Below are 115,343 nucleotides of genomic sequence, written 5' to 3'. Positions count from 1 at the left end.
CAGCGCGAGCGCGCGTCGCGAAGGGACGTGCCGTGGCAGGCGGTCGTCGAGCACCGCCAGCAGCCGGCCCTCGAGCTGTGAACGCCTCGCCATGCCGACCGCGACCCCGCCGGCGAGACGAAGCGTTCGCGATCGGCGCGCGACGTCGAGCAGCAGCGCCGCGTATTCGCCGCCCGGAGTCCCGAGCGCGAGCACGCGATCGTCGCACGCCCGCTCACTCTCCTGGCGCATCGCGCGCGCCGCGTACCAGATCAGCGGATGGAACCAGAACAGCGCGCAGGTGGCGCTCGCCAGCGCGCTCGAACCATGGTCTCCACGCTCGGCGTGCGCCAGCTCGTGCGCCAGTGCCGCGCGGCGCCGCGAGGTCGGCCAGTCCAGGGCGTCGTCCGGAAGCATCAGCACCAGCGACCTCATCTGCCACGTGAGCGGCGATCCGACCCGGTTCGAGCGGAGCAGCCGAATTCGCGCACGCAGCGACGCCCGCCTCGCCTCGTCATCGAGGAGCCCCAGCCATCCCTGGTCATCAATCGGCGCCGCGGTGCGCGCCAGCCGGGCGAGGCCCGCGAACCCCAGAGCCCAGCGCGAGGCGAGGACGATCACCCCGAGCAGCCACAGCGCGACGAGCGAGCTCGCGCCGATCGCCGGCATCTTCATGCTCGGCGGCCTCGCGGGCGAGGGCACCGCGCCCGGAGCGAGCTCCGGAGCGGGAGCGCGTGCCGGCGATTCCGCGGCCACGGCTGGCGAAGGCGAGGATGGGAGGGACACGGCCTCGGGGCGCGGGGGGAGGAATGCGAGCCGCACCGGGACGCCCGGCACCAGCGGTGCCAGAATCGCCAGCGCGGCGGCGCCGGCCAGTGCGAGGTGCCAGACCAGATGGCGGTGGGCGGCGGGCCTCGAGCGCATCAGGGCCGTGGTCACAACCGCCGCGAGCAACAGCAGTGTCGCGCCGGCCAGCGCGGCGAGCGCGCGGGCTGCGAGCGGAGACAGGATCGGGAGCGTCACGGGCGACCTCCATTGCGGCGAGCGCGCTCGACCAGCTTCGCCAGTCGATCGAGCTCCTCCTCCGAGGCGGGTTTCTGGGCGCCGCCCAGCATGGCCGCGACCGCAGCCTCCATCGAGTTGTTGAAGAACGTGTGCAGCACGTGCCGGGCGGCCTTCTTCTGCACCTGCTCGGCGCTCTGCACCGGGAAAAAGACGTGGCGAGGTCCCTCCCAGCGGTGGCGCACATGCCCCTTGGTCTCGAGCAAGCGGAGCATGCCGCGAACCGAGGAGTAGCTGGGAGGATCGGAGAGTTCGCTCAGAACCTCCGACGCGGTCGCGTGCCCGCGCCGAAACAGCACGTCCATGATCTGGCGTTCGCGCCGGCCGAGCTCGGCGTAAAGGGTGCCCATGAAGGCTCCTGTGCGGGAGTGGAGAAACGCTTCGTCGTGTGCTACTGCACTAGCACAATGCGCATACATTAGCGGTGCGCGACGGCGCCGGTCAAGCCGATGAACGTGGAAATTCCGCCGCCCTGGCCCCCCGGGGAGGGGCGGGTTTCGATTCGGAACGCCCGGCCCCTACATTAGAGTGCCCGCCGGCGCAGCCGAAGCGCATTGCCGATCACCGAAACCGAGCTGAAGCTCATCGCGGCGGCGGCGAACATCGGGCTCAGCAGCAGACCGAGCGCGGGATAGAGCACCCCGGCCGCGATCGGAACGCCGAGCGAGTTGTAGACGAACGCAAAGAACAGGTTCTGTCGAATGTTGGCCATGGTCGCACGGCTCAGCCGGCGGGCGCGCACGATGCCGCGCAGATCGCCCTTGACCAGCGTGACGGCGGCGCTCTCGATGGCCACGTCGGTGCCGGACCCCATCGCGATCCCGACCTGCGCCTGCGCGAGCGCCGGCGCGTCGTTGATGCCGTCCCCGGCCATCGCCACTCGGCGACCTTCGGCCTGCAATCGCTTCACGATCGCGAGCTTGTCCTCCGGCATCACTTCCGCCTCGACGTGGGCGATCCCGAGTCGCCGCGCGATGGCCGCGGCGCTGGTGCGACCGTCGCCGGTCACCATCCACACCTCCATCCGCTCCCTGCGGATCTCCTCGAGGGCTTTCGGAGTGGATTCCTTGATGGGATCTTCGACGGTGAGCATCCCCGCCATCGCCGCGCCGCGCGCGATGAACACCGTGGTCCGTCCGAGGGCCCGCTCGGCTTCGGCCCGCTCACGCCAGTCGCCCGGCGGCACGCCCCGCTCCTGCATCCATCCCAGGCTGCCGAGCGCGATTCCAACGCCCTGCATCTCCGCGCTCACGCCACGGCCGGCCACCGACTCGAATCGCGTCACGCTCGCCGGCTCGACCGCCTGCCGCCGGGCCTCGCGAAGCACCGCCGACGCCAGCGGATGCTCGCTGTGCTTTTCGATGCCCGCCGCGATCGCCAGCAACTCGCGCTCGCCGATTCCCGGCGCAGCCAGAACCGCGACCACGCGCGGCCGCCCCTCGGTCAGCGTCCCGGTCTTGTCGAGAAGCAGGGTGTCCACTTCCCGCAGGGACTCGATCGCCTCGGCATTGCGGAACAGCAGGCCGAGCGTGGCGCCGCGGCCCATGGCAACCATCACCGATATCGGGGTCGCGAGTCCCAGCGCGCACGGGCACGCGATGATCAGCACGGACACGGCGGTGACCAGCGCGTAGGGGAGTCGCGGCTGAGGCCCGAAGATCGCCCAAACGGTGAAGGACAGCACGGCCACCCCGATCACCACCGGGACGAACCAGGCCGAGGCGCGATCCGCCAGGCGCTGGATCGGCGCCCGGCTTCGCTGTGCTTGCGACACCATCGCGACGATTCGCGCCAGCAGGGTATCGGCGCCGACCTTTTCGGCGCACATGAGCAACGCCCCGCTGCCGTTCAGGGTGGCGCCGACCACGCGGTCTCCCGGCGCCTTCTCGGCGGGAATCGGTTCGCCGTTGACCATCGATTCGTCCACGGCGCTCGAGCCCTCCAGTACGATGCCGTCCACCGGGATCTTCTCGCCCGGACGCACGCGCAGCCGATCCCCGACCCGGATCGCCTCGAGGGGAACGTCGGCTTCCGAGCCGTCGAGCTGAACGCGGCGCCCGGTGCGCGCGCTCAGCTGAAGCAGTGCGCGCAGCGCCGCGCCGGTCCGGCCACGCGCCCGCAATTCCAGCACCTGACCCAGCAACACCAGCGTGACGATCACCGCGGCCACTTCGAAGTAGACGCCGACCTCGCCGTGCGCGTCGCGCAGCGCGGCCGGAAATGCCTGTGGTGCGAGCACCGCCGCCAGGCTGTAGAGGTACGAGACCACGACGCCGAGGCCGATCAGGGTGAACATGTTGAGGCTGAGGCGGCGGATGGATTGCCCCCCGCGTTCGAGCAGCGGCCAGCCCGCCCACAGCACCACCGGAGTCGCGAGCGCCAGCTCGATCCGCTGCGAGGTCGGGCCGTGGAGCCAGGCGAGCGGCGTTCCGGCATGCCCGCCGAGCATCGCGATCGCGAGCGTGGGCAGCGCCAGCAGAGCGCTGACCGCGAAGCGCCGCGCCATGTCGGCCAGCTCCGGATTCTCCTCCATGGCTTCCAGCGAGACGTGGCGCGGCTCGAGCGCCATGCCGCAGATCGGGCAGCTTCCCGGTCCGATCTGGACCACTTCGGGATGCATCGGGCAGGTGTATTCGATGCCGGCATCCAGGCCCGACGTGCTGGAAGATGCGACCACCGGCGGCGCTTCCTTGGGCACAAGATACCGTTCGGGATCGGCCTCGAACTTCGTCTTGCAGCCCGTTCCGCAGAACACGTAGGTCGCGCCGCGATGTTCCGAGCGAATCGGCCCGTCGGGACGAACCTTCATGCCGCACACCGGATCGATCATCGGCCCTGCGGAGTCCACGGGCGGCCCTTCGTGCACGTGCATGACGGAAGACTAGTGGACTCCCCCGCGCGCCGACAATCGCACGCCCGGTCGCATTCGTCCGGTGTGCTAGCCTCAATGCTCAAGTCCGGCATTCCGCCGATCAATTCCCGAGGAGCCATGGTCCGAGCCGAGAACCCGGGTTCCGAGCGAGCCGCAAGTCGAGGGCCTCGGGGCTCGAGGATTCCGGCGTTCCTCCTCCTGGCTGTCGCTCTGTTGCTGGCCCTGATCGCGACGTTGGCGCAGACCTCGTGGGGAGTGCGATTCGCGGCGCGGCTCGCGCTCGGGGCCGCCAACCCCTGGCCGGACTCTCATCTGACACTCCGAGAGGCTCGAGGCGGACTCTTCACCGGATTCACGCTGGTCGGACTCGATTTGCGCGGCCCCCGGGAAACGCCCCGCGCGCACGTCGACACGCTCGCGCTTGGCTATCGCTGGAGCGAGATTCTGGGTTCGCCCCATCACCTGCGGCAAGTCCGAATCTCCGGCGTGAGCGCGGTCACCACGCGCGGCCGGGACGGGAAGTTCGATCTGCTCGCGCCGTTCCTCATGTCCTCGAAGCCCCCGCGCCGGAAGGAACCCGGATTCGCGCTGGCGATCGATCGCGTCGACCTTCGCGGTCTGGCGGTCGAGGCTCGCCTCCCCGGCCGCGAGCCGGATTCTCTGGTGCGGCTCGAGGCCGAGACGGCACGACTGCACGCGCTGCGTCTCAACGCCCCGAGCACCACCCTGGTCCTCGACACGCTCGCCGCGAGGGCCGAGCTCCGCACCCCGCCGGCGCTCGAGCTTCGGCTCGTGGCAAGCGGCGACCTGGCGGAGGATCGGATCCGGATCGCGACGCTCGAGTCGCGCGGGCCGCGAAGCCGGATCGACGCCGCGGGGAGCCTGCCGGTTCCACACTCGGAGCATCCCTCGTTCGAGGGGTGGCGGTTTCACGCCCGGCTGGCCCCTCTGGCCGGCAGCGAGCTCCAGCGATTGCTCGGCTTCGCCTGGAATCCCGGCGACGTGCTCGCGGACCTCGAGGTGCAAGGCCATGGCCCGGCGCTGACGGTGAAGGGGGAGGCGACGATCCGGGCTGGCCGCGCCGATCTCGACGCCGAAGCGATTCCATCGGTGGCGGGCCCGATTCGTGCGCGGGCGAAGTTTTCGGCGAAGGAGTTCGACGTTGGTTCGGTGCTGGGACGCGCCCCAGGGCAGCTGGTGTTCAACGGCTCGCTGGACGGCGATCTGCACGGCCCGGATCTTCGGCACGTCAGCGGCCCGCTTGCGCTGGCCGTGGATGGATCGCGCGTCGACAGCATGACGATCGATCGCGGGCGCATCGCCGCCCGGTTCGATTCCGGTCGGGCCGCCCTGGCGATCGAGGGCGCGGCGCGTGGGCTCGAGCTGACGGGCCATGGCGAGGTCGCGCCGTTCGAGGATCCGTTCGACTACGACCTTTCCGCAGACGTCACGATTCCGCCGTTGCCCGCGGCGCGCCTGGCGCGGCGTGACGCGCGCCCGCTGCTGGCGGGACGTTTGAACGCGCACCTGGCCGGGCACGGCATGACTCTGCCCGAAGCGGCGGCCACGCTGGTCGCGACATTCGCTCCGGACGCGAGCGCCCGGCCTCTGATCGGCGCGGGGCGGCTGGAGGCGCGCCTGGCGAAGCGAACCGCCGACGCCGGGCTCAGCCTGGTGGTCTCGGATGGCTCGCTCGACCTCGCGGCGAGCGCAACGCTGGGTGCCACGATTCACTATGCGCTTGCGCGCGGGCGCGTCCGGGGAATCGACCTCGCCGCGCTGTTGGGCGATTCGACGGCCAGCCGCCTCGATGCACGCTTCAGGGCCGAAGGCTCGGGGTTCGACCCGCGACTTGCCCGTTGCCGGGTGCCGCTCGATTCCGTGAGTCTTGTGCTGGGCCGGCATCGCATCGAACGGGGATCCGCCCTGGCGACACTCGAGGGCGGCCGGCTTGAGCTGCGGGCCGGCGCAAACTGCGACGGGGCCGCGGTGCGTCTGGAAGGCTCGCTCGCGCCGATCGCGCCGAGACTCCGGGACGCGCGTCTGGACTGGAGCGTTCAGGACCTGGACGTCGCCCGCGTCTCGGGCGATTCGTCGCTGGCGAGTGCGCTCGACGCCCACGGGAGCGTTCAAGCTTCGAGCGCGGACCTGATCGCGGCCTGGCGCGCCGTGGGTGGTGGGCGACCGGCGCCGGACGGAACGCGCACTCACGCGACCATGACCATCGAGCCGTCGACCTGGCGCGACCAGCGGATCGAGAGCGGCAGGCTCGAGCTCAGCTCCGAGCGCCAGATCGCCTCGTTCTCGTCCGAACTCGAAACCAGCGCAGGTCGCGCGCAGCTCACCGGAGAGGCGCGCGTCTTCGATTCGCCACCTTCGGTCACCGTGAGTCAGCTGGCGTTCTCCGAGGTGGCTCTCTCCCGCCTGCTCGGTAATCCGGCCCTCGCCACCGATCTTCGCGGCACGCTCTCGGCGCGTCTGAGCGGTCACAGCGTTTCCGACCTGAGCGGAGACTACCGGCTTGCGCTCGACGGCTCGACGATTCGAACCGTGCAGCTCGATCGGTTCCGCTCCTCGGGATCGCTGGATGCGGGCAAACTCGCGAGCGAGATCGAAGCCCGCTCCGGCCTCAATCGGCTCAGCGCGTCCCTCCACGGGACGCCGTTCGCCCGGCCCGCGCGGCTCGAGGCGCAGGGTCAGTTGCTCGCCGATGCGCTGGAACGGCTGATCGATCGGAAGATCCCGCCCACCGGGGCGCGCATCGATTTCAGCCTGGCACTCGCGCGCTCCGGTGCCGGCCTCGATTCGATGTCCGCCGAAGGTCGGATCGCGGGTCGCGCGCATCTCGGCGAGGCCCGGCTCGACACGATCGCCACCCTCTTTCGCGTCGATCGCGGCCTGGTCCGGGTCTCGCAGTTCCATCTCGACGGCAATGTCACCACCATGGACGGATCCGGACAATGGGCGATCCCCTTCGCCGCTCGGACCGATTCCACGCGGCTCGAGCTGCACGGCACCGCCCGCAACCTGACGACCCTCGCGGCGGCGGTGGGCGCCAGGGCGCTGTCCACGGGCACTGCGCATTTCCAGGTGAGCGCCGAGGGGCCCGCGGAGGCGACCCGGTTCAGCGGGGCGCTGGCGGCGACCCGCCCGCACTTCAACCAGATCTGGGCCGACAGCGTGTCCCTGAGCTTCGCCGGGACCGCGCGCGACACGGTGATCACCTCGCTCGACGCCCGGCTCGGGGCTCACGCGCTGGTGGTGTGGCCGTTCGCCCCGCGCGACCTGGAGTCGCAGTTGAACTGGAACGGCCGAACGCTGGCGTGCGACACCCGCGCGGTCGCCAGTCCAGAGCGGACTCAGGAGATCGCGTTCCGACTCACCCCCGGCGAATCCCAGTCGCATCTGCGCCTCGAGCGGCAGGACCTACGGTACTTCAATGCCCGTTACTCGCTCGCGCGGCCGTGCGAGATCGCGTTCGGTCGCGCGCTGGAGATCGACCACTACGTCATGCTCGAGAACGGACACCCCTGCCTCGCCGTGAATGGAGGCATCGACTCGACCGGCGTGGTCGATCTGGCGGTGCGATTGGATTCGCTCGCGCTTCGACCCCTGATCGAGCCGCTCGGCGCGACCGCGCTCAGCGGGGTGGTGTCCGGCGACGGGGCATTGACCGGCTCGCGCGCCGCACCGCGGATCAGCGGCTCGTTGCGCGGATGGGTCGCCACCTCCGGACGCCGCCCGGCGACCCTCGAGGGCCGCGTGCGCTGGGAGGCCGACAGCCTCGAGTCCTCGTTCGCCATCCATCAGGCATCCGGGCAGAGCGTCGCTTTCGACGGGCGACTCCCCATGGTTCTCGACCTGGCCGGAGGATCCCCCATCACCACCGACGAGAGCGCGGCCAGCGTCGCGCTGGACGCCAAGCAGTTCGATCTGTCGTGGTTCGAGCCGTTGTTCTCGAAGCGCGACGTCCGTGGATTGCGCGGCACTCTCGATGGACACATGGAGCTCAAGGGCCAGCTCGACCTGCCCGCAGTGTCGGGTTCGCTCCGGCTTTCGGGTGCCCGAATCGAGCTGCCCAGCCTCGGGACGACCTTCGAAAAAGGGACGGCGCGGGTGGCGTTCGCGGGTCGCACCGTCCGCCTCGAGCAGGCCTCCGTTCAATCGGGCAAGGGACGGTTCGACGCCACCGGACGGGTCGACCTCCTCGGGAAGCGGAGGCGCGCGATCGAGTTCGACGCGGACTGGCGCCGGTTCACGATGATGAACACGCTGCTCGCGAAGGTCGAATCGACCGGCAAGCTCAAGGTCACCGGGCGGCCCACGGCGCCGCAGGTCGGTGGCGACATCCAGCTCGACAACTCCACGATCTATGCGGAAGGGAGCGACCTGTCCCGCAAGGGTACTCCGGTCGAGCTGAGCGAGGCGGACCGCCGCGATCTTCAGGAGCGATTCGGCTTCGGGGTGGGCGCCGAACCCTCCCGCACGCACTCCCTGGCCGACTCGATCGACGCCGAGGTTCGAATCAAGATCGGCAAGAACGTCTGGGTGCGTCGCCGATCGGATCCGGTCGTGGCGCTGGAGATGGAAGGCGACCTCCGCGCCATCAAGCGTCCCGGAGCGAAGCCTCAGGTGATCGGCAAGCTCGGCATCCGCACCGGACGAAGCTACCTGAGCTTTCTCGGCCGCCAGTTCGAGATCACTCGCGCCGATGTCGTCATGCCGGGCCCGGTGGACTCGGCCGAGGTCGACCTCGAGGCTCGCTACGACGGAACTTCCTCGTCCACCGGCAGCGGCAGCAATGCCACGGTGACGGCCACGGTCAGCATCGATGCGAGCGGCGCCAAAGTGGATCTCCAGTCCGAGCCCTATATGGATCGAGCCTCGCTGTTCAACTATCTCGCCACCGGACAGACGCAGGGCGAGATGGCCTCGGGCTCGGCCTACGGCCTGGCGGTCGGCTCGGTGCTGGGTGCGGTGGGCGGCGCCGCCGGCCGGAGTCTGGGCTTCCAGGTGGTCCAGGTGACCCAGGATGCCTACGGCGGGCAGACGCTCAGCGCCGGGAACTACGTGGATCCCCGCGTCTACCTCGGCTTCCGACAGCCGGTGGTCGAAGGCCAGCGGTCGAACCAGACCTCTCAGGGCGGCACCTACTCGACCGAGTTTGAGGTCGAGGTCGAAGTGCTGAAACAGCTCCTGTTCAACGTGCAGGGCGGCGGCACGCAATACCGCTTCCTCCTGCGCCCGAGGCTCGGACATTAGCCGCGTGTCACGCTGTGGGAGGAGCGCAGTCGGGATTGCGGTGCTGTTGGCCGGGGTCGCGCAGCCTCTGTTCGCCCAGTCGGTGAGGCTGGCGCCCGACGCGCAGGTGAAAGCGATCCGGTATCGCTTCATCGGCTCGCACCAGCTCCAGCCGGAACAGTTGAACGCCGAGCTCGCCATGACCGCGCCCGGTCCCTTCGAGGGCCTGCAGTCGGCGGTGGCATGGATTCCGTTCGTTCCCGATCCGCCGCAGCACGCGGTGGACCCGCTCATGATCCAGTCGGACCTGGTGCGGCTGCGGCGCCTCTACCGTCGCGAGGGGTTTCTGGAGGCTCATGTCGACTACGAGGTCCATCTCGATCGTAATCGGCATCACGTCGAGGTGACGTTCACCATCGACGAAGGGCCTCCGCTCGCCATGCGCTCGCTGAAACTGGTCGACGCCCGCGCTCGTCCGGATCTGGGCATCGGTGACAGCCTGTACCGGACGATCAGCAGCCTCACCACTCGAATCGAGAATCAGAACCGCGGCCAGCGGTTCAGCCAGAAGCGAATCGAGGCCGGCGCCACCCGACTGACCACCTGGTTCGCGAATCATGGCTATCCGGCCGCGAGGACCGAACCGCGGGCGGCGATCGATTCCGTGGCGCACCAGGCGGATCTGGTCTGGATGGTGGACGCCGGCGGCCGGGTGCGGCTCTCGAACATCGAGGTGAGCGGGGTGCATTCGGTGCCGAGGTCGATCGTCACCCGTCAGCTCGGCATCCAGCCTGGAGACCTGGCGAAGCGGGACGAACTCGAAAAGGGGCGAGCCAATCTCCAATCGGTGCCGCTGTTCCGCCGCGCCAATGTGACTCTCGCCGATGGCGCGATCGCCGACACCACGATGCCGCTGCAGGTCGCGATCACGGAGTCGCGCGCGCGGCTCACCAATGTCGAGCTCGGCTACGTGACCGACGGCGCCGGCGTCACGAGTCAGGTGCGCTGGACGCATCCCAATTTCACGGGCGGCGCCCGCAGTCTCGATGCCATCGGGCTGGTTCAGACGGGCTGGGGCACCACCAGCGACGTGCCGGATCGGCTGCTCCGCGCCAACCTGACCCTGAATCAACCTTACGTCGGCTCACCGCTCCTCACCCTGAGCGTGGGCCCTCAGGCCGAACTGCGGGACGGACGCATCGACAAGTCCACTTCGTACTCCGGGCTCGCCACGCTCGTCTACCGCTTCAATCCGCTTCAGTCGGCGGCGCTTCGCTACGACTTCACCTATCGGCACCTGATCGATCTGAAAGTGTTCGGGATCGAGGCGGGCCAGGTCTCCAATCCCACGCTGCTGGCGTTCGGGGACCAGGGCCTGATCGATTCGCTCACCGCGCCTTCCCGGATCAGCGAGTTCGTGTTCTTCACCAGCGTCGGCTCCCTGGATGACATTTCGCGTCCCCGGCACGGCGTCGTATTGAAGCCGAATCTCGCCATCACCTTTCCCAGGGCGTGGGGAAACGTCGAGTACGGCCGGGCCGATCTTCAGGCCACCAACTTCTGGCCCATGCCCGGGAAGGGAAACGCGCTGATGTTTCGCGGCACCTTCGGCGCCGTGTGGCCGTTCGGCGACAGTGCGCCTGCCGCCGGGGCCAATCCCGCCTATCAGTGGCTGCGCCTGCGCGACGAAGTGCTCACCGCCGGCGGCGCCAACGACGTGCGCGGCTACGCCAGCGAACTGCTCGGTCCAAAGTTCCCCGACGTCACCGCCACCATCGAGAACGGCGACACCACCTTTGCCTCCGACCGCTACGTGGCCATCGGCGGACTGCGGCGCGTCACTGCGAGCGCCGAATTCAGAATTGGGCTGCCGACGTTCGGCAAGGACATCTTTGCGCATCTGTTCGCCGATGCGGGACGGGTCTGGACCAGCGATCCGCGCTACCAACTGAGCCAGATCCAACCCGACGATGAGCGCATGCACTACACCACCGGCGGCGGCATTGGTTACTACACCCCGGTTGGCGCGATTCGGTTCGACCTCGGCTACAAGCTCAATCCTTCCCTGTACGACCTGCGCAAGCCGCAGGACGTCCTCGACGTGGCGCTGCGCGGGCAGCCGGTGAGCAGCGCGCCGGTGGTGTCCTCGCGGCGCTATGCCTTTCACCTCGCGCTCGGCCTCTATTTCTGAGTTGACGGGCGCCCGGCGGCGGCTGAGTATTCACGGCCCCGGCTCCCCGCGCTCCAGCCCTTGCCTACCCGGGCCGCCCCCCACTCGTCGAATGATCCGCTCACCGGAGGATCGATCATGCTCGCCAAGTTGCTGAGCCGCACCTGGTGGATGCTGCTGTTGCGCGGAGTCGTCTCGATTCTGTTCGGCATCGTCGCCTTGCGAACCCCTGGCATCACGCTGGCCACTCTGGTGCTGTTCTTCGGGGCCTACGTGCTGGTGGAGGGCGTGTTCGGCTCGGTGCAGGCGATCAGCGGAAGAAGCGAGAACGAACATTGGGTGGCGATGCTGTTCAGCGGGCTGCTCGGCATCCTGCTCGGCGTGCTCACCTTCATGGCCCCCGGCGTCACCGCGCTGGTGCTGTTGTTCTACATCGCGATCTGGGCGCTGTTGACCGGCGTGCTCGAAATGGTCCTGGCGGTCCGGCTGCGCAAGGAGATCCACGGCGAGTTCTGGTTGTTCCTCGCCGGGCTGTTCTCGGTGCTGTTCGGCGTGCTGCTCGTGAGTCGCCCGGGCGCCGGCGCGCTGGCGGTCATCCTCTACATCGGAATCTGGGCGATCGTGACCGGCGTCTTCACCACGGTGCTCGCCTTCCGCGTGCGTGGATTCGGGAAGCAGCTTCAGTCAACGGGCGTGGCGGGACGCGCGGGCTGAGCGAACGCCGCTCCCGCCAGCGTGACGAGGATGAGCATCGACGCGCTGGTGAGGAGCGCGGCGAGCACGAACGCCGCCCCCGGAAAGCGTAGCGGCGCGCCTTCGCGCGTGAACCAGGACAATGTGTTGGACATGAGCGGCGGCGAGACGATCGAAGCCACGCTCTGCAGGCTCGACACGCCGCCCTGCAGCTCGCCCTGCTCGTTGGCGGCCACGGCTTTCGACAGGACGGCGTTCAGCGACGGGAATACCAGGCCCTGGAAGGCCGCGACCGTCATCACCGGATAGACCATCCAGCCGAGCGGAACGAGCGCGTTGCCGGCGAAACCCACCAGCCCGGCCATCAGGCCGGAGAGCGTGGCCTTGCGCTCGCCGATGAGCGGGATCAGGCGCCGCACCACCAGCACCTGGGCGAGCGCCATGATCAACCCCACGTAGGCGAGCGAGAAGCCGATCGCCCCGTCGCTCCAGCCAAACTTGAGCTTGGCGAAGAATGGCCAGGTGGCGGGATAGACCTGGTGTGACAGCATCCACAGAAACCACGCCGCGAACAGCGCCAGCGCTCCGCGGTGCCGGAAGATCGAGGCGAACGTGCCGAACGGGTTGGCGCGCCGGAGCGTGAAGGCGCGGCGGCGGTCGGGCGGCAGCGACTCGGGCAGGCTCGAGGCTCCGACGCCCGCGTTGAGCAGCGCGAGCAGCGCGGCGGCGATGAACGGCGCGCGGGGACCGATCGAAACCAACAGCCCGCCGAGCGCCGGCCCGATCACGAAGCCCAGCCCAAACGCCGCCCCGATCAGGCCGAAGTTCTGGGCGCGTCGCTCCGGCGGCGTGATGTCGGCGATGTAGGCGGTCGCGGGCACGTAGATCGCGCCGGCGACCCCGGCCACCGCACGGCTCACGAACAACCACCAGAAAGTCGGCGCGAAGCCCATCACCAGGTAGTCGAGACCGAACGCCAGCATCGAGAACAGGATCACCGGACGTCGGCCGAAGCGATCGCCGAGTCCGCCCATGACCGGGCCGAACAGGAACTGCATGGCCGCGAACACGCCCATCAGCCACCCGGAATAACGCGCCGCCATCGCCAGCGGCTGACCGGTGAGGCGCACGATCAGGTCGGGCATCACCGGCATGATGATTCCGAAGCCCATGGTGTCGATGAGCAGGGCCGACAGCACCACGCCCAGTGCACGGCGCTCGTGTGCTGCGGACTCGGGAGTGGACACGCTCATGCGCAGAAGTTCCTCGAACCGGGAGGTTCGATCCTCTAGGATTCGGATGCCATGCGAATCGCGGCACTCTACGACATTCACGGCAACCCGGTGGCGCTCGACGCCGTTCTGGCCGAGGTGGCGCGCGAGGCTCCTGATCTGATCGTGGTCGGCGGCGACGTCGTCGCCGGACCGATGCCGGTCGAGACTCTGGATCGGCTCGAGGCGCTGGGGGATCGCGTTCAGTTCATCCGCGGCAACACCGAGCGCGAGGTGGATGCGGCCCACCGCGGCGCCCTCGACCCCAACCGACCCTGGGCGAAGCGGATGCGCTGGGTGGCGGAACAGCTCTCGCCCGAACGGCGGCGCGGGTTGATGGAATGGCCGCTCACCCGTGAATATCGCGTGGACGGCCTGGGCGCGGTGCTCTTTTGCCATGCGACCCCGCGCAGCGACGAAGAGATCTTGACTCGTGTCTCGGCGGACGCTCGTTTCGAAGACGCGCTGCGTGGAATCTCCGCGCCGGTCGTGATCGGCGGTCACACTCACGTGCAGTACGACCGGCGTGTTTCGGGTCGCCGGATGGTCAACGCCGGCAGCGTCGGCATGCCGTACGAGGACTCACCAGGCGCCCGCTGGGCGATGCTCGGTCCGGAGGTTCGGCTCATGCGCACGCCCTACGATCTCGAACGCGCCGGCGAGCGCATCCGCTCGACTGGCTACCCGGACGCGGCGGAATTCGTGCGCGAGTATCTGATCGAGCCGTTCGGGGCTCAGCGTGCCAGCGAGTTCTTCGAATCGCTGGCGCTCCGCGCGGGCTGATCGGGCCTAACGCGTGGGGCTCAGGCCGACACGTTTCAGCAGCGCGGCGAATCGCGGATCGCCGCGTACCGTCGCGAGATCGGGATCGTGCTCCAGGCTCTCGCGGTCGGCGTAGCCGGCCTCCACCGCGCGTTCGAGCGCATCGAGCGCGCCCGATGTCTCGCCCTCGGTGGCGCGGAGGCACGCCAGGTTGAAGACGTCGCGGGGCTCGCCCGGACCTTCGCGTAGCGCGCGCTCCAGCTGCGCGCGGGCTTCCTTGCGCCGGCCCAGCTCCATCAGGGCTTCGGCCAACAGCAGACGTGAGGGCCGATGCGTGGAATCGCGGGCGAGGCCTCGCTCGAGCGTCGGCGCCGCGTGCTGCGGACGACCCTGCGCCATCAACAGCGTCGCGAGCCAGTAGTCGGGCTCGGCGCTGTCGGGCATCAGCGCGCGCGCCGAATGGAGCTGCGGATAGGCGACGTCGTAGAGTCCGAGGTCGCCCAGCGCGCGCGCGTATGCGATGCGCGCCGCCGCGTCGTCCGGATCGCGCTCCACCGCATCGTGAAGACTTCCCAGTGTCTCGAGCCGCGGCTCGAGTGCGAGCGCCGCCGGGTTCACGACCGCGAGCTTCCCGGCGGCCCGCGCCGCCCCCACCGCCGACGGGAAATCCTCATCGCCGGCGAACGCGAAGGCCACCCGCCAGGCGGCGAGCGCGGCGAGCGGGCTCTGCGGCGGGATCGCCGCCAGCGTCACGCGCGACAACTCGAAGCGACGGAACCGAAGCAAATGGTCGGCATAGGCGAGGTTCGCTTCGAGATAGTCGGGATGCGCGGCGATCAACGACTTGAACTCGCGCGCGGCGATCGCCTCGCTCCCGCCACGAGAGAGAGCCACGGCGTGCTCGAGCGCGACGCGCGGAGAGTCCGCGCACCGGGTCGCGAGCGAATCGAGCGCCGGGCGCAAGAGCGAGTCGGCCCCGAGATCGGAGCGGGTGAGCAGCTGGAGCAGCTGGGGCCGGCAGGCGGCGCCGCTCCCCCACGAGCGCCGGAGTTCCGGGTGGTCGGGTGGCGCGACCGGGTTCGCGGCGCCCGAGGCGGCCAGGAGATTGCGGCCCTCGAACTCCCGTGGGCTCCCTCCCGCCGCGGCCACGATCGTGGGGGCGGCATCCCGGAGGCGCGCGTCGCGCGGCGCGAGATCTCTAAGTTCGGCGCCCGCCAGGGAGAACGCCGAACCGGTCTCTCCCACCTCGGCGATCGCGATCAGCACCTCACGCGCGCGGGCGTCGCGCCCGAGCGCGGCGCACAACCTGTCGAGCGACGATTCGACGTCGCGGAGGAGCTCGCCGACCACCTCGGGATCCGCGGCGAACGGGTCGCCCCGTCTCCAGGCCTCAGCCGGATAGCCCAGCGAAAACTCGAGCCAGACGAACCGGCGGCCCGCCAGTCCGGTCCACGCGAGCGCGGAATCCACGCGCGCGGAATCGCTGAGCGCGGGCGCCAGGCTGGCATAGCGCTCGAAGCCGCGGGCGAGGCCGCTGCCCGAGTGCATCAACGGATCACCGGGAAGCGCGAGCGTGTGGAAGCCGAGCGCCTTCAGCGCCACCGCAAGCGATGGAGTTGAAGCGGGGAGGCCGCGCGTCGCCTCGTCGCGCACGCCGGTGCGATCGGATCCGCAGCCCGAGAGCAGCTCGGCGGCGGCCGGGAACGGCAGCGTCACGCCCGAGTCGCTCACCGGGATGTGAAGTGGGCGCGCCGGCAGGCGCGCAAGCGGGCGTCGCGCGAGTCCGCCGCCGAAGCTCAAACCCGGCGCCGCGTGAATCGTCACCAGAACGATCCGAGTCGGGGCCGCGGCCGCGCGGCCGGGAAGCGGCAGCGCCAAGAGAATCAGGAGAAAAACAGGGAGGCCGCGGAAGCGGCCCCCCCTGGAGCTAAAGCCTGGCACGTCGATGTGGTTTATGAAACGACTACCGGTACAAGGTCTTCAGCTCACCCCACGACGTCTTCTTGGCCGGGACCGGGCAATTGTCGGTCTCGACGCGCAGCAGGAACGGGCCGCTGTAGGGCGATATGTCGAAGCACTCTGGCGCCGTCGAGGCGTTGTTGATGATGACCGGGCACGCGACATCCACTTGATCATCGAACATCAGATCCGGGTAGCAGTCATCGGGGGCGAGACAGCTGTTCGGATCGATCATGATCATCATGTAGCCCGAGACCATGATGTTGTCCGAGCACAGGTCCACGTCCTCGACCGCCACGTCGGACGCCGCGTCCTGCGCGACCAGGCCGTTCTTGCCGGTCACGAACGTGCAGCTCGCCGGATCCCAGACCTCGAGGTTGTACTGATAGGGACCGGAAAATCCGAAGCCGTAGTGCGCGAACGCCACTCGGCTCAGCCGCGCAGTGGCGCCGAAGCTGAAGTAATTCCCGAGTCGATCGTCGGAATTCTGGTAATAGGCGTTGAATACGTAGCCGTCATCGCAGCCCAGCACCGCCTGAATCATCGCCGGCGAGTGCAGGTGAACCTGACGATTCGAGGGCATGCTGTGGCGCCGGAGGTCGAGGGCGAAGCCGTTCGCAGCCAGCAGCGAGAGACCGAGCAGAACGAGAAACGCGGTGGCCAACTTTCTCATGGGGGCACTCCTATCGGGTGGCAAGAGCTCAGACGGGTTTCTCGGCCCGGTCGGCGGGCCACCCGGAGGCTACCTCGAAGCAGGGCCCGCCCCAAGGAAGAACTGCGGCGGGCGTCCGACCTACCTCATTCGTTCAGGACCGCGGGGCGTTGTTTAGCAGGGCTTCGCCAACCGGCCGGCGAGCCTCTCGGCCCGCCGCTCAGGGCAGCAACACCAGCCTGCGAACGCTGGCTCGCCTCAACCTCCCGGCCGCGCCGGGCCACTCGAGGCGCGCGAGGTAGACGCCCGCTCTGAGGCGCTCGCCACCGGCGTCGCGCCCGTCCCACCCGAAGACATGGGAGCCGGGATCGAGAACACCGGCTTCGAGCACCCGAACCTCGCGCCCGCAGACGTCATAGACCGCCAGGCGAACGCGGGCCTCCTCCGGCAATCGGAACGACAGGCGAGTCGAGGAGCCAAAGGGATTCGGGAAGATACCGTCGAGACCGAAATCGACATCGCGCGCAGATTCCGCCGCCACGCCGACCACTGATTCGTCGAACAGATAGCGGGCGACTCCGACCTGCGGCCCTCCCACCAGCACTCCGGTACCGGCCGAGCCCAGCACGACCAGCTTGTGATCGCTCTCGGAGAGCACACCGTTGGCGATGTCGCGACCGCCGCCGGCGAGGTCCGTGTACACCTGCCCGCCGTTGCCGAAGCTGGCGTCCATGGCGCCGGTCGAGTCCAGGCAGGCCATGGCGAAGTCGTCCGAGCTCCCGAGACGGGTGGCCTGACCGCACAGCACCATTCGGCCGGATGAGAAGAGCACCATGCCGGTGAGGAACGCATAGCCGGTGGTGATGCCCATTTCCGGAGTCAGCGTGATGCCCGCGGAGCCGAAGTTCGGATCGAGCGTCCCGTCCGGAAGGAAGCGCAGCGCCGCGTAGCGATGGGTGTTGCTCGACTGGATGCCGATGTGTCCGCCGACCACGACGCGACCGTCGGGCATCAGCGCCACCGCGCCGGCGAATTCCGGGAACAACGAGACCGAGGTGATGGCGCGGCCGAAGGTCGCGAAGGTCGAGTCGGGCGAGCCATTGCTCTTGAAGCGGAAGGTCAGCATTTCGGGGCCCAGCCCTCCCCCCAGGTCCGTGCTACCCACCGCCACGATCCGGCCGTCCGGCTGAAGCGCCAATGCGTAACCGTGATTGTCGGTGCCCGGACCGCGCGTGACGGTGCCGCCGACGCCGAATCCCGTGTCGAGCACGCCGGCCGCGTCGTAGCGCCGCAAGCCCAGATAGGTGATCGAACCGCTCACGCGGAACGAGCCGCAGATCACGATGCCGCCGTTGGACTGAATCACCAATCCCTGCACGTCTCCGATCGGTCCGATCTGCTGGGTCACTCTGCCGCCGGTGCCGAAGGTCGGATCGAGCGTCCCGTTCGAGTCGTAACGCGCCACCACGCTGAAGTGATTGGGGCTCGAGAAATACGATCCCGCCACGACCAGCTTGCCGTCGGGCTGCCGGGCGATGCGGGTCTGGTCCACTGAGCCCGGCATCGCCGTCTGCACCTTGCCGCCGGCTCCGAAGCTCGGATCCAGCGAGCCATTGGACTGGTAGCGCAGCAGCAGGAAGCCGGCGCCCGAGTTCTGGATCCCGCACGCCACGATCCGGCCGTCGGGAAGGATCACCCCGTTCTGTGCCCAGTCACCGCCGGCGGTGACGTCGGTGAGCACGATGCCGCTGGTGCCGAAAGTGGGATCGAGATCGCCGGCGGCGCCAAGTGCGAGCGGGGCGTTCGCAATCAGGAGGAGCGCGCACGCCGGGAGCAGGGGCTTCATGGCACCTGATGAGACCCGCTTCAGCGCCAGGAATCACAGTCTCGCGCCCAGACCGGGATCGCGGTGTTTAGCGGGCCGATCCTCGACTCTCGCGCTTCCGGATTTCCGCACGCCCAACCGCGACGGCGGTCCGCAGTTCGCGTAGCATCGCGATCCACCACGCTCGGAGGGCGCCCCGAAGTGCCACCTCACGTACGCGATCGTTCTCGACGGATCCCCGGAGCCTGGGCGTTCGCCCTCTTCGGCCTGCTTGCCTGTCGGTCCGAGGCCATGGCGGCGAGCACGGCCGACAGCTCGGCCGCGAAGCATCACCGGGTGCGCGAGAACGCGCTGGTCGACACGCTTCCGGCGATGGAAGTCACCGATTCGTTCGACCGCTCCGTCAGGCGCAGTCTGTCCTCGAGCCAGGGAACGGTGACGACTTCGCAGCTGCGGGCGCTCCCGACCTACCGCCCCGGCGAAATGCTCGAGACCGTTCCCGGCGTACTCATCAGCCAACACAGCGGCGAGGGCAAGGCGAACCAGTACTACCTGCGCGGATTCAATCTCGACCACGGCACCGACCTGGCGCTCTTCGTCGCGGGTATCCCGGTCAACATGCCCACCCATGCCCACGGGCAGGGCTATTCGGACCTCAACTTCCTGATTCCGGAGCTGGTGTCCGGCGTGGAGTACCGGAAGGGCACGTACGATGCCGAAGAGGGCGATTTCGCGGCTGCGGGCGCCGCTCACCTCACGCTCGCCAATCGGCTCGACCGGCCGCTCGTGCAGATGGGGTACGACTCGTACGGCTATCGCCGGGCGCTGTTCGCCGGTTCGATCGGGCTGGCCGGCGGCGACCTGCTGGGCGCCTTCGAGCTTTTCCATAACGACGGGCCCTGGGTCCATCCCGACGACTATCGCAAGCTCAATGGCCTGCTCCGCTACGGCCGGACTTGGTCGGACGGTGGCTTCCGGGTGACGGCCATGGGCTACGACGGCCGCTGGAATTCGACCGATCAAGTGGCGACGCGCGCGATCGACGAGGGCCTGATCACCCGTTACGGCTCGCTCGATCCAACCGACGGCGGTCGGAGTCACCGCTACAGCCTGTCGGCGGAGTGGCAGGGATTCCATGCGCAATCCTTCACTCAGGCCACCGCCTACGTGATCGGGTACGGGCTCCATCTGTTCTCGAACTTCACCTACTTTCTCGAGGACCCGGCGCACGGAGACCAGTTCGAGCAGGCGGATTCGCGCATCGTCTCGGGACTGCGGGCAAGCCGGACATGGCACGGCGGTTGGACGAATCGGGCGATCGAGGGTACGGCCGGGCTCGACGTCCGCCGGGACGACATCGGCAACGTCGGGCTCTATGACACGGAGGGCCAGGTCCGCCTCTCGACCATCCGACAGGATCGGGTCGCGCAGACCAGCCTCTCGCCGTACCTGCAGGGCTCGATCCAGTGGCAACCCAAGGCGCGCGTGACGCTGGGATTGAGGGGTGACGGTTACTGGTTCGATGTCCACAGTGACAATCCGCTCAATTCCGGGACCGCGTCGGCCTCGATTCTGAGCCCGAAAGTCGGCCTCGCGCTCGGGCCATGGGCGCACACGGCCTACTTTGTCAATGCGGGAACCGGCTTCCACAGCAACGACGCGCGCGGCGCGACCCTCACGGTGGATCCCGCCTCGTTGCAACCGGCCCAACGGGTGAGCCCGCTGGTCCGGGCGAAGGGCGCTGAGGTCGGGCTGAAGAGCGCGGCGATTCCCGGACTCGAAACCTCCGTCAGTCTCTGGGGACTCGGTCTCGCTTCGGAACTGGTGTTCGCGGGCGACGCCGGGACCACCGAGCCCAGCCGCCCCAGCCGGCGAGTCGGGGTGGAGTGGACCGCGGCGCAGTCGATCGGGGGGCATCTTCGCGGCGAGGCCGATCTGGCCTACTCGCAAGCGCGATTCACCGACGACGATCCGGTTGGCGATCACATCCCGGGGGCGGTCGAAGGCGTGGCGAGTGCTGGCCTCACCGCGCACGATCTCGGCGAGTGGTCCGCAGGACTCCGGGTCCGCTATTTTGGACCGCGTCCGCTGATCGAGGACAACAGCGTTCGCTCGGCGGCGGCGACCACGGTCTCGGGATCCATCGGAGCGCGGCTCGCCGAGTGGGCAACGATCTCGCTGGAAGGCTTCAACCTGCTCGACGCCCGGGTGAGTGACATCGACTACTACTACGCTTCACGTCTTCCCGGCGAGCCGGTGGACGGTCTGAACGACATCCACACTCATCCCATCGAGCCGCGCACGTTTCGTTTGCTCTTCACCGCGCGCTGGCCGGAGTTCTCCGAAGACGCCGTGGGCCCGAAGCCCACCGGTCATCCCAAGACCGGAGGCTCCGGGCCCTGACGTTCTGCCTGGATGGCGGCTACTTCGCCGCAGCCGGCGTGGTCACCGACGCCGCCAGGTTCTCCGTGTAGGTGAACGTCACCACGTCGCCGACCGCCACCTTGTCGAGGTTGGCCTTGTTGCGCGGCGTGATCGTGATCTCATGGCCGTCCACGCCCTTCAACGCCACCGTACCGGCGGCCTTGTCGATGGCCGTGATCGTCGCCTTGTAGTGCGTCTTCTGGGTCATCGAGCCCTTCGGCTTCTCTCCGGGCTTGGCGCTCGTGGACGTCGCCTCGGTGCCCGCCGCCGGCGAGCCCGGCCCGCCCGCCACCTCGACCACCAGCTTCTCGGTGTACGTGACGGTGACCTTGTCCTTGGCCTTGATCTGAGCGAAGTTCTTGACCTCGGGTCCGCACTCCACCACGACCGTGTCGCCGTCGGCATTCACGATCTTCAGGGTGCGCTTGGTCTTGTTGACCGAGAGCACGGTGGACTCGGCGGTGATCTTGTCGCTCGCCTCGAAGCGAGGCTTGCCGTTCGCCCCGGTCGTGGTCTTCACGTCGGCCGCGTTCGCGGCGACCGCGATTCCGAGCAACATGGCGCAGCTCAGCAGAATCCGTTTCATGAGTGCTCCCCCTCCTGGTTCATGATCGACATTTCGAGAACAGGATGCCGAGTGGGCGGGACGCTAGCACAATGAACTGTGCGCGCCCAGCCAGGGCGCGCCCGATCTCGAATCTCGTTGCGTCGCCGTTACTTCTTCCGACGCCCCGGCACGACGCCGGCGCGCTCCATCTGCGGGACGATCACCAGGCTGACGTCCTCGCCGATCTCGTTGGGATCGACGCTGTCCGGACAATCGCAGACGCCGGTCCAGATCATGTGCGCTCCCGCGCCGGTCTTCCACAGGTCGGTCTCGTAGTGTCGGATGTTGGTGGTCTCGATGGAGGCAGGAACCTTCACGTCGGTCCAACGCGTGGAATAGGAGTTCGAGAACACGTCGGGGGTCGTGACCGGCCGGGTTTCGGTGTGTCCCGGAACGTAGGTGGAGCTGGTCGAGTTGGGCAGACGGCTCGAGACCAGCACACCGCCGAAATGCCGCTCGCGGACCGCGGTGATGACCTGCTGCGTGTCGGGGGCGCCGTCCGGGAACAAGCGATAGGACTGTACGGCGGTCACGCCTCGCGCCGTGAGCTCGGCTACGAACGCGTCCTCCCACAGACGCCGGTGGATCTCCTCCCTGCGGATCGCAACCACGAAAACCGAGTCGACGGAGCCCCGGAAGGAAGTGTCCTTCCACTCGCCGCTGATGGTCTGCGAGGCGCAGCCTGCGGCGAGCGCCGCGAGCGCGATCGCCCCTGCGAGCCCCACGATCGGCGAGCCAGTACGTGGCTGAATCACGAGTTCAAAGCTAGGAATCGAACCCCGCGGCGTCAAGCTTGCCGCCGCGCTGGTCCCGGCGATCCCCCGCGCCGGTGAGATCGCTCTTGTCCCGGCCCCATTGACATGCTAGAAATTTAGCAGTTGGCCGCAGCCGCAGGGGGGGCCCATGAAGCGTCTGTCCACGCTGAGTCGCCGCGAACGGGAGATTCTCGACATCGTCTACCGGTCGAGCGCCGCCACCGCCTCGGAAGTCCGGGCGTTGATGGCCGACCCGCCCGGTTATTCGGCGGTGCGCGCCACGCTCCGCATCCTCGAGCAGAAGGGCGTGCTGAAGCACGAGCACGACGGGAAGCGGTATGTCTATCGCCCGCGTCTGGCGCGTGACAAGGCTCGCGAAGGGGCGCTCGAGCACCTGCTCACGACCTTCTTCGAGGGCTCGGTATCGGGCGCGGTGCTGACCCTGCTCGACCGGCCGGATCTGCAATTGTCGGAGACCGATGTCGAGCGCATCTCGAACCTGATCGAGCGGGCGCGCAAGGAGGGCCGCTGATGGACGCGATCCGGATTCTCGTGCAGTGGCTCACCGCCACGATCGATTGGCGCTGGATGGTGGGGGTCGCCCTTCGCGTGACCGTAGTCGTGGCTGTTGGGCAGTCGCTTCTCGCGCTGATGCCTCGGGCCTCGGCTTCGCTCCGTCACCTGATCGCGGTCACGTCGCTCGCGGCGGCGCTGCTCATCCCGCTCTCCACTCCCCTCCTGCCCGCCTGGCGCCTGCCCCTGCTGCCGGCGCCGGTTGGCGCGCCGCCCTCGGCAGGGCCCGCCACTCCGACCCGCGCGGGAGCTGCCTCGCCTACGCGTCCCCATTCGGGCAGCTTCGCGCAGGATACGCCGGCGAGGCGACTTGGCGCGGCCTCTTCCTCCTCGCTCGCTCACGTCCGCGAAATGCCGGCGGGAGCGGCGTGGACCGCGACGTCGTGGGCCTCGGCCGTCGCGGCTCTGGTCGCGCTGGTGGCGTTCCTGCTGTTGGCGAGAATCGGGGCGCTGCTCGCGTTCGCCCAGTGGGTCTACGCGCGTGCGCAGTCGATCGAGCATCCTCACGTGATCGAGGAGTTCGAGCGCGCCCGGCAGGAACTGGGGCTTCGCAGTTCCGTGGGCGTGAGAGCCAGCGCGCGGGTCCGGGTACCGGCCGTGACCGGAATCGTCGCCGGCCGATTGCTGCTTCCGATCGGCGCGCCGGAATGGGATCGCCAGCGGCTGCGCGCCGTCTTCCTTCACGAGCTGGCGCACGTCCAGCGATGTGACTCGATCGCGATGCTGATCGTGCGCTCGGCCGAAGCGCTCTTCTGGTTCCACCCGCTGGTGATCCTGCTGGCGCGTTCGGCGCAACGGGATTGCGAGCGAGCCTGCGATGACGTGGTGCTGTCGCGCGGAGTGCGAGCTTCGGAATATGCGCGTCATCTGCTCGAGATCGCGGGCCGTGCCCGCGGCGCCGGCTTCATGGGTCTCACCCTCGCCTTCGCGCGGCCCTCGAGCTTCGAGTCGCGGCTGCTGGCGATTCTTCGCAACGATCGAGCTCGCGGGCGCCTGTCGGGTCGCGCGGTGGCCGGCGCCGGGATCGCGGCCCTGCTCCTCACCCTGCCGCTGGCGGCGGCGCGAGTGGTGGCGTCGCCGGCGCGCCCCTGGCGCGTCGCGACGAATTCGGCGGCGCCCCGCACTTCGACCGCCGTCGAGACGCACACCTCCAGTTCGATCGCCCTCGGCGAGGTCACCCGCACGCTCGAGACCGGCGTCCCGGCCCCCGATCCCGCGGATCGGTCGCTGGCCAATGGGCTGCCCCCGGCTCAGCAACCGCTCAAGGATGAGGATCTTTACGGGCGGGCGAAGAAATTGTACGAACAGGAGCGGTACGGCGACGCCGGCGAGGTGTACGAGCGCGCCGCCGCGGCCGGCATTCGCACCGGCAGCGCATACTACAACGCGGCGTGCAGCTTCGCCCTCGACGGCCAGAAGAATCGGGCGCTCGGGGATCTGGTGTCGGCGCTCGAGGCCGGCTTCGATCAGACCGACATGCTGCAGACCGATTCGGATCTCAATTCGATCCGCTCCGATCGTCGCTTTCAACTGATCCTGAAAGGTCAGGCTGGAACCGACAGGAATCTCGAGAAGCTGAACGATGCGAGTTCCGAGTATTCGTCGCTCAAGGCGGAGAATTCGACCGACGCCGTCGCCTGGAAGTCGGTGGGAATATCGCTGATGCGTTCGGGTGACAGCCGCCTCGCGGCCGATGCGTTCGCCCGGCAGTTCGCGGTCGACTCCTCGGCCTCGGCTCACTACAACCAGGCCTGCGCACTGGCGCTGGGAGGACGGACCGCCCAGGCGCTCGACGCTCTCGAGTGCGCGCTCGCTGGCGGCTACGACGATCCGGGCCACATCCCCGAGGACGCCGACTTGGTCTCGCTTCACGATTCGCCGCGCTTCGACCAGCTCGTTCAGATCGCCGAGGATCTGAACCTCCACGGCGAAGGCTACGGTGACTGGGAGAATGTCGACTCCTGGCGGGAAGCCCTTCCTCACTACCAGCGGATAGCCGAGAAGCATCCCGGATTCGGTCGCGCCTGGTTCAATCTCGGCTTCGCTCAGCTTCGCGCGCGTGATCCCCGCGCGAGTCGCGCCTCGTTCCTGCGGGCACTGGATCACGGCTACCGCGTCGGGCCGACCTGCTACAACGTGGCCTGCGCTTCGGCGCAGCTCGGGGAATCCGACACGGCGTTCGCGTGGTTGAATCGGGCGGCGGAGCTGGGCTACGACGTGTCCTCGACCGCTCGCAACGACAAGGATCTCGACCCGCTGCGCTCCGATGCCCGCTTCCGGGCGTTGATCGAGAGCGACGATCACCGCGTGGCCTCGAAGAAGGGCTCGGGCCACAAGAAGAGCTGACGCGCCTGCCGGGAACCGCGCCGATCGCCGTGCATGGCCGGGATCGCTGTGCACGATCCCGGCCATCAACACTCTCCGTCACACAACCTTCGGGCTACTTGCTGCTGTCCACGCCCGAGGTCGATTCCCGCTGCGCCTCTCCCCGCACCTTGATGAACACCCACACGCGCCGCCAGCGGTTGACGTCGTTGCGGGCGGTGATGGCGAGCGCCACTCGATCTGAGCTCGGGCGCAGCGGCACCCGGTAGACCGCGCGCCAGGTCTTGACCTCGCTGTCGAAGTAGAGTGCCTGCGGCGTGTGGAGGCCATCCGACAGAGTGACCTCGGTCACGTCGGGAGTTCCCTCGACGCCGATCTCGACCGCTTCGCCCGGGGCAACCGCGCTATCGGTCGCCGCCGCCACGATGTCGGGCGGCATGCCCTCGGAAGCCGGGTGCGAGAGGCTGTCGTTCCGCGCCGGAGTGGTCCCGCCGCCCGCCATCTGCGGCGAGGTCGAGGCGGGCGGAACGTTGCTGGCCGGGACCGCTTCGGAGGCCTCGGCGACCGAGCCCTGACTCGAGCTTGTCGAAACCGAGTGGTCGTTCTGGTTGCCGCAACCCGCGAGCGCCAGGGCAGCCGCGGCGGGCATGGCCAGGGCGAGGATGACACGGGAACTGCGCTTCATGATGGATCTCCTAGCCGGGTCGTTCTGCTCCGAACCGCAGGAGGACCGGCACCCGCCGCGGGTCGGCCGGCGGCTGCTCGCGCCGCCGGTGGAGGCCGGGCACCTGCCCGGCTTCGGAGGAGGCTCCTCATCAAGTCACGTACCGAAGCGCGAGCGTCTTGCATCTCAACGAGTTGCATCCCGAAGCACTCAAGTCACTCGAGGAAATCGTGTCAGCCTTGACACGCGCGAATCCTGATCCCAGGCTGGAACCCGTGTTCCACTCGCGGATTCGGGCCTTCCCGCGAGCGTGGATGAATCGACACAGTGAGGGATCATCGTTGTCCACGGACAAGGGAGCGTCCAAGCACGCCTGCACACTCCTCCGCCGCGACCTCGGTTTCTTGCGCGCGACCGCCGCCGCTTTCGCCGTCGCGCTGCTGTTGCCGGCGCTGCGGGCTCGGGCCGAGACTCGGCCGGTCGACGCGAGACTGGTGTGGGTGGGGGATCGGGTGGCGTATTTCGCGGTGGCCGATTCGAGCGCGCTGGAGCGCGGGGATCGCGTCACGCTCGAGCGCCACGGGAAGGCGGTGGCGACCGGGGTGGTCGAGCGAATCGATCCCGGCGGGCTCGCCATGGCGCGGCTGGAAAGCGGGTCCGCTGGTGCGGAGAAGCAGTGGAAGCAGATTCGCGTTCGGGCGGATCGAGCGGAGGGCCTCGCCTTCCCCCTTCTTCGTCTCGGCGTGCCTTCGCGTTCGCGTCCCTGCGCCTTCTTCGCGTGTGCCGGCAGCCCGCCGTGGATTCCGCGCCAGCCGGGCTACTTCACCGAGCGGGAGTCGCGGGATTCTTCGCTGCTGGTCCGCTCCGACGGAGCGCGGGGCGCCGCGGCCTGGCCCGAGACCCTCGTCATTCGGCCGTTCGACGAAGCCGGCGACGAGGAGATCGCGCTCCAACGCAACGAGATCGACGCCGGAATCTTCTGGCCCGGCGAGCTGTCTTCCCGGCTGCGCGTGGATCCGCGCTGGTGGACCGGCGAGCGCGGATCACTCGAGGGAGTCGTGGCGGCGAGCGTCACGGGCCGCGATTCCGCGACCGGTCCGGCGCAGCTCCCGGCGGCCGATCTCGCCGCGCTGGATCGGGAATTGTTCCGCGGCGATCTCGAGCTGGAAGGCAGCGGAATCGCCGGCGGCTCCGCGCCCCGCTCGGGGTCGAGGCCCAGGGTCATCGTAGATCCGTCGTGGCCGGCGGCCTCGCGAATCGAGGCCTGGTGGAATCGCGGCGCTGGAACGAGTTCCGCCGGGCCGGCGCCACGCTGGCAGCTCGCGCGGACCGGCGCCGTGAGCGCCGATTCGCTGACCGCCGGACTCGTCACCGTTCCGCTCTTCGGCATTCATTGCCCGGTGGTCGCGCCGGCCGCCATGCGCGCGCGCCTCGGCGCGATCGGGCTCGACCAGCTGGTCGAGCCGCTCGACTGCCCACTCCCGGGAACGAAGCCGTGAACTCGCTGCGCGCGAGATGGACGCTGGCGTTCGCGCTGGCCGCGCTGGTGCCGCTCGCGATCGTGATGGTGCTGCTGGCGAGCCGGATTCGCGCCACGGTGCGGGCCGAAGCGAGCGCGCGGCTGGAAGCGACGCTGGGCGTGTTGCGCATCCGGCTGCGATCGGATCGCGACCAGATCGAACGGAAACTCGAGCTTCTCGGCCGCGATCCCACGCTCAAACGACTCTATCTGGTGCCCGGCGGCGGCGATCGTGATCTGCTCGATTTCCTCGCCACCCAGCGTTTCCTGCTCGGACTCGATTTCCTCGCCGTCATCGACACCGCCGCGACCTCGGGCCCGAACGAGCCGGCGCTCTCGATCGGGGCCCGCGCCCCGGTGCTCTACCTCGGCCGACCGGTCGGTCAGGTCCGCGGAGGCGTCACCCTCAATCAGGCCTACCTCGAGGGCCTCCGGCAGACGAGCGGGGTCGAGCTGGTGCTCCGCGACACGACCGGACGAGCGATCGCTTCGACGCTCGGCGGCCGCGAGAGTGTCGCTCCGCAATCCACCGAGCGGCCGGCGCGGGTGCGGCTCACGGACGGGTGGTTCGAGGCGCGCGACCAGCAGCTGGATCTGGGGGAAGGCGCGCGCGCGCGGATCACCGCGCTGCTCTCCACGGCATCGGCCGACCGCACCATCGGCGCGCTCCAGGCGACCTGTGCCGTACTCGGGCTGCTGAGCGTGGCGCTCGCCGCGCTGCTGGGCGCGGTGTGGTCGTGGCAACTGTCGCGTCCGGTGGAACGGCTGGCGAACTTCGCCACGCGCATGGCGCGCGGGGAGTCGGATCCTCCGCTGGAGCCGGAGCCGATTCGCGAGCTCGAAACGCTGGTGCGCGCGCTCGATCGCATGCGGGGCGATCTGGCCGAATCCCGCGCGCGTCTCCAGGCGAGCGAGCGACAGGCCGCCTGGAGCCAGATGGCTCGCGCCGTCGCTCACGAGATCAAGAATCCGCTCACCCCGATCGCGGTTTCGGTCGCCGATCTCAAACGCAGCTACGAACTCCACCGCCCGGACTTCGCCGAGATCCTGAACGGCGCGGTTCGCACCATCGATGACGAGGTCCTGCACCTGAAGCGGCTCCTGAACGAGTTCAGCGCGCTCGGCTCCCTGCCCCCTCCGACCCCGGCGGCGTGCAGCGCGCGCGCGCTGTGCGAGGACCTCGGCGCCCTCTACGGTCATGAGATCGCGGCCGGACGGCTCGCGATCTCGGCGCCGGCGGACGATCCGCCGTGGCGGGCCGATCGCGGCCAGATCCGGCAGGCGCTCGTCAATCTGGTGAAGAACGGCCTCGAAGCGACCGAGCCTTCGGGGCATGTCCGGGTCGCGGCTGATGCGGATCGCGGGGCGATCGAATGGGTGGTCGCGGACGACGGTCCCGGGCTCGACGAGTCGCAGAAGCGCCGCCTGTTCGTACCCGAGTTCACCACCAAGCCCGGGGGAAGCGGCCTCGGCCTCACGATCGTGGAGCGGATCGCCAGCGATCACGGCGGAGCGATTCGGGTCGAATCCGAACCCGGACGAGGAACCTCCTTCCACCTCCGACTGCCGCTCCAACGCGGAGCCTGACCATGCGAACGGTCCTGATCGCCGACGACGAACCCAACATCCTCAGCAGCCTCCGCAGCGCGCTCGAGCGCGAGGGCTACCAGGTCGACACCGCCGATTCGATCGCCGAGGCGCGGCGCCGCCTGCGCGAAGCCTTCGACTTCGTGCTCCTCGACGTCCGCTTCCGCGACGGCGAAGGGCTCGATCTCCTCCCCGAGATTCGTTCGGGCGCCCCGGAGACGGTGGTGGTGATGATGTCCGGGCACGCCACCATCGATACCGCGGTGCGGGCGACACGGCTCGGGGCCTGGGACTTCCTCGAGAAACCGATCGCGCTCGAGCGCCTGCTGGTGCTGATGCGGAACGCCACGGCCGCGGCCACACTGGCCGCCGAGAATCGGCGGCTCCAGCGCAGCTGGCCGCACGCGATGGTGGGGCGCTCTCCAGCCATCCAACGCCTGCTGCGCGAGATCGAGCTGGCCGGGCCGTCGGGCTCGCGCGTGCTGATCCACGGCGAGCACGGCACCGGAAAGGAGCTAGTGGCCCGGGCGCTCCACGCCTCGAGTCCGCGCCGCGACCAGCCCTTCGTGGCGGTCAATTGCGCGGCCATTCCCGAAGCCCTGCTCGAGTCCGAGCTGTTCGGTCACGAGCGCGGCGCCTTCACCGGCGCCACCGAAGCGCGTCGCGGGCGGTTCGAGGAGGCACACCTCGGAACCCTGTTCCTGGATGAGATCGGCGAACTGAGCCCTGCCGCCCAGACCAAGCTCTTGCGCGTGCTGCAGGAGAACGAGCTGTCGCGCGTGGGCGGGAGCCGGCCGGTACGCGTGGACGTCCGCGTCATCGCCGCCACCAATCGCGATCTCGGCGCCGCCATTCGCGAGCAGCGCTTCCGGGAGGATCTCTATTTCCGGCTCAACGTGATTCCCATCGAAGTGCCGCCGCTGCGCGAGCGCGCTTCCGACATCCCGCTGCTGGTCGAACACTTCGCGGCGGAGCTGGCTCGCGAGACCGGCGGGCGGCGGCGCGCGTTCGAGCCCGAAGCGCTCGAGCGGCTCAAACGCTACCCGTTTCCGGGCAACGTGCGGGAGCTGCGCAATCTGATCGAGCGCCTGCTGATCATGAATCCCGGCGCCGCCGTGACCGCGGCGGCGGTCACCGCCGTGCTGCCACCGGCGGAAGCCACTCCGCGCGAGGAAGGGAGGCTCGCCGACGCGCTCAAGGCCTTCGAGCGCGAGCGCATCGAAGCGGCGCTGCGGCTCGACGAGGGAAACGTGACCCGGGCCGCCGAACGGTTGGGGCTCGAGCGCAGCCACCTGTACAAGAAGATGAGGGCGCTCGGGCTCTCCCTGCCCCGCGACCCGCGCTGAGACAGGCTCAGGAGCGTGCGGCGCGCAGGCCTGCCGGCCGCTTCGCGGCATCGAGCTGCCGGCCCATCCGGGCGAGAATGTCGGGGGTCGCCTCGACGTCGGCGCGCGCGGTATGGAAGTTGACGATGCACGCGCGCAGCACGTACCGATCACCGATCACGGCGTTGGAAACGAACACCTCCCCCGCCCGCTGGCTGCGGTCGAGCAGCTCGCGATTCAGGTCGTTCAGGTACGCCTCGACGTCGGCCTCACCGACTCGCGCCCTCAAGTCGCCGGGAACGAAACGGAAGGTCACGATGCTGAGCGCCTGAGTCACGCGCTCGAGCTCGGGGTGGCGCTCGATTCTCTCGGCCATCGCCCGCGAGAGCTCGATGTCCTCCGCGATCAACTCGCGATGGCCAGCCGCTCCGACCTGCTGGAGCGCCAACCAGACCTTGAGCGCCCTGAAGCCGCGTGAATTCTGGGGGCCGAAGTCCACGAAGTTCACCACCTTCTCCTCCAGGTGGTAATAGGGCGGGTGGTAGGAGAAGGCTCGGATCAGATGCTCGGGATCGCGCACCAGCGCGCAGCCGGCTTCGAGCGGAGCGTAGAGCCACTTGTGCGGGTCGACCGCCACCGAGTCCGCCTCGGACAGGGCTCGCAGCGCACTCGGGACGCCCGGCACGCGAGCGGCGAATCCGCCGTAGGCGCCGTCGACGTGGAACCACAACTTCTGCTCGCGGCAGAGGCTCGCGATCTCTGGCAGCGGATCCACCGCGCCGGTGCTCACCGAGCCCGCGGTTCCCACCACCAGGAACGGGCGATCGCCACGCGCGCGGTCTTCGTCGATCTGGCTGCGCAGGCTCGCCATGTCCATCCGCTGCTCGGCGTCGCAGGGAATCCATCGGATCGCGTCGGTGCCGATGCCTGAGAGATCCGCCGCCTTCTGGATCCAGGTATGGGTTTCGGCCGAGACGTAGGCCCGCAGTTTGCGTCCTTCCCCCCCGGCGATTCCTTTCTCGCGCACGCTCCAGTCAGCGCCGGCCGCCCGCGCGGCGAAGAAGCCGATGAAGTTGGCCATGTTGCCTCCGCTCACCATCAGGCCGCCGCAGTCGGCCGGGTAGCCGATCAACTCGGCGACCCAGCGCACGGTTTCGGCCTCGATCTCGGTGGCGGCCGGCGCGAGCGCCCAGGCCCCGACGTTGGGATTGACCGCCGCACTCAGCAGGTCGCCGAGCATCCCGATCGGCGCGGGTGACGAGGTGATGTAGCCGAAGAAGCGCGGATGGCCATTGAACAGCGAGTGATCGAACAGCAGCGCCGTGGCGCGATCGAGCAGTGCGCGAGGGTCGGCGCCACGCTCCGGCAGCGCGCCACCCACTCCGAGCGCCTGGCGCACCGCGCCCGGAGTCTCTCCCGGCGTTACGCGGCCCGCGGGGATTGCGGCGAGGCGATCGGCGATCGCGTCGATCAGGTGGTGGCCCAGTTCGCGAAACCGCTCGCGATCGATCGAGAGCGCGGCGTTTCGCGCGACGCCGCCTGCTGATGGGGAGGGACCGGAGGTCGCTCGAGTCGTTGCCATGACTGCTCCAGGGGTTCGAAGTCGTGAGGTCGGGCCGCGAAGTGCACGGGATTCTCCGGCCAGAGTATCATTCGCGGCATGAAGCCATGGAAGGCGCTGCTCCCGTTCCTCCCCGTGATCCTCGGGGCCGCCGCTCCCGAGCGTTCGGTGACCTGGCCCGCGCACACCATGGGCACGTACGTCCACGTCATTCTGGTGACGTCGGACTCGGCGGCCAGCGCGCCGATCGCCGAGAACGCGCTCGACGTCTTCTTTCGCGTCGATTCCCTCATGAGCAACTGGACCACCACCAGCGAAGTGGCGCGCATCAACCGGGTCGCGGGCTCCGGGCCCACCCGGATCGATCCTCAGGTCGCGGAGGTGATCGGCACCTCGCTCGATGTCTGGAAGCAGAGCGACGGGGCCTTCGACATCACCGTCGAGCCTCTGATGCGGGTGTGGGGCTTCCTGGGCGGGACGCCCCACGTCCCCGACGAGGCCGAGGCGCGAGCTGCCGCCGCCAAGGTCGGGGCGCAGCACGTCCGGTTCGATCGGGGAAAACGGATGATCCGGTTCGAGCGGCCCGAGCTGAAGATCGACCTCGGCGGCATCGCCAAGGGCTACGCGGTGGACGTGGCCGCCGAATCGCTACGCGCTCGCGGAGTCCAGAACGCTCTGGTGGATCTCACCGGCAACATGTTCGCGATCGGGCATGCGCCGGGCGCTCCGGGCTGGCGGATCGGGATCCGTGATCCGCGCGATCGCATGCCCTATTTCGGCCGCATCACGCTGTCCGGCGAAGGCATTTCGACCTCGGGGAAGTACGAGCAGTTCGTCGCGGCCAACGGCACCACCTACGGTCACATCATGGATCCGCGGAGCGGCCGGCCGGCCGAAGGGCTGATCTCGGTGACGCTGGTCTCGAAGAGCGCCTACACCTGCGACGCGTGGGACACCCCTCTCTTCGTGCTGGGCCCGCGAGCCGCGATGCAAAAGGCCCGACAGCGACCGGAATTCGCGGCCATTCTGGTTCAACCCGGGACACCGGTCGACACCGTGTGGGTCGAAAGCTCGCTGCGCGAACGATTCGTGCTCGAGCCGGCGGCGGAATCGCTGTTCGTCGTTCGCTACTTCTGAGCGCGCGTCGCTCTCCACGACGCACGACTCGCGGGAACGTTTGTACATTCTTCCGCAGCTGAGCGCGACGCTCTCGCGAAACGCAATTCGCACGACGATCACACAACTCCAGTGATTCAGCGGCGAACGAAGGTTCGCCAACGCGCGCAAACCTCTGGCGCAGCGCTTGCGTGATCCAGGGCAAACCCTCCCACGGGACGGGGCGTGGCTATTTCCATGGAATGAGCGCAACCCGAGTCGTGACACCGCTCAGGCGGTATCGCCTCACGCTGCCTGGGCTCGGTGTCCGCAGGACTCGGTCGGCTTGCAGTCCGCACGATTCGGAGGCATGGGCACCGTGCAAAGCAACCGAACCGCACGACAGCTCGTGGCGTCGCAGGTGATGGTGGTGCTTGCGGTGCCACTCGCCCTGCAGGGCTGCACCAGCCCCTCCGCGCCGCCGACGCCGCCCTCGGGCGGCAAGGCGTTCGTGCTGAGCTATCCGCAGTTCGCGGATTCGGTCGAGCCGATCCTGATGGCCAAGGGCTGCGACGCCACCGGCGACTGTCACGGAGGCGGCATTCGCGGAACGCTCGAGCTGTCGCCGCCGGGCGCCAAGGACACTCACTTCGACTTCGACCAGGTGGTGATGCAGGTCTCCGGCTACACGCCCACCACCAGTCCGATTCTCACCCGGCCGCTGAACGTGGATTCGGGAGGCGTACCGCACCCGCTCAAGGTCTTCAACTCGACCGCGGATCCCGGCTACCAGACCATCCTGCACTGGATTCTGGCGGGAGCCTTCCAGTGACCGGCGCCGGCACACTGACCCTGCTGGTCCTCGCCGGCCTGATGCTGGCGTCGGGATGCCCGATGGCTTCGGCGCAGGTGGCGCTCGATTCGACCGGCGCTGCACCAGCGGCGGCAGACTCGATCACCGACTGGCTGGGAGAAGGCCCGGACTCGACCGCCGATTCCGCCGCGCCGGTCGCGCCGCCGAAGAAATCCGATCGCCTCGAGCACCTGGTGCCCGAGCTGGCCGGCAACCCCTACAAGCTCGAGCCCGGCGTCCGCCCGTATCAGAACCGGCTCTCGCTGAGCCCGGCGTTCGGCGAGCTGGGCGCCCGGAGGCTGTTCACTTTCCGGGTCGCCTACAACCCGAATTCGTGGCTCGGCTACGAAGCATCACTCGATCACAACCCCGGGCAGTCGGTGCATGCGGTGATCAATTCGATCAGCGCGATCCTGCGCCACCCGTGGCCCGGACGCGTGCAGCCCTACGTGATGGGCGGCTACGGAATGATCGTGGTCTACCCCGGGCAGGCCCTCAAGGCCGACCCGGTGACCAAGAACGCGCTCAGTTACGGCGCCGGCACCGAGCTGTTCGTGCGCAGCGACCTCGCGGTTCGCGGCGAGGTCAAAGGCGCCACCGTGATGGGAAGACAGACCAACGGCGTGGGCACGGCGGCCTACGACTATCTGCAGTGGACGATCGGCCTCTCGTTCTACCGGTCGATCAAGCCCTGAGGGACGGAATCCAGCCGGAGGGAGTTCGCACATAATGCTCACACCCCGAAAGAACCTCGCGCCGAAGAGCCTGCTCTCGCTGCTGTTCGCGGGCGCTGTTCTTCAGTTCGGCGTCACCGGATGCCGCGAAAGCGCGCCCGACGACCTGATCCAGGTCGAGCCGACCACCGAAGCGCTGGTGTTCGTGAAGACCAGCGCCACCGAAACCCTCAATCGCACCTGGGCGGACGGCAATCTCTACAAGCTTTCGCCGATCGCGCCCGACGGCGTGGTGACTCCGATCACCAATTTCACCGGCGCCGCGATTTCGGATCCGGCCGTGTCGTTCGACGGCAAGAAGATTCTGTTCTCGATGCGCCCGCCGGGCGGCACCTGGCGGAACATCTGGGAGATCAACGCCGACGGCACCGGGCTGCGCCAGGTCACGAGCGGCGGCGGCCATGACTTCGATCCGCTCTACCTGCCGGACGGCCGCATCCTCTTCACCAGCTCGCGTGACAACGAGATGGACGAGTACAACCACTCGCTCGCCGAGCACCTCTACACGTGCGACTACGACGGCAGCAACGTCGAGCGCATCAGCTACAACCAGAGCAACGACTTCGACCCCGAGCTGCTGCCCAACGGCCGAATCGTCTACACGCGTTGGGAGCACTTCGGCACGATGAACCGCTTCCCGCTGTTCGTCACCAACCCCGACGGCACGGGAACCTTCCACGAGTTCGGACCGCACGAACGGAACTTCTTCCATCCCTCGCCGACGCCCGACGGCCGCCTGATCGCCATCGAGTCCACCAAGATCGAGGGTGACGCGGGCCCGGTCGCGGTGCTCAAGCTGGAAGCCGGCCCGGCCGACCCGGTGCTCGACCAGAACTCGAATCACTGGGACGTGGTGACGCCGCTGGTCAACAACGACGGCGAGCCCTGGCCCTACGGGGTCTTCAAGTACCCGCGCTCGATCGGCGGCAACCGTTACGTGGTGTCGTACTCGCTGCCGGCCGCGACCGAGGACGACGTCGACTACGGCCTCTACACCTTCACTCTCGACCAGAGCGGTGCGGGTACGCCCTCGGATCCGGCGACCTTCACCATCAACAACCTGACCTTCCTCTACAACGACCCGACCGGCAACGAGTACGACGCTCAGCTGCTGGCGCCGCATCCCAAACCGCCGGTCATTCCGTCGGTGGTGGACAACAGCAAGGACTACGGGGTCTTCCTGGCCCAGGACGTGTTCAACCGCGGCACCGAAGACGGCCAGGAGATCCCGGTGAAGGGCGTGGATGCGATCGACAGCGTGCTGGTGATCGCGGCGCGTCCGACCACGCAGGGTATGGGCAACGACATCTCGGCGACCGACTTCGAGATGCGCGCCATCATCGGCACCGCGCCGGTGGATCCCGACGGTTCGTTCCGCATCAAGGTGCCGGCCAATACGCCGATCAGCTGGGCGACGCTCGACAGCGATCACCGCGGCTTCGTCGTGAAGCGCACGCATCTCTACGTGCGGCCCGGCGAAGAGTTCGATCGTTGCTTCGGCTGTCACGAGAACCGCGAGGCCGGTGGCCCGCACCCGACCAATCCCAACCCGATGGCGGCCACTCACGCGCCGTTCGATCTGAACGTGCCCAAGGCCAACTGGGAGATCATCAACTACGAGTCGACGATCGGTCCGATCGTGGCGGCCAAGTGCGTGAGCTGCCACCAGCCGGTGATCGTCGGCACCGACACCACCGCGGCCGCCGGCAATCTCGACCTGACCGCGGTGCCCGATACGGTGCGCGAAAACCGCATCTTCCCGCGCGGCTACGTCAACCTGGTCGGCGAGTCGATGACCATGATGAACGCCGAGTCGACGCCGCCGTTCGGGCGCCACTCGAAGCTCATCGACTACGTGCTCGGCGTCGGTTCGCACGCCGGCATGGGCCTCCACCCGACCGGCCCCGACTCGCTCACCGCCGTGGAGCGCCGCCAGTTCAACTACTGGATCACGCTCGGCGGCCAGTACAAGTGATGGAGAAGCTCGCCATGTCTCAGGGGATGAGCCGCTCTCGACTGCCCGGCCAGCGCTCGCGCGCCATGCCGGCGGGGCTGGGCGTGATGGCGGCGGCGCTCGCGATCGGCGGCGCCGCGATCGCCGGAACGCCGGCGTCGAACGTCGCGCACGAGCTGGGCGCCGACCCGACGACCGTGCAGCGCGTGCTCGAGAATCACGCGCTCCAGACCCTGGACGGCAGGCGCGTCACGCTGTCATCGCTGCAGGGCCAGGTGGTGGTGGTCAACTTCTGGGCGAGCTGGTGCGCACCCTGTCGCCACGAGCTGCCGGCGCTCGACGCGCTCAACTCCGAGCTGTCGAAGAAGGGCGGTCACGTGGTCGCGGTCTCGATCGACGAGGATCGCGCCAACGCCGCCCGCTTCGCCCGGGCGCAAAAGCTGGGCCTCACCGTCGTCCACGACGGCCCGGACGGTCTCGCGAAACAGCTCGACCTGAGCCACGTGCCCTTCACGATCGTGCTCGATCGCGACGGAACCATCGCCTATGCGGGCAGCGGCTCCAACGACGCCGCCATTCAGCGCGTCACCGAGGTCGCGCGGCAGCTGTCGAGCCGCGCCCCGTTGACGGCTCAACAGAACGACGGAGGTTCACGATGAACGCTCGTCTTTCGGCTCGCCACGCGGCCTCGCGCCTGCTGCCGGTCGCGCTGCTGCTGCTGTTGTCGGGCTGCGCGGCGCAGTCGGTGCGCGCTTATCAACGCGAGCACCTGGTGGATCGGATCATGTCGTTCGAGGCGGAGGCCAAGAAGGACGCCCGCATGACCAAGTCGTTCGAAGCCCGGGAAGGCTCCACCGGCGGTAACGGCGGCGCCGGTGGGGGCTGCGCGTGCAACTGATGCGCCGCCTCCGTCCCACCGCGCTGGTGATGGGCCTGTGCGCGGCCTGCGTGCCGAGGCCGGTGTCGGCGGCGTTGTTGTTCGACGAGTCGACGCTCGGGACCCTTTATCGCTACTTCACCGACTCGAAGGACGTGGCGGTGCGCTCGTACATGGGCGACTACACCATTCCGCTGGCGACCGACGCCTCGCTGCTCGTCCATTACAACAACGAGCAGGTGACGGTCCCGGCGGTGGCGGCCCCGCCCGGCAGCCAGGACGCGATCGACGCCATCACCACTGCGAGCCGCCCGATCTCGGGCAACGCCTACCAGGACTACGTCAAGGTGCGGAACGAGTTGGTGGGCGAGCTGAATCGCGGCGGTTCGCAGCTCGAGTACTACTACTCGGTCGAGCCCGACTATCTGGCGCAATTGTTCGGCGGCCACCTGTCGCGTGACGTCATGAACCAGCAGCTCAACCTGTCGTTCGGGACCAGCTACGGCTGGGACAAGATCGAGCCGCTGCCGGACGCCGACACCAACACCGGCGTCTCGCACAAGAACACCCTGCACCTCGACGCCGTCGCCACGCAGATCGTCACCCCGAAAACCCTGGTGCGCGTCGGGATCGAACTCAACAGCGTCGAAGGCCTCCAGCACAACCCCTATCGCAACGTCTACGCGGGGGGCACCAACGTGCCGGAGCGCTCGCCCGACCATCGCTCGCGGCGGGACGCCTTCATCAAGATCAACCAGTACCTGGCGAATCGGTCGAGCCTCAAGCTCAGCTACCGGTTCTACGACGACGACTGGGGCGTGATGTCGCACGAGCTCGAATCGACTCTCAGCCAGTACATCACGCACGGTCTGTTCGCCTCCTATCAGTACCGCTATTACACCCAGACCGCGGCCTACTTCTACATGCCGGAGTACCCGACGGTGAACGGGGTGGATGGCTATCTGACCGGTGACTACCGGTTGTCCGATCTCTCGTCGCACCTGTTTGGAGCCTCGCTGAACTTCGACCTCGGCACTCTCGCCGCCGACGTTCCGGCGCTGCGTCGGCTTGGCGTGCGGTTGGATTACGAGCGCTATTTCAACAGCAACAACTACTCAGCCGACATCCTGGAGACGGGAATCGACTTCCGGTTCTAGCCGACACGGCGGCCGGTGAGAGGAGCGGGACGTGCGAAGACTCATTCTGTGCATCTGCAGCCTGGCGCTGATCGCGGCGGGCCCCGCGCGTGCGGGAACGTTCGCGCGAACGGCGATCGCACCCGACCTCGGTCTCGATGCCTTCACCAAGACGGTGGCGCACGAGCAGGTGGGGCGTGACGTGTTCTCGGATCCCTATTCGACGATCACGATCGGAAGCGTGGACGTCTACAACGTCTTCCCCTATCTCGAGGCGCGGACTTTCCAGATCGTTTCCGACCCGGGCTGGAACCGGCTGGTGTTCGGCGAGTCGGGACGCAGCCTCGCCGCCTACACCGGCGCCGGTACGGCGCTGGGCGCGCTTTCGAATCCGCGGGGCCTGTCGGTCGACGAGCAGAATCGCGTGTTCGTGGCCGACGCCGGCAACAACCGCGTGCTGGTGCTCCAGGCCAGCACCCAGTATGGCGACATTCAACTCACGCCGCTGTTCGAGATCCGGGGCCTGAGCGGCCCGTATGACGTGGCCTACTCCGACGGCGGCACGCCGTTCTCGCATGCGGACGATCGGCTCTACGTCTCGGACACCGGTCGCAACCGCGTGATCGCCTATGCGCTCGGGGATGCCGGGGCCCAGCAGGTGGCGGCGATCGGCGACCTGGGCAGCGGCGCCGGCCACTTCGCCGGACCGATGGCCATCACCGCCGGCCGCTCCGGCGGCGCCAATACCCGTGACGTCTACGTGGCCGACGCCCACTCCGGCAGGATCGTGCACCTGCGCGACGATGGCGGCGGCTTCAGCTGGCTCGGGGACGCGAAGGACGGCGCGGATGTCGTCACCTCGCTCGACACCGACCAGTGGGGCAATCTCTACGCGGCGGCGCCCAATCGTGGCGTGATCCGCAAGTTCAGCCCGGGCCTGACGCCGGTCGCGGATCTGACCGATGGTCTGTCGCGCCCGCGCAGCTTCCACGTTCCGTTCGTCAACGTGAACGATCACCGGGTCGGCAGCCTGACGCGGGTCGGCAAGCCCAACGGCGTGTCCGTGGACCAGTGGGCCGACGCGAGCGGCGTGCGCCTGTGGAACCTCGGCGTCGACGTCTCGAACCTGGCGGTGGCCGCCGGCAGCGATCCGTCGGCGAGCTTCATGCTCACCGATCAGGCCGACGTCGTGGTGGAGCTGGTGGACGGCGCGACCGGCCAGACCCTCACCCGCCACGCAGCGGGCTCGATGGGCGCCGGTGTCCAGACCCTGGCGCTCGATCCTTCGGACCTGCACGTCGCGAGCTCGGGCGATCTGCTGCTGCGCGTGACCGCGACCTCGAGCTATCCAGGCGGCCCAAGTGCGACGGCTCAGACCAAACTGGGGCCAGGCGGCGGCCTCACCGCCACTCCGGCGCAGGCCATGCTGCTCGGCAACACGCCCAATCCGGTCGGCGCCTCGACGCGCATCTCGTTCATGCTGCCGGCCAATGCCAAGGGCGTCGCGCTGCGCGTATTCGACGCCTCGGGTCGCGTGGTCCGCAGCTTCGGCGGCGGCTTCTCGCCCGGTCTCAACGAAGTCGTGTGGGACGCCCGCAACGATCACGGCACCGCGGTCTCGGCCGGCATGTACTTCTACCGGCTCGACGTCAACCGCCAGCAGTTCACGCGCAAGCTGGTGGTGGTGCGCTGAGCGTCATGCGCCCGCACCTGCCGAATCCGTCCGGCCCGCATCCGGGGAACGCGCCACGACGGCGCGTCCTCGGGCCGGTCCTGCTCGCGTTGCTGCTGGCCGCGCCGCTGCTCGCCGGCTGCCTCGAGGCTCCCACCACCGAGGATCGCTGGACGCGCGTGGACATGATGAGCTCGAGCCTTTCTCCCAACCAGGTGATCGCGCCCGGCGTGCGTGAGTCCATCGACGTCAGCACCCACATCACCTACCGGCGCATCGTCACGGGCTATCTGGTGGCCGAGCTGCGGGTCAGCGGCACGCTGTCACCCGGCAGCGTCACGCTCGATCCCAACGCCGAGCGCACCGCCATGGCCGCGGATATCGATCGCATCCTCGCGAGTTCGAGCTCGTGCGGGCGTGGCATCCGGGCGGTCACCGGCTGGGATCACCTGATCCAGCCGGTGGAGATCTCGTTCGCGGCGGTGGCGCCGGCGACGCTGATGGACACCACGGCGAGCACGCCCACCGGGCTGTTCTTCCTCTGCTATCTCGGCTCCGGAGAGAAGATCGAGCTGCCGAGCGGCGCCGAATCCATCTACGTCACGCCCTTCAACTCCAGCCAGTATCAGATCCTTCCGGTGGGAATGAAGCTGGCACTGCCGGGTCCGGGACCGAACTAGCGATGCGCGGGCGCCTGCGGAGCTCAGGGACTCGGGCGCGCGGGACGCCCTCCCGCGTCGCCGCGATCGTCGCGTTGCTGCTCGCGCTCGCTTCCGGGGCGGGCCGGCGGGCGAACGCCGCGGAGAACTCGACGCCGCCGGATGGCGCGCGCTGGTATTCGCTCGGGCTCCTCACCGGCTCGATCCGGCTGGATCCGGCGCTCGCCAACTATCAGTGGGACGTGACGCCGCGCTTCGCTTGGGGCGGTCAGGCGATGGCGGGCCAGGGGCGCTGGGGGCTCGGCGCCCGCATGCTCGAAACCCAGACCACGCAGACCGCGAACGTCGGCGGTACGAGCGGTGGTCCCGAGGTGCGCGCCACGAGCTGGGAGCTGGTCGGCAACGCGCGGCTTGCGAGATCGTTCGGCGTCGAGCTGCTCGCGCTCGCGAGCGGCGGACTGCTTCACCTCGGCTATCACCCCGACCAGATGACGATCGACGTCTCGGGCACGCCGGTCGTCGTGGCGTTCCGGCCGATCGACGAATGGATCGGCGGCGCCGGGCTCGGCGCCCGCCGGGAGCTGCTCGGCGCGTGGCGCGCGGGAGCCGAGCTGGAGTGGCGGCGATTCTCGATGGATACCGCCCACCGAAACGGCAGCGTGATCGAGACCCAGCGCCAATCCTTCGACGACTGGAGCGTCCGCCTCGAGCTGGCGCGTCGCTTTGGACGATAACGAAAGGGAATTCACGATGACTCGCCCACCCCGATCCCTGATTGGTTTCGCGCGACCGGTCGCGCTGGCGGCGCTGCTCGCCCTGACCTGGGGGGCGCGCGCCCGCGCCGAGGACGCTGCCGCGGCGCCGGCCGACTCGACGAATCAGGGCGTGCCCGCTCCTGCCGCATTCCCGGCGACTCCGGACACCTCGGCAACGTCACTCATGACCCCGCCGAGCGGTCACGCCATCCGCAAGGTGCGGCTGCTCGGCAAGTCGCAGGTCGTGCTGCGCTCCGGGCCCGGCGACAACTACGCGATCGCCGGGGTCTACAAGAGCGGCTCCGAGTTCCCGATCATCGCCAAGAGCGGCGACTGGGACAACGTGCGCGTATCGCCGACCGAGAGCGGCTGGGTCCACGCGTCGCTGTGCAAGGAATTCGACGACTTCACCGATCTCGAATTCAAGCCCAACCCCAAGATGTATTCACGCACCGGCGCCGTGATTCTCACCGGCTATGCCGGCGCCTACGCCTTCGACCGCAAGTCCAACTCGCTCGCGCTCGGCGGGCGCGTCGGCTACTACGTCTTCGATCGGATCCAGTTCGAGGGCACGGTCGCCTGGACTCACGTCAATCGTCCCGCCGAGATCGTCGAGAGCCTCTTCGGCCTGATGCTCGAGGAGGAGGATTTCGACATGCTCTACTACAACCTCAACCTCACCTGGGAGCTGCTGCCCGGGCGCCAGATGGTGCCCTATCTGAGCGGTGGCCTCGGCTCCGCGATCATGCAGGGCCAGGTGGAGCCCAGCACCAATTACGGCGGCGGCGTCGAGCTGTTCCTCTCCAAGCGCACCGCGGTCCGCTGGGAAGTGCGCGACTACCGCTTCAAGACCGGCGCCGACAACGCGCGCCGCCAGAACAACAACATCGAATTCACGCTCGGGACTTCCTACCTCTTCTAGGAGCACGACCATGACTCACATCGAGCGACGTCCCGCGCGTGGGCTCACGTCGAGGCGCGCCATCGGACTCGCCGGCCTGGCCCTGGCACTGCTGGGGTTCGCGTCGCCCCCGGCGGCCCTGGCCGGCCACCCGGCGCCGTTCGCGGCCAAGGCGGGCGTCGAGCTGGCTCAGAATGCCGCGCGCTCGTGGGCGGCCGACGCGCAGCTGATCTACGTCGAGAACGACGACGATCTCGACGACAGTGGCGCGGCGGTGCGCTGGGGCTATCTGTTCTACTCGGCGAGCCTCGATCAGGCGCGCGCCTACTCGGTCCGCAACGACAAGATCGTTCAGGCCGAGAACCTGGCGATGAAGTTTCAGGCGCCGCCGCTCGCGCAGAACTGGATGGACAGCGGCGCGGCGCTCCAGGCCGCAGACCGCCAGGTGGGCCACGCCTTCCGCCAGAAGCACCAGGGTCATCTCAGCGCGATGCTGCTGATGCGCGGCGCCTTCCAGGACGCGGACCCCGACCCCACCACCTGGACGCTGGTCTACACCGCGCCCCATTCGGCCTCGCTGTTCGTGATGGTGGACGCGAGCGCCGGCAAGGTGCGCCGCACCTGGAGAGGGTGATCGCCATGCGGACCGAATCCATGCCCCGCCCCCGGCGAGCCGCGCCGCGCTTGCTCGGCCACGGCCTGACCGTACTGCTGGCCGCGGCGGCGCTCCTCCCGCGCGTGGCCCGCTCCGACGATGCCGAGGGAGTCCGCGAGATCCGCGTCGAACGCGTGAAGCCCAGGAAGGAAAAGTACCCGACGCTTCGCTTCCTCAAGGCCAACGTCGACTTCATCCGGGCGCGTGAAGACCGCCTGAGCGAGAAGCCAGCGGACCGGAAGGGTGGGGCGGAATCGATCGATCCGCGCTTCCTCGCCTATCGCGAGCTGCTGGCCCGGATCATGGCGGGCCGCGACTCGATCGCCCGGCTCGACGATCAGCGCCAGAAGGAGCAGCTCCTCGCCAGCGTCACCGAGCTGGGCACGCTCGAGCAGCAGCTCGATCAGATGGACCGCCAGCTCTCGGACCAGCGCACGCGGCTGGCGGTGCTGGAAAAGGACTTCACCGGCGACCAGCGCACCTCGCTGATGGTCGTGCTGAGCGGCTATCCCGCCGGCGCCGCGATCGCATCGGTCGGCATTCAGCTCGAGGACGGTGGCGTCCTCAGCGTTCCGCTCAGCGACGACCAGAGGACGACGCTGCGCCAGGGCGGCGTGGTGCAGATGTTCCACGGACTGATCGAGCCGCGCGAGCAGGTGGTGAGCGTGATCTTGAACGGCGAGCGATGGCCTTCCGGCGACACGGGCTATGTGAGCCTCGACCCGGCGCGCGATCGGCTCACGGTTCTCAAGCTCGATCTGTCCACCGTCCAGGTCGACCCGGGCGCGCCCAGCATTCAGGCCAGCACCTGGGTTCACGACGCCGGCGCTCCACCCATCGGTAGCTGAGAACTTCGACCGTGAAACGACACGACGTCGTTCGGGCGCTGGGCATTGTTCTCACCGCGACCGCTCTTGCGAGCGGCTCGCCCGGCCCTGCCCGTGCCTCGACGGCGCCCGTGGATTCGGCAGCCCGCGCTCCGCGGCTCGCGAGCGTGCCGCCCGACTCCCTGCGCGCGCTGCGCGTGGCGTCCGACTCGCTCGGCGCCGACTGGCTCGCGCTCAGGCGAGCGGTGGCGGCGCGCCGCGCCGGCGACACACGGGCGATGATCGCGGCGCTCGAGCCGCTCGACTGGAGCAAGCCGGGATTCGCCGAGGCGGACCGCGCGGCGTTCCTGCTCGGGCTCGGATACCTCGAGCAGGGAACCCCGAGCCGGTTCGTGGCGCTGGCGCGACAGGTCGAGGGTTGGCCCGATCCGACTCCGTTCACCCGCTGGCTCGGCTATCAGCGCGCGATTCTCGAGTCTCAGGGGATGAGCCTGGCGCCCGACACCACCGCGAGCGCACCCGACTCGACCCTCGAGCGCCTGGCGGCGAGCTCGCCCGCGCTCCAGTCGTTTCTCAAGGCGCGCGCGGTCGCGGCGCAGGGCGGTGACGAAGAGCGGGAATGGATCGAGCTCGCCGCCGACACCACCACGCGGCTCGGCCGAGATCTGGCCGGCGAGGCCCTGCTGCGGCAGGCCGGCCGGATACTGGACCACGGTGGCGATCCGACCGCGCTGCTTCGGAGCGTGCCGCCAGGCAGCCGCTACTCGAGCCGCGCGCGCCACCTGCTGGGCCTGCTGGCGCTCGAACAGGGCGACTCCTCGGCCGGGACGAGCCAGCTCGAGAGCCTGCTGGCCCTGGACTCCAGCTACGCCGAGGCGCGCGCGGTACGGATGGCGCTGGCGAGCCAGCGGCTCGACGCGCGCGACTGGGCGGCGGCCGAGCAGGCGTACGCCGCCGTGGATCGCGACTGGTCGAATGAGAACGCCGCGCTTCGCGCCATGCTCGAGAGCGGCAACTTCGATTCGCTGTGGACCGCATGGGCCGGCGCTCCAGCCGGCTCCCCTACCCTGGCGCTCGATGCCGATGCTGCGCGAGTCGCGGCGGAGAGCCTGGCGGTGGCCGCCGAAGACCTGACGCAACATCCGATGCGCGAACCTCCCCCGCTCGACGCGAGCGCGCTCGCGCCCTGGCGCTGGACGGTGGCGCCCCCGACCGCCGAAGCGTCCCGGCAGGTGACGCAATCCGAGCGGCAGCTGGAGGAGCTGCGCTACGAGCGCGACGGCGCGCGCCGCGACGTGGAGCGCGAACGCGCCGAGCTCGCCGAGCGGCAGCGCTACCTGTCGGTGGGGCTCGAGCGGTCCCAGGGGGAGATGCGCCTGTTGAGCGATCGCGCCGCCCAGCTCGACTCGCTTCGCCGCACGCTCGGCGCGCTCAACCAGCAGCTGGCGGCGGTGCGCGACTCGGCCACGCTCCATCTCGGCCGGCGGCTCGAGCGCATCGTCCGCACCGCGCTCGCCCACGAGCTGTGGATGAATGGCATGCGCTTCTACTACCTTTCCGACCCCGCGCTCCAGCGCACCCACCGGCTGCCGCAGGGATTCCCGAGCGCCGATTCCATGCTCGCCGCCGAACAGGGTCTGGCGCGTGCGATCGAAGCGGTGGCGGAGAGCATGGTGATCGCGACGCCGTCCCTGATCGCGCGCTCGTATCGTGACTCGTGGCGGCCCGGTCTCATCACTCGCTCGGATTCGCTCGGGATCGCGGCCGGACAGTTGCTCTCGCGGGCGCGAGCGCTGGGCGGGACCATCGATTCCTGCCTGACCGCGACCTCGAGCAGCCCCGCGCTCCGGCTCGAAGAGCGGCGGCTCGCCTGGCTCGAGTCGAGCGCCGACTCGATGGAGGTCCGGCACCGGGCGCTCCGCTCCCGCACCGCCACCGAGGCGGTCGAAGCGGCGCTCGACGCCATGAACGACGAGCGCGAGGGCATTGACTACGGCCTCGCCTCCTCCCGATACGGCCTCGCCATCCAGCTCGGGGTGCCCGATTCGCTCGAGCTCCCTGCGGCCGCCGCGGGTCATGAGAACGACTCGACCTCGCTCGCCACTGACGTGGAGGAGCCGGCCGAGGCTGCCGAGTGGCGCATGCGCGCGATCGAGAGCCTTCAGACCTTTCTCGGGCGCCACCCCGAATCGCCGGCTCGCGGAGAGGTGCGATTCCGGCTGGCCGACCTGATGCTGGTGGACGCCCGGCAGCAGTTCCGCGAACAGATGGCCGCCTATCTGAAGGCGCAGGCGGCCGGCCAGCCCACCGGGCACCTGCCGCAGCTGAGCGATCGGACGGCGCTCGATCTCTACGTCGCGATTCTCAAGCAGGATCCGGATTTCCCGCACCGGGACGCGGTGCTCTTCAACGCCGCGATGATTCTGGCCGACGACGGCGATCCGGCCGCGGTTCCCTACTTCCAGGAGCTGGTGAGCTCCTTTCCCGAGTCGCCCTATTGCCAGGAATCCTACCTGCGCATGGCCGACCTCAACTTCAATGATCGCGACTTCGCCAGCGGCGTGACCCTCTACCAGCGCGCCGCGGCCGGCGGCGACACCAGCCTCGCCGTCACCGCGCTCTACAAGATGGGCTGGGCGGAGTACAACGCCGAGCGCTACCTCCAGGCGGTCGACGCGTTCCGTCGGGTGCTCGATCTGTACGACGCTCCGGGGCACGCGCCGATCCAGGTGGACGTCCACAAGGAGGCCGAGTCGGATCTGATCCAGGCCATGGCCCGCGCCGGCGGCGCGCCGGCGTTCGCGATGTACTTCGACACCCTCGGCACCCGCCCCTACGAGATGAAGCTGCTGATGTCGCTGGCCGCCTACCAGCGCCGCTACAGCCTGTTCGCCGACGCGGCCGCCAGCGAGGAGCTGGCGCTCACGCGCTACCCGCTGGCGCCCGAGGCCCTCGAGAACGCACAGCTGCTCGCCGAAACCTATCGCCGCTGGGAGAAGCCCGACCAGGTGCGCGATGCTCAGCTCAAGTACGCATCGCAGTTCGCCCCGGGGAGCGACTGGGCCAGGGCTCAAGCCTCCGATTCGGTGCGCACCGCGGGGTCGGAGTTCGCACGCGGGGGACTCAAGTCAGTGGCCCTCGAGCACCACCTCGAGGCGCGGAAGACCAATTCCGCGTGGGAGTGGCGCGAGGCGCTGCAGCTCTACGACACCATCCTCTCCCACTGGCCGGACGACCCCGACGCGCCCGCGCTCCACCTGAACGCCGGCGAGGCCTGCGCGAGCGTTGGGGACTATCCGGCCGCGCTGGCGCACTACGCGGCGGCGGCGAAGGGCGGCCCGGACAGCACGGCGCAACTGGCGCTGTGGCAGGAGGTCGCGGTCACCGACAGCTGGTACGAGGCGTCGCGGAGCGCCGGGACCGGTCCGCATCCGCTCGGTAGCGATTCGCTCGCCACCGCGGTGATGAGCGCGGCCGATCAGCTGCTCCAACGCTACCCGCAGCATCCGCGCGCCGCCGATCTCTTGTGGCGCGAAGGCAATCTGGCGTTCGCCCACCGCTGGTACGACCGGTCCGCCGAGTTCTTCGGGAAGTTCGCGACCCAGCATCCTTCGGATTCGCGCGCCCCGCTCGCCGCCATGCTGCGCGCCGACTCCTACCTGCGCCTCGACCAGTTCGATCAGGCGGGCGCGGCTTATGCCGCCGCCATGACCGCGGCGCGCACGGCCGGCGTCGACTCGCTGGCACGCCGCGCCGAGCGCGCGATTCCGATCTGCGCCTATCGCCAGGCGGAAGCGGCGGTGGCCGCCGACTCGACCGCGTACGCGAAACATGCCGAACTGTTCGAGAAGGTGGCGACCAGTTGGCCCGGCTACGAACACGCGGATCTCGCCGAGTACCGCGCGGGACTGGCCTACCAGAAGGCCGGCAAGACCGAGGCGAGCGTCAATGCCATGCAGAATCTGATCCTGCACTTCCCGAACAGCGAGTTCCTGCGCGACGCGCATCTCCAGATCGCGAAGCAATGGGAGGAAAAGGGCGAGAAGGCGCGCGCGGCCCAGGGCTACGAGGACTTCGTGAAAGCCTTCCCGCAGGACTCGGTGGCTCGCGACGCCTGGCTCAAGGCCGCCGATCTCTACGCGGGCGCCGGGCTCACCGACCGTGCCGACCAGCTGCACCTCGCCTACGTGCACCGGTATCCGGATGACGTGGCGGCGGCCATGGACTTCCTCGAGGATCTCGCGCGCCGCGAGCTCAAGACCGTGAGCCCGTCCCACCCGATCTCGACGCTGATTCCGCCCCCGGCACCGATCCGCTCGAAGCTCAAGAAGGGCGTCGCGGCGGCCGCTCCGGTCGCGAGCGCCTCGAGCGAGCCGCCCTCGCACCTCGCGCAGTACTTGAAGCTGGCGGCGGCCCACCCCGATCTGGCCTCGAAGCCGCTGATCGCTGAGATCCGCTTCGACCAGGGCGAGGAGTCGTTCGCCGCCTACTCGTCAGCCGCGATCCGCCAGCCGCTCGAGAAGTCCATCCCGGCCAAGCAGAAGCTGCTCGACCAGGTTCTTTCGCGCTTCCGGGAATGCGTGAATGTCGGGGTTGCAGAATGGTCCCACGCCGCCACTTACCGGATCGGCGAGGCCCTGGTCGGATTCGGCGACGCGCTGCAGAAGAGCGAGCGTCCTGCCGATATCAAAGGGGACGATCTGACCGCCTACGACCAGGTGCTCCACCAACAGGCTCAGCCCTTCTACGACCGGGGCGAGGGCGTGTGGGCGGAGCTCTTGCGCCAGCGGGCCAAGGATTCGTCGGACGACTCGTGGATGGGCAAGGCGCAGCAGTCCTTGTTCCAGCGCATGTCGGACCGCTTCTACTACCGCCCCGAAACGGATTACCCGCTGGCGGCGGCGGTGGCGGCCGACAAGGTGCACCCCGCGAAATCGGATTTGCCGTCCCGCGCGCACGGCGGCAAGTCGAAGTCGAGCGAACGGGCGGAGGCCAAGAGCCACCGCGGATCCAGGGGTCGAACCGCCAGCATGACCAGCCAGGGGAGCGAGCCATGAGCACCACCGCACGCACTTCGAATCGGCGTGAGGAACGACGCCCGGTGTCCGGCGGCGTTCGCGCGCTGCTCTCGTCGGCGGCGCTGATCGCGCTCGGCCTCTCGTCGAGCGGATGCGGCTTCAGCCTGTTCGGGCACTTCATCGGCTGGCGGCCGCACGCCGTGACCGAACGCCGCGCGCAGAGTTCCGCCCCCATTCCGCTGGCCGGCGTCGAAGGAAGGGTCGCCGAGTACCGCGAGCAGGAGAAGCTGGCGCCCCGCGAGCCCTACTGGCCGTTCGCCATCGCAGTCGCGTATGCCGACGCCGATTCGCTGATTCGCGCCGAGCTCGAGCTGCGCCAGGCTCTCGATCGCGACCCGTGCTACGCGCCGGCGCTCTCGCTGCTTTCCAAGCTCGAATTCGACGCGGGCCGCCACGACGAGGCCATCCGGATGCTCGAAGCGGCGCGCACCGGCGCCAGCGCGTGTCCCGGCACGCTGTCGCCCGAGCTCCTCGCCGGGCTCGCGCTCCACTACGACGCGATCGACCGCCCGGATCTCGCCGAGGCGATCATGAATTCGGTCCCTCAGGACGCGCGCCGCTCACTCGGCTCGTCGGCCGTCTATCTGACCTTGCGCGGGTCCGACCCCGCGCCGGCTGCCGACCTCGCCGAATCGGACGTGCACCGCCATCCGCACAGCGCGGTGAGCCAGAACAACTACGGCATCGTGAAGCTGCGCGCCGGCGATCCCGACGCCGCGCGCAAGGCCTTCGACCAAGCGATCGAGATCGACCCGAAGCTCGCGGGCCCGTACTACAACCTCGCCATCCTGGAGAAGTTCTACGCCTTTGACGACCAGGCCGCCGCCAGGCGGTTCAAGGAATACCGCGAGCGCGCCAGCGACGATCCCGACGGGCTCGCGCAGGTGTTCGAGAAGAACCCGGGCAAGGAGCTGGCCCAGAAGCGGAGCGAGAAATGATTCGAACCCTCGCGTTGGCCCTGATGCTCACGCTGATGCCCGCTGCCGCGAATGCGGCCACGGCGCGGCGCGCGGCTTCGAAGCCGGCCCGCGCCGCGAGTCCGGCTCAGGCGAAATCGCCGGCGGCATCCGGCAAGCGTCCCGCCGGCTCCGACTCGCTCGGCGCATCCGCGGGTGGTTCGCGCACCCTTGATGAGATCCACATCGAGGGCGAGGTCGCCGTTCCCCAGGTGCTGTTCATCACCGCCCGCGATCAGCGTCGCTTCATGGATTTTCAGAATCACCGCTACCTCAAGTCCAGCCGTCAACTGGGCCAGAGCACGATCTATCCCCAGTGGATTCAAATGAACTCGTCATCCGCGATCGAGGCCAGAAAGGAGCCTTCCCGATGAATGCGATTTCGGCGGTAGCCACCTTCTACAAAGAGGGCGGCATGTACATGCATGCCGTTCTGGTGATCGCGGTGGTGATCACCGCGATCGTCATCGAGCGGTTGATCATCATCGGCCGCGCCACGGCGCTCAACGGCCGCAAGTTCACCGACGATCTGGTGCGCCATGCGACGCGCGGCGATCTGATGGGCGCGCGTAACGTCAGCACGCAGTCGAACGCCCCGGTCGCGCGCGTGGCGCAGGCCATGCTGCACACCGCCGGTCACGACGAGGCGGCGCTCCAGTCGGCCGCCGACGATGCGACCGTCCTGGTGCTGCCCGATCTCTCCAAGCGACTGCCCGCGCTCAACGTGCTCGCCAACTCGGCCACGTTGATCGGGCTCCTCGGCACCATCACCGGTCTCATCACCGCGATCTCGGGCGTCGGAGTCGCCGACGCGGCCCAGCGTTCGGCCTATCTGGCGTCGGGCATCTCGGAAGCGCTCCACACCACGGCGTTCGGTCTGATCATCGCGATTCCCACTCTGATGGTGTCGGGATGGTTGAACGCGCGGGTCGAAGGCGTCGCCCAGGACGTCGACGAGCTGACCGTGCGGCTGAGCAAGGCGATGGCCGGCGCGAGCGCGGCCCGTCCGGCGCAGGTCACCAAGATGCCGGTCGGCAGCGCTCCGGCGGCGACGCGTCCGGCGACCGGCACGCTGGGCGGAGGCCAGTAACCCATGGCGCGGCGTTCCCGGCGGCGCCAGCGCGCGAAACCGCACGTCGCGGGCGAGATCGAGCTGATGCCCATGATGAACGTGTTCATCTCGATCATCCCGCTGCTGCTGATGTCGGCGGCATTCGTCCAGGTCTCCGTGATCCAGGCCTCGTTGCCGTCGGCCGAGGCGGTCGCGGCGCCGGCCAACGAGACCCCGCTCGACCTCACCATCTTCATCCGGCGCGACGCCTACGCGGTTCAGGGCAACGGCATGGGCACGCTGGCCTATCCGCGCGGCGACGCGGCGGCCGCGGCCAGCCAGCTCTCCGATGCGTTGCGCGACATCGTCGCGGCCCATCCGGGGACGAAGGAAGTTCGGATCGTCTCGGAGCCCACCACGCGCTACGAGGAAATCATCCAGGTGATGGACATCGCGCGCGCCGCCGGGCTGCCCGAAGCGGCGCTCGCTGACGGCGTGGCGGAGGCTTCCTAACATGCGAACCCGCGAGCGACGGCACAAGCGGCGCCTGATCGGCGCCCAGGGCGGCGGCAGCGTCAACCTGATCTCGATGATGGACATCCTCACCGTGCTGCTCCTGTTCCTGCTCAAGAGCTACGTATCGGGCGAGGTGATGGTGCCCCCGCCGGGTGTCCGGCTGCCCAATTCGACTGCGGACCAGAGCCCGCAGACCTCGCTGGTGGTGGCGATCGATGACAACCAGATCCTGCTCGGGGGCGATCGGGTCGCCTCGATTCCGGAGGTGGTGAACAGTCCCAACATGGAGATCGCGCCGCTCGCGGAGCAGCTCCAGGCCGCGAGCCGGCAGCAGGACGAACTCGCGCGCCGGCGCGGCGAGGGCGAGGTCAAGACCCGCGCCGCCACCATTCAAGGCGACAAGGAAATCGAGTTCCGCGTGCTGCAGAAGGTGATGTACACGCTCAACCAGAACGGCTACGAGAGCATCGCGCTGGCGGTGCTCCAGAAGTCCTAGGAGCGGACCCGATGGCCACCATGACCGCTGAAGTCTATCGCCGGCCTCAGTTCGGCGCTCCCGACGACCTGTTCCGCCGGTGTCTGATCGCGTCGGGAATCTCGGGCGCGCTGTTCCTGGTGATCGTTCTGCTGGCCCCGATGCGCAAGGTGGTGATCACCAGCATCGATCAGTTGCCGCCGCGATTCGCCAGGCTGATCGTCGAGAAGCCCAAGCCGCTCCCGGAACCGATCACCGCCGGCCCCAGCACCGCGCTCCATCCCGGTGGCTCGGGCGGCGGCGGCTCCGAAGCGGCGAAACCCGGCCTCCAGGGCCCGCCTCCCCCGGTCGGGCATCGGCCCGGCCCAGGTCCGGCCCTGGCTCCGAGCGCCGGCACCGCCGGACGCGCGCTCGCTCAGCGCGTCGTGACCTCACAGCTCACCGGCGCCACCGCGGCGCTCGAGAAGTCGCTGGCCGGACTCTCGACCTCGCTGCAGTCGTCGGCGGTGTCGCCGTACGCCTCGGGCATCCCGGCGCGCCGTAGCCGCGTGATCGGGACCGGCCGTACCGAGGCCCAGCTCACGCACGTCTCGGCCGGCTCGGTGGGAGACGCGGGCAGCGCCGATCTCAAGGGCTCGAAGGTCGAAGGCACCTGGATCTCGATCGGCTCGCTGTCGTCGGTGGGCAGCGGCCTGGGCGGCGGCGAAGGCGGAAGCTCGGGCGGCGGGAGCGGCAACGGATACGGAAGCGGCTCCGGCAGCGGCATCGGACCGGGCTCGGGCGGAGGGTTCGGCGGCGGGAACGGAGGCGGCTACGGGAGCGGCGTCGGCAGCGGCGTGGGGAACGGCTCGGGGCCGGGCACGAAGGGTGGCGCGGCGCCGGGCGTCTATCGCTCGAACGCTTCGCTGCTCGCGGTGGTGCAGCGCTACTCGGCCGGCATCCAGTACTGCTACAGCAACGAGCTCAAGCACCACGAGGGGCTGCGCGGCAAGCTGGTGGTGGCCCTGACCGTCGCGGCTTCGGGCGAAGTGATCTACGCCAACGTCGTCTCCAACACGCTCGGTTCCGAGGCGCTCGCGTCCTGCGCTCTCTCCCAGATCCGCGACTGGAAATTCCCGGCCATCCCCGAGGGCGTCACCTCCTTCCAGGTGCCGTTCGTGTTCACGCCGCCGAACTGACGCGATTCAGTCGACTCGGGTTCTTGTCGCGAGGCCGTGCGGTCCCTAGACTGCGCGGCCTCGAGGATTTCATGACGACCACCCGTCCGATCGAAAACGTTTCCGACACCGCGTTGTGGGTCGCGCTCTATCGCGCCATGGAGAGCGAGCGACCCGATGCGCATTTCCGCGATCCGTACGCGCGCCGGCTGGCCGGCGAGCGCGGCGAGGAGATCCTGCGCGGCATCCCCGGCGGGAAATCGCTGTCGTGGCCGATGGTGGTGCGCACCTGTCTGTTCGACGAGATCCTCGCGCGGCTGCTCGGGGATCCGGGGCTGGACGCGGTGCTGAATCTGGCCGCCGGGCTCGACGCGCGGCCTTGGCGGATGCCGCTTCCGCCCGAGCTCCGTTGGGCGGATCTCGATCTGCCCGCGATGCTCGAACACAAACGCCAGGTCATGGGACACGAGCGTCCCCGCTGCCGCTACGAATCGGTGGCCGTGGATCTGCGCGAGCCTGGACCGCGGCGTGAGGCTCTGGCGCGCCTGACGAGTGGTGCCGGGCGCGTGCTGGCGATGTGCGAGGGGCTGCTCGTCTACCTCGATCGTGAGGAAGTGGCGGCGCTCGCCGCCGACCTCCATGCCGCCGGGATCCGCTGGTGGCTGATCGATCTGGCTTCTCCGATGGCGCTCCAATTCATGCAGAAGCGCTGGGCGAAGTCGGTGCACGAAGGCGGCGCGCAGTTCAAGTTCGGGCCCCCCGAAGGGACGCGCTTCTTCGAGGCCAGCGGCTGGCGCGAGGTGGAGTTCCGTTCGACCTGGGACGAGTCCGCGCGCCTCAAGCGCCAGATGGCGTTCGCCTGGGCCTGGCGCTTCCTCGGCCGCTTCTCTCCGCCCGAGCGCAGAGAGATGTGGCGGCGATTCTCGGGCACGGTGCTGCTCGAGCGGACTTAGTTCCCGGGCTCGGGCCTGGTCGAAAATCTCCTGCGCATCCCCTCGCTCACCGACTTCGGCCGCCCGGTCGACGGTTCGATCGGCACCCAGACGGTGCGTGCGCGCGCGAGCAGCACGTCGCCTTCGACCCGGCGGATCTCGGTGTGGCGGTCGAAGGTCCGCCCGGTGCTCGTCCCCACCCAGGTGCGTGCCACGATGCGGTCGCCGAGACGCGCGGGATGCCGGTAGTCGATCTCGTGCCGCGCCACCACCCACAGCGCCTCGGCCTTTTCGGCCGGAGTCGCCTCCGCGGACCAGTGGGCAATCGCCGCCCGTTGGACCCAGGCCAGGTAGACGACGTTGTTCACGTGGCCCAGCTCGTCGATGTCCTCGCCGGCCACCTGGATTTGGATTTCGAAGCGTTGCGTGGAAGGATCGGAGTTCATGGGTGCCTCGACCGTGCATCCGGTCTCGATCGCAGGCTAACACTTCCCCGCGGAGCCGAACGATGTCGCGCTCAGACTACCTGGAACCTCCGGCGCTCGAAGCTCTGACCCGCGAGCTGGTCGCGATTCCCTCGATGAACCCGTCGCTGGTGGAGGGCGAGGACACCGGTGAATCCGCGGTGGCGGAGTTCGCGCGGGGCTGGCTCGAGCCGCGCGGCGTGCGCGCCTGGCTCGAGGCGGCGGCGCCCGGCCGGCCCAACGTGATCGCCGAGCTCGGCAACGCCGCGCGCCCGGGGCTGGTGCTGTGCGCCCACATCGACACGGTCGGGGTCACCGGGATGACGATCCCCCCGTTCGCGATGTCGCGCCGGGGCGACGAGCTGCACGGCCGCGGCACCTTCGACATGAAGGGCGCCGCGGCCGCGATCATGTGCGCGGCGGCGGCGCTGGCCACGGAGCGCTTCGAGGGCCACGTCATGCTGGCGCTGGTCGCCGACGAGGAGTACGCGAGCCTCGGCGCCTATGACTTCGTGAAGCGCCACACCGCCTCGGCGTGCGTGCTGACCGAAGCCAGCGATCACCAACTGGTGCTCGCGCACAAGGGATTCGTGTGGGCGAAGGTCACGTGCCGGGGTCGCGCCGCGCACGGCAGCCGCTGGGATCTCGGCGTGAGCGCGATCGCCCGGGCGGCGCGCGTGGTCGAGGCCCTCGATCGACTCGATCGCCAGGTGCTGAGAACTCGGATCGCCCCCCTGGTCGGGCCCGCCTCGCTCCACTGCGGCCAGATCGCGGGCGGCGTCGGCATCTCGACCTACGCGCCGAGCTGCGAAATCCGCGTCGAACGGCGGACGCTCCCTTCCGAGCGCGAGCACGCGGTGATCGCCGAGCTTCGCGACACGGTCCGCGCCGCCGACCCGGAGGCCGAAGTCGAGATCACGCTGGCGCGTCCGGCGCTCGAGTGTCCCTCCGATTCGAAGATCGCGCGCTGTGTGCGCGAGGCGTCGCGCGCCGAACGAGGCATGATCCCCTCCGACGCCGGGGTCTCTTACTGGATGGACGCCGCGGTGTTCGCGGCCGCCGGCATCCCCACCGTCAACTACGGCCCGCGCGGCGCCGGTGCGCACGAGGACGACGAGTGGGTGAGCCTCGCCTCGATCACCGAGTGCGCGCGCGTCTATCACCGCACGGCGCTGGAGTTCGCGCGGGCCACGGTGGCGGCTGAAGCCTAGGCCAGCACCCCGAACTTCCTCAGCTGCGGCGCGACGCTCGAGGCCAGATCGTGGCGGAACTGGTCCGCGTTGCCCGGGTTCTCGACCTCGACAGTGCCGGCCCAGATCATCCGGCCGTCCTTGCCGGAGGTCCACACCGTGACCTGCTGGCGCACCACGCGATCGATGTAGTGATAGCCGGGGTGATAGCGATCGCGATAAACGATCACGTCGCGGCCGGACCATGGATTGTACGCATCCACCGGACGGATCGAGGTCCACCCGGGCATCCAGTGAGTTTCGGCCGAAGCCTTGAGCGGGCGAATGATCACGGCGCCATCGAGGTGCTGCTCGGCCACCGCTGCGCTCAGATCGTTCTGGCTCGGCATGCCGTTGGGATAAACGGTGTAGGACGAGATCGCCAGCACTCCCTGCTGGCGCAGAGCTCCGGTGACTTCGTCCTCCCACAGCCGGCGCTGCACGTCATCCTTCCGCTGCGACACCACCAGGACCGAGCGCAGCCCGGGCCCTCGGAAGTCCGGGTCCTGGTAGACGTCGGTGAGCTGGGCGTTGGTGCAACCGGCCACGGCCAGTAGCGCGGCTCCGGCGAGCGCGGCGAAGCCGAAGCGCAGCGCCGTCGCGCGAGAATGCTTTCGGGAGTTCATGGCGTCCTCCTTTGCGACTCCTTGTCGCGAATGCGGTGGAGTTCGAAACCCGATCCCTTGGGATCCACCCGGATGCGATGCACAGGGAGTGCCGGCTTCGCCCCGCCATTCGACGCAGGTTGGAACGCGCGAGCCGCACTCGCACGACGTGCCTGTCCGCGCCGGGACAACCCGGAACGCGGGAGTGCACCGCGTTGCACAACCAGGAATCGGGGTGTCGAGAAGTCGCAAAATGGGTGACGGGAACGCAGAATCCGCTAGAGTCCGCGGAATGTCGCAGCGTCACGTCCATCCGTGGGTGTTCATGATCCTGATCGTTCCCTTCGGAGCGATCTTCGGATTCGTGAGCGTCGCGGTGGGCTTCACGCTCACCCAGGCCGGCGTTCCCGTGGATCGCACCGCCGCCCTGATCGCCCTCGGGCTCCTTCCCCACACCTGGAAGTTCGTCTGGGCGCCGATCGCCGACACCACGCTGACCCGTAAGCGCTGGTACGTGATCGCCTCGCTCCTGAGCGCCGCGGGCATTTGTGCCACCGGGGCGATCAGGCCCGACGCCGCCGGGCTCGCCCTCCTTTCGGCGGTAGTTTTCACCTCGAACGTCGCCGTCACCTTCCTCGGCATGTCGGTCGAGAGCCTGATGGCGTACGGCACGCCCGAGAATCTCAAGGGCCGCGCCGGCGGCTGGTTCCAGGCCGGCAACCTCGGCGGCCAGGGCATCGGCGGCGGGGCCGGCCTTTGGCTCGCCCAGCATCTCGCTTCCTCGTGGATCGCGGCGGCGATCGTGGCCGGCGCGTGCGTGGCCTGCATGTTCGCGCTTCGACTGGTGGAGGAGCCCGAGTCCGCTCATCGCCATGCCGATCTACGCGTCAGCCTGCTCCACGTCGGGAAGGATGTGTGGAACGTCTCGCGCTCGCGCATGGGCGCGCTGGCCCTGATCCTCTGCTTCCTCCCGATCGGTTCGGGAGCGGCCTCCAACCTGTGGAGCGCGGTGGCCTCGGACTGGAGGGCCTCGGCCAACACCGTGGCGATGGTGACGGGCGTGCTGGGCGGAATCGTCTCGGCGGTAGGCTGCGTCGCCGGCGGGCTGATCTGCGACCGAATGAACCGCAAGACCGCCTACGCCGCCTTCGGGGTGCTGCAGGCCGTGTGCGCCTCGGCCATGGCGCTCGCGCCGCGAACCGAAGCGACCTACGTCCTGTTCACGCTGATCTACGCGTTCATCACCGGCCTCACCTACGCCGGCTTCTCGGCGTTCGTGCTCGAGGCCATGGGACTCGGTGCCGCGGCGACCAAGTACAACCTCTACGCGTCGCTCTCCAACATGCCGATCTACTACATGACCAACATGGACGGCTGGGCGCACCAGCGCTGGGGCCCGGCCGGCATGCTGCACTTCGAGGCGGCCTGCGGCATCGCCGGCCTCGTGGCATTTGGGATCGTGCTGGCGCTATGGCCCAGGGCGAGAGCCGGCGAGACCGCGGCTGCGGCGCCGGAACCGATCGGCTAGGACTGCCGGGCCCGGAGGGGCGGCGCGGCCTGTTGCAGGGCCGACCCGCCGAGCTTCCCGGCCGCGGTCTAGCGAATGATGACGAACTTGCCTCGCTGAATCCCCTGATCCGAGTTGACCGTGAACAGGTAGATCCCGCTCACCACGTCCTGCCCGTTGCGCGAGATCAGGTTCCAGCGCGCCTGACCGTCGTCGGGATTGTCCTGCTGCTTGTTGTAGCCGTGGTAGGTGGTATTGCCCACGGTGACCGGTCCGCGGATCGAGTCGTTGACCGGGTCGTCCGAATGAATGGTCTGCACCAGATCTCCGGCCACCGTATAGATGCGCAGCGTCCACTTCCCCGGCGGCATCCCGAAGAAGTCGATGTGCGTGCCGGTGGGATCGGTCGCGTTCGGCGTCAGGTCCCAAGATGACGAGCGCTGCTGAATCGACGCGTAGCCGCGGTACGGATTCGGCACCACCCAGACGTTCTTGCCGGTCTTGGTCCCGGACTGGGGAACGATCCCTTCGGCCTCGACCGCGCTGCGCCGGCTCTCGGCCTGGCCGGCGTTGGTCGAGTCGAAGGCCGTCACCGAGTAGAAATAGATGAAGCCATTCTTCACGCTGGTGTCGACGAATTTGTAACGACCGACCGGATAGCGATCGCGGGTCACCTGGATGCAGTCGGTGTGCCCGGGTGGAATGATGCACGAAGTCTTCGACTCGCAGCCGCCGCTCGAGAGCGGGTTGCACTTGAGCGACGTGTCGGGATGAATGACCTCGCCGGTCTGCTGATTCCAGAGATCGCCGCGCTTGAGGCAGATCTCCCGGCTGGCCCCGATGGCCGGGACGAACACTTCGGGACACTTGACGATGAACTGGCCCGGGTGGGCGGGATCCGGGACGCGCACCGAGTTGCTGTCGATGGGAGCACCGTTGGTGTCGTAGTAGTTGAACCAGCGGAACTCGCCCACCAGCGACCATTCGTCCTCGGCCGGGCCGGGCGAACCGACGGGGCGCGTCCAGTTCGCGACCTTCCAGATCTTGTAGCCGCGGAAGTCGAACAGGTTGGGTGGAGCAGGATCGGGTGTGATCTCGGAGAGGTTGTCCCAGGCGATCGTGGCTCGATTGTCGCCCCCGGGAACCACGGTCCGACTCGGGTTCTCCGAGTAGTTGTAGGTGATCGAGGCGTCGCTGATCGGGCTCGGAGGCGGCGCCGAGGAGTTCCAGAACTTGTGGATCGTCCCCCCGACGCTCGGGTCGCCGGGGTTGGCGGAGCCGATCAGGTAGTCCCAGACTCCGGTGCAGTAGTCGCAGTCGAAATCGAACCAGTAGTACTGGCGGTCGGTGACCAGCACGGTGCGCTGGAATTCCTCGCAATCCTCCGACATTTGAAACAACTGCCCCGGATCGGCGCGGACGGCGGTTTCGCGTCCGTGGAAGTCGGGCTCGGGGAATGCGGCGTTGTGCTCCCAGATCCCTTCGTAGGCGAGCTGCGCCGTGAACGCCGTGTTCAGCGAAGGGAACTCGTCGAGCAGGGTCTTGCCGAGCTGTCCGCGATCGGCGTCGCGCGCGTTGAGATAGCCGTCGTAGGCGTTGCGGTAGGCCCGCGCCAGTTGAATGGAGCCCCGGTCCACCGCGATCCCGATCGTGACGGTGATCGACTGGCCGTTCTTCACCTTGAGCCAGGGCCCCACCGAGCACCACTGTTGCTGGTCGCCCTTCTGGTCGTTGTCGGGTGCGGTGATGAAGCCGTCGTGCGGATCCGTGGGATTGGTCTCCACGTTTTCCGTGCTCGACATGAATTCGAAGCGCTGCTGATCGATGGTCGGGCTGCCGCCCTGACCGTAGGGAGTGCCGGCCGTGAAGGAACGGAACGCGCGGAACTGAACCCGCCGGGGTCCGAGGATGCCGAGCGGATCGACGGTGTAGCCGAACAGGAGGAACGAGGGCACGCCGACCGTCTTGTTGTCGTCGCCGTTGTCGTCGGCGATGGAAAATCCGTTGACGCGGAGGGTTTGCCGGCTACACAGGGCGGAGTCGTCCGAGACCGCGAGTCCGGGCGCGTGCGGGAACTGGCTCCGGTTGTCGCGCACCTGCCCGCCCTGCGTCCAATCGTACATGAACGCGCCCTGCGGATAGGCGGGGGCATCCATGTCGTCGAGGAAGAAGTTCGAGGCATCGACCGGGCCGGAATCGAAATCCACCAGCCAACCGACGTACAGGCTGTCGATCATGTTCCCCGAGACATTGATGATCTTGTACTCCACGACGTCGAAGTTGGTGAGGTTCGGGGAGGTCAGTGAGTACGCCCAGGCCCTCTGTTCCACCCTCAGGCCGAGCGGCGCGTGCTGCTCGCGAACGTTGGCGGTCACGGACTGCAGAGAGAAGTCGGTCATGGCGCAGGAATACTCCTGCTGGCCGAGCGCGTTGAAGTCCTCGTCGATCCGCCCATCGCCATCGTTGTCGCGGCCGTCGAGGAAGTCCTCGTCGACCTGGCCGTCGCTATCGTCATCCTGATAGCGATTGCCGCCCACGATGCCCTCGTAGGCGGAGTACATCTTGTCTTCGGCGTCGAGCGAAGGCGGGCGCCATTCGGTGGAGTAGGTGACGCGCCGGATCAATTGCCCGTTCACGATTTCGACGCCGCCCACGGCGAGGGCGACGGCATTCAGGTACTGGATCTGGGACTGGCCCGGCCACTGACCCGCCGGATCGCTCGAGGTGGTGAATGGATTCCCCAGGATCCCGACGTTGGTGACCTTCATCACCAGGTTCCCGGCCTTGAGCACTGAACCGGGGCCGAAGACGTCGGGCAAGGCGCTGGGCTGCGCCGGCCCTTTCAGGGAGTGGAGGAACGATTCGGAGTAAGCGCGGTTCAGATCCTCCATTTCTCCGGGAATACCCTCGAGATACGGCTTTCGGGGAAGATCGGCGGCCAAAGTCGCGAGCGGCGTGACCAGGACCGCGAGCAGCATCGCGATTCCCGGAGCTGCGATTCGTCTTTCGAATCTTCTCATGGCTCCCTGCAGACCCGGTCGGTCGGATCACGGAGCGAAACAAGGTGGCGCGGGGCATGGCCAAGTCTTCGGAGACTCCGCCGCGCAGAGAGAGGATTCGTCGTTCGGAACGAGGCATCGAGGAAGGAACATCCCGGTGGCGCGATGCCGAGCGCCCAGTCAGGAACAATATCGTTCGCCCGGGGCTCGCTGTCAAGACCCCGTTCAGCGGCGAGGCGGCCGCCGCCGACCTGCGCGAGCTCAGAGAATCGACTAGAGTGCGGGGAGGCGGCGGCGAACTGATCCAGCGTCAGACACCGCTGGCCCGGTCATCCCATGAGCCCCGCCCACACCCCCGATTCGACGGTCCTCGTCTCCGCGCGCCTGGTCTATCCCGGCAAGCCCGACACCACCGCCCGGGTCGAGCTGATTCCGCGACCGCGCCCGCAGCGGGTCGCCCGCACCCTGATCGGGCTCGGCCAGTGCTGGGGCCTCGCGATCGTCGCGGTGTTCCTGCCGGTGCTCCACTTCATTCTGGTGCCCGCTCTGCTGCTGGCGGGACCGTTCGTGGCGCGGGCTCGCTGGATGGAGCACGCCACGGCTCGCAGGCTCACGGGAGTCTGCCCCGGATGCACAAAACCCATCGAATATCCGCTGCGCCAGAGCGCCCGGCCGGAGATTCCTTTCCGCTGTCCCGAATGCGGCCGCCCTTTGACCTTGCGCATCGAGGCCCAGGTCATCGAAAGTGCGGCCGAGGGACATCTGCCCCAATCGTGAACCCGGGAAGGGACTCCATGGAGCGACTCGAGGTCCTGATCCAGCGGCTGCCGCACGCCCGCGATCTGCCGCTTCCGGCGTACGAGACCAGCGGCGCCGCCGGTCTCGACGTGCGCGCGGCGGTCGACCAGCCGGTCACGATCGAGCCCGGCGCGATCGCCCGGATTCCAACCGGCTTCGCGCTCGAGGTGCCCGCGGGCTTCGAGATGCAGATCCGGCCCCGCTCCGGCCTGGCTTCGCGACTCGGACTCACGCTGGCCAACAGTCCCGCCACCATCGACTCCGACTACCGCGGCGAGGTCGTGATCGCCCTGATCCATCACGGCGGCGAGCCGATGGTGATTGAGCGAGGCATGCGGATCGCCCAGATGGTGCTCGCGCGAGTGCCGCGCGTGAGCTGGCAGGAAGTCGACGAGCTGACACCGAGCTCGCGCGGCACCGGCGGGTTCGGGCACACCGGCATCGCCTGACCGCACCTGGACGGCCAGGCGCCCGCTCGGGAGCCGAATCCCGACGCCGGTGCGATGGGCCGCGCCGCGCGCCCTCCCCGCCCGGGGTCGAGTGCTAGCATGCCCGGCTTCGAGCGGCTGCCCTCCGCGGCCGCGACTCGTCACCGGAGATCCGCCATGTCCGCCCGAATCCCGTTCCTCGCGCTCGCCGCCACGGCGCTGCTGGTCGCGGCGCCGCGGGCGTTCGCCGTCGAGCGCTCGCAGGTCGCCCATCAGTACAAGTGGGACCTCACCGCCCTCTATCCCTCGGAAGCCGCATGGCAGTCGGCGCGGACCGCGATCGAAAAGCGCATTCCGGGCATGGAGAAATTCCACGGGCACCTGGGAGCCTCGGCGGAAAGTCTCTATCTCGCGCTCAGCTACCAGATGGACCTCAACCGCGACCTCGAGCGGCTCTCGACGTATGCGAGCCAGATCAACGACGAGGATCAGCGCATTGCCCGCCATGGGGCCATGAAGCAGACCGCCGAGCAGCTCAATGTGAAGTTCGGCGCCGCTTCCTCGTACATGAACCCCGAGCTGCTGGCGATCGGTGCCGGCAGGATCCGCGGCTTCATCGGCTCCGACGCGCGGCTCAAGCCCTACCGGCAGTATCTGGAGAACATCCTGCGCGCCGCGCCGCACACCCTGAGCGCGCCCGAGGAAGCGATCATTGCCAAAGCCGGCGCGATGTCGAACCAGGGCCAGGACATCCGGGACGTGTTCAAGAACGCCGAGATGCCCTACCCCACGATCAAGCTCTCGACCGGGGAATCGGTGCGGCTCGATGATGCCGCTTATACGCTCTATCGGGCCCTGCCCAACCGCGCCGATCGCGATTCGGTGTTCCAGGCGTTCTGGGGCGCCCACCACGACTTTCAGGGGACGATCGGCGCCGCGCTCAACGCCGAGGTCCAGGCCCACGTCTTCTACAAGGACGTGCGCAAGTACGCGAGCTGTCTCGAGGCCGCGACCTTCGGCGACAACATTCCAACCCGCGTCTACAAGCAGCTGATCGCCGACGTCCACGCCAATCTGCCCACGCTTCACCGCTACCTGAAGCTCCGGCAGCGCATGATGGGGCTCAAGCAGCTCAAGTACTCCGACATCTATGCGCCGATCGTGAAGGACGTGGACCTGCACTACACGCAGCAGCAGGCGATGGACCTGGTGCTCGGAGCGGTGGCGCCCCTCGGTCAGGCCTACGTCGACACCCTGCGCCACGGCTACACCCGGGGCTGGGTGGATTGGATGCCGAACACCGGGAAGGCTTCGGGCGCCTACAGCACCGGCGCCTACGGCGTCCATCCCTATCAGCTCATGAACTTCACCGGCCTCTACGAGGAAGTCTCGACGTTGGCGCACGAGTCAGGGCACTCGATGCACACCTTTCTCGCCGACACGCACCAGCCCTACGTCTCGCACAGCTACGCCACCTTCGTCGCCGAAGTGGCGTCGACGCTCAACGAGAATCTGCTGTTGCACTACATGCTGAGCCGCACCCAGGACAAGGCCACGCGCCTGTTCCTGCTGGGCACCTATCTCGACGGCCTGCGCGGCACGCTGTTTCGCCAGACCCAGTTCGCCGAGTTCGAGCTGAAGATCCACGAGCTGGCGGAGCGCGGCGAGTCTCTGACCGGCGAACGGATGAGCCAGATCTACCTCGACATCGTCCGGCAGTACTACGGCCACGACCGGGGCGTGTGCCAGGTGGATCCGGTCATCGCCTACGAGTGGGCCTACATCCCCCACTTCTTCTACAACTTCTACGTCTACCAGTACGCGACCAGCGTCGTGGCATCGACCGCGATCGCGAACGGGATTCGAGACGAGGCGAAGCTCGATCCGCCAGGCACGAGACGGCGCGACGCCTATCTCCGCATGCTCTCGTCGGGATCCTCGAAGTACCCGATCGACCTCCTCAAGGACGCCGGCGTGGACATGACCACCTCGGCCCCGTTCCAGGCGGCGATCCGCGAGATGAACGCGGTGATGGATCAGATGGAGCAGTTGCTGAAGTAGCGCGTTCGCCACGCATTCACCGCCGCGCCGTTCAGCCCCGCGTCCGGCTCGCCTCGCGATCGCTCGAGGGGGGACGTGGCGCGAACGGCGCGGGTCACGGTTTCGGCGGCCTTCGAAGCAGCGTGTAGGTGGCGAAGAGGTCGTGCTCGAGATCCATCTTCGCGCCGTCGGGGTCGTCCCAGCCGAGGGCGTGGCCCATGCGGCGCGCGGCCGGCGAGTCGTCGGCGTCGAACGCCACCACCTGGAATCCGGCCGCCTCCAGCATCGCGCGCGAGAACGGGCAGCGCCCGTCCGCCCACGGGATGTAGGGCATGCCGGGCGGCGCCGGCGCCGGGCACAGGTTGTAGATCATCGCCCAGCCGCCCGGCCTGAGCACGCGGTAGAGCGCGGCCGCGAACGTGCTGTCCTCCACCCCGAGGTGGACGAGCCTTCGCGGATCCACCGGCTCGGCGGGATGCAGATAGCCGTTCTTGAGCGTGTTCTTGCTGATGAAGAGATCGTATCCGTTGCCGACCTCGCGAACGAGCTCCGGCGCGGCCGGCCATTGCCCGCTCACCAGGGAGAGCGATCCGGGCGGCTTCGCTCCCGCGATCTGACCCTGATCATTGGGCCACGAATAGAGCGCCCGAAGCAGCGGGTCGACCTCGATCCCGGTCACTTCGGCCCCGAGCGTGGCCAGCAATCGAAGCTGACCGATGCCGCCGTAGCCGAAATCCGCGAGCCTGCGGCCGGCCACGCGGGTGAATCCCGCTTTCGCCAGGAGCTCGAGGGGCCGCGCGTACGCGAGCGGCGTCCCGTAGCGGGTGTTGTAGTAGAACGATTCGCCGAGCTCGCGCGAGATCAGCCTCGCGCGCTGCGAATCCGGCAGAGCCGCGGCCTGCCCCGAAGTCCAGTAGTGGACTCGTGAGGAATCGAACAGCACGGTGCGGGGCGCGACTGTGGGGAGTCGCGAGACCGCGTGCAGGAAATCGCCGGCGAGCCGCGAGCGATAGAGCGGCGCGGATTCGCGAGCCTGATCATCCAGCTCGCGGAGCGTGCTCGAGGTGTCGCGGGGAGAGCCGGCCGCGTGAAGGGTGGCGGACGTTGCGACCACCGCCAGCATCGCGGCCAGGACCGCGCGTGACGCCGCCCGCCACCTGCGATGGGGACGAGAGCCCGGTCGAGATTCCTTCATGGGGTGAGGGTGAGGCCTTTGCCGCCGCGTGTCGCCGATTGGGCGACGGGAGCGCGCTGCGAGGTGACGAGCGACGCGGCCGAGGCCGCGGACGAGAGCCCGTTCAGCCCCGGCGCGAGCGCTCGAGCGCGCGGCGCAGGATCATGATCTGGCCGGCGTGCCACAGATCGTGCTGCGCGATCCCGTGGGCCTGAAGGTAGCGGGGCGATCCCCCGGGCACGGCCGGCTGCGCGAGTCCGGCGGGCTCGAGCTCGAGGATCGCGGCCCGGAGCGAGCGATGTTCGGCCGCGAGCCTCGCCCGCGCGCGTTTCCAGTCGCGGGCCTCGAAGGGCGGAAAGTTCTCGCGATCGGACGGGGCGCACGGAACTCCGCGAAGCCGGCTCGCGACGGCCCGCTTCCAGGTGGCCATGTGGAGCACCAGCTCGCCAATGGTGTGAGCCCGTGGCACCGGGCGCGCGGCGGCCTCTGCGGCCGTGACGCCGGCCAGCGCCTCCTCGACCGCCGGGCCATGCCACGCGGGCCCGGACCAGGCGCGATCGAACAGGTCGAGCAGCCGCCTCACTTCGGTGCGCGGCGGCGCCGGCCGCCGGTCGCGACGGATCGCCGGCCGGGGCTTGCGCGCACTCGCGCGGGCCGCCGGCATCAGAATGCCGCCGCGGTGATCTTGGTATCGGCGGTATTCCAGGCCTTCTGAAAACGGGCCGCGACCCGGTCGGCTTCGGCGCTCTTCTTCTGCGCGCGCAGGGCCGAGGCCAGCCCCTGCAGTCCCCAGCCGGTCTCGACGTGATTCGCGAGGTCGGCGCGGAACACCGCCTCGGCCTCGGCGGCCCTGCCGGCAGCCAGCAGCGCCGTGCCGAGATCGTGCCGCGGGAACAGCAGCCAGTCGGGCGGCTCGTTGTAGTTGAGTCCGTCCTCGAGCTTGACCGCCTGCTGGAATTCGTCGATCGCGGCGGGCCAGTCCTGCTTCGAGCGGGCGACGAAGCCATCGAGAGTGTGGCGCGCGATTTCGAGCAGCGTTCTCGCCGAGTTGTTCCCCTCCGGGGCGTTCTCGGCTAGCGCGTCGCGCAGGTAGGTGAGGCTGTCGTGCTCCGCCGACGATTTCGCGAAGTCGCCCTTGCCGGCATAGGCCATGGCGCGCGCGAAATGCCAGAAGGCGTCGGTGTAGATCAGCTGCGCCGGCGGCATGGGCTCGGCGAGGGCTTCATCCCAGCGCCCGAACTTGATTTCCACCGCGTAGGGCGTGACGCAAAAGAAATCCATGCCGGGCATCATCCCGAGCATCTCGAGGGGCACGGTGCCGGCGGCCGCGTGCGCGGCGGCGATCGATTCCGCGTAGCGCCCCTGAATCATGGCCGTGTAACTCATGAACTGGCGGTTGTGCGCGAGATAGGGCGTGTAGAGCATGCCGGGATTCGGGCCGGCGAAGTACGCCTCGTCCACCTTGACCGCCTGCCGGTTGCTTTCGAGCGCTTCGGAGTAGCGTCCCACTCGCTCGAAGATGTGCGACGGCATGTGGACGAGATGACCGGCGTTCGGGGTCTTGCCCCGGAGGCGCTCGGCGCTCGGCACCGCCTTCTCGGGGTGCGCCGAGGCTTCCATGGTGTGGATGTAGAAGTGATTCGCGCCCGGATGGTCGGGAGTCTTCTTGAGCACCCCCTCGAGGGTGGCGATCAGCTCCGGCGTCACCGGCGAAGGCTTGAGATCGGGCGTCCACAAGTGCCAGGGGTAGAGGTCCATCAGGGATTCGGCGAACAGCGTTTGGACGTCGGCGTCATCCGGATACTGCTTCGCCAGCTCGCGCATCGCATCCGAGTAGGCTTTGTCGAGCGCTGCGCCGTCCTCCGGCCTGCTCGGCGGCACCATGCTGGTGCGTCTGGCGAGCGCCTCGATCAGCCCTTGTTCCTTCGGATTGGCGTGGGCTTCGAGTCCCCTCGCGATCTGAGTCTCGGCGTATTCGGTCGAATCGCGCCACGGCAGTCGAGGCACGTTGATGTTGTTCCCGTTGCTGATCGCGACTCCCCAACGGCACATCGCGCACTGCGGGTCGAGTCGCGCCGCCTCGCGGAACGATTTCTCGGCTTCCTCGGGGTTGAAGGCATAGAGCAGACGCAGGCCCTGATCGAAGTACTGCTGCGCCGGCGGCACCTGGGTGCTCACCGTCCAGTGCCAGTGACCGAGCCCTTGGTCGAGCGGCGGCGGCGCGGGATTGGCCGCGACTGCGGCGGGCCCCGAATGCGGTTCGGCCCGCGAGGCCCCGCCCACCGCCAGCACCATGACCATTGCGATCAGCATGACAGCAAGCCAGGACCGACGCATCGCCATCCTCCTGAGCGGCCGCGACGCCAGGGCTCCGGCCATCGCCGCCAGCGGCTATTCCTGAACGTCGTACGTGAGCAACGCCTCGACTGGGACGGGCTGCAGCTTGCCGCGCCCTCCCAATCCCCGCAACTCGATCAGGAAGAGGACGGCCTGAACGCGGGCGCCGAGCTGACGCACCAGCTCGAGGGTCGCGGCCGCGGTGCCGCCGGTGGCGAGCAGGTCATCCACCACCACCACGCGCTGGCCGGCCTTCAGGTCGCCGGCATGGATCTCCAGCGCGTCTTCGCCGTATTCGAGCGAATAGACCTGGCGCACGGTCTTGCCCGGGAGCTTGCCGAACTTACGCGCGGGAATCAGCGGCACGCCCCAGTGCAGAGCCAGTCCGGTGCCGAACACGAATCCGCGCGATTCGATCGCCACCACCGCCTCGGGGCGCTCGGTGGTCGCCGCCAGCCGCCGGATGGATTCCGCCAGCGCCTCGGGATCGAGGAGCAGCGGCGTGATGTCCTTGAACAGGACTCCCTTGCGCGGAAAATCGGGAACATCGCGAATGAAACGCGTCAGGTCGAGCACGGCCGAGCCTCCCGGTTCCCGGGTCAATGTGCCACGCCTCCGCTCGATCGATCGAGCTCCTCGAGCTCGATCGCGCGGCGCAGCTTCTCCAGCGCGCGAGCCTCGATCTGACGCACGCGCTCGCGGGTGATGCCGAAGTGCTGGCCGGTCTCGGCGAGGGTGCGGTCCGCCCCGTCGAGGAATCCATAGCGTAGCCGCAGGATCTGTTCCTCGCGAGCGCTGAGTGAGCGGAGCAGCCGGTCGACTTGCTCGCTCTGAAGCTGCTGCTCCACCACCTCCTCGACCGACAACGGGCGCTCGCCCAGCGATTCCGCCGAGAGCTGATCGAAAGCCTCGGCGCTCGAGCCCTCGTCGAGCGAGCGGATGCCGGCGACCAGCCCGGCCAGGCGCTGGGCCCGCAACAGGGAGATGTTGAGCTCGCCGGCGATCTCCGGTAGCCCGGGCTCGCGCGCGAGTCGGGCGCGCAGCATGCGCTCGATCCGTACGAACCGGTTGACTTGCTGGAACATTTGCACCGGGATGCGCACCGCCCGGCTCTGCTCGGCCACGCCCCGCAGGATCGACTGGCGGATCCAGATCGCGGCGTAAGTGCTGAAGCGAAGTCCGCGCTCGGGCTCGAAGCGATCCACGGCCTGGATCAGGCCCAGGTTGCCTTCGGCGATCAGGTCCTGAAGGTCGAGGCCCCGGTTTCGGTAGGCGCGCGCGATGTGAACCACCAGGCGCAGGTTGGCGAGGATCATCCCCCGCCGCGCCGCGGCATCACCGCGCCGGGCACGTGCCGCGAGCTCGAGCAGCTCGGCGTGTTCGAGCAACCGGAAGCGGCCGATCTCGGCGAGATAGAGATCGAGCACATCGCGCGGCGGCCCGCTTCCGGCCGGCGCCTCGTCGGTGGGCTCCCCATCGTCTTCCGCGTCGGGTAGCCCCAGCCCGGCCCCGCGCAACGACTCCCGGAAGGTCGCGAACTCACCGGCGTCGAAAAGGGGGTCGAGCAGCAGCGCCTCGTACTCGGCGGGCGTGAGCGCGCCGCGGCGCCGCGCCAGGGCCAGAGCGCCATCGAGGCGCGCGCGGAAGTTCAGCAGCTCGGGAGCGTTCATGGAGAGGGGGCTGCTAGCGCGCCGCGAAACGGCTGTGGCGGGCGGGCGATTCGCTCCAGGTGGCCTCGACACGCGTGACGTGAGCGGCCGCGGGTCCGACCCCGGCCGCCGCCACCAGCGCGTCGAGAGCGGCGCGATCGCCTTCAGCCTCGATCTCGACCTCGCCGCTGTCGAGATTGCGTACCCAGCCGTTCACCCGCAGCGACTCGGCCCGGCGGAGAATGAAATAGCGAAATCCCACGCCCTGGACCTGACCCTGGATCACGAGGTGAACCCGGTGCATTGGAACGAGCGGCGATCGAGCGGATCACGTCCCGCTGGAACGCGATCCAAACCGGCGGCCGCGCGCCGGAGAAAATGGTCGGGGCGAGAGGATTTGAACCTCCGACCCCCTGGTCCCGAACCAGGTGCTCTACCAGGCTGAGCCACGCCCCGACCGACGAAGTCCGCGCCGATCACGGTTCTTCCTGCCAGGCATCTCTCCCGAGCAGGGGCACGAACCGGCACTCACCGTGACGCTGATGCGACCAGCGGTCGCCGGACAACCGCTGCCACACTTCGAGGTGCTGCACGCGGGGACCGCCGACCGGAATGACGACCAACCCACCTTCCTCGACTTGCGCGCGAAGCGCGTCGGGAACTCGTGGCGCAGCCGCGGTGACGAGCACCCTAGCATAGGGTGAAAACTCCTGCCACCCCATGCTGCCGTCGCCGTGACGATACGCGACGTTGCGGATACCGAGTGCGTCGAGCCTCGACTGTGCCGCGCGCAGCAGAGATGCCACCCGCTCGACGGTGAACACGCGCTCGACCAGCTGCGCGAGCAGCGCGGTCTGATAACCGCTGCCGGTGCCGATCTCGAGCACGCGTTGCTGCGGCTCGAGCCGCGCGAGTTCGAGCATGCGCGCCACGATCCAGGGCTGCGAAATGGTCTGGCCCTCGGCGGTGGGAAGGGCGTGATCGCCGTAGGCGCGAGAGAGAAAGGCGCCGTCGACGAACCGGTGTCGCGGCACCGAGCCCATCGCTTCCAGCACGCGCGGATCGCGAATACCGCGCGCTTCGAGCTGCTCCTCCACCATGCGCCGGCGGGCGGTCGCGTAGACGTCGGCGCCGTTGCCCTCGGCTTCCGCGCGCGGCGTCACGGCTACTTCTCGAGCTTCCACGCTCTCACGTCTTCGAGCGCGCCCTCGTCGGTCAGGTCGAGACGCAGCGGGGTCACCGAGACCCAGCCGTCGTGCACCGCCTGGAAATCCGTGCCCGGGCGTGGATCCCAGACCGGATCCTCGCCGCCGATCCAGTAGTAATCGCGGCCGCGTGGATCCACCTTGCGGATGAGCGTGTCGCGGTAGACGCGGCTCCCGAGCCGCGTCACCCGGACCCCCTCGATGGCGTCCCAGGGCAGATGGGGGATGTTGACATTGAGGAGCCGCCGCCTCGGCAGTCCACGCTCGGCGACGATACCCGCCAGGCGTGCCACGAAGTCGGCCGGCTCGAGGAAGTCGGTCAGCTCGCGGGTCACCAGCGACGCCGCGATCGACGGCGCCCCCTGCAGCGTGCCTTCGATCGCGGCCGCCACGGTGCCCGAATAGAACACGTCCTCTCCCATGTTCGGACCGTGGTTGATGCCCGAAATCACCATGTCGGGTGTCTGCTCCAGCAGTCCGTAGAAGGCGCACACCACGCAATCGGTGGGCGTGCCATCCACACTGTAGGTATCGACGTCGTGACGGTGAATGCGAAACGGGCGGTGAAGCGTGAGCGAGTGCGAGGTCGCGCTCTGGTCACGGTCGGGGGCCACGGTGATTACCCGCCCGAGCTTCGCCAGCGCGGTGCGCAGCGCGCGCAGCGCGGGAGCGAACACCCCGTCGTCGTTGGTGATGACGATGATCATGTCGAGGCACCTGGAGGCTTCGGGCCCGGCCGCCCCTCGAGGGTGAGGCTCAGGAGCACGCCGACGATCCGCGGCACGTCGCGGAACGTGTGGATATGACTTTCGGCTTCGCCGTAAACGGTGGGAATCTCGACCTCGGCGACCTTGAAGCCGAGCCGTGCCGCCCGGATGGCGATGGCGGTCTCGAATTCATAGCGCCCGGCGCCGCGCGGCGTACGCTCGATCACTTCGCGGCGATAGAGCCGGTAGCCGCACTGGCTGTCCGAAATCCTCTGACCGGCGAGCGCCGTGGCCCATCCGGACGAGAAGGCGTTGGCGAATCGGCGGCTGCCGGGCATGTCGGGCGTGCGCTCGCGCGCACCGAGCACCAGATCGGCACCGTCGAGGGCGGCCGAAACGAAGGCTGGAAAGCGCTCGGGCGGATGCTGGCCGTCGGCGTCCAGCGTCACCACCGCATCGAATTCGCGCAGCGCGTCGAATCCCGCCTGCAGTGCCGCGCCCTTGCCTCGGTTCCCGGCGAACGAGAGCACGCGCGCGCCGCGCTGTCTCGCCACCTCGGCGGTCGCGTCGCGCGAACCGTCGTCCACCACCAGGATCTCGGGTGGCTCGCGCAGCTCCTGGAGCCGCAGCAGGACGCCGCCCAGGTGCGCGGCGGCCTGATAGGCGGGGATCAGCGCGGCCACCCGCATCAGGCGAGCCCCTCGGGCATGGCCTCGAATCCCAGCCACTGGCCGGGGTGCCGCTCGAGCACGCTCCGCACCACCTCCCGGTAGGTGTCCACGCATTCTCGCGGCGTCATTGGCGGTTCGAAGCAGGCGGCGTAGCCGCCCTCGGGCCGGCGCACGATCACCGCCGGCAGGATCAGCGCTCCGGTGCGACGCGCGAGCGCCGCGCTCCACGCGCACATCGAGCCCGAGCCGCGCGCACCGTCACGGTCTCCCATCAATGCCACCCACTCGCGCCGCCGCAGCGCCCGGGCCGCCGACAGCCAGAGCGGCGCGCCGGCCAGTCGAGCAATGCCGTGCCGACCGCGGCTCCGCGCAAACCAGCGCTCGAGCGACGCGCCGCGTTGCTCGCGCGCGGCGACCCGCACGCGTTCTCCGAGCGCGCTCAGGAATGCCGCGCCCCACTCCCAGTTGCCGACGTGAGCCGAGAGGACGATCACACCGCGCCCGGAGCGACGTGCGGCCTCGAGATGCTGGCCTCCATGGACCTCGACTTCGCGCGCCACACGCTCAGGGGCCAGCCGCGAGAGGCGCAACAGGTCCACGAAGGACAGCGCGAAGTTCGCGAACGCGGCGCGAGCCAGCCGACGGATATGGCGCCGACTCGCGGCCGGGTGCAGGCGTTCCAGATTGGCCTCGAGGTTTCGCCGCGCCGGCACGCCGATCCCGAAGGCGAGCCAGGCCATGACCCGGGCCAGCCCGCGGGACGCCCCGAGCGGCAGGCGCTGAACCAGCCAGTCGGCGCTTCGGAAGCCGATCAAATCGAGCATCGAACGGAAGTTTGGCGGCGGGAGCGCGGCCGGAAACGAAAAGAAATGGTCGGGGCGACTGGATTTGAACCAGCGACCACCTGCCCCCCATGCAGGTGCGCTACCAGGCTGCGCTACGCCCCGACCGGTGAGAGGGCAAATCTATTCGAGGCCTCTCTCAAGCGCAACCGTCGCACTCCTGAATCGACCGTCGCCGCGTGGCTCCGCAGCTGCTCGCTGCGAAGCGGCCTTCGGACCGCCTCGGGCGTCGCTTCCTCGCGCCCGGCGCTCCCCGATTCAGGAGTGCGACACCTGCTGCCGCTCTCGTAGCCGCGACAGCAGCTGCTGCAGATCCTGCTTGATTTCGCCCAGGATCAGACGGCGTTCGGCGTCGGAGAAGCTCAGCTCGACCTGGGCAGGATCCTCGCGCCGCTGCTCGAGCAGCTTCTTCCGCGCGCCCTCGATGGTGAAGCGCCGCGCGTAGAGCAGCTCGCGAATGCGGAACAACACCTTGAGATCCTCGGGACGGTAGACACGATTGCCGGCGCGGTTCTTTCGCGGGCGCAGCATGCTGAACTGAGTCTCCCAGTAGCGCAGGACATGAGGCTTCACGTCCAGCATCTCGCTCACTTCGCTGATCGAGCGATAGAGCTTGCTCTCGATCTCGTGATCCGACCGAATCTGTGTCACGGTTCCCTCCCTTCTGGGCTCAGGATTCCCGCTTCAGATCCCGAGTCATGAGCGCGGTCAGCGCGTCCCTGGGCGAGCGGCCCTCGAACAGCAGCGCGCACACCTGCTCGGCGATCGGCATTTCGATCCCGTGCTTGCGGCCGAGATCCCGAGCCGCCCGCGCGGTGTGAACCCCTTCCGCCACCATCCACATGCTGCCCAGCACCTGCTCGAGTCGCTCACCCCTGCCCAGCCGCTCGCCGACCGCCCGATTGCGGCTGTGCCGGCTCATCGCCGTCGCCACCAGATCGCCCATGCCGGTCAGCCCGAAAAAGGTGTCCCGCCGGCCGCCCATCGCGACGCCGAGTCGCGCGATCTCGGCCAGTCCGCGCGTGAGAAGGGCGCCCTTGGTGTTGTCGCCGAAGCCCACGCCATCGCAGACTCCCGCGGCGATCGCGATCACGTTCTTGAGCGCCGCGCCCACCTCGCATCCCACCACGTCGTCATTGGTGTAGACGCGGAAGGTAGCGCTCGAGAACGCCTGCTGGACGACCTGTGCGCGCGCCTCGTCGCGTGCGGCGGCCACCACGCTGGTTGGGATCTCGCGACTCACCTCCTCCGCATGACTCGGTCCGGTCAGCACCACCGGCTCGGGCTCCGGCCGCGCCTCCCCCAACACCTGGGTCATGCGCAGCAGCGTCCGCTGTTCCAGTCCCTTGGCGGCGCTCACCCACAGGCTGTTCCGGTCGATCGGCGCCACCCGGGAAGCGACCTCGCGCATCGCCTGCGACGGCACCACGAATAGCGTCAACTCGGCGCCCTCGAGCGCCACTTCAAGTTCCGGCTGAACCTTAATGCCATCGGGCAGAAGAATGCCAGGCAAAAACTTCCGGTTCTCGCGGTCGCGGGCCATGCGGGCCAGTTCGTCGACCTCGTTGCCCCACAGGACGATCGAGTGGCCGCGCCGCGCGAGGTGAATCGCGAGCGTGGTTCCCCACGAGCCCGCGCCCAGTACGCACACCCGGCTCACGTCGCGCCTCCTCCGCGAAGACTGAATCGGCGCTCTTCACCGCGCCGCAAACGCTGGATGTTCTCGCGATGGCGCGCGATCACCAGCAATGCGATCAGGGCTCCCACCAAGAACAACGGGCTGCGCACGCCGCCCGGTGCCACGATCGCGAGCGTGACGGCGAAGGCTACCGAGCCGAAGATCGAACCCAGCGAAATGTAGTGGCTCACCGCCACGGTGAGAACGAAGATCACGACAAACGCCGCGAACGCGAGCGGGCTCAGCGCCAGCAGCACTCCGGCCGTGGTCGCCACGCCCTTGCCGCCGCGAAAGCCGGCGAAGCAGGTCCACACGTGTCCGGCGACGGCGGCGAGCCCGGTGACGATCGCACACCAGGTGGGTCCGCCGGGAAAGGCCGCGCCGAGCGCCGTTCCGCCGGCGAACGGGACACGCGGCACCAGCAGCACCGGCAACGCGCCCTTCGCCACGTCGAGCAGCAGCGTCGCCACGCCGATGCCGGGCCCGAGGCTGCGATAGACGTTGGTGGCGCCGAGATTGCCGGAGCCGAGCGAGCGCACATCCACGCCCCGCAGCCAGAGCCCCAGCCACAGCCCCCAGGGCAGCGCGCCCGAGAAGTACCCGAGCGCGGCGGCGAGAAGCGCGGCAGCGGCGTGCATGGCGGTGCTCATCGGGACCTAGTCGCTCTTCCGCACGCGAAGCTTCACCGGCGTTCCGTGGAAATCGAAATGATCGGTGAACTGCAGCCACAGGAACCGGCGGTAGTTCTCGGAAAGCCGGCTCGGCGCATTGACGAACAACGTGAATTCGGGCGGTCGCGTCGAGGTCTGCGTCAGGTAGTAGATGCGCGGCGCCTTGCCCGAGCGGGTGGCGGGCGCCTGCCTTCGCCGCTGCACCTGCTCCAGCCATTCGTTCAGCTTTCCGGTCGGAATCCGCCGCGAGTGTTCCTCGATCCGCCGCTGGAGCACCCCGCTCAACTTGGCGAGATGGAGATGGGTGGTCGCGGAGAGCGGCATGGCCGGCAGGTCGGCGAGCGTCGGATAGCGTTCCTTCCGCTCCGCCATCACCCGCTTCCAGGCCGCCTCACGGTCCGTGATCAGGTCCCATTTGTTGTAGATCAGCAGCACCGAGCATCCCGCTTCGAGTGCCTGGTGCGCGAGCCGCGCCTCCTGCCGCTGGAACCCCTGGGTGGAATCCACCACCACCACCGCCAGATCGGCGCGCTCGAGCGATTGGAGCGCCCGCACCGTGGCGAAGAACTCGGCCTGGTCGCCGAAGTGGGCCTGGCGGCGGATGCCGGCCGTGTCCACCAGCACGAAGTCGCCGACCGGCGTGCTCCAGGTCGAATCCACCGCGTCCATGGTGGTACCGGGCTGCGGCTCGACCAGCATGCGCTCCTCGCCGAGCAGCGCGTTCACCAGCGAGGACTTCCCCACGTTCGGCCTTCCAATGATGGCGACCCGCGCGCGCGGCTCGACCTCCGCCGCCTGCTCGGCCGGGAGCCGCGTCACCACTTGATCGAGGAGATCGCCGATCCCGGTGCCGTTCTCGGCCGAGATCGCGAACGGCTCGCCGAGCCCGAGGCGGTGGAATTCGTGCACGATCGGATCGGCGGGTTTGTCCACCTTGTTCACCACCAGCAGGCTCGGGTTCTTCCGCCTCCTAAGAATCTGCGCGATCGCCGCATCGAGATCGGTGACGCCGGTCTTCGCGTCCACGAGGAACAGCACCACCTGGGCAAGGTCCATGGCCATCTCGGCCTGACGGCGAACCGCGGCGTCGCGCCCGGGCTGGAGTTCGCCAGGAGCCCCGGCCGCCGGCAGGAAGCCCCCGGTGTCCACCAGCATGAAGTGGCGCCCGTTCCAGTCGGAGCGCGCGGTGTTGCGATCGCGGGTGATGCCGGGACGGTCGTGCACCACCGCCCGACGCTCGCGCAGCACGCGATTGAAGAACGTGGACTTGCCCACGTTGGGACGACCGATGATGGCCACGACCGGTGCCGGCATGACGAAGCCATGCGGCGCGCCGGGGATCGAATGCGAAGCCGGCGCGCCTTCGGTGAAGGAAGAAGAAATGGAGCGGGCAACGGGGTTCGAACCCGCGACCTCAAGCTTGGGAAGCTCGCGCTCTACCAACTGAGCTATGCCCGCAGGAATCGACCGGAGGATGCGCTTTCGAGAAAGCTAGGCACTCGCGCGAGGGGTGTCAACCGGACCGCGACCCGCCGCCCTCGTAGCGAGCCAGCGCGTCCCGTGCCAGCGAATCCGGATTCTTCCCCTCGGTCTCGAGCCGCTCGGAAGCGAATTGATGGCGGAACCAGGTGCGCTGGCGCTTGGCGAGCTGCCGGGTGCGAAGTGCGGTGAGCGCCTCGGCTTGCTCGCGGCTGAGGCGCCCTTCGAGCAGCTCCAGCGCCTCGTCGTAGCCGACCGCGCGCAGCCGCCGGAGCTCGGCCTCCAGGCCCGCCTCGCGCACGGCGCGCGCCTCGTCCAGCAGACCGTTCGCGAACATCCAGCTCGTGCGCCGCTCGATCCGGCGCGCCAGCTCGGCGGGCGGCGTGCACAGCTCGACCACGCGCCACTCCCCCACCAGCGGCGGCTGCGGCGGGCGCGCGTGCCACCAGCCCAGCGGTCGGCCCGACAGCTCGACCACCTCCAGCGCCCGAGTGATGCGCTGTCGATCTCGACGGCGAAGTCGCCCCGCCCGCTCCGGATCCTGGCTCGCGAGTCGCGCGTGCAGCGCCTCGACCGGTTGTGCGGCGAGGTCGGCGCGCAGCCGGGCCCGCTCTTCGGGGTCGAGCGCGGGCTCCTGCGACAGGCCGTGACGCAGGGCGCGGAGGTAGAGCCCGGCGCCACCCACCAGCAGGGGCGGCCGGGATCGCGAGCGAATCTGCCGAATGACCGCGGCGGCGCGACGCGCGTATTCCCCCGCGCTCACCGAATCACCGATCGACCAGGCGTCGAACAGATGATGCGGTCGCGCCGCGCGCTCCGTCTTCGAGGGCTTGCCGGTGCCGACGTCCAGCTCGCGGAACATCTGGCGCGAGTCGGCGCACACGATCTCGGCGCCCAGGGCCTCGGCCAGAAGCTCGCCGACCTCGGTCTTCCCCGTCGCCGTCGCGCCGACCAGCGCGAGAATCGTGTCAGCGTTCATCGACGTTCATCGGCGGCTCCGCCGCGGTCCGAGCGCCCAGCGGCATCGCCCCGTCAGGTGCGGCCGAATCGGCGGTGCAGCTCGTCGAGATCGAGGCGCACGTACGTCACCCGCCCGTGCGGATCGCCGTGCGGCCGGGAGGTCGCGAACAGCCGGTCGATCAGCGTGTGCATCTCCTCTTGAGTCAGGGGATCGCCGGCCTTGATCGCGGCATGGCAGGCCCACGATCGGGCCAGGCGCTCCGCGATGTCGGCCGAGACGTCGCGCTCCTCGTCCGTGATGCCGTCGAGGAGATCCTGCAGCAGCTGGCCGGGGCGCTCGTGCCGAAGCCCCGAGGGGACGCCCTGGATCACCACGGTGGGCGGGCCGAGCGGCGACACGTCCCAGCCCAGCTGTTGCAGCCACGGGCCCATCTCGAGCAACAGATCGAACTGTTCTCGCGTCAGGTCCACGAGCGCCGGGAACAACAGCTGCTGCGAGGAGCCGCTGCCGGTCTCGAGCCTCGATTTCGCCTCTTCGTAGAGGATGCGCTCGTGCGCGGCGTGCTGATCGAGGATCACCACGCCGCCACGCACCGGCGCCAGGATATAGGTGTTGTGGAGCTGCCAGAGATCGGGTTCGGCGGAGGACTCCGCACTCTCGGCCTCGGGTTCGCTCGCCGCCGAAGGCGGGGGCCCGAGCGCGGCCGCGCTGGCGTTGGGGAGCTGCGGCCGCTCGAGGGTGAAGAGCATCGCCATCTGCGACGGATCGACCGGCTTCTCCCGTACGCGATCCGCCCAGCGCGGATAGGCCTCGGGGCGCGAGTTTCCTCCGGCGACGCCACGCACGACGGTGAACGGCGGCGTGTACGACGCCAGCGGTTTCGCACAGGCCGCCGCCACCATGCCGAACAGCTCGTCCTCGGTGGCGAAGCGGACCTCGCGTTTGGTGGGATGAACGTTCACGTCGAGCCGATCGCTCGGCACCGTCAGCCACAGGACGGCGGTCGGGAAGCGGCCGGCCGGCAGCAGATTGTGATAGGCCTGCCGCAGAGCCTGGGACAGGGTCGGATGCTGGACCCAGCGTCGATTGACGAGGAGGATCTGGCCTTCACGAGTGGCGCGCGCGTGCTCGGGAAGCCCGATCAGCGCGTCGAGCTTGATGCCGGCGCGCTCGCCATGCGCCTCCAACAACTGATCGGCATGGCCGGCGCCCCAGATCGCGGCGGCGCGCGCGCGCGGCGTCTCCGCCGCCGGCCACTCGAACCGCTCCCGCTCGTCCACCACCAGTCGGAACGCCACCTCGGGGTAGCCGAGCGCCAGCGCCTCGAGCATCCGAATCGCGGCCCGCAGTTCGCCCGCCGGCGTGTGCAGAAATTTCCTGCGCGCCGGGGTGTTGAAGAACAGCGCTTCGACCTCGACGGTGGTGCCGGGCGCGCGGCCGGATTCCCCGCGTTCGACCACCTGTCCCCCCTCGACCCGCACCCACGACGCCACCGCGGCGTCACGCGGGCGACTGAGGAGTTTCAGCTTGCTGACCGCGGCGATACTCGGCAGTGCCTCGCCGCGAAACCCGAGGGTTTCCAGGTGATCAAGGTCCTCGAGCCGCGTCAGCTTGCTGGTGGCGTGGCGTTCCAGCGCCAAATCGAGATCGGACGCAAAGATCCCGATGCCGTCATCGGCCACCGAAAAACCCTGGTCGAGCGACTGGCGCACCCGCACCTCGATGCGTCGCGAGCCGGCGTCGAGCGCGTTCTCGAGGATCTCCTTGAGTGCCGAGAGCGGGCGCTCGATCACTTCGCCGGCGGCGATGCGGGCGGCAGTGTCGGGCTCGAGGCGGCGAATCGAGCGATAGGTGGAAACTTCCGGGGCCATGCTCGCGAGCAATACACACCGCTCGAGGCGCGGTCAAGAATCAACCCCGGCGGGATGCAGGCGGCGACGGGTGTCGCTCTAGCCGCGCGAGGGATCTCCGCCCACCAGCCAGCGCGTCACGGTAGAGAGGAACGCGTCGGCGTCCTCGCCCGCGGCGATCTCGATCACTTCGTTGCGGATCGGCGCCGGCGGCCCGGTGGCGCCCGCCTCGCGCCAGGCCTTTTCCCACAGTCCCAGCAGGCGGCGCCGCAGGTTGGCAAACGCGGCCAGCGTCCCCGCCGTGAGGAGGAGCACCTCGCTCGGTTGCGGCTGGCACAGCGAATCGGTGTCGCGGAGCTGCGCCGGCAGGCGCTCGGCCAGCAGCTTCAGGGCCTCGGGCAGGTCGGTGAAGATCAGGCGATGCACCGCGAACCGCAGGCCGTCCCGCCGGTGCCGTTCCACCGCCAGCTCGAGGCGATTGTGGAAGGCGGCCGCATCCAGCCATCCCGCGACCGGCTCGGGCACCATCGGGAAGGCTGGCGCCGCCAGCTCGCGATCCCGCTGATCCCAGGTGCTGCGCAGATCCTCGACCATCCGCAGCCACGAATTGACGCCACGATCGGGATCGATGGCGGCCGCGGCCAGCACTCCTCGATGCTGCGTGGTGCGGAACGGCCAGGCGCCCCAGATCTTCCCCTGCAGAGGCCCGTTGAGACGCGCCACCATCTGCGGCGTATTGAGCTCGCGGGCCACGTCCACCAGGCCGGAAAGCAGCGGGTCTTCGGGCCCCATGTGGACCACACGCTGCAGACCGTCGTTCCGGCCGGCGTGCAGCTCGGCGATGCTCGCGCCGGTATTGGCCATCAGGCCGCTCAGCGCGCGCTCGAGCGCCTGGCGGTCTTCCTGGGAGGGAAAATCGTCGAGGCTCACCACCGCCGGTGGGCGAATGCCGCTGGGCCGCACCGGCTGCGGTTCGGTTGGCGAATCGCCGGCCAGGTCGGGCAGGGCCTGCTCGACGATCGCTTCGAAATCCTCGCCGCCGAGCGCGGTCTCGAAGGCCGCGGCATGCAGCGCAAGCGGCGCCTGAATGGCGGGCGTCTGCGTGGGCGCGTCCTTGCCGTCGCCGAGGAAGCTCTCCGGAGACTGGCTGGGCGTGCCGAGCGCGAGCAGCAGGCTCTCGACCTGCGTGCGGCGCGGACTGCGCTCGCTGACCAGCGCCAGATCGAAGATCTCGCGGGTCAGGTCGGCGAGGTCCACGGTGCGCGGCAGGCCGCAGATTTCCGCGAGCCGGAGGCCCGCCTCATCGGAACGCGATCCGGCCACCAGCCGCACCGCCACCCGGGGCTGCTTGAGCAGCCTGGGCAGCAAGTCGGCGTCCTGCCAATCGAAGTCGATCAGGACCACGCGCCGCGTGGCGGATTCAGTTGAAATCAAGGCCATAGGGTCTTCCCCACCCGGGTATCGAGCAGGGACCATACCATCGGGTCGATTTCGCCCAACTCCGCATCAATTCGTGCACTCATCGGCTGAAGGCGGCTGGAATTGGGTCAGCGCGCCCGCTCTCCCGGCCGGCCGCCGTGCAGCCTGCACGGATCCCCCCGGCCCGGACCGCAATCCGCACGTCAATCGGTGGGCGAAGGCGGCGGCGGAAGCGGCGTGTCCCGGAGCACCGGATCCAGAATTTTCACCGGATAGCGCCTGCCCAGCTCCTCAAAGTACACGGAGAGCTTTCTCTCGAACGCCAGCCGCCGGTCGTTCTCGACCTGCCCGGCCAGGCGATCGGGAGGCGGGGACTTCCGTTTGGCGACCCGCAGGCGGACCGCCGCGGAAACCAGATCCAGCCACGGCGAGACCTGGCCCTCCTTGAGCACGGGCCCGCTGCGCCGTGTCCCGAACACCAGAGAATCCAGCTCGCTCGACTTGCCGAGATTGGCGATCGAGCCGCCGGCGGCCACATCGGTGAGGTGCTCGAGACCACCGGCGAGCGTACCGAGACTATCGAAAGACCAGCCCGACTTCATGAGTGAATCCAGCTCCGCCCGCTTCGCGTCGATCGCCCGGCGACCCGCCGCTTGGCGGTACGCTTCGATTGCGCTCAGGCGCGCGTCCATCCACTCCGGGCGGCGGCCGCTGGTCACGCTGTCCACCCAGGCCATGAACCAGCCGGACGAGCGTTCGTAGGCGCGGCCCGGCACGATCGAACCGGGCGGGGTCTGCTCGAGTCGTGAGTAGAACGCGACCATGTCCGGCGTACCCTGGTTCTCGCCGATGAGGTGTGAGGCCGGTTGGATGAGGAGGCCCGCTTTCTTCGCTCCCGCCCTGGCCTGGGCCACCGACCGGGTCGCCGCCGCCAGGCTGTCGAGGCGCCCCTTGGCGAGAGAATCGGCGAAATCGGCGGCCGCGTCCCAAGCGACGTTGGTATAGATGTACTGGAGCGGCTGCGCCACCACCGGATCGTGCTGGGTACACAGGATGATGTCGTAGCCGGCGTCGGTCCTCACCACGTCGCTCATCTCACCCGGTCGCAGCGTGAAGGCGGCCTTCTCGAAACTCTCGATCATGGTGCCGTGCCCGAACAGGCCGAGGTCGCCGCCCTTGTCGCGCGTGGCCACGTCGTCCGAGTACTTGCGCGCCAGTTCCTCGAAGTTCTCGCCCTTGCGGGCCCGATCCAGCAGCTGCTGCGCTTGCGCGCGGGCCGCCGAATCGGCGGCCGCACTGGTGCCGCTCGGTTTGATCAGGATGTGGCGGACGCGGATCTGCTCCGGCGCCGAGTACTTGTCGATGTGGCGTTCGCGATAGCGTTCCACCTGCTCCCGCGTGAGCTTCACGTCGGGCGGCGAAACCGTCGGAACCGAGACCATGGAATAGTGGATGCGGCGTCCGGTCGCGAACGCGTCCGGGTCGCGATCGTAGAGCTCGCGGGCGCCGGCTTCCTCACGGGCGCGAACCGCCGCGGCTCGCTCGCCGGCCAGTGCGGGGCGCGCCTGTTCGAACGGCGGCATGGCGTCGGGAACCTTCTCGTAGATTTGGAAGACGATCCAGCCTCGGCTCCACGGCAATTCGCCGGTGCGCAGGTCGAGCGCGCCTCGAGCCAGCGAATCTCCGAGCGTCGCTGCGGCCGCGCCGGTATCGGGCGGCCCGCCCTGGAACATCGGCCCCACCTCTCGCATCGCGGTCGCGGAGCGCTCGAGCGTCTTGTCGCGCTGGTCCTTCTGCCAGACCGCGAGCAGCCGGTCGGCTGAATTCTTCACCGCCGCGTCGCGTTGCTCCTGGATCCATCGCGCGCGGACTTCATCCTGCACCTCGGCCAGCGGCCGCACCTTGATCACCCCGGCCACGGCATCGAAGGACGAGAAGTCGGCCTGATGAGCGCGATACCAGCGGTCGAGCTCCGCCGGGCTCGGATTCGGCGGCGGGAGAGCGAACGCGTCGAAGGCCGCGTAGCGGATCTTCCAGCCGGTGGTACGCAGCGAATCACCCTTGCGCGCGTAGGCGGCGCGCAGCTCACGCTCTTCGCCGTGCAGCCGGGCATCGGTGCGAAGCTGATCGCGGATCTGGGGCGCCACCTTCGAAAGCGGCGCGACGCCGCCCGGCTGGGACTCGTCGACCCGGATCACGAGCCAGCCGGTCTGAGAGGACACCGGCGCCGCCACCAGCTGGCCGGCGCGAGTCGAGTAGAAGGCCGCGCGATCCCGGGCATCGCCGCCCCAGAAACCCGGGAAATTGTCACCGACCACCTCGGAACCGCGGCGGATGCTGCCGCAGGCTTTCTCGAGATCCTCGAACGAGACGCCCTTTCTGGCCGCGGCGAGCGCGCTGTCCGCGCGGGTGCGCATCCTCTCCTTCCAGGTCCGGCCGGCCGGGGAATCCAGCGCCACGCCGTCAGGCAGCGGCGGCTGATCGACCTGGAGCGCGGTGAATTTCGCCCGCGGCTCCTGCTGGTACTCCGAGGGGTGAGCGCGGTACCAGGCCACGATCTCGGTTTCACGAGGCTCGCGGATGTCGCCGCGGTACTCCCCGCGGCGGAGCGCCAACATATCGAGATCGGCACGCATCAGGCTGCGTTCGGCCCCGGCCTTGATGCTCGGATCGTTGCCCACGAACTGGCTCTCGAGCTGCTCGTTCAGCTTGCGCGCGGCCATCTCGAGCTTGATCTGGGCCAGGGCGCGATTGAAGTTGTCGACCTGCGTGGTCTTCACCACCTGATAGCGCTGCGCATCGAACTTGCCGCCGGGATTGAAGAACGCGTCCTGCTTGAGCTGGGCCTCGGCCTCGTCGTCGCTCACGGCGATGCCACGACGCTGCGCTTCGAGCACCAGCATTTCGCGACGGATCAGGCTCTCGAGGAGCTGGCGGCGCAAGGCCGGCTTGAGCTCGCTCGGCACGTCCTGACCGAGCCGCTGGCGGTAGTCGGTCGTGGCCTGCTGCTCGCGGGCCTCGAATTCCTGGCGCGAGATCGAACGGGGTCCGACCGTGGCGATCGCCGGGGACCCCGCCGGCGCCGACGGAGTCTTCGCCACCGGCGCCTTGCCGGCCTTGGGCGCCTGGGCCAGAGCCAGCATCGCGCTCATCGCCACCAGCAGCGCGCTCGCCGCCAGGCTTCGCCAATCGATCCGGACCATGCTCCCTTCCCTACCGGGGCCGGCTTGACGCCCGCGCCATCGGTTCTCTAGCTTGCTCAACTGCGCTCATGTGGACGTTCGAGACCGCTCCGCCGCTTCCGCTGTGGCACGCCCGTCCGGTTTCGCATCGCTCCCTGCTCGCCTCGACGACCCGGCGGGGCGGAGTGAGCGCGCCACCCTACCATGCCCTCAACCTCGGCCGCTCGACGGCGGACGATCCCGCCGCCGTGGCCGAGAATCGCCGCCGCGTGCTGGAGCGATTGGGTATCCCTGCCGAGCGGCTGGTGACGGCGGGCCAGGTGCACGGCGCGCGGGTGGTTCGCGTGAGCGAGCCCGGACACGTCCCCGAATGCGACGCGCTGGTCACCGCCGAGCCGGGTCTCGCGCTCGCCGTCACCACCGCCGACTGCATGCCGTTGCTCTACTCCGCGCCCCGGGCGGTGGCGGCGGCGCACTCGGGCTGGCGCGGCACCGCCGAGGGCATGCCGGTCGCCGCACTCGAGGCGATTCGCTCGCTCGCCGGTTGCCCGGCTTCCGAGATTCGCGTCTTTCTCGGCCCCTGCATCCGGGTCTGCTGCTATGAAGTGGGCGCCGAGGTCGCCGGTCGCTTTCCCGAGGCTGCAGTCCGGCGCGAGTTCGCGCGGCCGCGACTCGATCTGCCGCGCGCGGCGGCAATCCAGCTCTTCGCCGCCGGACTTCCTGAATCCGCGCTCGTCGACTGTGGGGCCTGTACGTCGTGCCAGCCGGACTGGTATTTCTCCCATCGACGGGATGGCGCTCCTGCCGGACGTCAGTGGGGCGTCGCGATCCTGGAGAGGGAGTCCCCGAGGGCGACGCGGTGAGCCCGATGTGAACGGACGGAAGAGCATGCCTCAATCCCGGAGCGAGCGTGTCTAGGGCCTGTCAGATCGACGTGGGGCATCGAGGCGCGGCGCGTCATTTCCTGCGCGCCACCGGCTCGGCCCTGCTCGCGGCGCTCGCCCTGACCGGGGCGAAGGCGGTCCCGGGGCCGGCTGTCGCGAACCTGGTGGTGTTGCGGACCCGCGAGGGCGAGATCCGGATTCGCCTTCACCCCCGCGAGGCACCGATCGCCTGCGCCAATTTCCGCCGGTTGGTGCAGGCCGGCTTCTACGACCACACCTATTTCCATCGCGCGCTTCCGGCGTTCGTGATCCAGGGTGGCGATCCCAACACCGCGCGCAACGCGGATCCCGCCGACGATGGACTGGGCGGCGCCGGCTACCGCCTCCCGGCCGAGGCCGGAGGTCCGGCGGTGAGGGGCTCGGTGGCGATGGCGCGGCTTCCCGACGCGCTCAACCCGTCGCATGAGAACGACGGCTGTCAGTTCTACATCGTGCTGCGTCGCCAGCCGAGCCTCGACGCCACCGGCGGCACGGTGTTCGGCGACGTGATCGCCGGCATGGACGTGGTCGAGAGGATCGCGGCGCTCGCCTACCAGAAGGACGTTCTGCAGGCGGCGGCGGGCGCCAATCCGCAGGACCGCGCGCGTATCGTGCGCGCGTCGCTCGAGCCGGTGGCCGCGCGCTGAGACCGGGCGCGGCTAGCCGGACGGCTCGATCGGGTTGAAGCCCAGATCCGGGCGCGCCAGCCGCCGCAGGGCTTCGGGATCGGTGACGATGGCGACTTCGCAGGTGACCGTCACCACGCCCCGGAACAGGTGTCCGGTGTGCGCCACCATGTCCTCGCCCGCGATCACGGCGTGACAGTGTGGAATCGCCTGGCCATCGAGTTCGCTGAAGTTCCCGGTGAGCGAGCCGATCTCGTGCTCGCCTTCGAATCGTCGCGTGACGTACTGGCGAGTGTCGCGCACGAAGAAGCCGAGCTCGGTCTCACCCACCGCGCCGAGTCCCGAGATCAGCCCGGCGCGAACACCCTGCTCCTTCGCGAACTTCCTGAGCGTCTCGACGATTTCCTCGCCGGGGTCGATGCGCAGGATCCAGCCGAAGCGCGTCGCCTGGGCCTTCACGCGCGTCGCTCCGCAACGCGCGCGGCCGGCTCGGACTCCTCCAGCTCCGAAAGCCCCAGCTTCCCGGTGAGGCGAAAGAAGCGTTCGAGGCTCCGGCTTCCGACCTCCGATCCCAGGGCCTCCACCTCGGCTCCGCTGTCGAGCCGCACCAGCAACGCGATCGTCTCGAGCGAGCGCGCGCCATCGCAGGCGCTCCACGCCAGCTCCAGCGAGGGCGTCCCGCCGGGAATGCCGGCCATCAGCGCCCGCAACTCCTCCCGTTCCTCGGGGTCGAGACGTGAATACCCGGGCCACAGGTGGGCCTGGAAGTCGAGCGGCGCCTGGAGCCGGCGGCGCGGCGTGCGAGCGGCCGCGTTCGAGTCCCCGCTCGTCGCCCGTTCGAACTCTTCGCGTCCGAGGGAGCCCGCGAGCGAGTCCGCTTCGCGCCGCCAGGCCGCCAGCGCCGGAGCGAGCCGCTCAGCCGGTATCCCGAGCAGCGCCAGACTCCGCATCGCGCGCTCGCTCCGCACCCGCTCGCGGGCGGCGGCGGCCGCCGGCCGCTCCGCATCCACCGCGGAGAGCAGCCGCCGGCGCGCGCCGCGCTCCACGGCGCCGGCCAGCCATTCGATCTCGCGCTCGGCCGCCGAAGCGAGGAACCCGGCGTAGGTCGCGGCGCAGCGCACCGCCAGCGCCAGCGAGCCAGGATCGGAGCGATCCGGCGTGTCGTGAGAAGAGTGATAGAAGCGATCGGGCCATTGGATCAGCATCGGGCAGGGAATGTCCCGCGCCGGATCGTTCAACACCACGTGATCGCTGCCACCCGAGTAGGGAACTTCGGCGAGCCGCGTCATCGCGTAGCGCCCGGGGGATGCGAACCCGGCGACCCGGTCGAGCGCGTCGTCGCGAATGCGCACCAGCAATTCCTCGGCGAACGATGCCGAGAAGATCGGCGGGTGCTCGACCAGCAACGTGCTGCCGCACTGCGACTGATCCTCTCCCACCATGTCGAGATTGAGCCCGGCGATGATCCGCGGGGCGCCCTCCCCGCGGGCCCCGAACCAGGCGTGGGTCCCGGTCAGCTCCGGCATCCACAGGAATCGGACCGCCCGCGGGCCCGGCCGCCAGCGTCCGGCGCGCTCGAGGGCCCGGAGCGTGCGCGCGGTCTCGAAGGCCGCGGCCACGCCGGAGCCGTTGTCGTTGGCGCTCGGCTCGGGATGACAGAGATGCGCGAGCACCAGAAGCTCGTCGGCCCCGGCCGGACCGAGCCGCGCGGAGAGGAGCGGAATTCGTCCCGCGAAGTCCCGCGAGTCGATGTGCACGTCGAGCTCGGGCGTGCCGCCCTCCCGCAGCCGGGCGCGCAGCCGATCTCCGGTCTCGGGAGTCACCACGAAGCCCCAGCCCCGCGGCTCGTCCTCGCTCCACCAGAACGAGGTGTAGTTGAGCGCGTCTCGTTCGTCTTCGCGCGTGCGCACCGGCGGCGCGAGGCGACGGGTGTCGGTGAGGATCCCGGCCGCGCCGCGCTCCACCACCGCCAGACGATGGACGCGATGCACCGCGCCGCTCGCCAGCACCACCGCGCCGCGCACGTCATGGTGGCGGTAGTGTTCCGCATCGACACCTTCGCCGACGTCCACGATCGGGAAGACGCCGCGCGCCGGGCTGCTGCGCAGCACCAGCGACAGCCGGTGGGCATCGTAGTCGCAGAGCAGGCGGGAGTCGCCCCCGTCGACGAGCCGCGCCCGGGCTCGCGTGCACTCCCAGCCGCGCGGCATCAGCACCCCCGAGAAGCGCGTGACCCCGTCGCCGGGCGCTTCCAGGCGCTCGGGCTCGAGCCCGGCCGCGCTCAGTGCCGATTCGAGCCAGGCGGCGGCCTGATCGTAGCCAGGGCTCGACTGCACGCGATGAAAACGGCTCACCGCGCGAACCGTCTCGAGCGCGCGCTCGCCCGAGGCCTCCTCGCGCACCGCGCTCAGCAGCTCGCGATACATGGGTTCAGGCTCGAGAACGATCGGGCCGCGTGCTCACGGCGGGCTACTTCCCGGCCGGGACCGTGACGCGCATCGCCCGGACCACCGGATTGCCGCCGGCGTCCACCGCCCGCACGCTGAGCGTGTGCAGCCCGGGCTTCACCTCGGGCCACCGCGACGAGAACCGGAGGCGGCGTGCATCGGCCATGCCGCCTTCGGGGGTCACCACCCGCCAGTCATCGTCGTCCAGAGAGGCCTCGACGCGCGTCAGCACGCTCGCATCGTCTTCGGCCTCGCCCTCGAAGCGGACGCCGTCCCGGTCGGGTCGAGCCTCGAGCCGCGTGATGCGGGGCGGCGTGTTGTCGATCAGGAACGGAGCGCTCACCGCCGTGCCCGTCGCCTCTTCACCGATCGCGTTTCCGGGCGCGTCGCTGGCGGTCACCCGGATTCGGTAGCGACCGTCGGGCAAGCCGCGCGTATCCCAGGTGAACGAGCTACTGGTGAGGTCCTTCCCCAGCTCGATCCAATCGCTGGTGCCTTCGGCGCGCATCTCGACGCGATACGTGAGCGGATCGCCATTGGGATCGGTGCCATGCCACTGCAGCGTGCGCAGTCCCTGAGCCCACATGGGCAGGTCGCGAAGCGCCTTCGGAGTGCTGCCCGGCGCCATCGAGTACTCCACCTTCTGACCGCCGGGGAGATTCTGGGTGACCGATTCCAGGTGCGGCGACATCTCGCCTTCGCGAAAGCCGACCCCCTGCGGCGCCACCACCAGGTCTTCGATCCTCGGCGCCAGATTCCGTTCGCGCCACGAGGCCTCGATCGAGGACACGCGTGTCTTCGGGTCGTCGAGCACCAGCTTCCACTGCAGATAGCGGGCCGGCGGCGCCTCGATCGCGATCCCGTCGGCATCGGCCTTGCCGCCCTTCCAGGCGGACCAGGTGGTGTCGGGCGGGTCGCAGTTGCCGCTCCGCGCCTCGAGCCGAGCCGTGCCGCCCGCGTCGCCGAGCCAGCGGATGCGGCCGAAGGCGGCGATTCGGCGCGCGTCCAAGGTCGGCGAGATCAGCTCGCCGCGGCTCGCCCGACCCGGTCCCAGCCGCCACAACGCGCCGGGGTTCGAGGTCGCGGCCAGCACCCCGCCGTCCGGCTCCACCACCAGCGCCGTCACCTGGCCCTGCGGGAGCGCCGCGAGCTGAGTGGCCGCGCCGAGGCGGTCGAGCCGATAGAGTCCGGCGCGATTGCCGGTCGCCGCGACCACCCCGTCGCGCGTGCGCGCCAGCGCGAACACGAACGGCTGAGTCGACGTCCACCAGCTGACGATGCTGCTGTCGGGCACGATCCGATAGACCGAGCTCCGCGCGTTGGCCACCGCCGACTTCGCCGGAGTCGGTCGATCGGTCTCGCCGTCGCTCTCGACCGCCGAGCCCGTGAGCGCTGCGGCGTACAACGCGCCGTCGGCGCCGATCGTGAGCCCGCGCACTTCGTCCTCGGACGCATCCATCACGGTGCGCACCGTGCCGTCGGCCGCGGCGTGGAAGATGCGGCCTTTCGAGTCGCCGCCCGCGTAGACGCCCCCCTTGCCGTCGGAGACGATCGACACCAGATTGCTCTCGTCACTGTCGAGCACCACGTCCACCCTGGAGCCCGAGACCTTGAGCAGCTTGCCTCGCGTGCCGGTGGCCGCGAACCACTCGCCACGCCCCGACGGCGCCAGGCCCCACACATAACGTTCGCCGGTGCGGACGATGCGCGCGGTGTCACCCTTCAACGAGACGCGGAAGATCGAGCCGTCGGGCCCGGTGCCCGCCACCAGGCCATCGGGCGTCGCCGCGAGCGACAGCACCTGGGAGTTGCCGAGGCGCACCCAGGAGCGGATTCCGTCCTTCTCGGTCCAGCGATCGATGCGCCCGCGATCGCCGGCGATCGCCACCGAGCCATCGCTGAGTCGCGCCAGCGCCCACACCACCGTCAGGCTGTCGGCTCGCCATTCCCGCAGCGCGTCACCGAGTGACATCACGCCGTCCGGATCCACCAGTACGCCACGCGCCTCGCTCTTGGCGAGATCGGCGGCGCTGTCCACCACCCACCACTGGGTCTCGGCGGCAGGCGAGGGCCGCGCTGCCGCCAGCAGCAGGATCGCGGAGAGGAGCGCGAGGAACCGAGCGAGGGCACGGCGCGGGATGGCGAGTGCTTGGATCACGGGGCCTTTCGATCCACCTGAACGGTGAGGAGAAGTTGACCGCGCAGCTGTCCCGTCACCGGAACGCGCTGCTCCTGAAGCGTGGTGAGATCGCCGCGCCGCACCAGGTCCCCGGCCGACTCGTCGCTCGACAGCAGCGCGAGCGCCGAAATCGGGAGCTCGGGGTAGTCCACCCCGTGACGCGTCACTTCGGGCGCCGCGGCGAGCAACGCGACGTAGAGCGCGCCGGTGTTGCGCAGGTCGCCGAATCGGCGCCAGGCGTCGTTCAGCGAATTCGGCCGGTAGCGCGCCGGCAGATGCTGCGCCTCGTACCGGCTCAACTCGGCGCCGCCGCCCACCACCAGCGTGTAGCCGCCGTCGGGCGCCTCCTCGGGCACCCGCACCGGGATGTCGGTGCTCTTCACCTCGCCGCGCCAGGATTCCAGCTCGCAGCGCAGATGCGCGGCCGTGCCGGGGCGCACCGCGTTCTCGAGCAGTCGCGCGCTGCGCAAAGTCCACAGGCTCCGGCCGAGCGTCGAGGTCAGGCGCAGGCGGACGCTGTCGAGCACACAACGCTCGTACGGGTTGTTGAGCAGGAAGCGAAGCGGAGAGCCCACGCCGATGGCCAGATCCGCGATCGGGTTCTCCCCCGCCGTCACGTCGGTCATGTGCAGCGGGCGAACACCCTTGCGATAGAGATCGAGATCCCATTGCAGGGTCTGCCCCGAGCCGCTCCCGCCGGACTCGAGCATGCTGTTGATCGCGGCCGCAGTGACGAGCTGCGGCGCCAGCGAGCGATCCTCGATGCTGCGGAAGCGGAAGCGCTGCTCGGTTCGGCCGGACGCCGACACGTCCACCGCGATCGGCATGAGGCGCGCGCGTCCGCCCAGCTCGCCGGCCACGGCGGTGCGGCGATCCTGCGTCGCCACTCCGACCTCGACACCGCGCGTGCCGAGCTTGAACGAGCTCTCCTGGTTGGCGACGATGGTGGTGATGACGGCGGTCGAGAGCGGCAGCCGGATCTCGCCGGCGCCGAAGAAGGGATGGCCGAACAACAGCACGTGATTGCCGTCGCGATAGGTCACCGTGCCGATCGCCGAAAGCTGCAGATCGCCGAGCAACACGTCCACCGCCACCGCCGAGCCGGGCTCGAGCGTCAGCGGCGTCGACCCGGCGGCGGTGGCTCCACCGCCCGGCACCAGACGCAGTCCCGCCTCGCGGAACAGGGGTTCGAGCGTGGCGTAGGCCTCGGGGCGAAGTCCGCCCCCGAGGAGCGGCAGCGCGAGATGCTCGGGACGCGCCGAGGGCGGCGGCGCCGGCGCCGGCGGCTCCTCGTCCTGCCAGCGGAACGGCCCGAAGCTGAAATCGCGCGCGGTCGAGGGCGCCTCCAGCCCGCCCGGTCCGGCGCTGCCATCCACGTCGGCGCGCACCGGCTGGTCGAGCACGCGCAGCATCTCGCCGATCGGGGTGATGCCGAACAATGGATCCTTGGAGAACGACCAGCCCGAGGACAGCGCGCCGATCAGCTGCCCGCCCACGTAAACCGGCGAGCCGCTCATCCCCTGCGCGACGCCGCTATGAATCACCCGCTCGGAAGTGGCCCGCGCGAGGATCAGGTCGCCTTCGGCGCGCCCGCCGGGAAGCACGCCGACGATCTCGGCCGAGAAGGTGTCCACCGCGCTGCCCTGGAAGACGGTGCGCACCACCGCCTGATCGCCGGGATGCAGGCGATCGACGGGCAGCGTCGGGACCGAAGATGCGAACGCCGCCGCGGGGCCGGCCGACAACACCGCCATCAGCCCTGCGACGGCCGCGAGAAACCGTACGCTCATGGATCGCGCACTATAGCAGCGCGCCGAGCCGGTCCCAAGCGCGAGGGGGCCGAGCGGCTTGCCGCACGGCGCGCGACGACCGTAGATTGCTCGGTCGATGCCCGCACCTTTCCTCGAACGATTGAGCCGGGGCCCGCTGATCGCCGACGGCGCGATGGGAACGCTGCTCCACGAACGTGGCGTCCCGTTCGAGCAGTCGTTCGACGAGCTCAATCTCTCGCGGCCGACGCTGGTCGAGGCGGTCCACCGGGATTATCTGGCCGCCGGCGCTGAAGTGATCGAGACCAACACCTTCGGCGCCAACGAGGCGCGCCTCGCCGCGCACGGCCTCGAGGACAAGGTCCGCGTGATCGCCCGCCAGGGTGTCAAGATCGCTCGCACGGCGCGCGAGATCGTCGGTGTCAATGCCTTCGTGCTGGGCTCGATGGGCCCGCTCGGCAAGCCGCTGGCGCCGTTCGGCAGCATCACGGTGGCCGACGCCGAACGGATGTTCCAGGCCGCCGCCGAAGGGCTGCTCGAGGGGGGCTGCGACGGCTTTCTGCTCGAGACGTTCCAGGATCTGAACGAGATCCTCGCGGCCCTGCGCGCGGTTCGTCGCGTGTCGCTCGACCTGCCGATCGTGGCGCAGATGACCTACGGCCAGGATGGCAAGACGCTCTACGGCCATAACCCGACGCTGGCGGTGCGCGCCCTGAAGCAGGCGGGCGCCGACGTGGTGGGCGTCAATTGCGGCGTCGGGCCCCAGGCGACGCTGGAAGTGCTCGAGCAGGTGCGAGCGGCGGCCGGGGATACGCCGATGTCGGCGATGCCGAACGCCGGTCTTCCGCAGTTCGTGGACGGTCGCTTCCTCTATCTCGCGAGCCCCTCCTACTTCGCCGAGTTCGCGGCGCGCGCGGTGGCGCTCGGCGTCCGATTGGTCGGCGGGTGCTGCGGCACCACTCCCGCCCACATTCGCGCCATGAAGGAGCGCCTGGCCTCGGAGCGGCCCGCCGAGTCGCTGGCGCCGGGCGCCGACGTGCGCGTGCTCGAGAGCGCGCCGGCGCCGGTCGAGCCACCGGCCGAGAGCGAGCTGCCCTCGTTCCTCCGGAAGCTGCGCGAGAAGTTCGTGGTGAGCGTCGAAGTGGATCCGCCGCGCGGCATCAACACCCAGAAGGTGATGGCCGGCGCCGAGCTGCTGGTGAAGCACGGCGTGGACGCCATCAACATCGCCGACTCCCCGATGGCGCGCATTCGGATGAGCGCGATGGCGCTCGCCTATCAGATCCACACCCATTTCCCGCGGGTCGAGATCATTCTGCACTTCACCTGCCGCGACCGGAATCTGATGGGCCTGCAGAGCGACTTGCTGGGGGCCCATGCGCTGGGGTTGCGGAACATCCTGTGCCTGACGGGGGATCCCCCGAGCCTCGGCGACTACCCGAACGCCACCGCGGTCTACGACACCGATGCCGTCGGCCTGATGAAGATCGTGCACCAGATGAACGACGGCACCGACCAGGCCGGCACCTCGATCGGCGGCGTGACCCGATTCGCGGTCGGCTGTGGCGTGAATCCGACCGCCGAGGATCTGGAGGGCGAGTTCGAACGCGTGCGTCGCAAGCTCGACGCCGGCCCGCGCTTCATCATGACGCAGCCGGTCTACGAGCTGGACTGCTGGAAGCGCTTCGTGGATCGGCTGAGCGACATCACCGACATTCCGATCCTGATCGGCATCTTGCCGCTGCAGTCGTTCCGGCACGCCGAGTTCCTGCACAACGAGGTGCCGGGCATTTCGGTTCCCGATTGGATTCGCCGCCGCATGCACGAGGCCGGCGGCGAAGGGCAGAAGGTCGGCGTCGAGCTGGCCCGCGAGCTGTTGGCCCAGTGCCGCAGTCTCGCCAGCGGCGCCTACCTCATGCCCTCGTTCGGTCGCTACGAGAATTGCCTCGAGGTGCTGGAGGGCCTGCGATGAACACTCTGCTCTATTTCGTGGTGATCGCCGCCTGCATGATGGGGCTGTCGCACATCCTGCCTGGATTCCATGTCAACGGCTGGTGGCCGGCGGTACTGGCCTCGTTGATCCTTGGCCTGCTCAACGCGGTGCTGAAGCCGATCCTGTTCGTGCTCACGCTACCGATCACGATCGTGACGCTGGGGCTGTTCTTGTTCGTGTTGAACGCGATCATGCTCTGGCTCACCAGCAAGCTGGTTCCCGGGTTCCACATCAGCGGGTTCGGCACCACCTTCATCGCCTCGCTCATCCTGGCCGCGGTGGGAATGATTTGGAAGTCCATCACCCGGCCCGCCCGCGTCTGAGCAGAGGCGGCGGCAGCGTCCTCGCGATCGGCGTGCTGACCGGCGCGCTGATCGCGACCATGGCCGCGGTGACCCTCGGATTTGGGCTCGCCTGGATCGGTGGCGCGATCGGCCATCCCGAATGGGCCGGCAGCTATCGCCGGTTCCTCGCCGACGGCGGCTGGTGGCTGCTCTGTCTGTGGGGCGCGGCCGCCGGAGCGCTGTGGATCGGCTCGCGCCTGGCCTCGCCGTTCGCGCGCGCCGGCGCCCTGATCGCCGCCGCGGTGATGATCGCCCTGCCCCTGGTGCTCAAGGCGCAGTTCTCGGACGACAGCGCGCCCCGCATTCCCTCCAGCCCCGAGGGGAAACGCTCGGCGATCCTGCGCTGGAGCTACCGGTCGTTGCCGGGGCTGAAGCTCACGCTCGAGCTGTCGCGCGATCCCGATTCGACGGTGCGCGAGCAGGCGGTGATCGCGCTCGGCCGCAATCTGGTGGTGAGCGACCTCGAGCGAGAGGACAGCGAGCATCCCCCGCGATTCGCCACGCTGCCGCTGCGCGGAGAGATGCGCGATCGATTGGTCGACGTGCTGCGAGGAGACCCGCTCGAGATCCTGCGCGTCGAGGCCGCTCACGCGCTGTGGGTGGCGCCGCGGGCCTACGGCAATCGACCCGAGGCGGCCGAAACCCTGCGCGCGGTGATCGCTCGCGGGGATTCGACGCGACTCGCGGCGGGACTGGCGCGGAGGGCGCTGGAGCTCCGTCCGGCGTTCTGATCCACGCTCGCTCGCGAGGCGCGTTCGTCGGGCTAGCGGCCCCCCGGGCGGCCCCACTTCGTCTTCCACTCCGACAGCTTCTGCAGCGCCTCGAGCGGGGTGAGGCGATCGATCTCGAGAGCGCTCAATTCCTCGACCAGCGCGGGCTCGCCGGCCGGGAACAGCGGCAGCGCAGCCGGAGGCGCGCCCGGGGTCGGCGTACGCGCCGCCTCACCGGGCCGGGAACGCGCCGCCTCCAGCTCTTCGGGCGTCCGCTCGCTCTCGAGCTCGGCCAGCACCTCGCGCGCGCGCTCGATCACGCCGGGGGGCAGACCCGCCAGCTCGGCCACGTGGATGCCGTACGAGCGGTCGGCGGGCCCTTCGAGAATGCGGTGCAGAAAGACCACACGTCCTTCCCACTCCTTGACGGCCACGTGCACGTTGGCGAGCCGGCGCAGCTTTCCGGCGAGCTGGGTCAGCTCGTGATAGTGGGTGGCGAACAGGGTGCGGGGCCGCGCGCCGCCGGCGGCGTGGAGGTGTTCGGTCACCGCCCAGGCCAGCGCCAGGCCGTCGTAGGTCGAGGTCCCGCGGCCCACCTCGTCGAGCAACACCAGCGAGCGCGACGTGGCCGCGCGCAGGATCTCGGCGGTCTCGCTCATCTCGACCATGAAGGTGCTCTGCCCCGCGCCCAGCCGATCGGCGGCGCCGACGCGCGTGAACAGGCGATCCACCAGCCCGAGGACCGCGCGCGTCGCCGGCACGAACCAGCCGGCCTGCCCGAGCAGCACCGCCAACGCCACCTGGCGCAGGTAGGTGCTCTTGCCGCCCATGTTGGGCCCGGTGAGCAGGAGGATCTGGCGGCGCGCGCCGTCGAGCTCGACGTCGTTGGGAACGAACTCCCCGCGCGGCAGCAGGCGCTCGACCACCGGATGACGCGAGCCCTCGAGCTTCAGCCGGTCCGAGTCCTCGAGTTCGGGACGCACCCAGCCATAGCGCGCCGAGGCCTCGGCGGCGGCGGCGCTCGCGTCCAGCTCGGCCAGCGAGTCGGCCACGCGCTGGAGCGCCGCGGCGAACGTCGCGGCGCGATCGCGAAGCTTTAGGAACAGCTCGTGCTCGCGCGAGCGCAGCTTCTCCTCGGCGCCGAGCACCTCGCTCTCGCGCTCCTTCAGAGCCGGAGTGACGAATCGCTCGGCCCCGGTCAGGGTCTGGCGACGCTCCCACTCGGCCGGCACCTTGTCGAGATGGGGGCGCGTCACTTCGAGGTAATAGCCGAACACGCGGTTGTAGCCCACGCGCAGGCTCGGGATCCCGGTGCGCTGGCGCTCGGTCGCCTCGAGCTCGGCGATCCAGCGCTTGCCGGAATGCGCGAGGTCGTCGAGCTGATCGCGATAGGCATCCACCCCGGCGCGCACGATGCCGCCTTCGCCCGACAGCGGTGGTGGATCGTCCACCAGCGTGCGCTCCAGCATCTCGAGCAGCTCCGCGGGCGCCCGCAGCGGTTCGCCGAGCGAGCCCAGACCGGCCGCGCCCTCCAGCGCCGCACGCACCCGCGGCAGGCGCGCGAGTCCGTCGCGCAGCACTCCCAGCTCGCGGGGCGTCGACCGCGACGCCGCCAGCCGTGCGGTCAGGCGCTCGAGATCCGGGAAGCCCTTCAGCTGGTCGCGCAGGTTTCCGCGCGCCAGCGGCTGATCCACCCACGTCTGCACGCGGTCGAGACGCCATTCGAGCTCGGCGCGACGCGTCAGCGGGCGCTCGAGCCACCGGCGCACGCGGCGCGCGCCGCTCGCGGTCATGGCGAGGTTGAGATGGTGCCAGAGCGTGTGCCGCGCTTCGCCCCCCGGCTGGGGCTCGAACACCTCGAGATGGCGGAGCGTCGCGCCGTCGAGGCTCAGGGTGTCGGACTCGCGCCAGCGTTCGACGCGGCTGAGCTGGAGCGCCGCTCCACCCTGCATGCGATCCAGGTAGTCGAGAGCGCCGGCCGCCGCGCGCAACGCCACCGGCAGATCGCGCAGGGCCTCCAGCTGCCCGGAGCCCCAGCGCGCGACCAGACGTTCGTGATCGAGGAATCGCGCCGAGGGGATCGCGCTCCGCGGCCCGGCCTGTCCGCGCAGCACGCCTTCCAACTGCCCGGCGATCGCGGGTTCGAGATCCGCGGCCGCCGGAACCACCCACTCGGCCACCCGCTGTCGCGACAGGATCCCCGGCGCTTCATCCCAGGTGGCTTCGAACAACCGCACTTCGCCGCTCGAAGCATCGGCCAGGCATGCGCCGAGGCTCTCGGCTTCCGGCCACAGCGAGGCCAGGTCGTTGGAGGACAGCGGATCGAGAAACCCTTCCGCGGTCACGGTGCCGGGCGTCATGACTTCGGTGACGCCGCGCTCGACGATCCCCTTCGCCTGGGCGGGATCCTCGAGCTGGTCGCAGATCGCCACCTTGTGTCCCATTCGCAGGAGCCGGGCGACGTAGATGTCGCGCTGATGCCATGGAATCCCGCACATCGGAATGGGTTCCGGGTCGTGTTTGTTACGCGAGGTGAGGGTGAGCCCGAGCAGGGCCGCGCCCTTGACGGCGTCCTCGAAGAACATCTCGTAGAAGTCGCCGAGGCGGAAGAACAGGAAGGCGTCGGGGTGTTCGAGCTTGACCCGGGCGTATTGCTGCATCAGCGGGGTGCGGGTCGCGGAAGCGGAAACGCGGCTCATGGGCCGATCAGAATAGTAGGAATCCGGCGCCGCTGAGAAGGCGCGGCTACGGCCTTCGCACCAGCCGATAGGCGACTCCCAGCTCCTGGCTCGCTCGCTCGCCCGCGGATCGCGCCTGCGCCTCGTTCACGAACCAGCCGATGCGCACCAGATACAGTCTTGCGTCGCCCTGGCCCTGCGCCTCCAGCTCGGTGCGGTTGAATCCGGCCCGCCTGGCCTCTTCGAGCAGCTGGCGGGCGCGCGCGGCATCGGCGAATGCGCCGATCTGGACGCCGACCTTGTCGGCCGAACCCCCCGGTTGAGGAGGTGGCGGCTCGGCGGGCTTCGCGGGTTGCGGCAGGCGCATGGCCTCGATCGACTGCGGATATTCGCGCCGCAGCCGATCGGCGGCCTTGCGGGCGGAGGCGGCGTCGGACGAGGCGGTTGCCAGCGACACCACCTGCTCGAGCGCCGCGGGGGTGATCTCGCTGGCGGGCTCGCCGGCCAGCGGCTCGAGAATCTCCCACGCCCGATCGGGCCGGTTCGCCTGCTCCCAGGCGATCCCGACCGCGAAGCGGGCCTCGGGCCCGCGTGGACCGTTGCTCTCGGCCAGCTCTTCGAGGGCCGAGCGCGCCTGGGGCGCGTCGCGCGTGGCGAGCGCGCTCAGGCCCTGCCAGTAACGGGCTTCGCTCTTCCGTTCGGGCGCGTAGCGCGCCGCGGCGCGCGCGAACGACTCGAACGCCTGACGGTATTCGCCGCGCGCGTAGTGGAGCTGGCCGAGCAGAAAAGCGGCGTCGGCGCCGGGCGGCTCGTGGCCGTGTTCCTGCTCGAACTGGCGGAGCGGTCGCGCGAGGCTGTCGGCCGAGTAGGAATCGAGAACGCCCTCGAGCGTCGCGGGCAGGGTGGTTGGCCCGGACCGATGTCGCGGCGCCGCGCCCGGCAGCGACGGCCCCCCGGGAAGCGCGAGCGCGGGATGCTGGACGGCGGACGGGCTGGATTCTGGCCTCGCCGCCGGGGTGGAGGCCGCCCAGATCGAGAGCAGCAGCAGGAGAACGATCACGGCGCCCAAGATACGCCGGCTGGCGAGCGCGCCCAAGCCTGAAGCGAGAAAGAATCGGGCGGGCGCCTCGCGACGCCCGCCCGCGTGAGCCTTGGAGAAGCTACTCCTCCTCGTCCATCTCCGACTTGCGGCCGCCCTTCGGGGCCGGCTCCTCAGCGGGAGGATTGGCGGCGATCTTGGCGCGGATCTGATTGCGCTTCGAGGTCCACTCCGCCAGAGCGATGTCGTCCTGATCGGCGAGCCAGGCCTTGACGCTCAGGATCAGCCGGTGGTTCGGCACGTCCACGCGAGTCACCTTCATGGTGAGCTCTTCGCCGACCTCGAAGGCGTCGTTGGGACGCTTCAGGTCGTCGATGCCGATCTGCGACAGCGGCACGAAGCCCTCGATGCCATCGCCCAGGTCGACGATCGCGCCGCGATCGAACAACCGATTGATGGTGCCCTTGAGCTCGAGACCCGACGGGAACCGCTCGGCCAGCTGCGGCCACGGATCCTCGCTCACCTGCTTCAGGCCCAGGCTGATGCGGCGGTGTTCCTTGTCGATCGACAGGATCACCACTTCGACCGTATCGCCCTTCTTCAGCACTTCGCTGGGATGGGCGACGCGCTTGGTCCACGACATGTCCGACACGTGCACCAGGCCGTCGATCCCCTCTTCCAGTTCGACGAACGCGCCGAAGTTGGTCAGGTTGCGAACCTTGCCCTTGACCAGCATGCCCGGCGGGTACTTCTGGTCGAGCGTCAGCCACGGATCCGGCTCCACCTGCTTCAGGCCGAGCGAGATCTTCTCGTTGGCCTTGTCCACCTTGAGCACCACCGCCTCGATGATGTCGCCGATGTTGACGACCTTGGAAGGATGGCGCACATGGCGCGTCCACGACATCTCGCTCACGTGGATCAGGCCCTCGACGCCCTTCTCGAGCTCGACGAAGGCGCCGTAATCGGTGATCGAAACCACCTTGCCCTTGATGCGATCGCCGACCTTGTACTTCTCGTCCACGCCTTCCCACGGATAGGCGTCGAGCTGCTTCAGCCCCAGGCTGATGCGCTCCTTCTCGGGATCGAAGTTCAGGACCTTGACCTTGATCCGATCGCCGATCTTGACGAGCTCGGAGGGGTGTCCGACGCGGCCCCACGACATGTCGGTGATATGGAGCAGCCCATCGATGCCGCCCAGATCCACGAACGCGCCGAAGTCGGTGATGTTCTTGACCACGCCCTCGCGGATCTGATCCTTGGCGAGATCCTTGAGGATGGTGGACTTGAGCCGGTCGCGCTCCTCCTCGAGCACGGCGCGGCGCGACACCACGATGTTCCGGCGGCGCTTGTTGAGTTTGATGATCTTGACCGACACGGTCTGGCCGAGCAGCGCGTCCACGTTCTGGACCTGACGCAGCGCGATCTGAGAGCCGGGCAGGAACGCCTCGACGCCATACAGATCCACCACCACGCCACCCTTGATCTTCCGCACCAGTTTGCCGTCCACCACCTGGGCGCTGTCGTGCGCTTCCTTGACGCGGTCCCACACGCGCACGAAGTCGGCGCGCTGCTTGGACAGCACCACCAGGCCGTCCTGGTTCTCCATCTTCTCCAGGAACACGTCGATGGTGTCGCCGACCTTGAGCACGCCGGGATCCGAGAACTCCGAGAGCGCGATGACGCCTTCGCTCTTGAAGCCGACGTCCACCAGCACTTCCTTGTCGTCGATCGCGAGCACGGTGCCGCGAACGATCTCGCCCTCGCCGATCGAACGCATCGACTCTTCATACTGGCCGAACAGCTCGGCCCGCTGCTCGGGCGTGAGCTCGTTCTCTTCGTCGGCGTTGATGGGCGTGGTGGGCAGGGGCGCCCGGCGCGGCGTCTCCGCGACGGGGTTGAGGGTCTTCTCCGCAGTTTCCAACATGAACCAGGAACCTCCTCGACTCTATGAAGATAGGGAATCACCCACCTCGGGCGACTCCACGTACCGCCAGTTCATCGGCATCGCGCAGCGACGCGATCTCGCGCATCACCGACTCGCCGATGCTCATGTAACGCGCGCGTCCCGCCGGAAGATCAGCCGACTCGCCCGCCAGCTCTCGCCACGGGCGCGCCGTTCCGAACCGGATCCGGACACGCGTTTTTCGCAACCACCACTCCCTGGGCCGATTGCTGCCCGAGATGTAGCAGGGCACGATCGGCACGTCGGCGTTGCTGGCGAGCAAACCGACTCCCGGCCGCGCGACGTGAAGCTGCCCGTCGCGCATCCGGCTTCCCTCCGGAAAAAGCAACAGCGCACCGCCCCGCTGCAGGGCCTCCATGGCCCGTGACAGCCCACTCAGGTCCGCAACCCCACGCCGGATCGGGATCGCGTTGACGCCGCGAATCAACGGTCCGAGCGGGCCGGACGAAAACAACTCTTCCTTGGCGAGAAAGTGCAGCTCGCGTGGACACGCGCAGGCGATGAGGGGTGGATCCCAGAAGGAGATGTGGTTCGACGCGAAAATCAGGCCGCCCGTGCGGGGCACCTGCTCCCTGCCGGTGATCGTCCACCCCGTCAACGGCCCCACCACGGACCGGACGCAAAGCAGGACGGCACTATAATACGCGCCCACGGATTCTCCTAGTGGCCCCCGACCGCCCGAAGCTCACCCGCCGGCCGCCCGGGCCTCCGGAGCGCGCGGGTGGCTGCGCACCGTCTCGATCACCGCTTCCACCTGCTGCTCGATGTCGAGCCCCGAGGTGTCCACGTGGATGGCGCCCTCGGGCGCCTTCAGCGGGCTGGTCTCGCGGGTCTGGTCGCGATGGTCGCGGCGCTCGAGATCGGCCCTCACCTCTTCGAGCCGCGTGGCGATGCCGCGCGCCTGGAGCTCGCGATGGCGGCGAAGCGCCCGGGTGTCGAGATCGGCGTCGAGGAAGATCTTCACGTCCGCGTCGGGAAAGACCACGGTGCCCAGATCCCGGCCCTCCGCGACCAGCGGCCCGCGCTCGGCCAGCCCGCGCTGGATCTCGACCAGCCGCCGGCGGACCACCGGCAGCGTCGCCAGACGCGATGCCAGCTCGCTCACCGCCGGCGTGCGGATTTCGCGCGCCACGTCTCGCCCTTCCAGCCAGACGTGAGGTTGAGCCGGCGATCCCGAGAGATCGAGATCGAGCGCGTTCACGCGCTGCTCGATGCGCGTGGCGTCGTCGGGCGGGATGCCGTCTTCCAGCACCTGCAGCGCCACCGCGCGATACAGGGCGCCGGTATCCACGTAGACGAACCCCAGCCGCTCGGCGACCGCGCGCGCGGTGGTGCTCTTTCCGGCCGCCGAGGGCCCGTCGATCGTGACCACGAAGCTCAATCCATCTCCCCTTCCTCGAGCGGTCCGCCCAGCGACCGCCACGCGGCCGCGAAGCCCGGGAACGAGGTGGCCACCATCGCCGCGTCGTCGATCTCGATGGGCTTCGCCGCGCGCGCGGCGAGAATCGCGAACGCCATCGCGATTCGGTGGTCTCCACCGGCGCGCACCGTACCACCATTCACCGCGCCGCCGGTGATCTCGAGCCCCTCGGCCCGCTCGACCACCGCGACGCCGAGCGAGGTGAGATTGGCGGCCAGCGCCCTCAGGCGGTCACTCTCCTTGACGCGCAATTCCCCCGCTCCCGACAGCTGCGAGGTGCCGCGTGCGACCGCCGCCACCACCGCCCATGCCGGAATCTCGTCCACCATGGCGGGGACCCGCGAGGCCCCGACCTCGACCGCCCGAAGCTCGGCAGGCCCGGCGACCCGCAGGCTGCCCGCGGGCTCGCCGGCGCGATCGGGGCCGCGCTCGACCTCGATCGAAGCCCCCATCTCGCGCAGGACTTCGAAGAAACCGAGCCGCGTGGGATTGAGCGACACGTTCGCGATCTCGATCGAAAGTCCGGGCGTGATCGCCGCCGCCGCGGCGAAGAAGGCGGCCGCCGACGGATCGCCCGGCACCTCGACGCGGGTCGCGCTCAGCGTCTGTTCACCGCTGACGCGCCACTCGCCGGAGCCGTCGGCCGAGCGCTCCACCTCGACCCGTGCGCCGAAGGCCGGGAGCATGCGGACGGTGTGATCGCGCACTCCGGTATTCACGCGCACACGCGTCTCACCGCGCGCCGCCAGCCCCGCGAACAGGACGGCGCTCGCCACCTGCGCGCTGCCGGTCGGCTCGAGGAAGCTGGCGCCGCGAAGCTCCGCGCCGCGCACCACCAGTGGCGGCAGCCGATCCCCGGCCCGCGCGCTCAGGTTCGCGCCCATCTCGCGCAACGGACGCACCACGCGATCCACCGGCCGCGAGCGCAGCGAGGGATCGCCGGTCAGCACCGCCAGCAGCGGCCGCGCCGCAAGCACTCCCGCCAGCAGTCGCAGCGCCGTGCCGGAGTTGCCACAATCGAGCACGTCGGCGGGCTCGGCGAGTGCACCGGCGGTGCCACGAATCCGCAGCACGCCATCCGCTTCGCTCACCTGGGCGCCGAGCGCGCGCGCCGCCGCCAGCGTCCTGCGCGCATCGGCGCCGGGGTTGGCTCCCACGATCGCGGTCTCGCCGGCGCCGAGCAGGCCGCACAGGATGGCCCGGTGCGTGATCGATTTGTCGCCCGGGACGTCGAGCCGGGCGGCCCGCAGCTGCGCGGGCGCGAGCCTCCAGCGCAACACGGGTGTCATGCCGGACCGATGGCTGGCGAGGGCGGGGCTCCCTGGGCCAACGCTAGTGAAGCGTCCGCCGCCGCGGCGCCTTCGCCGCGCGCGTCGTCGTGCGGCTCGCGGTGACCGCGGCTCGCGTGCGCCGCGCGCGCGAGGCGGCACGAGGCGTGGCGCTGGCCGCGGCCCGCAGGGCCTGCAGGTTGCGCCAGGTCACGAAGGCGTCGAGGCGCTGCCGCAGCTGGTCGTCGAGGTTCGAGAACATGCAGGCGAGCTGGTAGGGGCGCTCGCCACGCTTCGCGCTCTGCTCGCACCGCACCACGATCCCCTCGCACTTGATCAGCTCCTTGGCGGCGCGGCTGCCCGGCACTCTCGGCAGCACGATGGTGAGCGCGACCTTGGAGAGCGGCGGCAGATAATGCGACGACATGCAGTACACGCCGCTGGCCGAGATGTTCTGGCTCTCGGTCACCACCTGCGCGCCGTCGGTTTCGGGGGCGTTGCTCTCCAGTCGCATGCTGAGCCGCACGTCGGCCCGCGTAGTCTTCCGGCGCTCGGAGCGCCGGCCGCTGCGCTTCGTCATCCCTTCCTCCTGCGTTCGTGGCGCGTCCGCCGGGGCGGCACGTCCAGCGCCAGGTCGCACTCCCGTCCCGGCACGTCGACGCGCGCCACCACCACCCGGACCACGTCTCCGAGCGAAAAGCGGCGGCGAGTGTGCCGGCCGATCATTCGAACTCCGGTGGAGTCGAGCGAGAAATAGTCGTCGAGCGCCAGCGAAGGCCGACAGAAGCCTTCGACCGGCAGCTCGTCGAGCTCCACGAAGAAGCCATGCCGCAGAAACCCGGTGATGATACCCGAAGCACGATCTCCCAGTCGCGTCTCGAGCACGCGGAGCCCCTTGACGCGGACCGCCTCGCGCTCGGCATCGGTGGCGTTCTGCTCGGTGGCGCTGCAGCGCTCGGCCAGGCCGGCCAGCGCGTGAGGGTCCCAGGCACCGCTGGGCCGGGAGTGGAGCCATTCCCGGACCCGGCGGTGGTTGTGAAGATCGGGGTAGCGCCGAATCGGGGAGGTGAAGTGACAGTAGTCGCGCGTGGCGAGCCCGAAGTGGCCCGCGTCCTTCTCGAAATAGCGGGCACGCGGCATCGAACGGAGGACCAGCCGGTGGAGGAGCCGCCGATGTCCTGGATCGAGCGGGACCTTGAGCAGGGACTGGAGCGCGCGCGCCGGGTCTCCAAGGGTCCCCGGCCTCGGCAGGCCGAGGGCCTTGAGCATCACGTCCAGCTCTTCGAGCTTCCGCGGCGAGGGCGGATCGTGAACGCGATAGAGCAGCCCGGCGCGCCGCCTTGATCCTTCCTCGCCGACACAGCGATTGGCGAGCAGCATGAACTCCTCGATCAGCTCGTGGCTCTCGAGATGGGCTCGCCGTTCGAGCGCAGTGGGTACACCGTGCTCGTCCACGATCGCCTTGACCTCCGGCACCTCCAGCTCGAGCGCGCCGGCCGCGAGCCGCTGGCGGCGCAGCGCGCGCGCCAGATCGCGGATCACGGCGATGCTTTCCGCCAGTTTCGGCTCGAGGTTGCCGTGACCGTCGAGCTCCTGCTGGACTTCCCCGTAGGTCAGCCGATGCCGGCTGCGGATCACGGTCTCGGCGAAGCGAACGTCGTGGCGTCCGCCGCGCTCGTCCAGGTCCACGAGCACCGAGAGCGTCAGGCGATCGCGGCCCGGAAGCAGCGAGCAGAGATCCGACGACAACCGCTCCGGGAGCATCGGGATCGCGCCCCCCGGCAGATAGCAGCTGGTGCCGCGCTCCACGGCCTCGTGGTCCACCGCATGGCCTTCGGGGACGTAGTGCGAGACGTCGGCGATGTGGATGCCCACCCGCCAGCGGTGGCGGGGCAGCCATTCGACCGAAAGCGCGTCGTCGTGGTCCCGGGCATCGTCCGGATCGATGGTGAACGAGAGCCGGTCGCGAAGATCGAGCCGTCCTTCGCACTCGGCTGCCGAGGGCTCGCTTCGCGCGCCGGCCTCGTGCAGCGCGGCGCTCGCGAATCGCGTTCGGAGCCGGTATTGCGATGCCACCCCCGAGTCGTCCCAGAGCGGGCGGTCCTCGGCGCCCAGCACCTCGATCAGATGGGCGTCACCCTCCTCCGAGATTTCCGCCACGCACCAGTCCCCGTTCTCGGGTTGCAGCCGCCCGCGCACCCGGAGATCGAGACGCCCGCCGCGGGAGCGGCGGGCGGGCTCGAAGATCCAGTGGCCACGCGAGTGGTAGGCGCGGCCGAGCAGGCGCGGAGCGCGAGGCTCAGCGGATCCGCTTCTTATGGCGATTCTTCCGCAGGCGCTTCTTCCGCTTGTGAGTCGCGATCTTCTTGCGCTTGCGCTTCTTTCCCGATCCCATCCGCCCCCCCTAGGCCACGCCGGCGGTCTGCTTGACCGCCGCGGGTTCGAGCACCTGAGCCTTGAGTTCCTTGCTCGGCTTGAAGATCGGAACCAGCTTGGCGGGCACCATCACCTCGGTGCCGCTGCGCGGATTGCGGGCTCGCCGCGCGCGGCGCTCGCGAACCTTGAAGGTGCCGAAGCCGCGAATCTCGAGGTGCTTGCCCTCGCTGAGCGCGCGACACACGGCGTCGAGCAGCTGATCCACGATGATGCCGGTGTGCTGCCGCGAGATGCCCGTCTGCGTCGCGATCTCTTCGACCAGATCCGCCTTGGTCATGGCTCCACCCTCCCTGTGACCGATCTCACCACTCCGTGGCAACCGCGGTGCTCTGCCGACCCGGCACTCTAGCAAGCCGGGGGTGTCAAGCCCAAGTGGAATCAGCGCCCTTGAGCCTCCCGGGTGACGGCGTCCACCACCCCGACGATCACCGTCCGGATCGCTCCGCGCGGCTTCCCCAGCACCTGCGCGGCCGAATTCCCCTCGTCCGCGACCAGCACCCAGTCGCCGGGGCCGGCCTGCGCGCGATCCACCGCGATCACCGGCTTCCCGCGCGTCTCTCCTTCCGCGGAGACCGGCTGAACCAGCAGCAGCTTCTCTCCGTGCAGGTCGCGGTGCTTGATGGTCGCCACCACGTCGCCCACCACGCGCGCGGTGAACATCTAGCGCTTCGCCTCGGGCCGGTGGGTGTGCCGTGCTTCATCGACGATGCCGACGATCGCGGCGTCGGCGGGATTCTCGGGATTGGGGAGCGCGGTGGCCGCCTCTCGCCCGCGCACGTAGAACACGCGCTGACCGGGCGCAGCCGACACCAGATCCACCGCCACCAGGGCCCGGCCACCGGCCTTCCCCGCCTCGTCCGTGGGTTGGAGCACGAGCAGACGGTATCCACGCCAGGCCGGCACCTTCTCGGTGCAGACCACGGTGCCGACCACGGTGGCGAAATTCATCTCAGAACAGGCGCGCCTTGAGCTGCGGGTGAAGACGCGGGATGACCACCGAACGGGTCAGCAATCCGGCACGCTGCGCTTCGGCTCGCCCGGCCGCGACCGCGGCCTCGACGTCGCCGACCGCGCCCGAGAGCACCACCACGCCCTTCCCGCCGATGCCGTTGGCGAGCCGCACGTCGCGGATCAGCACCTCGGCCGCCTTGGCGGCGTGGTCAGCGGCGACGATCGCCGCCGACGCGGTGGCGGTCTCGAGCACGCCGAGCGCGTCGTGATCCACCGGCGAGACCGCGCCGCGCAGCGCCGGCAGCACCGAATCGTGGAGCTGGGGAATGAAGAACTGGTCGAGCAGGGTCTCGGCCGCCACCGCCTGGCCACGCGTCCACGCGGCCCGCACCGGGCCCACCTCGCCCCCGATCATGACCCAGTACTTGCCGGGCGAGATGGGTCCGGCCTCGATCAGCTCGACCTCGGCGGTCTTGACCAGCGCGTCGGCCACCACGTGGCCCTGCGCGATGCTGCTGGTCTCGAGCGCGGCGAGAGCGACCGGCATCACACGATCCGGAAATGGTCGACCAGCGTGCAACGACGCAGTCGCGTGAAGGTGCGGGCGGTGGTCATCCCCTCGCCGGTCGGACTCGCGATGGTGAAGCTGGTCGGGCCTTCGCCTCCCATGCCGAGCCCGGCGAAATTCGGGCCGTTCTTCACGAAGATCGAGCAGTTGCAGGCCCGCGCCATGCGCGACAACTTCTCGATGTTGCGCGAGTGCATCGAGGCGGTGTGGCGGAAGCCGTGCTCGACCTCGATCGCGTAGTCGATCGCCTCGTCCACCGAACGCAGCCGCGTCATCGGCAGGATCGGCATCATCAGCTCGGTCCACACGAACGGATGGTCGTTGTCCACGTCGCACAGCGCCAGCCGCCGCGAGGCGTCGCACGGGATGCCGGCCTCGGCGAGGATCACGTCGATGTTCTTGCCCACGAACTTGCGATTGATGACGGCGTGCTTGCGGGCCCCAAGCTCCTTCTCGAGCACCAGCGCGCGCAGCTTTTCGATCTGGTGGGGCGCCAGCACCACCGCGCCGGCGCGGGCGAAGGCCTCCTTGAGGCGATCGGCGATCAGGGCCACCGCCACCACTTCCTTCTCGTCGGTGCAGATGATGTTGTTGTCGAGCGAGGCGCCGGCGATCAGGTCGCGCGCCGCCTTGTCGAGATCGGCGGTCTCGTCCACCACCGAGGGCGGATTGCCGGGGCCGGCGGTGATCGCCTTCTTGCCGGCATCGAGCGCCTCCTTCACCACTCCCGGGCCGCCGGTCACGACGTTGAGACGGATGCCCTTGTACTTGAGCAGTGCCTGCGCGATCTCGAGCGTCGGCCGCTCGACGGCGTGCAGCAGCGGCAGCGGCGCGCCGGCGCGGGTCGCGGCGCGGTTGATCAGATCGATCGCCAGCGCCGAAACGCGCCGCGCGTTGGGATGCGGACAGAACACCGCGGTATTGCCACCCGCGATCATCGAGATGCCGTTGTTGATCACGGTCTCGCTGGGATTGGTGACCGGGGTGATCACCGCGATCACGCCGTAGGGCGCTCGCTCCATCAGGGTCAGCCCGTGATCGCCGGTCCAGGTGTGGGGCTCGAGATCCTCGACCCCCGGCGTCTTCTCGGTCACCAGCCGGTTCTTGACGATCTTGTCCTCGACCCGGCCGAGACCGGTCTCTTCGACCCCCAGCTCGGCCAGCGCGCGATAGTTGCGGGCGAGCAGCTCGCGGACCGCGGCGATGATGCCGCGGCGCGACTCGAGCGGCACGCGATCGTAGGCCTCGAACGCTTCGCGCGCGGCGCGCACCGCGGTATCGAGATCGGGATGGATCCCGAGCGGCGCGGCGCCGCCCGGGCCCCGGGGACTCCCCTGCTCGAGGCGCTCGAGCACGTCGGCGACGATGGATTCGATCTGGCGGGATTCGAGCGCCACGATCGGCTACCTCCGCGCGCCTTCGTGCTTGCGATAGACATCGCGGCCGTCGATCTCGACCGAGTCGACGATGCCGCTGATCACCGCGTCCACCGGTTTGTCCTTCGAGACCTCGGTGAGCCGGGCCGAGGACCCGGAAGCCACCAGCACCAGCTCGCCGGTGCCGGCCCCGACCGCGTCCACCGCCACCAGCTGGTTGCCGGTGGGCTGGAATTGCGCGTCGACTTCGCGCACCAGCAGCAGCTTGAGGCCGAGCAGCCCGACGTCCTTGCGGGTCGAGACCACCGTGCCCTGAACCTGGGCGAGGATCACGCCGCTACCGCTTGCTGGCCGCCGGCTCCGGCAGTCGAATCGGCAGGACGTCCTCGAGCTGTGCGTGCGGGCGCGGAATGACGTGGACCGACACCACCTCGCCGACCTTCGCGGCGGCGGCGGCGCCCGCCTCGGTGGCCGCGCGCACCGCGGCCACATCGCCGCGGACAATGGTGGTGACGTAACCGCCGCCGATCTTCTCGTAGTGGACGAGCGACACGCGCGCGGCTTTCACCATCGCGTCGGAAGCCTCCACCATTGCGACGAAGCCGCGAGTTTCGATGAGTCCCAGCGCCTCTTCCTGCATCATCGGCTCCTTCCCCTGGGTCGCGCGGCTGCAGGCCGCGGCGCCTCGGACCTTTCCATCAACGTCGCGACATCCGACTCGAGCGCGGGAATCACGTGAGTGGCGAGCAGCTCGCCCACGCGCCCGGCGGCACGGCCGCCTGCGCTCACCGACGACTCGACTTCGGAAACCTCGCCCCGCACCACCACCGTGACGCGGGCGTCACGCACGATTTCGCAGCGGATCAGCTTCACGGGAGCGGTCTTGCACATGGCATCCGCCGCCTCGACGGCGGCCACCAGGCCACGCGTCTCGACCATCCCGAGGGCCAGTCGCCGCACGCGATCCCCATTCTCCACGTCGATTCGGGGCGCGTCGATCGCGCCGACTCGTGGCGCGGCACGCTATCAGGCTGGGTGCACGGGGTCAACGCCGCGATCCGAAAACACGGGGCTCGAGTCCTGCTCGAGGTCGCGAGCGGGGCGGATTCCCGCGGCGGGAAAAATCATGGGCCCCGGCCGCGGACGTGATGTTGGGCGCAGAGGCTCTTCAGCCGCGGGCTCGGGGCCCTACTTCATGGTTCCCCGCCTGGACCGTGTGCCGGACCGGTAGACTCCTTCGCTCGCGATAGGGGGATCAGCCCACAGCCGACCAATCACGAGTCCCGCAGGGAACACAGCGGGAATCTTCGATTGTGCCCGGACTTCCTCGGGCGAGCCGTGAGGCAGTATTTCGACGCCGCGCGGCTCGACGGGAGTGAACCGCAAGGCCGGTGCCAGCCGGCGATGGGCGAACGGACGCGGCCAGGAGGGCGCGCGGCGGGCGGTCAGGAGCGCGGAATTCGCGGCCGCGGGCCGGATTGCGCTCCCGCGGCGGAATCCCGCCCGCGAACGCGACCGCGCGCCGAGCTGGGGAAATTTCCCCGCCCGGGCGATGAGGTTGGGGAAGATGACCGAGCCCGAGCCTCAGGCCATCGGGGCTTCGACCTGCTGGATCCGCTGGAGCTCGGCTTCCACGGCCTGAGGCACGCGGTCGGCGAAGTGGCACGCCGCCCAGTGACCCGGCTTCACCTCGCGCAGCAGCGGCACCTCGCGCGCGCACTCGGGCTGAGCCATGTAGCAGCGCGGATGGAACGGGCAGCCGGGCGGCGGCTTGGCCGGGCTCGGCACGTCACCCTTCAAGACGATGCGCCGGCGCCGGCGCGCGGGGTCCGGCACCGGAATCGCCGACAGCAGCGCCGCGGTGTACGGATGCCGCGGATCGCGATAGATCGCCTCGCGTCCCGCCAGCTCCACCACGCGACCCAGATACATGACGGCGACGCGATCGCTCAGATGCTCGACCACCGCCAGGTCATGCGCCACGAACAGGTAGGTGAGCCCCATCTGGCGCTGGAGATCGCGCAGCAGGTTGATGATCTGTGCCTGGATCGAGACGTCGAGCGCCGAGACCGGCTCGTCGGCCACGATCAGCCGGGGCTTGACGGCCAGCGCGCGGGCCACGCCGATCCGCTGCCGCTGCCCGCCCGAGAACTCGTGCGGGTAGCGCCGCGCGTGATCCGGCGAGAGTCCCACCAGCACGAGCAGCTCGGCGATCCGCTCGCGGGCCTTTGCGCCGCGTGCGATCCCGTGGATCGCCAGGGCCTCGCCCAGCATGCTGCCGACCGTCAGCCGCGGATTGAGACTCGAGTACGGGTCCTGAAAGACGATCTGCATCTCGCGGCGCATCGAGCGGAGCTCGCCGCGCTTCATCGCGGTGACGTCCCTGCCATCGAACTTCACGCGACCCGAAGTCGGCTCGATCAGTCGCAGCACGCAGCGTCCAGTGGTGGTCTTGCCGCAGCCACTCTCCCCCACCATCCCCAGCACCTCGCCGGATGCGATGTGGAACGAGACACCGTCCACCGCGCGCACCTGCCCCACCACGCGAGAGAACAATCCGCGGCGGATCGGGAAGTGCTTGCGCAACTCTTCGACGACCAGCAGCGGATCAGCCACGGGGCGCGCCCTCGGCCGCGAACGGGGTGACCGTCCCCTCCGCGATCTCGGCAGCGCGCCAGCAGCGCACCCGATGACCGCTCTCGAGCGTCTCGAGCGGCGGGAGCTCCGTTCGGCAGCGATCCACCGCGACCGGGCAGCGCGGATGGAAGCGACAGCCGCTCGGGAAACGCGCCGGGTTCGGCACGGTGCCGGGAATCACGCGCAGCGACTCGCGCGCTTCGCCGAGCCTTGGAAGGGAGTGCAGCAAGCCGGCGGTGTAGGGATGGCGGGTACGTTCGAACGTCGAGCGCACGTCGCAGTACTCCACGACCTGGCCCGCGTACATCACCGCCACGCGATCGGCGGTCTCGGCCACCACGCCGAGGTCGTGAGTGATGAGCAGCACCGCCATGCCCAGCTCGCGCTGCAGACGATGCAACAGCTCGAGGATCTGCGCCTGAATGGTGACGTCCAGGGCGGTGGTGGGCTCGTCGGCGATCAGGATCGCGGGCCGACAGGCCAGCGCCATCGCGATCATGACCCGCTGGCGCATGCCGCCCGAGAGCTGATGCGGATATTCGTCCACCCGCTGCCCGGGCGAAGGGATGCCGACCAGCGCCAGGGTCTCGATCGCCCGCTTTCGCGCTTCGGCGCGGCTCACGCGGTCGTGGAGCACGATGGCCTCGAGGACTTGCTCTCCGCAGGTGTAGACGGGATTGAGCGAGGTCATCGGCTCCTGGAAGATCATCGAGATCTCCTTGCCGCGAATCGAGCGCATCTCGCGCGGCCCGAGCGAGAGGAGATCGCGCCCACGGAAGCGGATCGAGCCGCCGACGATCTTCCCGGGCGGCTCCGGAATCAGGCGCAGGATCGAGAGCGAGGTCACGCTCTTGCCGCTCCCCGACTCCCCGACCACCGCCAGCGTCTCGCCGGCGTCCAGCTCGAACGAGACGCCGTCCACGGCGCGGACCACGCCATCATCGGTGTGGAAGTGCGTCTGGAGATCACGTACCTCGAGCAACGGCTCGCTCATCTCGCCTTCGCCGCGCGCGGATCGAGCGCGTCGCGCAGACCATCGCCGAGCAGGTTGTAAGCCATGACGGTCAGCACTATCGCCGCACCGGGCGCGTAGAGCAACCACGGGAACGAGGAGAGCACGCGCAGGCTGCGCGCCTGATTGAGCATGTTGCCCCACGAGGCCGCCGGCTCCTGCACGCCGACGCCGAGGAACGACAGCGCCACCTCGCCGAGCACGTAGCCGGGGACCGCGAGCGTGGCGGCCACCACTGCGAACGAGAGCGTGTTGGGGAGGATGTGGCGCACCAGGATCCGCACGCGTCCCATCCCCAGCGCTTCGGCGGCGGCGACGTACTCCGACTCGCGGATCGAGAGCACCAGGCCTCGAATCACCCGCGCCAGCGACGCCCATCCCACCAGCGCGAGGATGCCGACGATGCCGAGATAGACGAGCGGGTTCGGCAGATCGGGCGGGAACAGCGAGCGCAGCGCCAGGATCAGGTAGAGCCCGGGAATGCTGAGCAGCAATTCGCAGAACCGCATCAGCAGCGTATCCGCCCAGCCGCCAAAGTAACCCGAGATGCCGCCCAGCAGCATGCCGATCGAGAACGAGATCGCGATGCCCACCAGGCCCACGGTCAGCGAGACCTGGCTGCCGAAGATGAGACGCGACAGCACGTCGCGACCAAAGCCGTCGGCGCCCAGCAGCAGGACGCGCTCGCTGCCGCCGACGCCGAACAGATGGCGATCGGAGTGCAGCACGCCCAGCCACCGATAGGCCTCGCCGTGCACGAGGAAGCGGAGCGGCAGGCGACGCGAAGCGTCCTCGGCGTAGGCGAAACCCCCGCCGCTCGAGGCGACCACCGGCCTCACGAACGGGCGCAAATGGAAACCGCCCTGCTCGTCCACCCAGTGAAGGCGCTGGGGCGGTTGATAGAAGCGCGCACGATCGGAAGAATCCTGACCGTAGGGCGCCATGAACGGCCCGAGCAGCGCCACCAGGTAGAGCGTCCCGAGCACCGCCGCCGCCGCCGCCGCCGGAGGCGTGAGCCGGAACCTCGCGCGCGGGCGAAGGGATTCGCGCCGCGTGTCATTCATGGCGAATCCTCGGATCGGCCGCGACCAGCAGGAGGTCCGCCACCAGGTTGCCCGACACCAGCACCAGCGAGCTCATCAGCACTGCCCCCATCACCAGCCACTGGTCGTGCGCCAGCAGCGCCTCGAGCGTGATCCGGCCCAGTCCCGGCCACGAGAAGATGATCTCGACCACGAACGAGCCCGAGACCAGCGCCCCCAGCGTGTAGCCGAACAGCGTGATCATGGGATTGAGCGCGTTCCTGAGCGCGTGCCGGGTCACCACCGCGAACTCTCCCAGACCCTTGGCCCGGGCGGTGGCGATGTAGTCGAGACGCAGCACGTCGAGCAGGCTCGCGCGCATTTGTCGCATCCGCGAGGCGAGCGGCGTGAGCCCCACCACCAGGGCCGGCAATGCCAGGTGCCGCGCCAGGTCGCCGAGCTTCCCCATGAAACTCAGCCGATCCCAGTCGAGCGAGCGCATCCCGCCCACCGGAAACCAGCCGGTGCGGGCGGCGAGCAGCAGCAACAGCAGCCCCGACAGGACCTCCGGAATCGAGAGGCCGAGCACGGCCGACACCGTCGCGAGGCGATCGGGCCAGCGATGCTGGCGCGCCGCCGCCAGCGTGCCGAGCGGGAGCGCCAGCGCCCAGGTGACGAGCGCGGCCGCGCCGGTGAGCAGCAGCGTGTTGCCGAGCGCCTGGCGCAGCACCAGCGCCACCGGCTGATGGCGCACGAACGACTCCCCGAGGTTCCCGCGCAGCAGATTGCCGAGATAGAGGAGGTACTGGATCCAGGCCGGCCGATCGAGACCGAATTGATGCCGCAGAGCCTCGAGTCGCGCGGCGGTCACGGTGGGATCCTCGGCGGCCTGATCGAGAAAGCTGCCGGGCGCGAGATGCAAGAGCAGAAACGTGACCGCCGAGATCCCGAGCAACAGCGGGATCAGCTGCAGGAACCTGCGGAGGACGTACGTCCGCATGGTCCGGCGCGTCAGCCGGAGCGCGCCGGTTGCCGGAGGAAGACTCGCTCCATGTTCCAGAGCACGCGATTCGGCACGATCTGCGGTTGCGCGTTGCCGAAGCGGTTGCTCACCGGAATCATGATCTTCACCACCGGCAGGAACACGAACCAGGCCTGCTCGTTCATCAGCTTCTGGATCTCGAGAAACGCCCGCCGGCGCTCGGCGTCGTTGCCGCTGCGCGCCAGCACCACCGCGAGCGCGTCGAGTCGCGCTTCCTCCGGAGTCTCGGGCTGGCGCTGCTTGATGTTCCAGAAATGAGTGAGCCCGCTCGCGCGGTAGACGTTGGCCGAGAGGCCGGGGTCGGGCGGAACCCCCGAGGCGAGTCCGAGGAAGATCGCGTCGTAGTCAAAATCATTGCGCAGGTTTCCGGTCAGGGTGTTGAACGGCGTCGGCAGCGGAGTGATCCGGACCCCTACCCTGGCCAGATCTTCCTTGACCATGGTGAGCATGCTCTTCCGGAGGTCGTTGTCGGAGTTGGTCTTCATGGTGAAGCTGATCGGGTGCCCGTCGGAGTCCTCGAGCACGCCGTCGCCATTGCGATCTTTCATGCCGATCGAAGCAAGCAGCTGGCGTGCGCCCTCGGGATCGTAGTCGTCGCCGGTGATCCGGGGCGAGAACCAGTTCGGGTTGCCGGGCGTGACCGTGGACCAGCTCTTCATGCCGTAGCCGAACATGGGTCCGCGGATCATGGCGTCACGATCGATCGCCTTCGACACCGCGCGGCGGAAGGCGGCCTGCTTGAACCAGCCATACTTCACGGGATCGACGTAGGTGGAGCCCACCGGCTTGTCCTTACCCGGCTCCTTCACGGTGTTGAGGTTGAACCAGATGAACTGGGAGGCGAGGCTCGGTCCCACGTCGTAGAGGGTGTAGTTCCCCTTCTTCTGGCCGTCCAGGTAGCTCTGATAGTCGTCGGGCTTCACGTTTTCGACCGCG

General features: G+C 69.2%; 98 protein-coding genes and 3 tRNA genes (1 of these 101 running past the window's edge). 41 read left to right on the top strand and 60 right to left on the bottom strand.

The genetic code is table 11. The annotated features are described in order from the left end of the window. The 3 genes from VMJ70_00685 to VMJ70_00675 all read right to left on the bottom strand — a co-directional run. Nucleotides 1–1,002 carry the beginning of a M56 family metallopeptidase gene (locus tag VMJ70_00685; GenBank protein HTO89619.1) on the bottom strand. The gene continues 1,239 nt to the left of window position 1, outside the view, so 1,002 of the gene's 2,241 nt are visible here — the first part of the coding sequence; its start codon is at nt 1,000–1,002; its stop codon lies beyond the left edge, outside the window. Beyond that, nucleotides 999–1,391 carry a BlaI/MecI/CopY family transcriptional regulator gene (locus VMJ70_00680; GenBank protein HTO89618.1) on the bottom strand — a complete coding sequence of 131 codons (393 nt, stop codon included), beginning with the start codon at nt 1,389–1,391 and terminating at the stop codon, nt 999–1,001. Before VMJ70_00680 ends, VMJ70_00685 begins: the two co-directional genes overlap by 4 nt. Nucleotides 1,392–1,564: 173 nt before the next feature. Further along, nucleotides 1,565–3,889, bottom strand: a complete 2,325-nt coding sequence (locus VMJ70_00675; protein ID HTO89617.1) for a heavy metal translocating P-type ATPase — start codon at nt 3,887–3,889, stop codon at nt 1,565–1,567. A 237-nt stretch (nt 3,890–4,126) separates the two neighbouring features. On the opposite strand from VMJ70_00675, the gene VMJ70_00670 reads away from it, so the two are divergent. The 3 genes from VMJ70_00670 (at nt 4,127) to VMJ70_00660 (ending at nt 12,038) form a co-directional block, all read left to right on the top strand. After that, entirely contained in the window at nt 4,127–9,175 is a 5,049-nt protein-coding gene (locus VMJ70_00670) for a translocation/assembly module TamB domain-containing protein (protein HTO89616.1), read from the top strand. A gap of 40 nt (nt 9,176–9,215) precedes the next feature. Further along, the gene (locus VMJ70_00665; GenBank protein HTO89615.1) at nt 9,216–11,345 is read left to right on the top strand and encodes a BamA/TamA family outer membrane protein; all 2,130 of its coding nucleotides are present in this window, start codon (nt 9,216–9,218) and stop codon (nt 11,343–11,345) included. Between the two features lie 117 nt (nt 11,346–11,462). Then, a complete protein-coding gene (locus tag VMJ70_00660; GenBank protein ID HTO89614.1) occupies nt 11,463–12,038 on the top strand; it encodes an HdeD family acid-resistance protein in 576 nt (191 codons plus the stop codon). Here VMJ70_00660 and VMJ70_00655 read toward each other — a convergent pair. Beyond that, the gene (locus tag VMJ70_00655; protein HTO89613.1) at nt 12,005–13,270 is read right to left on the bottom strand and encodes a TCR/Tet family MFS transporter; all 1,266 of its coding nucleotides are present in this window, start codon (nt 13,268–13,270) and stop codon (nt 12,005–12,007) included. The genes VMJ70_00660 and VMJ70_00655 overlap by 34 nt on opposite strands. Before the next feature lie 51 nt (nt 13,271–13,321). Here VMJ70_00655 and VMJ70_00650 point away from each other — a divergent pair, with 51 nt between their 5' ends. Continuing rightward, nucleotides 13,322–14,071, top strand: a complete 750-nt coding sequence (locus VMJ70_00650; GenBank protein ID HTO89612.1) for a metallophosphoesterase family protein — start codon at nt 13,322–13,324, stop codon at nt 14,069–14,071. Between the two features lie 6 nt (nt 14,072–14,077). Here the strand turns inward: VMJ70_00650 and VMJ70_00645 are convergent, their stop codons facing one another. From VMJ70_00645 to VMJ70_00635, 3 genes are all read right to left on the bottom strand, one after another. Continuing rightward, nucleotides 14,078–15,874, bottom strand: a complete 1,797-nt coding sequence (locus tag VMJ70_00645; protein HTO89611.1) for a tetratricopeptide repeat protein — start codon at nt 15,872–15,874, stop codon at nt 14,078–14,080. Between the two features lie 139 nt (nt 15,875–16,013). Then, on the bottom strand, nt 16,014–16,682 hold the full coding sequence (locus tag VMJ70_00640; protein ID HTO89610.1) for a hypothetical protein: 669 nt from the start codon (nt 16,680–16,682) through the stop codon (nt 16,014–16,016). Nucleotides 16,683–16,881: 199 nt separating this feature from the next. Then, entirely contained in the window at nt 16,882–18,507 is a 1,626-nt protein-coding gene (locus VMJ70_00635; GenBank protein ID HTO89609.1) for a FlgD immunoglobulin-like domain containing protein, read from the bottom strand. Between the two features lie 270 nt (nt 18,508–18,777). Between VMJ70_00635 and VMJ70_00630 the strand changes: the two genes are divergently transcribed. Then, entirely contained in the window at nt 18,778–20,889 is a 2,112-nt protein-coding gene (locus VMJ70_00630) for a TonB-dependent receptor plug domain-containing protein (GenBank protein ID HTO89608.1), read from the top strand. Nucleotides 20,890–20,908: 19 nt separating this feature from the next. Here the strand turns inward: VMJ70_00630 and VMJ70_00625 are convergent, their stop codons facing one another. Beyond that, nucleotides 20,909–21,496: a hypothetical protein gene (locus VMJ70_00625; protein HTO89607.1), complete on the bottom strand. Its 588-nt coding sequence runs from the start codon at nt 21,494–21,496 to the stop codon at nt 20,909–20,911. A gap of 128 nt (nt 21,497–21,624) precedes the next feature. After that, nucleotides 21,625–22,272: a hypothetical protein gene (locus VMJ70_00620; GenBank protein ID HTO89606.1), complete on the bottom strand. Its 648-nt coding sequence runs from the start codon at nt 22,270–22,272 to the stop codon at nt 21,625–21,627. A gap of 148 nt (nt 22,273–22,420) precedes the next feature. Between VMJ70_00620 and VMJ70_00615 the strand changes: the two genes are divergently transcribed. Together VMJ70_00615 and VMJ70_00610 are read left to right on the top strand one after the other, a co-directional pair. Beyond that, the gene (locus tag VMJ70_00615; GenBank protein ID HTO89605.1) at nt 22,421–22,804 is read left to right on the top strand and encodes a BlaI/MecI/CopY family transcriptional regulator; all 384 of its coding nucleotides are present in this window, start codon (nt 22,421–22,423) and stop codon (nt 22,802–22,804) included. After that, the gene (locus VMJ70_00610; protein ID HTO89604.1) at nt 22,804–25,191 is read left to right on the top strand and encodes a M56 family metallopeptidase; all 2,388 of its coding nucleotides are present in this window, start codon (nt 22,804–22,806) and stop codon (nt 25,189–25,191) included. Before VMJ70_00615 ends, VMJ70_00610 begins: the two co-directional genes overlap by 1 nt. Before the next feature lie 94 nt (nt 25,192–25,285). Here VMJ70_00610 and VMJ70_00605 read toward each other — a convergent pair whose 3' ends face one another. After that, on the bottom strand, nt 25,286–25,855 hold the full coding sequence (locus VMJ70_00605; GenBank protein HTO89603.1) for a hypothetical protein: 570 nt from the start codon (nt 25,853–25,855) through the stop codon (nt 25,286–25,288). A gap of 320 nt (nt 25,856–26,175) precedes the next feature. On the opposite strand from VMJ70_00605, the gene VMJ70_00600 reads away from it, so the two are divergent. From VMJ70_00600 to VMJ70_00590, 3 genes are read left to right on the top strand one after another with little or no spacing between them, the layout of a single operon-like run. Next, nucleotides 26,176–27,333, top strand: coding sequence for a hypothetical protein (locus VMJ70_00600; protein HTO89602.1), 1,158 nt, complete (start codon nt 26,176–26,178; stop codon nt 27,331–27,333). Beyond that, nucleotides 27,330–28,940: an ATP-binding protein gene (locus VMJ70_00595; protein HTO89601.1), complete on the top strand. Its 1,611-nt coding sequence runs from the start codon at nt 27,330–27,332 to the stop codon at nt 28,938–28,940. The genes VMJ70_00600 and VMJ70_00595 overlap by 4 nt, the downstream gene beginning before the upstream one ends. A 2-nt stretch (nt 28,941–28,942) precedes the next feature. Then, complete coding sequence (locus tag VMJ70_00590; protein ID HTO89600.1) at nt 28,943–30,286, top strand: sigma-54 dependent transcriptional regulator; 1,344 nt, start codon at nt 28,943–28,945, stop codon at nt 30,284–30,286. A 7-nt stretch (nt 30,287–30,293) separates the two neighbouring features. On the opposite strand, the gene VMJ70_00585 is transcribed toward VMJ70_00590, so the two are convergent. Further along, nucleotides 30,294–31,847, bottom strand: coding sequence for an aminotransferase class V-fold PLP-dependent enzyme (locus VMJ70_00585; GenBank protein ID HTO89599.1), 1,554 nt, complete (start codon nt 31,845–31,847; stop codon nt 30,294–30,296). A gap of 78 nt (nt 31,848–31,925) precedes the next feature. On the opposite strand from VMJ70_00585, the gene VMJ70_00580 reads away from it, so the two are divergent. From VMJ70_00580 to VMJ70_00480, 21 genes are all read left to right on the top strand, one after another. Then, a complete protein-coding gene (locus VMJ70_00580) occupies nt 31,926–32,963 on the top strand; it encodes an FAD:protein FMN transferase (GenBank protein HTO89598.1) in 1,038 nt (345 codons plus the stop codon). Between the two features lie 337 nt (nt 32,964–33,300). Further along, nucleotides 33,301–33,753, top strand: a complete 453-nt coding sequence (locus VMJ70_00575) for a hypothetical protein (GenBank protein ID HTO89597.1) — start codon at nt 33,301–33,303, stop codon at nt 33,751–33,753. Then, the gene (locus VMJ70_00570) at nt 33,750–34,469 is read left to right on the top strand and encodes an outer membrane beta-barrel protein (GenBank protein ID HTO89596.1); all 720 of its coding nucleotides are present in this window, start codon (nt 33,750–33,752) and stop codon (nt 34,467–34,469) included. The genes VMJ70_00575 and VMJ70_00570 overlap by 4 nt, the downstream gene beginning before the upstream one ends. Before the next feature lie 34 nt (nt 34,470–34,503). Then, nucleotides 34,504–36,483 (top strand): hypothetical protein, encoded by a 1,980-nt coding sequence (locus VMJ70_00565; GenBank protein ID HTO89595.1) that lies wholly within the window; start codon nt 34,504–34,506, stop codon nt 36,481–36,483. 14 nt (nt 36,484–36,497) lie between these two features. Continuing rightward, nucleotides 36,498–37,121: a TlpA disulfide reductase family protein gene (locus VMJ70_00560; GenBank protein HTO89594.1), complete on the top strand. Its 624-nt coding sequence runs from the start codon at nt 36,498–36,500 to the stop codon at nt 37,119–37,121. Next, entirely contained in the window at nt 37,118–37,360 is a 243-nt protein-coding gene (locus tag VMJ70_00555; GenBank protein HTO89593.1) for a DUF4266 domain-containing protein, read from the top strand. The genes VMJ70_00560 and VMJ70_00555 overlap by 4 nt, the downstream gene beginning before the upstream one ends. Further along, nucleotides 37,360–38,496, top strand: a complete 1,137-nt coding sequence (locus tag VMJ70_00550; GenBank protein HTO89592.1) for a DUF3570 domain-containing protein — start codon at nt 37,360–37,362, stop codon at nt 38,494–38,496. The genes VMJ70_00555 and VMJ70_00550 overlap by 1 nt, the downstream gene beginning before the upstream one ends. Before the next feature lie 31 nt (nt 38,497–38,527). Further along, a complete protein-coding gene (locus VMJ70_00545) occupies nt 38,528–40,168 on the top strand; it encodes a FlgD immunoglobulin-like domain containing protein (GenBank protein HTO89591.1) in 1,641 nt (546 codons plus the stop codon). 5 nt (nt 40,169–40,173) lie between these two features. Then, nucleotides 40,174–40,827, top strand: coding sequence for a hypothetical protein (locus VMJ70_00540; protein ID HTO89590.1), 654 nt, complete (start codon nt 40,174–40,176; stop codon nt 40,825–40,827). 2 nt (nt 40,828–40,829) lie between these two features. Continuing rightward, nucleotides 40,830–41,540 (top strand): hypothetical protein, encoded by a 711-nt coding sequence (locus VMJ70_00535; protein ID HTO89589.1) that lies wholly within the window; start codon nt 40,830–40,832, stop codon nt 41,538–41,540. Between the two features lie 16 nt (nt 41,541–41,556). Next, a complete protein-coding gene (locus VMJ70_00530; protein HTO89588.1) occupies nt 41,557–42,483 on the top strand; it encodes an outer membrane beta-barrel domain-containing protein in 927 nt (308 codons plus the stop codon). A gap of 10 nt (nt 42,484–42,493) precedes the next feature. After that, nucleotides 42,494–43,096, top strand: a complete 603-nt coding sequence (locus tag VMJ70_00525) for a hypothetical protein (protein ID HTO89587.1) — start codon at nt 42,494–42,496, stop codon at nt 43,094–43,096. 5 nt (nt 43,097–43,101) lie between these two features. Further along, on the top strand, nt 43,102–43,965 hold the full coding sequence (locus VMJ70_00520; protein ID HTO89586.1) for a hypothetical protein: 864 nt from the start codon (nt 43,102–43,104) through the stop codon (nt 43,963–43,965). 110 nt (nt 43,966–44,075) lie between these two features. Next, nucleotides 44,076–49,001 (top strand): tetratricopeptide repeat protein, encoded by a 4,926-nt coding sequence (locus tag VMJ70_00515; GenBank protein HTO89585.1) that lies wholly within the window; start codon nt 44,076–44,078, stop codon nt 48,999–49,001. After that, complete coding sequence (locus VMJ70_00510) at nt 48,998–49,960, top strand: hypothetical protein (GenBank protein HTO89584.1); 963 nt, start codon at nt 48,998–49,000, stop codon at nt 49,958–49,960. The genes VMJ70_00515 and VMJ70_00510 overlap by 4 nt, the downstream gene beginning before the upstream one ends. Continuing rightward, on the top strand, nt 49,957–50,352 hold the full coding sequence (locus tag VMJ70_00505; protein HTO89583.1) for a hypothetical protein: 396 nt from the start codon (nt 49,957–49,959) through the stop codon (nt 50,350–50,352). The genes VMJ70_00510 and VMJ70_00505 overlap by 4 nt, the downstream gene beginning before the upstream one ends. Further along, nucleotides 50,349–51,068 carry a MotA/TolQ/ExbB proton channel family protein gene (locus VMJ70_00500; GenBank protein ID HTO89582.1) on the top strand — a complete coding sequence of 240 codons (720 nt, stop codon included), beginning with the start codon at nt 50,349–50,351 and terminating at the stop codon, nt 51,066–51,068. The genes VMJ70_00505 and VMJ70_00500 overlap by 4 nt, the downstream gene beginning before the upstream one ends. Nucleotides 51,069–51,071: 3 nt before the next feature. Next, nucleotides 51,072–51,542 (top strand): biopolymer transporter ExbD, encoded by a 471-nt coding sequence (locus tag VMJ70_00495; protein ID HTO89581.1) that lies wholly within the window; start codon nt 51,072–51,074, stop codon nt 51,540–51,542. Between the two features lies 1 nt (nt 51,543). Beyond that, the gene (locus tag VMJ70_00490) at nt 51,544–52,041 is read left to right on the top strand and encodes a biopolymer transporter ExbD (GenBank protein ID HTO89580.1); all 498 of its coding nucleotides are present in this window, start codon (nt 51,544–51,546) and stop codon (nt 52,039–52,041) included. Nucleotides 52,042–52,052: 11 nt separating this feature from the next. After that, nucleotides 52,053–53,198: an AgmX/PglI C-terminal domain-containing protein gene (locus VMJ70_00485; protein HTO89579.1), complete on the top strand. Its 1,146-nt coding sequence runs from the start codon at nt 52,053–52,055 to the stop codon at nt 53,196–53,198. Between the two features lie 71 nt (nt 53,199–53,269). Continuing rightward, on the top strand, nt 53,270–54,130 hold the full coding sequence (locus VMJ70_00480; protein HTO89578.1) for an SAM-dependent methyltransferase: 861 nt from the start codon (nt 53,270–53,272) through the stop codon (nt 54,128–54,130). Here the strand turns inward: VMJ70_00480 and VMJ70_00475 are convergent. Beyond that, nucleotides 54,127–54,555 (bottom strand): thioesterase family protein, encoded by a 429-nt coding sequence (locus VMJ70_00475; GenBank protein ID HTO89577.1) that lies wholly within the window; start codon nt 54,553–54,555, stop codon nt 54,127–54,129. The two genes, VMJ70_00480 and VMJ70_00475, sit on opposite strands and share 4 nt — an antisense overlap. 62 nt (nt 54,556–54,617) lie before the next feature. On the opposite strand from VMJ70_00475, the gene VMJ70_00470 reads away from it, so the two are divergent. Then, the gene (locus VMJ70_00470) at nt 54,618–55,784 is read left to right on the top strand and encodes a M20/M25/M40 family metallo-hydrolase (protein ID HTO89576.1); all 1,167 of its coding nucleotides are present in this window, start codon (nt 54,618–54,620) and stop codon (nt 55,782–55,784) included. Here the strand turns inward: VMJ70_00470 and VMJ70_00465 are convergent. Then, nucleotides 55,781–56,428 (bottom strand): hypothetical protein, encoded by a 648-nt coding sequence (locus tag VMJ70_00465; protein HTO89575.1) that lies wholly within the window; start codon nt 56,426–56,428, stop codon nt 55,781–55,783. The genes VMJ70_00470 and VMJ70_00465 overlap by 4 nt on opposite strands. Before the next feature lie 271 nt (nt 56,429–56,699). Between VMJ70_00465 and VMJ70_00460 the strand changes: the two genes are divergently transcribed. Next, nucleotides 56,700–57,935, top strand: coding sequence for an MFS transporter (locus VMJ70_00460; GenBank protein HTO89574.1), 1,236 nt, complete (start codon nt 56,700–56,702; stop codon nt 57,933–57,935). Nucleotides 57,936–58,003: 68 nt separating this feature from the next. On the opposite strand, the gene VMJ70_00455 is transcribed toward VMJ70_00460, so the two are convergent. Continuing rightward, complete coding sequence (locus VMJ70_00455) at nt 58,004–60,892, bottom strand: hypothetical protein (protein HTO89573.1); 2,889 nt, start codon at nt 60,890–60,892, stop codon at nt 58,004–58,006. 357 nt (nt 60,893–61,249) lie between these two features. Between VMJ70_00455 and VMJ70_00450 the strand changes: the two genes are divergently transcribed. From VMJ70_00450 to pepF, 3 genes are all read left to right on the top strand, one after another. Beyond that, nucleotides 61,250–61,690 (top strand): hypothetical protein, encoded by a 441-nt coding sequence (locus VMJ70_00450; GenBank protein ID HTO89572.1) that lies wholly within the window; start codon nt 61,250–61,252, stop codon nt 61,688–61,690. Nucleotides 61,691–61,707: 17 nt separating this feature from the next. Continuing rightward, nucleotides 61,708–62,160: a dUTP diphosphatase gene (dut, locus tag VMJ70_00445; protein ID HTO89571.1), complete on the top strand. Its 453-nt coding sequence runs from the start codon at nt 61,708–61,710 to the stop codon at nt 62,158–62,160. A gap of 156 nt (nt 62,161–62,316) precedes the next feature. Beyond that, on the top strand, nt 62,317–64,200 hold the full coding sequence (gene pepF / locus VMJ70_00440) for an oligoendopeptidase F (GenBank protein HTO89570.1): 1,884 nt from the start codon (nt 62,317–62,319) through the stop codon (nt 64,198–64,200). A 94-nt stretch (nt 64,201–64,294) separates the two neighbouring features. On the opposite strand, the gene VMJ70_00435 is transcribed toward pepF, so the two are convergent. The 21 genes from VMJ70_00435 to VMJ70_00335 form a co-directional block, all read right to left on the bottom strand. Continuing rightward, on the bottom strand, nt 64,295–65,293 hold the full coding sequence (locus VMJ70_00435; protein HTO89569.1) for a hypothetical protein: 999 nt from the start codon (nt 65,291–65,293) through the stop codon (nt 64,295–64,297). Nucleotides 65,294–65,477: 184 nt separating this feature from the next. Next, nucleotides 65,478–66,017 (bottom strand): DinB family protein, encoded by a 540-nt coding sequence (locus VMJ70_00430; protein HTO89568.1) that lies wholly within the window; start codon nt 66,015–66,017, stop codon nt 65,478–65,480. Continuing rightward, complete coding sequence (locus VMJ70_00425) at nt 66,017–67,690, bottom strand: hypothetical protein (protein HTO89567.1); 1,674 nt, start codon at nt 67,688–67,690, stop codon at nt 66,017–66,019. The genes VMJ70_00430 and VMJ70_00425 overlap by 1 nt, the downstream gene beginning before the upstream one ends. Before the next feature lie 54 nt (nt 67,691–67,744). Beyond that, nucleotides 67,745–68,266 carry an adenine phosphoribosyltransferase gene (locus tag VMJ70_00420; GenBank protein ID HTO89566.1) on the bottom strand — a complete coding sequence of 174 codons (522 nt, stop codon included), beginning with the start codon at nt 68,264–68,266 and terminating at the stop codon, nt 67,745–67,747. A 23-nt stretch (nt 68,267–68,289) separates the two neighbouring features. Further along, nucleotides 68,290–69,360 carry an RNA polymerase sigma factor RpoD/SigA gene (locus VMJ70_00415; GenBank protein HTO89565.1) on the bottom strand — a complete coding sequence of 357 codons (1,071 nt, stop codon included), beginning with the start codon at nt 69,358–69,360 and terminating at the stop codon, nt 68,290–68,292. 13 nt (nt 69,361–69,373) lie between these two features. Beyond that, nucleotides 69,374–69,643, bottom strand: a complete 270-nt coding sequence (locus VMJ70_00410) for an acylphosphatase (protein HTO89564.1) — start codon at nt 69,641–69,643, stop codon at nt 69,374–69,376. Between the two features lie 75 nt (nt 69,644–69,718). Then, nucleotides 69,719–69,795 (bottom strand) — tRNA-Pro (locus tag VMJ70_00405). A gap of 20 nt (nt 69,796–69,815) precedes the next feature. Beyond that, complete coding sequence (locus VMJ70_00400; GenBank protein HTO89563.1) at nt 69,816–70,502, bottom strand: protein-L-isoaspartate(D-aspartate) O-methyltransferase; 687 nt, start codon at nt 70,500–70,502, stop codon at nt 69,816–69,818. Nucleotides 70,503–70,504: 2 nt separating this feature from the next. Continuing rightward, nucleotides 70,505–71,251: a 5'/3'-nucleotidase SurE gene (surE, locus tag VMJ70_00395; protein ID HTO89562.1), complete on the bottom strand. Its 747-nt coding sequence runs from the start codon at nt 71,249–71,251 to the stop codon at nt 70,505–70,507. Then, complete coding sequence (locus tag VMJ70_00390; GenBank protein ID HTO89561.1) at nt 71,248–71,940, bottom strand: glycosyltransferase family 2 protein; 693 nt, start codon at nt 71,938–71,940, stop codon at nt 71,248–71,250. The genes surE and VMJ70_00390 overlap by 4 nt, the downstream gene beginning before the upstream one ends. Beyond that, nucleotides 71,940–72,737, bottom strand: coding sequence for a hypothetical protein (locus tag VMJ70_00385; GenBank protein ID HTO89560.1), 798 nt, complete (start codon nt 72,735–72,737; stop codon nt 71,940–71,942). Before VMJ70_00385 ends, VMJ70_00390 begins: the two co-directional genes overlap by 1 nt. 55 nt (nt 72,738–72,792) lie before the next feature. After that, nucleotides 72,793–72,869, bottom strand: a tRNA-Pro gene (locus VMJ70_00380). Between the two features lie 153 nt (nt 72,870–73,022). Next, entirely contained in the window at nt 73,023–73,415 is a 393-nt protein-coding gene (locus VMJ70_00375) for a MerR family transcriptional regulator (protein HTO89559.1), read from the bottom strand. A gap of 19 nt (nt 73,416–73,434) precedes the next feature. After that, the gene (locus tag VMJ70_00370) at nt 73,435–74,424 is read right to left on the bottom strand and encodes an NAD(P)H-dependent glycerol-3-phosphate dehydrogenase (protein ID HTO89558.1); all 990 of its coding nucleotides are present in this window, start codon (nt 74,422–74,424) and stop codon (nt 73,435–73,437) included. After that, nucleotides 74,421–75,092 carry a glycerol-3-phosphate 1-O-acyltransferase PlsY gene (gene plsY / locus VMJ70_00365; GenBank protein ID HTO89557.1) on the bottom strand — a complete coding sequence of 224 codons (672 nt, stop codon included), beginning with the start codon at nt 75,090–75,092 and terminating at the stop codon, nt 74,421–74,423. The genes VMJ70_00370 and plsY overlap by 4 nt, the downstream gene beginning before the upstream one ends. Before the next feature lie 6 nt (nt 75,093–75,098). After that, nucleotides 75,099–76,427 (bottom strand): ribosome biogenesis GTPase Der, encoded by a 1,329-nt coding sequence (gene der, locus VMJ70_00360; GenBank protein HTO89556.1) that lies wholly within the window; start codon nt 76,425–76,427, stop codon nt 75,099–75,101. Between the two features lie 68 nt (nt 76,428–76,495). Continuing rightward, nucleotides 76,496–76,571 (bottom strand) — tRNA-Gly (locus tag VMJ70_00355). A 55-nt stretch (nt 76,572–76,626) separates the two neighbouring features. Then, nucleotides 76,627–77,571, bottom strand: coding sequence for a tRNA (adenosine(37)-N6)-dimethylallyltransferase MiaA (miaA, locus tag VMJ70_00350; GenBank protein HTO89555.1), 945 nt, complete (start codon nt 77,569–77,571; stop codon nt 76,627–76,629). Nucleotides 77,572–77,624: 53 nt separating this feature from the next. After that, nucleotides 77,625–79,424, bottom strand: a complete 1,800-nt coding sequence (gene mutL, locus VMJ70_00345; GenBank protein ID HTO89554.1) for a DNA mismatch repair endonuclease MutL — start codon at nt 79,422–79,424, stop codon at nt 77,625–77,627. 78 nt (nt 79,425–79,502) lie between these two features. Further along, on the bottom strand, nt 79,503–80,837 hold the full coding sequence (locus VMJ70_00340; GenBank protein HTO89553.1) for a hypothetical protein: 1,335 nt from the start codon (nt 80,835–80,837) through the stop codon (nt 79,503–79,505). Between the two features lie 188 nt (nt 80,838–81,025). Beyond that, a complete protein-coding gene (locus VMJ70_00335; GenBank protein HTO89552.1) occupies nt 81,026–84,025 on the bottom strand; it encodes a peptidyl-prolyl cis-trans isomerase in 3,000 nt (999 codons plus the stop codon). Nucleotides 84,026–84,093: 68 nt separating this feature from the next. On the opposite strand from VMJ70_00335, the gene VMJ70_00330 reads away from it, so the two are divergent. Beyond that, entirely contained in the window at nt 84,094–84,867 is a 774-nt protein-coding gene (locus VMJ70_00330; protein ID HTO89551.1) for a polyphenol oxidase family protein, read from the top strand. 47 nt (nt 84,868–84,914) lie between these two features. Continuing rightward, nucleotides 84,915–85,574 (top strand): peptidylprolyl isomerase, encoded by a 660-nt coding sequence (locus tag VMJ70_00325; protein ID HTO89550.1) that lies wholly within the window; start codon nt 84,915–84,917, stop codon nt 85,572–85,574. 12 nt (nt 85,575–85,586) lie between these two features. On the opposite strand, the gene VMJ70_00320 is transcribed toward VMJ70_00325, so the two are convergent. Genes VMJ70_00320 through VMJ70_00305 form a run of 4 tightly spaced genes read right to left on the bottom strand, consistent with a single transcriptional unit; the run spans nt 85,587 to nt 91,969 of the window. Next, nucleotides 85,587–86,012, bottom strand: a complete 426-nt coding sequence (locus VMJ70_00320) for a PPC domain-containing DNA-binding protein (GenBank protein HTO89549.1) — start codon at nt 86,010–86,012, stop codon at nt 85,587–85,589. Beyond that, nucleotides 86,009–87,979 carry a DUF4910 domain-containing protein gene (locus tag VMJ70_00315; GenBank protein ID HTO89548.1) on the bottom strand — a complete coding sequence of 657 codons (1,971 nt, stop codon included), beginning with the start codon at nt 87,977–87,979 and terminating at the stop codon, nt 86,009–86,011. Before VMJ70_00315 ends, VMJ70_00320 begins: the two co-directional genes overlap by 4 nt. Before the next feature lie 43 nt (nt 87,980–88,022). Continuing rightward, nucleotides 88,023–90,158, bottom strand: a complete 2,136-nt coding sequence (locus VMJ70_00310; protein ID HTO89547.1) for a hypothetical protein — start codon at nt 90,156–90,158, stop codon at nt 88,023–88,025. Beyond that, the gene (locus tag VMJ70_00305) at nt 90,155–91,969 is read right to left on the bottom strand and encodes a SpoIVB peptidase S55 domain-containing protein (GenBank protein ID HTO89546.1); all 1,815 of its coding nucleotides are present in this window, start codon (nt 91,967–91,969) and stop codon (nt 90,155–90,157) included. The genes VMJ70_00310 and VMJ70_00305 overlap by 4 nt, the downstream gene beginning before the upstream one ends. Before the next feature lie 97 nt (nt 91,970–92,066). Between VMJ70_00305 and VMJ70_00300 the strand changes: the two genes are divergently transcribed. From VMJ70_00300 to VMJ70_00290, 3 genes are read left to right on the top strand one after another with little or no spacing between them, the layout of a single operon-like run. After that, entirely contained in the window at nt 92,067–93,920 is a 1,854-nt protein-coding gene (locus VMJ70_00300) for a bifunctional homocysteine S-methyltransferase/methylenetetrahydrofolate reductase (GenBank protein ID HTO89545.1), read from the top strand. Then, entirely contained in the window at nt 93,917–94,264 is a 348-nt protein-coding gene (locus VMJ70_00295) for a phage holin family protein (protein ID HTO89544.1), read from the top strand. Before VMJ70_00300 ends, VMJ70_00295 begins: the two co-directional genes overlap by 4 nt. Nucleotides 94,265–94,296: 32 nt before the next feature. Next, entirely contained in the window at nt 94,297–95,016 is a 720-nt protein-coding gene (locus VMJ70_00290) for a hypothetical protein (protein HTO89543.1), read from the top strand. Between the two features lie 32 nt (nt 95,017–95,048). Here VMJ70_00290 and mutS read toward each other — a convergent pair whose 3' ends face one another. From mutS to VMJ70_00185, 21 genes are all read right to left on the bottom strand, one after another. Then, nucleotides 95,049–97,694, bottom strand: a complete 2,646-nt coding sequence (gene mutS / locus VMJ70_00285) for a DNA mismatch repair protein MutS (protein ID HTO89542.1) — start codon at nt 97,692–97,694, stop codon at nt 95,049–95,051. A 46-nt stretch (nt 97,695–97,740) separates the two neighbouring features. Next, a complete protein-coding gene (locus tag VMJ70_00280; GenBank protein HTO89541.1) occupies nt 97,741–98,733 on the bottom strand; it encodes an SPOR domain-containing protein in 993 nt (330 codons plus the stop codon). A 100-nt stretch (nt 98,734–98,833) separates the two neighbouring features. Next, complete coding sequence (locus tag VMJ70_00275; GenBank protein ID HTO89540.1) at nt 98,834–100,636, bottom strand: 30S ribosomal protein S1; 1,803 nt, start codon at nt 100,634–100,636, stop codon at nt 98,834–98,836. Nucleotides 100,637–100,673: 37 nt separating this feature from the next. Next, a complete protein-coding gene (locus VMJ70_00270; protein ID HTO89539.1) occupies nt 100,674–101,273 on the bottom strand; it encodes a lysophospholipid acyltransferase family protein in 600 nt (199 codons plus the stop codon). 87 nt (nt 101,274–101,360) lie between these two features. Continuing rightward, nucleotides 101,361–102,047 (bottom strand): (d)CMP kinase, encoded by a 687-nt coding sequence (gene cmk / locus VMJ70_00265; protein ID HTO89538.1) that lies wholly within the window; start codon nt 102,045–102,047, stop codon nt 101,361–101,363. Between the two features lie 5 nt (nt 102,048–102,052). Further along, nucleotides 102,053–103,384 carry a 3-phosphoshikimate 1-carboxyvinyltransferase gene (gene aroA / locus VMJ70_00260; protein HTO89537.1) on the bottom strand — a complete coding sequence of 444 codons (1,332 nt, stop codon included), beginning with the start codon at nt 103,382–103,384 and terminating at the stop codon, nt 102,053–102,055. Between the two features lie 43 nt (nt 103,385–103,427). Further along, nucleotides 103,428–103,943, bottom strand: coding sequence for a PilZ domain-containing protein (locus VMJ70_00255; GenBank protein ID HTO89536.1), 516 nt, complete (start codon nt 103,941–103,943; stop codon nt 103,428–103,430). Beyond that, a complete protein-coding gene (locus VMJ70_00250) occupies nt 103,940–105,562 on the bottom strand; it encodes an RNB domain-containing ribonuclease (protein HTO89535.1) in 1,623 nt (540 codons plus the stop codon). Before VMJ70_00250 ends, VMJ70_00255 begins: the two co-directional genes overlap by 4 nt. A gap of 205 nt (nt 105,563–105,767) precedes the next feature. After that, nucleotides 105,768–106,076, bottom strand: coding sequence for an HU family DNA-binding protein (locus VMJ70_00245; GenBank protein HTO89534.1), 309 nt, complete (start codon nt 106,074–106,076; stop codon nt 105,768–105,770). 101 nt (nt 106,077–106,177) lie between these two features. Further along, entirely contained in the window at nt 106,178–106,459 is a 282-nt protein-coding gene (locus VMJ70_00240) for a EutN/CcmL family microcompartment protein (GenBank protein HTO89533.1), read from the bottom strand. After that, nucleotides 106,460–106,747 (bottom strand): EutN/CcmL family microcompartment protein, encoded by a 288-nt coding sequence (locus VMJ70_00235; protein HTO89532.1) that lies wholly within the window; start codon nt 106,745–106,747, stop codon nt 106,460–106,462. Between the two features lies 1 nt (nt 106,748). Further along, the gene (locus VMJ70_00230; protein HTO89531.1) at nt 106,749–107,297 is read right to left on the bottom strand and encodes a BMC domain-containing protein; all 549 of its coding nucleotides are present in this window, start codon (nt 107,295–107,297) and stop codon (nt 106,749–106,751) included. Beyond that, nucleotides 107,297–108,715, bottom strand: coding sequence for an aldehyde dehydrogenase family protein (locus VMJ70_00225; GenBank protein ID HTO89530.1), 1,419 nt, complete (start codon nt 108,713–108,715; stop codon nt 107,297–107,299). The genes VMJ70_00230 and VMJ70_00225 overlap by 1 nt, the downstream gene beginning before the upstream one ends. A gap of 6 nt (nt 108,716–108,721) precedes the next feature. Further along, nucleotides 108,722–109,027, bottom strand: coding sequence for a EutN/CcmL family microcompartment protein (locus VMJ70_00220; GenBank protein ID HTO89529.1), 306 nt, complete (start codon nt 109,025–109,027; stop codon nt 108,722–108,724). Nucleotides 109,028–109,031: 4 nt separating this feature from the next. Further along, nucleotides 109,032–109,337, bottom strand: coding sequence for an ethanolamine utilization microcompartment protein EutM (eutM, locus tag VMJ70_00215; GenBank protein HTO89528.1), 306 nt, complete (start codon nt 109,335–109,337; stop codon nt 109,032–109,034). Beyond that, nucleotides 109,334–109,654, bottom strand: a complete 321-nt coding sequence (locus VMJ70_00210; protein ID HTO89527.1) for a BMC domain-containing protein — start codon at nt 109,652–109,654, stop codon at nt 109,334–109,336. Before VMJ70_00210 ends, eutM begins: the two co-directional genes overlap by 4 nt. A 624-nt stretch (nt 109,655–110,278) precedes the next feature. Then, nucleotides 110,279–111,310, bottom strand: coding sequence for a dipeptide ABC transporter ATP-binding protein (locus VMJ70_00205; GenBank protein ID HTO89526.1), 1,032 nt, complete (start codon nt 111,308–111,310; stop codon nt 110,279–110,281). Further along, on the bottom strand, nt 111,303–112,325 hold the full coding sequence (locus tag VMJ70_00200) for an ABC transporter ATP-binding protein (protein ID HTO89525.1): 1,023 nt from the start codon (nt 112,323–112,325) through the stop codon (nt 111,303–111,305). Before VMJ70_00200 ends, VMJ70_00205 begins: the two co-directional genes overlap by 8 nt. Next, nucleotides 112,322–113,407 (bottom strand): ABC transporter permease, encoded by a 1,086-nt coding sequence (locus VMJ70_00195; protein ID HTO89524.1) that lies wholly within the window; start codon nt 113,405–113,407, stop codon nt 112,322–112,324. Before VMJ70_00195 ends, VMJ70_00200 begins: the two co-directional genes overlap by 4 nt. Further along, on the bottom strand, nt 113,400–114,365 hold the full coding sequence (locus VMJ70_00190) for an ABC transporter permease (GenBank protein HTO89523.1): 966 nt from the start codon (nt 114,363–114,365) through the stop codon (nt 113,400–113,402). Before VMJ70_00190 ends, VMJ70_00195 begins: the two co-directional genes overlap by 8 nt. An 11-nt stretch (nt 114,366–114,376) precedes the next feature. Further along, nucleotides 114,377–115,343: ABC transporter substrate-binding protein (locus VMJ70_00185; protein ID HTO89522.1), on the bottom strand; the 967-nt coding region annotated here is incomplete at its 5' end.

It is taken from the genome of Candidatus Sulfotelmatobacter sp. (genome assembly GCA_035498555.1).
Lineage (GTDB): Bacteria > Eisenbacteria > RBG-16-71-46 > RBG-16-71-46 > RBG-16-71-46 > DATKAB01.
Note: the sequence above shows the minus strand (reverse complement) of the source record. Positions and strands in the feature narration are given on the sequence as shown.

Bases quoted from the DNA above. Each gene is read 5' to 3' on its own strand.
- VMJ70_00275 (HTO89540.1), bottom strand. From the start codon at position 100,636: ATGTTGGAAACTGCGGAGAAGACCCTCAACCCCGTCGCGGAGACGCCG.
- VMJ70_00530 (HTO89588.1), top strand. From the start codon at position 41,557: ATGACTCGCCCACCCCGATCCCTGATTGGTTTCGCGCGACCGGTCGCG.
- VMJ70_00490 (HTO89580.1), top strand. From the start codon at position 51,544: ATGCGAACCCGCGAGCGACGGCACAAGCGGCGCCTGATCGGCGCCCAG.
- mutL (HTO89554.1), bottom strand. From the start codon at position 79,424: ATGGCCCCGGAAGTTTCCACCTATCGCTCGATTCGCCGCCTCGAGCCC.
- VMJ70_00425 (HTO89567.1), bottom strand. From the start codon at position 67,690: ATGCGTCGGTCCTGGCTTGCTGTCATGCTGATCGCAATGGTCATGGTG.
- VMJ70_00565 (HTO89595.1), top strand. From the start codon at position 34,504: ATGCTCACACCCCGAAAGAACCTCGCGCCGAAGAGCCTGCTCTCGCTG.
- VMJ70_00510 (HTO89584.1), top strand. From the start codon at position 48,998: ATGAGCACCACCGCACGCACTTCGAATCGGCGTGAGGAACGACGCCCG.
- VMJ70_00660 (HTO89614.1), top strand. From the start codon at position 11,463: ATGCTCGCCAAGTTGCTGAGCCGCACCTGGTGGATGCTGCTGTTGCGC.
- VMJ70_00605 (HTO89603.1), bottom strand. From the start codon at position 25,855: ATGAAGCGCAGTTCCCGTGTCATCCTCGCCCTGGCCATGCCCGCCGCG.
- VMJ70_00650 (HTO89612.1), top strand. From the start codon at position 13,322: ATGCGAATCGCGGCACTCTACGACATTCACGGCAACCCGGTGGCGCTC.
- VMJ70_00430 (HTO89568.1), bottom strand. From the start codon at position 66,017: ATGCCGGCGGCCCGCGCGAGTGCGCGCAAGCCCCGGCCGGCGATCCGT.
- eutM (HTO89528.1), bottom strand. From the start codon at position 109,337: ATGATGCAGGAAGAGGCGCTGGGACTCATCGAAACTCGCGGCTTCGTC.
- VMJ70_00450 (HTO89572.1), top strand. From the start codon at position 61,250: ATGAGCCCCGCCCACACCCCCGATTCGACGGTCCTCGTCTCCGCGCGC.
- VMJ70_00655 (HTO89613.1), bottom strand. From the start codon at position 13,270: ATGAGCGTGTCCACTCCCGAGTCCGCAGCACACGAGCGCCGTGCACTG.
- VMJ70_00455 (HTO89573.1), bottom strand. From the start codon at position 60,892: ATGCTGCTCGCGGTCCTGGTCACGCCGCTCGCGACTTTGGCCGCCGAT.
- VMJ70_00195 (HTO89524.1), bottom strand. From the start codon at position 113,407: ATGAATGACACGCGGCGCGAATCCCTTCGCCCGCGCGCGAGGTTCCGG.
- VMJ70_00315 (HTO89548.1), bottom strand. From the start codon at position 87,979: ATGTATCGCGAGCTGCTGAGCGCGGTGCGCGAGGAGGCCTCGGGCGAG.
- VMJ70_00475 (HTO89577.1), bottom strand. From the start codon at position 54,555: ATGAACTCCGATCCTTCCACGCAACGCTTCGAAATCCAAATCCAGGTG.
- VMJ70_00525 (HTO89587.1), top strand. From the start codon at position 42,494: ATGACTCACATCGAGCGACGTCCCGCGCGTGGGCTCACGTCGAGGCGC.
- mutS (HTO89542.1), bottom strand. From the start codon at position 97,694: ATGAGCCGCGTTTCCGCTTCCGCGACCCGCACCCCGCTGATGCAGCAA.
- der (HTO89556.1), bottom strand. From the start codon at position 76,427: ATGCCGGCACCGGTCGTGGCCATCATCGGTCGTCCCAACGTGGGCAAG.
- VMJ70_00495 (HTO89581.1), top strand. From the start codon at position 51,072: ATGGCGCGGCGTTCCCGGCGGCGCCAGCGCGCGAAACCGCACGTCGCG.
- VMJ70_00200 (HTO89525.1), bottom strand. From the start codon at position 112,325: ATGAGCGAGCCGTTGCTCGAGGTACGTGATCTCCAGACGCACTTCCAC.
- VMJ70_00680 (HTO89618.1), bottom strand. From the start codon at position 1,391: ATGGGCACCCTTTACGCCGAGCTCGGCCGGCGCGAACGCCAGATCATG.
- dut (HTO89571.1), top strand. From the start codon at position 61,708: ATGGAGCGACTCGAGGTCCTGATCCAGCGGCTGCCGCACGCCCGCGAT.
- VMJ70_00230 (HTO89531.1), bottom strand. From the start codon at position 107,297: ATGCCGGTCGCTCTCGCCGCGCTCGAGACCAGCAGCATCGCGCAGGGC.
- VMJ70_00505 (HTO89583.1), top strand. From the start codon at position 49,957: ATGATTCGAACCCTCGCGTTGGCCCTGATGCTCACGCTGATGCCCGCT.
- VMJ70_00330 (HTO89551.1), top strand. From the start codon at position 84,094: ATGTGGACGTTCGAGACCGCTCCGCCGCTTCCGCTGTGGCACGCCCGT.
- VMJ70_00640 (HTO89610.1), bottom strand. From the start codon at position 16,682: ATGAGAAAGTTGGCCACCGCGTTTCTCGTTCTGCTCGGTCTCTCGCTG.
- aroA (HTO89537.1), bottom strand. From the start codon at position 103,384: ATGACACCCGTGTTGCGCTGGAGGCTCGCGCCCGCGCAGCTGCGGGCC.
- VMJ70_00535 (HTO89589.1), top strand. From the start codon at position 40,830: ATGCGCGGGCGCCTGCGGAGCTCAGGGACTCGGGCGCGCGGGACGCCC.
- VMJ70_00520 (HTO89586.1), top strand. From the start codon at position 43,102: ATGCGGACCGAATCCATGCCCCGCCCCCGGCGAGCCGCGCCGCGCTTG.
- VMJ70_00305 (HTO89546.1), bottom strand. From the start codon at position 91,969: ATGAGCGTACGGTTTCTCGCGGCCGTCGCAGGGCTGATGGCGGTGTTG.
- VMJ70_00465 (HTO89575.1), bottom strand. From the start codon at position 56,428: ATGAACTCCCGAAAGCATTCTCGCGCGACGGCGCTGCGCTTCGGCTTC.
- VMJ70_00480 (HTO89578.1), top strand. From the start codon at position 53,270: ATGACGACCACCCGTCCGATCGAAAACGTTTCCGACACCGCGTTGTGG.
- VMJ70_00560 (HTO89594.1), top strand. From the start codon at position 36,498: ATGTCTCAGGGGATGAGCCGCTCTCGACTGCCCGGCCAGCGCTCGCGC.
- VMJ70_00635 (HTO89609.1), bottom strand. From the start codon at position 18,507: ATGAAGCCCCTGCTCCCGGCGTGCGCGCTCCTCCTGATTGCGAACGCC.
- miaA (HTO89555.1), bottom strand. From the start codon at position 77,571: ATGAACGCTGACACGATTCTCGCGCTGGTCGGCGCGACGGCGACGGGG.
- VMJ70_00590 (HTO89600.1), top strand. From the start codon at position 28,943: ATGCGAACGGTCCTGATCGCCGACGACGAACCCAACATCCTCAGCAGC.
- plsY (HTO89557.1), bottom strand. From the start codon at position 75,092: ATGAGCACCGCCATGCACGCCGCTGCCGCGCTTCTCGCCGCCGCGCTC.
- VMJ70_00500 (HTO89582.1), top strand. From the start codon at position 50,349: ATGAATGCGATTTCGGCGGTAGCCACCTTCTACAAAGAGGGCGGCATG.
- VMJ70_00190 (HTO89523.1), bottom strand. From the start codon at position 114,365: ATGCGGACGTACGTCCTCCGCAGGTTCCTGCAGCTGATCCCGCTGTTG.
- VMJ70_00235 (HTO89532.1), bottom strand. From the start codon at position 106,747: ATGAATTTCGCCACCGTGGTCGGCACCGTGGTCTGCACCGAGAAGGTG.
- VMJ70_00625 (HTO89607.1), bottom strand. From the start codon at position 21,496: ATGAAACGGATTCTGCTGAGCTGCGCCATGTTGCTCGGAATCGCGGTC.
- pepF (HTO89570.1), top strand. From the start codon at position 62,317: ATGTCCGCCCGAATCCCGTTCCTCGCGCTCGCCGCCACGGCGCTGCTG.
- VMJ70_00610 (HTO89604.1), top strand. From the start codon at position 22,804: ATGGACGCGATCCGGATTCTCGTGCAGTGGCTCACCGCCACGATCGAT.
- VMJ70_00390 (HTO89561.1), bottom strand. From the start codon at position 71,940: ATGCGGGTGGCCGCGCTGATCCCCGCCTATCAGGCCGCCGCGCACCTG.
- VMJ70_00300 (HTO89545.1), top strand. From the start codon at position 92,067: ATGCCCGCACCTTTCCTCGAACGATTGAGCCGGGGCCCGCTGATCGCC.
- VMJ70_00630 (HTO89608.1), top strand. From the start codon at position 18,778: ATGGCGGCGAGCACGGCCGACAGCTCGGCCGCGAAGCATCACCGGGTG.
- VMJ70_00410 (HTO89564.1), bottom strand. From the start codon at position 69,643: ATGCACCGGGTTCACCTCGTGATCCAGGGTCAGGTCCAGGGCGTGGGA.
- VMJ70_00580 (HTO89598.1), top strand. From the start codon at position 31,926: ATGAAGCCATGGAAGGCGCTGCTCCCGTTCCTCCCCGTGATCCTCGGG.
- VMJ70_00470 (HTO89576.1), top strand. From the start codon at position 54,618: ATGTCGCGCTCAGACTACCTGGAACCTCCGGCGCTCGAAGCTCTGACC.
- VMJ70_00245 (HTO89534.1), bottom strand. From the start codon at position 106,076: ATGACCAAGGCGGATCTGGTCGAAGAGATCGCGACGCAGACGGGCATC.
- VMJ70_00615 (HTO89605.1), top strand. From the start codon at position 22,421: ATGAAGCGTCTGTCCACGCTGAGTCGCCGCGAACGGGAGATTCTCGAC.
- VMJ70_00550 (HTO89592.1), top strand. From the start codon at position 37,360: ATGCGCCGCCTCCGTCCCACCGCGCTGGTGATGGGCCTGTGCGCGGCC.
- surE (HTO89562.1), bottom strand. From the start codon at position 71,251: ATGATCATCGTCATCACCAACGACGACGGGGTGTTCGCTCCCGCGCTG.
- VMJ70_00295 (HTO89544.1), top strand. From the start codon at position 93,917: ATGAACACTCTGCTCTATTTCGTGGTGATCGCCGCCTGCATGATGGGG.
- VMJ70_00460 (HTO89574.1), top strand. From the start codon at position 56,700: ATGTCGCAGCGTCACGTCCATCCGTGGGTGTTCATGATCCTGATCGTT.
- VMJ70_00255 (HTO89536.1), bottom strand. From the start codon at position 103,943: ATGACGAAGCGCAGCGGCCGGCGCTCCGAGCGCCGGAAGACTACGCGG.
- VMJ70_00415 (HTO89565.1), bottom strand. From the start codon at position 69,360: ATGAACGCTCCCGAGCTGCTGAACTTCCGCGCGCGCCTCGATGGCGCT.
- VMJ70_00240 (HTO89533.1), bottom strand. From the start codon at position 106,459: ATGTTCACCGCGCGCGTGGTGGGCGACGTGGTGGCGACCATCAAGCAC.
- VMJ70_00555 (HTO89593.1), top strand. From the start codon at position 37,118: ATGAACGCTCGTCTTTCGGCTCGCCACGCGGCCTCGCGCCTGCTGCCG.
- VMJ70_00540 (HTO89590.1), top strand. From the start codon at position 40,174: ATGCGCCCGCACCTGCCGAATCCGTCCGGCCCGCATCCGGGGAACGCG.
- VMJ70_00585 (HTO89599.1), bottom strand. From the start codon at position 31,847: ATGGCAACGACTCGAGCGACCTCCGGTCCCTCCCCATCAGCAGGCGGC.
- VMJ70_00485 (HTO89579.1), top strand. From the start codon at position 52,053: ATGGCCACCATGACCGCTGAAGTCTATCGCCGGCCTCAGTTCGGCGCT.
- VMJ70_00335 (HTO89552.1), bottom strand. From the start codon at position 84,025: ATGGTCCGGATCGATTGGCGAAGCCTGGCGGCGAGCGCGCTGCTGGTG.